This is a genomic window from Leptospira fluminis, from assembly GCF_004771275.1.
Taxonomy (GTDB): Bacteria; Spirochaetota; Leptospiria; order Leptospirales; family Leptospiraceae; genus Leptospira_B; species Leptospira_B fluminis.
Genome location: NZ_RQEV01000012.1, coordinates 115,344 through 230,686, shown reverse-complemented (window position 1 = coordinate 230,686; position 115,343 = coordinate 115,344). Strand labels below are relative to the sequence as shown.

General features: G+C 47.8%; 112 protein-coding genes and 1 tRNA gene (1 of these 113 only partly in view). 14 read left to right on the top strand and 99 right to left on the bottom strand.

All coding sequences use genetic code 11. The annotated features are described in order from the left end of the window. Nucleotides 1-199 precede the first annotated feature (199 nt). The 3 genes from cysK to EHO61_RS13020 all read right to left on the bottom strand — a co-directional run bounded on the left by cysK (nt 200) and on the right by EHO61_RS13020 (nt 2,929). On the bottom strand, nt 200-1,129 hold the full coding sequence (gene cysK, locus EHO61_RS13030; RefSeq protein WP_135814010.1) for a cysteine synthase A: 930 nt from the start codon (nt 1,127-1,129) through the stop codon (nt 200-202). A 157-nt stretch (nt 1,130-1,286) separates the two neighbouring features. Further along, on the bottom strand, nt 1,287-2,369 hold the full coding sequence (locus EHO61_RS13025; RefSeq protein ID WP_135814229.1) for a hypothetical protein: 1,083 nt from the start codon (nt 2,367-2,369) through the stop codon (nt 1,287-1,289). After that, nucleotides 2,369-2,929, bottom strand: a complete 561-nt coding sequence (locus EHO61_RS13020; RefSeq protein WP_135814228.1) for a gamma carbonic anhydrase family protein — start codon at nt 2,927-2,929, stop codon at nt 2,369-2,371. The genes EHO61_RS13025 and EHO61_RS13020 overlap by 1 nt, the downstream gene beginning before the upstream one ends. Before the next feature lie 111 nt (nt 2,930-3,040). On the opposite strand from EHO61_RS13020, the gene lepB reads away from it, so the two are divergent. Then, nucleotides 3,041-3,598: a signal peptidase I gene (gene lepB, locus EHO61_RS13015; RefSeq protein WP_135814009.1), complete on the top strand. Its 558-nt coding sequence runs from the start codon at nt 3,041-3,043 to the stop codon at nt 3,596-3,598. Here the strand turns inward: lepB and EHO61_RS13010 are convergent. After that, nucleotides 3,595-5,271 (bottom strand): dolichyl-phosphate-mannose--protein mannosyltransferase, encoded by a 1,677-nt coding sequence (locus tag EHO61_RS13010; protein WP_135814008.1) that lies wholly within the window; start codon nt 5,269-5,271, stop codon nt 3,595-3,597. The genes lepB and EHO61_RS13010 overlap by 4 nt on opposite strands. 184 nt (nt 5,272-5,455) lie before the next feature. Here EHO61_RS13010 and gap point away from each other — a divergent pair, with 184 nt between their 5' ends. From gap to EHO61_RS12975, 7 genes are all read left to right on the top strand, one after another. Further along, entirely contained in the window at nt 5,456-6,463 is a 1,008-nt protein-coding gene (gap, locus tag EHO61_RS13005; RefSeq protein ID WP_135814007.1) for a type I glyceraldehyde-3-phosphate dehydrogenase, read from the top strand. A gap of 3 nt (nt 6,464-6,466) precedes the next feature. Beyond that, nucleotides 6,467-7,654 carry a phosphoglycerate kinase gene (locus tag EHO61_RS17370; protein ID WP_135814006.1) on the top strand — a complete coding sequence of 396 codons (1,188 nt, stop codon included), beginning with the start codon at nt 6,467-6,469 and terminating at the stop codon, nt 7,652-7,654. A 36-nt stretch (nt 7,655-7,690) separates the two neighbouring features. Continuing rightward, on the top strand, nt 7,691-8,443 hold the full coding sequence (gene tpiA, locus EHO61_RS17365) for a triose-phosphate isomerase (RefSeq protein WP_135814005.1): 753 nt from the start codon (nt 7,691-7,693) through the stop codon (nt 8,441-8,443). Nucleotides 8,444-8,555: 112 nt separating this feature from the next. Continuing rightward, nucleotides 8,556-8,939: a preprotein translocase subunit SecG gene (gene secG, locus EHO61_RS12990; RefSeq protein ID WP_135814004.1), complete on the top strand. Its 384-nt coding sequence runs from the start codon at nt 8,556-8,558 to the stop codon at nt 8,937-8,939. Between the two features lie 40 nt (nt 8,940-8,979). Further along, on the top strand, nt 8,980-9,642 hold the full coding sequence (gene lenA / locus EHO61_RS12985) for an endostatin-like outer membrane lipoprotein LenA (RefSeq protein ID WP_135814227.1): 663 nt from the start codon (nt 8,980-8,982) through the stop codon (nt 9,640-9,642). 4 nt (nt 9,643-9,646) lie between these two features. Beyond that, nucleotides 9,647-10,771 (top strand): LIC_12097 family sensor histidine kinase, encoded by a 1,125-nt coding sequence (locus EHO61_RS12980; RefSeq protein ID WP_135768281.1) that lies wholly within the window; start codon nt 9,647-9,649, stop codon nt 10,769-10,771. Nucleotide 10,772: 1 nt separating this feature from the next. Then, nucleotides 10,773-11,765, top strand: coding sequence for a response regulator transcription factor (locus tag EHO61_RS12975; protein ID WP_135814003.1), 993 nt, complete (start codon nt 10,773-10,775; stop codon nt 11,763-11,765). Nucleotides 11,766-11,775: 10 nt separating this feature from the next. On the opposite strand, the gene EHO61_RS12970 is transcribed toward EHO61_RS12975, so the two are convergent. From EHO61_RS12970 to EHO61_RS12885, 18 genes are all read right to left on the bottom strand, one after another. Then, the gene (locus EHO61_RS12970) at nt 11,776-12,852 is read right to left on the bottom strand and encodes a hypothetical protein (RefSeq protein WP_135814002.1); all 1,077 of its coding nucleotides are present in this window, start codon (nt 12,850-12,852) and stop codon (nt 11,776-11,778) included. Further along, nucleotides 12,849-14,105, bottom strand: coding sequence for a nicotinamide-nucleotide amidohydrolase family protein (locus EHO61_RS12965; protein ID WP_135814001.1), 1,257 nt, complete (start codon nt 14,103-14,105; stop codon nt 12,849-12,851). Before EHO61_RS12965 ends, EHO61_RS12970 begins: the two co-directional genes overlap by 4 nt. Beyond that, nucleotides 14,102-15,865 (bottom strand): arginine--tRNA ligase, encoded by a 1,764-nt coding sequence (argS, locus tag EHO61_RS12960; RefSeq protein ID WP_135814000.1) that lies wholly within the window; start codon nt 15,863-15,865, stop codon nt 14,102-14,104. Before argS ends, EHO61_RS12965 begins: the two co-directional genes overlap by 4 nt. A 17-nt stretch (nt 15,866-15,882) precedes the next feature. Next, on the bottom strand, nt 15,883-16,140 hold the full coding sequence (locus EHO61_RS12955; protein WP_135813999.1) for a hypothetical protein: 258 nt from the start codon (nt 16,138-16,140) through the stop codon (nt 15,883-15,885). Next, a complete protein-coding gene (gene recO, locus EHO61_RS12950) occupies nt 16,133-16,903 on the bottom strand; it encodes a DNA repair protein RecO (RefSeq protein WP_135813998.1) in 771 nt (256 codons plus the stop codon). Before recO ends, EHO61_RS12955 begins: the two co-directional genes overlap by 8 nt. Further along, nucleotides 16,879-17,283 (bottom strand): rRNA maturation RNase YbeY, encoded by a 405-nt coding sequence (ybeY, locus tag EHO61_RS12945; protein WP_135814226.1) that lies wholly within the window; start codon nt 17,281-17,283, stop codon nt 16,879-16,881. Before ybeY ends, recO begins: the two co-directional genes overlap by 25 nt. An 83-nt stretch (nt 17,284-17,366) precedes the next feature. Next, nucleotides 17,367-19,781 (bottom strand): HD family phosphohydrolase, encoded by a 2,415-nt coding sequence (locus tag EHO61_RS12940; RefSeq protein WP_135813997.1) that lies wholly within the window; start codon nt 19,779-19,781, stop codon nt 17,367-17,369. Between the two features lie 4 nt (nt 19,782-19,785). Beyond that, nucleotides 19,786-20,754: a PhoH family protein gene (locus EHO61_RS12935; RefSeq protein WP_135814225.1), complete on the bottom strand. Its 969-nt coding sequence runs from the start codon at nt 20,752-20,754 to the stop codon at nt 19,786-19,788. A 5-nt stretch (nt 20,755-20,759) separates the two neighbouring features. Beyond that, the gene (aspS, locus tag EHO61_RS12930) at nt 20,760-22,565 is read right to left on the bottom strand and encodes an aspartate--tRNA ligase (protein WP_135813996.1); all 1,806 of its coding nucleotides are present in this window, start codon (nt 22,563-22,565) and stop codon (nt 20,760-20,762) included. A 51-nt stretch (nt 22,566-22,616) separates the two neighbouring features. Continuing rightward, nucleotides 22,617-23,939 carry a replicative DNA helicase gene (dnaB, locus tag EHO61_RS12925; RefSeq protein ID WP_135813995.1) on the bottom strand — a complete coding sequence of 441 codons (1,323 nt, stop codon included), beginning with the start codon at nt 23,937-23,939 and terminating at the stop codon, nt 22,617-22,619. Nucleotides 23,940-23,952: 13 nt separating this feature from the next. Then, nucleotides 23,953-24,417, bottom strand: a complete 465-nt coding sequence (gene rplI / locus EHO61_RS12920) for a 50S ribosomal protein L9 (protein WP_135813994.1) — start codon at nt 24,415-24,417, stop codon at nt 23,953-23,955. Between the two features lie 11 nt (nt 24,418-24,428). Continuing rightward, nucleotides 24,429-24,749, bottom strand: coding sequence for a 30S ribosomal protein S18 (gene rpsR / locus EHO61_RS12915; protein WP_135813993.1), 321 nt, complete (start codon nt 24,747-24,749; stop codon nt 24,429-24,431). Between the two features lie 15 nt (nt 24,750-24,764). Next, the gene (locus EHO61_RS12910) at nt 24,765-25,208 is read right to left on the bottom strand and encodes a single-stranded DNA-binding protein (RefSeq protein WP_135813992.1); all 444 of its coding nucleotides are present in this window, start codon (nt 25,206-25,208) and stop codon (nt 24,765-24,767) included. Beyond that, nucleotides 25,201-25,476, bottom strand: coding sequence for a 30S ribosomal protein S6 (gene rpsF, locus EHO61_RS12905; protein ID WP_135813991.1), 276 nt, complete (start codon nt 25,474-25,476; stop codon nt 25,201-25,203). The genes EHO61_RS12910 and rpsF overlap by 8 nt, the downstream gene beginning before the upstream one ends. A 137-nt stretch (nt 25,477-25,613) precedes the next feature. Continuing rightward, entirely contained in the window at nt 25,614-27,173 is a 1,560-nt protein-coding gene (locus EHO61_RS12900) for a hypothetical protein (protein WP_135813990.1), read from the bottom strand. 14 nt (nt 27,174-27,187) lie between these two features. After that, nucleotides 27,188-28,471: a CapA family protein gene (locus EHO61_RS12895; RefSeq protein ID WP_135814224.1), complete on the bottom strand. Its 1,284-nt coding sequence runs from the start codon at nt 28,469-28,471 to the stop codon at nt 27,188-27,190. An 80-nt stretch (nt 28,472-28,551) separates the two neighbouring features. Beyond that, on the bottom strand, nt 28,552-29,475 hold the full coding sequence (locus EHO61_RS12890) for an NAD-dependent epimerase/dehydratase family protein (RefSeq protein WP_135813989.1): 924 nt from the start codon (nt 29,473-29,475) through the stop codon (nt 28,552-28,554). A 6-nt stretch (nt 29,476-29,481) separates the two neighbouring features. Then, nucleotides 29,482-30,903: an SLC13 family permease gene (locus EHO61_RS12885; protein WP_135813988.1), complete on the bottom strand. Its 1,422-nt coding sequence runs from the start codon at nt 30,901-30,903 to the stop codon at nt 29,482-29,484. Nucleotides 30,904-31,059: 156 nt separating this feature from the next. On the opposite strand from EHO61_RS12885, the gene EHO61_RS12880 reads away from it, so the two are divergent. Together EHO61_RS12880 and EHO61_RS12875 are read left to right on the top strand one after the other, a co-directional pair. Beyond that, entirely contained in the window at nt 31,060-31,830 is a 771-nt protein-coding gene (locus tag EHO61_RS12880) for a glycosyltransferase family 2 protein (RefSeq protein WP_135813987.1), read from the top strand. A gap of 14 nt (nt 31,831-31,844) precedes the next feature. Then, a complete protein-coding gene (locus EHO61_RS12875) occupies nt 31,845-33,362 on the top strand; it encodes a glycosyltransferase (protein ID WP_135813986.1) in 1,518 nt (505 codons plus the stop codon). Nucleotides 33,363-33,395: 33 nt separating this feature from the next. Here EHO61_RS12875 and glf read toward each other — a convergent pair whose 3' ends face one another. The 62 genes from glf to EHO61_RS12565 form a co-directional block, all read right to left on the bottom strand. Then, the gene (gene glf / locus EHO61_RS12870; protein ID WP_135813985.1) at nt 33,396-34,544 is read right to left on the bottom strand and encodes a UDP-galactopyranose mutase; all 1,149 of its coding nucleotides are present in this window, start codon (nt 34,542-34,544) and stop codon (nt 33,396-33,398) included. Next, nucleotides 34,528-36,297 carry a glycosyltransferase gene (locus EHO61_RS12865; protein WP_135813984.1) on the bottom strand — a complete coding sequence of 590 codons (1,770 nt, stop codon included), beginning with the start codon at nt 36,295-36,297 and terminating at the stop codon, nt 34,528-34,530. Before EHO61_RS12865 ends, glf begins: the two co-directional genes overlap by 17 nt. A gap of 13 nt (nt 36,298-36,310) precedes the next feature. Beyond that, nucleotides 36,311-37,399, bottom strand: a complete 1,089-nt coding sequence (locus tag EHO61_RS12860; protein WP_135813983.1) for an O-fucosyltransferase family protein — start codon at nt 37,397-37,399, stop codon at nt 36,311-36,313. A 5-nt stretch (nt 37,400-37,404) separates the two neighbouring features. Beyond that, nucleotides 37,405-38,520 (bottom strand): glycosyltransferase family 4 protein, encoded by a 1,116-nt coding sequence (locus EHO61_RS12855; RefSeq protein ID WP_135813982.1) that lies wholly within the window; start codon nt 38,518-38,520, stop codon nt 37,405-37,407. 3 nt (nt 38,521-38,523) lie between these two features. Beyond that, nucleotides 38,524-39,234, bottom strand: a complete 711-nt coding sequence (locus tag EHO61_RS12850) for a class I SAM-dependent methyltransferase (protein ID WP_167884873.1) — start codon at nt 39,232-39,234, stop codon at nt 38,524-38,526. 131 nt (nt 39,235-39,365) lie between these two features. Beyond that, nucleotides 39,366-40,037: a hypothetical protein gene (locus EHO61_RS12845; protein ID WP_135813980.1), complete on the bottom strand. Its 672-nt coding sequence runs from the start codon at nt 40,035-40,037 to the stop codon at nt 39,366-39,368. A 236-nt stretch (nt 40,038-40,273) separates the two neighbouring features. Further along, nucleotides 40,274-41,605: a flippase gene (locus EHO61_RS12840; RefSeq protein ID WP_135813979.1), complete on the bottom strand. Its 1,332-nt coding sequence runs from the start codon at nt 41,603-41,605 to the stop codon at nt 40,274-40,276. A 41-nt stretch (nt 41,606-41,646) separates the two neighbouring features. Beyond that, nucleotides 41,647-42,966, bottom strand: coding sequence for an O-antigen polymerase (locus tag EHO61_RS12835; RefSeq protein ID WP_135813978.1), 1,320 nt, complete (start codon nt 42,964-42,966; stop codon nt 41,647-41,649). Between the two features lie 56 nt (nt 42,967-43,022). Further along, complete coding sequence (locus tag EHO61_RS12830; protein WP_135813977.1) at nt 43,023-44,288, bottom strand: sugar transferase; 1,266 nt, start codon at nt 44,286-44,288, stop codon at nt 43,023-43,025. Between the two features lie 19 nt (nt 44,289-44,307). Further along, the gene (locus EHO61_RS12825) at nt 44,308-45,513 is read right to left on the bottom strand and encodes a glycosyltransferase family 4 protein (protein ID WP_135813976.1); all 1,206 of its coding nucleotides are present in this window, start codon (nt 45,511-45,513) and stop codon (nt 44,308-44,310) included. Next, on the bottom strand, nt 45,514-46,650 hold the full coding sequence (wecB, locus tag EHO61_RS12820) for a non-hydrolyzing UDP-N-acetylglucosamine 2-epimerase (protein WP_135813975.1): 1,137 nt from the start codon (nt 46,648-46,650) through the stop codon (nt 45,514-45,516). Further along, nucleotides 46,643-47,653 carry a nucleoside-diphosphate sugar epimerase/dehydratase gene (locus EHO61_RS12815; protein ID WP_135814223.1) on the bottom strand — a complete coding sequence of 337 codons (1,011 nt, stop codon included), beginning with the start codon at nt 47,651-47,653 and terminating at the stop codon, nt 46,643-46,645. The genes wecB and EHO61_RS12815 overlap by 8 nt, the downstream gene beginning before the upstream one ends. Next, nucleotides 47,646-48,530: a dTDP-4-dehydrorhamnose reductase family protein gene (locus tag EHO61_RS12810; RefSeq protein ID WP_135813974.1), complete on the bottom strand. Its 885-nt coding sequence runs from the start codon at nt 48,528-48,530 to the stop codon at nt 47,646-47,648. Before EHO61_RS12810 ends, EHO61_RS12815 begins: the two co-directional genes overlap by 8 nt. Nucleotides 48,531-48,545: 15 nt before the next feature. Next, entirely contained in the window at nt 48,546-49,388 is an 843-nt protein-coding gene (locus EHO61_RS12805; RefSeq protein WP_135813973.1) for a 2OG-Fe(II) oxygenase, read from the bottom strand. Beyond that, on the bottom strand, nt 49,385-50,533 hold the full coding sequence (locus EHO61_RS12800; protein WP_135813972.1) for a glycosyltransferase family 4 protein: 1,149 nt from the start codon (nt 50,531-50,533) through the stop codon (nt 49,385-49,387). Before EHO61_RS12800 ends, EHO61_RS12805 begins: the two co-directional genes overlap by 4 nt. Nucleotides 50,534-50,564: 31 nt before the next feature. Next, entirely contained in the window at nt 50,565-52,691 is a 2,127-nt protein-coding gene (locus tag EHO61_RS12795; protein WP_167884872.1) for a lipid II:glycine glycyltransferase FemX, read from the bottom strand. Next, nucleotides 52,676-53,536: a polysaccharide deacetylase family protein gene (locus EHO61_RS12790; RefSeq protein WP_246032124.1), complete on the bottom strand. Its 861-nt coding sequence runs from the start codon at nt 53,534-53,536 to the stop codon at nt 52,676-52,678. Before EHO61_RS12790 ends, EHO61_RS12795 begins: the two co-directional genes overlap by 16 nt. A 36-nt stretch (nt 53,537-53,572) precedes the next feature. Then, nucleotides 53,573-55,486, bottom strand: coding sequence for an acyltransferase family protein (locus EHO61_RS12785; protein ID WP_135813970.1), 1,914 nt, complete (start codon nt 55,484-55,486; stop codon nt 53,573-53,575). 11 nt (nt 55,487-55,497) lie between these two features. After that, complete coding sequence (locus EHO61_RS12780; RefSeq protein WP_135813969.1) at nt 55,498-56,439, bottom strand: glycosyltransferase family 2 protein; 942 nt, start codon at nt 56,437-56,439, stop codon at nt 55,498-55,500. Beyond that, nucleotides 56,429-57,526 carry a DegT/DnrJ/EryC1/StrS family aminotransferase gene (locus EHO61_RS12775; protein ID WP_246032123.1) on the bottom strand — a complete coding sequence of 366 codons (1,098 nt, stop codon included), beginning with the start codon at nt 57,524-57,526 and terminating at the stop codon, nt 56,429-56,431. The genes EHO61_RS12780 and EHO61_RS12775 overlap by 11 nt, the downstream gene beginning before the upstream one ends. A 102-nt stretch (nt 57,527-57,628) precedes the next feature. Beyond that, nucleotides 57,629-58,174 carry a dTDP-4-dehydrorhamnose 3,5-epimerase gene (gene rfbC, locus EHO61_RS12770; RefSeq protein WP_135813967.1) on the bottom strand — a complete coding sequence of 182 codons (546 nt, stop codon included), beginning with the start codon at nt 58,172-58,174 and terminating at the stop codon, nt 57,629-57,631. After that, the gene (locus EHO61_RS12765; protein ID WP_135813966.1) at nt 58,171-59,223 is read right to left on the bottom strand and encodes an NAD-dependent epimerase/dehydratase family protein; all 1,053 of its coding nucleotides are present in this window, start codon (nt 59,221-59,223) and stop codon (nt 58,171-58,173) included. Before EHO61_RS12765 ends, rfbC begins: the two co-directional genes overlap by 4 nt. Nucleotides 59,224-59,254: 31 nt before the next feature. Further along, nucleotides 59,255-60,019 carry a glucose-1-phosphate cytidylyltransferase gene (gene rfbF / locus EHO61_RS12760; RefSeq protein WP_135813965.1) on the bottom strand — a complete coding sequence of 255 codons (765 nt, stop codon included), beginning with the start codon at nt 60,017-60,019 and terminating at the stop codon, nt 59,255-59,257. 57 nt (nt 60,020-60,076) lie between these two features. Continuing rightward, nucleotides 60,077-60,622 carry a class I SAM-dependent methyltransferase gene (locus EHO61_RS12755; protein ID WP_135813964.1) on the bottom strand — a complete coding sequence of 182 codons (546 nt, stop codon included), beginning with the start codon at nt 60,620-60,622 and terminating at the stop codon, nt 60,077-60,079. 8 nt (nt 60,623-60,630) lie between these two features. Continuing rightward, entirely contained in the window at nt 60,631-61,821 is a 1,191-nt protein-coding gene (locus tag EHO61_RS12750; RefSeq protein ID WP_135813963.1) for a glycosyltransferase family 4 protein, read from the bottom strand. Continuing rightward, nucleotides 61,818-62,423, bottom strand: coding sequence for an acyltransferase (locus EHO61_RS17305; protein WP_210415339.1), 606 nt, complete (start codon nt 62,421-62,423; stop codon nt 61,818-61,820). The genes EHO61_RS12750 and EHO61_RS17305 overlap by 4 nt, the downstream gene beginning before the upstream one ends. A 52-nt stretch (nt 62,424-62,475) precedes the next feature. Continuing rightward, on the bottom strand, nt 62,476-62,703 hold the full coding sequence (locus tag EHO61_RS12740; RefSeq protein WP_135813962.1) for an acyl carrier protein: 228 nt from the start codon (nt 62,701-62,703) through the stop codon (nt 62,476-62,478). Next, on the bottom strand, nt 62,696-64,393 hold the full coding sequence (locus tag EHO61_RS12735; protein ID WP_135813961.1) for an HAD-IIIC family phosphatase: 1,698 nt from the start codon (nt 64,391-64,393) through the stop codon (nt 62,696-62,698). The genes EHO61_RS12740 and EHO61_RS12735 overlap by 8 nt, the downstream gene beginning before the upstream one ends. 13 nt (nt 64,394-64,406) lie before the next feature. Beyond that, nucleotides 64,407-65,603: an SDR family oxidoreductase gene (locus EHO61_RS12730; RefSeq protein WP_135813960.1), complete on the bottom strand. Its 1,197-nt coding sequence runs from the start codon at nt 65,601-65,603 to the stop codon at nt 64,407-64,409. Beyond that, a complete protein-coding gene (locus EHO61_RS12725) occupies nt 65,600-66,190 on the bottom strand; it encodes an acyltransferase (RefSeq protein WP_135813959.1) in 591 nt (196 codons plus the stop codon). Before EHO61_RS12725 ends, EHO61_RS12730 begins: the two co-directional genes overlap by 4 nt. Next, entirely contained in the window at nt 66,180-67,889 is a 1,710-nt protein-coding gene (locus EHO61_RS12720) for a glycosyltransferase family protein (RefSeq protein ID WP_135813958.1), read from the bottom strand. The genes EHO61_RS12725 and EHO61_RS12720 overlap by 11 nt, the downstream gene beginning before the upstream one ends. Before the next feature lie 40 nt (nt 67,890-67,929). Continuing rightward, complete coding sequence (kdsB, locus tag EHO61_RS12715) at nt 67,930-68,676, bottom strand: 3-deoxy-manno-octulosonate cytidylyltransferase (RefSeq protein ID WP_135813957.1); 747 nt, start codon at nt 68,674-68,676, stop codon at nt 67,930-67,932. Then, nucleotides 68,673-69,440, bottom strand: coding sequence for an HpcH/HpaI aldolase family protein (locus tag EHO61_RS12710; protein ID WP_135813956.1), 768 nt, complete (start codon nt 69,438-69,440; stop codon nt 68,673-68,675). Before EHO61_RS12710 ends, kdsB begins: the two co-directional genes overlap by 4 nt. Further along, nucleotides 69,433-70,044, bottom strand: a complete 612-nt coding sequence (locus tag EHO61_RS12705; RefSeq protein ID WP_167884871.1) for an HAD family hydrolase — start codon at nt 70,042-70,044, stop codon at nt 69,433-69,435. Before EHO61_RS12705 ends, EHO61_RS12710 begins: the two co-directional genes overlap by 8 nt. A gap of 28 nt (nt 70,045-70,072) precedes the next feature. Next, entirely contained in the window at nt 70,073-70,696 is a 624-nt protein-coding gene (locus tag EHO61_RS17360; RefSeq protein WP_246032122.1) for an acyltransferase, read from the bottom strand. Nucleotides 70,697-70,748: 52 nt separating this feature from the next. After that, complete coding sequence (locus EHO61_RS12695; RefSeq protein WP_135813954.1) at nt 70,749-71,615, bottom strand: NAD-dependent epimerase/dehydratase family protein; 867 nt, start codon at nt 71,613-71,615, stop codon at nt 70,749-70,751. 32 nt (nt 71,616-71,647) lie between these two features. Further along, nucleotides 71,648-72,322, bottom strand: coding sequence for a 6-phosphogluconolactonase (gene pgl / locus EHO61_RS12690; RefSeq protein WP_135813953.1), 675 nt, complete (start codon nt 72,320-72,322; stop codon nt 71,648-71,650). After that, the gene (locus EHO61_RS12685) at nt 72,319-73,281 is read right to left on the bottom strand and encodes a phosphoglycerate dehydrogenase (protein ID WP_135813952.1); all 963 of its coding nucleotides are present in this window, start codon (nt 73,279-73,281) and stop codon (nt 72,319-72,321) included. Before EHO61_RS12685 ends, pgl begins: the two co-directional genes overlap by 4 nt. A gap of 11 nt (nt 73,282-73,292) precedes the next feature. Then, a complete protein-coding gene (locus EHO61_RS12680) occupies nt 73,293-74,780 on the bottom strand; it encodes a hypothetical protein (RefSeq protein ID WP_135813951.1) in 1,488 nt (495 codons plus the stop codon). A 14-nt stretch (nt 74,781-74,794) separates the two neighbouring features. Further along, nucleotides 74,795-75,514: a class I SAM-dependent methyltransferase gene (locus tag EHO61_RS12675; protein ID WP_135813950.1), complete on the bottom strand. Its 720-nt coding sequence runs from the start codon at nt 75,512-75,514 to the stop codon at nt 74,795-74,797. 75 nt (nt 75,515-75,589) lie between these two features. Further along, nucleotides 75,590-76,570, bottom strand: a complete 981-nt coding sequence (locus EHO61_RS12670) for a hypothetical protein (protein WP_135813949.1) — start codon at nt 76,568-76,570, stop codon at nt 75,590-75,592. Continuing rightward, complete coding sequence (locus EHO61_RS12665; RefSeq protein WP_135813948.1) at nt 76,567-77,784, bottom strand: TIGR04372 family glycosyltransferase; 1,218 nt, start codon at nt 77,782-77,784, stop codon at nt 76,567-76,569. The genes EHO61_RS12670 and EHO61_RS12665 overlap by 4 nt, the downstream gene beginning before the upstream one ends. Before the next feature lie 67 nt (nt 77,785-77,851). Next, entirely contained in the window at nt 77,852-78,898 is a 1,047-nt protein-coding gene (gene pseI / locus EHO61_RS12660) for a pseudaminic acid synthase (RefSeq protein ID WP_135813947.1), read from the bottom strand. Next, nucleotides 78,895-79,596: a formyl transferase gene (locus EHO61_RS12655; RefSeq protein WP_246032121.1), complete on the bottom strand. Its 702-nt coding sequence runs from the start codon at nt 79,594-79,596 to the stop codon at nt 78,895-78,897. Before EHO61_RS12655 ends, pseI begins: the two co-directional genes overlap by 4 nt. Beyond that, on the bottom strand, nt 79,589-80,284 hold the full coding sequence (locus tag EHO61_RS12650; RefSeq protein ID WP_135813946.1) for a PIG-L deacetylase family protein: 696 nt from the start codon (nt 80,282-80,284) through the stop codon (nt 79,589-79,591). Before EHO61_RS12650 ends, EHO61_RS12655 begins: the two co-directional genes overlap by 8 nt. After that, nucleotides 80,274-80,738, bottom strand: coding sequence for a GNAT family N-acetyltransferase (locus EHO61_RS12645; RefSeq protein WP_167884870.1), 465 nt, complete (start codon nt 80,736-80,738; stop codon nt 80,274-80,276). The genes EHO61_RS12650 and EHO61_RS12645 overlap by 11 nt, the downstream gene beginning before the upstream one ends. After that, nucleotides 80,735-81,706 carry a UDP-2,4-diacetamido-2,4,6-trideoxy-beta-L-altropyranose hydrolase gene (locus EHO61_RS12640; RefSeq protein WP_246032120.1) on the bottom strand — a complete coding sequence of 324 codons (972 nt, stop codon included), beginning with the start codon at nt 81,704-81,706 and terminating at the stop codon, nt 80,735-80,737. The genes EHO61_RS12645 and EHO61_RS12640 overlap by 4 nt, the downstream gene beginning before the upstream one ends. Nucleotides 81,707-81,730: 24 nt before the next feature. Beyond that, nucleotides 81,731-82,426 carry a pseudaminic acid cytidylyltransferase gene (pseF, locus tag EHO61_RS12635; RefSeq protein WP_135813944.1) on the bottom strand — a complete coding sequence of 232 codons (696 nt, stop codon included), beginning with the start codon at nt 82,424-82,426 and terminating at the stop codon, nt 81,731-81,733. Nucleotides 82,427-82,485: 59 nt separating this feature from the next. After that, the gene (gene pseC, locus EHO61_RS12630) at nt 82,486-83,661 is read right to left on the bottom strand and encodes a UDP-4-amino-4,6-dideoxy-N-acetyl-beta-L-altrosamine transaminase (protein ID WP_135813943.1); all 1,176 of its coding nucleotides are present in this window, start codon (nt 83,659-83,661) and stop codon (nt 82,486-82,488) included. Between the two features lie 73 nt (nt 83,662-83,734). After that, nucleotides 83,735-85,513: an ABC transporter ATP-binding protein gene (locus EHO61_RS12625; RefSeq protein ID WP_135813942.1), complete on the bottom strand. Its 1,779-nt coding sequence runs from the start codon at nt 85,511-85,513 to the stop codon at nt 83,735-83,737. A gap of 27 nt (nt 85,514-85,540) precedes the next feature. Continuing rightward, entirely contained in the window at nt 85,541-86,599 is a 1,059-nt protein-coding gene (locus EHO61_RS12620; RefSeq protein WP_135813941.1) for an alpha-ketoacid dehydrogenase subunit beta, read from the bottom strand. A gap of 3 nt (nt 86,600-86,602) precedes the next feature. After that, nucleotides 86,603-87,592, bottom strand: a complete 990-nt coding sequence (locus EHO61_RS12615) for a thiamine pyrophosphate-dependent dehydrogenase E1 component subunit alpha (protein ID WP_135813940.1) — start codon at nt 87,590-87,592, stop codon at nt 86,603-86,605. Between the two features lie 48 nt (nt 87,593-87,640). Continuing rightward, nucleotides 87,641-88,753, bottom strand: coding sequence for a DegT/DnrJ/EryC1/StrS family aminotransferase (locus tag EHO61_RS12610; protein WP_135813939.1), 1,113 nt, complete (start codon nt 88,751-88,753; stop codon nt 87,641-87,643). Further along, complete coding sequence (locus EHO61_RS12605; RefSeq protein ID WP_135813938.1) at nt 88,750-89,856, bottom strand: DegT/DnrJ/EryC1/StrS family aminotransferase; 1,107 nt, start codon at nt 89,854-89,856, stop codon at nt 88,750-88,752. Before EHO61_RS12605 ends, EHO61_RS12610 begins: the two co-directional genes overlap by 4 nt. A 5-nt stretch (nt 89,857-89,861) precedes the next feature. After that, nucleotides 89,862-90,854: an NAD-dependent epimerase/dehydratase family protein gene (locus EHO61_RS12600; RefSeq protein WP_135813937.1), complete on the bottom strand. Its 993-nt coding sequence runs from the start codon at nt 90,852-90,854 to the stop codon at nt 89,862-89,864. Nucleotides 90,855-90,856: 2 nt separating this feature from the next. Next, complete coding sequence (locus tag EHO61_RS12595) at nt 90,857-92,383, bottom strand: PfkB family carbohydrate kinase (protein WP_135813936.1); 1,527 nt, start codon at nt 92,381-92,383, stop codon at nt 90,857-90,859. Beyond that, entirely contained in the window at nt 92,380-93,180 is an 801-nt protein-coding gene (locus EHO61_RS12590; RefSeq protein WP_246032119.1) for a nucleotidyltransferase family protein, read from the bottom strand. The genes EHO61_RS12595 and EHO61_RS12590 overlap by 4 nt, the downstream gene beginning before the upstream one ends. Further along, nucleotides 93,167-94,153, bottom strand: a complete 987-nt coding sequence (locus EHO61_RS12585; RefSeq protein ID WP_135813935.1) for an SDR family oxidoreductase — start codon at nt 94,151-94,153, stop codon at nt 93,167-93,169. Before EHO61_RS12585 ends, EHO61_RS12590 begins: the two co-directional genes overlap by 14 nt. Beyond that, on the bottom strand, nt 94,150-94,722 hold the full coding sequence (locus tag EHO61_RS12580) for an SIS domain-containing protein (RefSeq protein ID WP_135813934.1): 573 nt from the start codon (nt 94,720-94,722) through the stop codon (nt 94,150-94,152). Before EHO61_RS12580 ends, EHO61_RS12585 begins: the two co-directional genes overlap by 4 nt. Then, nucleotides 94,719-95,834, bottom strand: coding sequence for an NAD(P)/FAD-dependent oxidoreductase (locus EHO61_RS12575; protein ID WP_167884869.1), 1,116 nt, complete (start codon nt 95,832-95,834; stop codon nt 94,719-94,721). Before EHO61_RS12575 ends, EHO61_RS12580 begins: the two co-directional genes overlap by 4 nt. Nucleotides 95,835-95,852: 18 nt before the next feature. Beyond that, complete coding sequence (locus EHO61_RS12570) at nt 95,853-96,788, bottom strand: GDP-L-fucose synthase family protein (protein ID WP_135813932.1); 936 nt, start codon at nt 96,786-96,788, stop codon at nt 95,853-95,855. Nucleotides 96,789-96,815: 27 nt separating this feature from the next. Beyond that, entirely contained in the window at nt 96,816-97,157 is a 342-nt protein-coding gene (locus EHO61_RS12565) for a MarR family EPS-associated transcriptional regulator (protein ID WP_135813931.1), read from the bottom strand. A gap of 495 nt (nt 97,158-97,652) precedes the next feature. Here EHO61_RS12565 and EHO61_RS12560 point away from each other — a divergent pair, with 495 nt between their 5' ends. Then, nucleotides 97,653-98,063, top strand: coding sequence for an Hsp20/alpha crystallin family protein (locus EHO61_RS12560; RefSeq protein WP_135813930.1), 411 nt, complete (start codon nt 97,653-97,655; stop codon nt 98,061-98,063). 29 nt (nt 98,064-98,092) lie between these two features. Beyond that, on the top strand, nt 98,093-98,503 hold the full coding sequence (locus EHO61_RS12555) for an Hsp20/alpha crystallin family protein (RefSeq protein ID WP_135813929.1): 411 nt from the start codon (nt 98,093-98,095) through the stop codon (nt 98,501-98,503). Between the two features lie 156 nt (nt 98,504-98,659). Here the strand turns inward: EHO61_RS12555 and EHO61_RS12550 are convergent, their stop codons facing one another. From EHO61_RS12550 to EHO61_RS12495, 12 genes are all read right to left on the bottom strand, one after another. Beyond that, nucleotides 98,660-99,280, bottom strand: coding sequence for an SCO family protein (locus tag EHO61_RS12550; RefSeq protein WP_135813928.1), 621 nt, complete (start codon nt 99,278-99,280; stop codon nt 98,660-98,662). Nucleotides 99,281-99,308: 28 nt separating this feature from the next. Beyond that, the gene (locus tag EHO61_RS12545) at nt 99,309-100,346 is read right to left on the bottom strand and encodes a multicopper oxidase domain-containing protein (protein WP_135813927.1); all 1,038 of its coding nucleotides are present in this window, start codon (nt 100,344-100,346) and stop codon (nt 99,309-99,311) included. 13 nt (nt 100,347-100,359) lie between these two features. Beyond that, nucleotides 100,360-100,674: a PLDc N-terminal domain-containing protein gene (locus tag EHO61_RS12540; RefSeq protein WP_135813926.1), complete on the bottom strand. Its 315-nt coding sequence runs from the start codon at nt 100,672-100,674 to the stop codon at nt 100,360-100,362. Nucleotides 100,675-100,735: 61 nt separating this feature from the next. After that, nucleotides 100,736-102,739 carry a plastocyanin/azurin family copper-binding protein gene (locus EHO61_RS12535; protein ID WP_135813925.1) on the bottom strand — a complete coding sequence of 668 codons (2,004 nt, stop codon included), beginning with the start codon at nt 102,737-102,739 and terminating at the stop codon, nt 100,736-100,738. Between the two features lie 109 nt (nt 102,740-102,848). Next, complete coding sequence (gene nhaC, locus EHO61_RS12530; RefSeq protein ID WP_135813924.1) at nt 102,849-104,318, bottom strand: Na+/H+ antiporter NhaC; 1,470 nt, start codon at nt 104,316-104,318, stop codon at nt 102,849-102,851. Then, complete coding sequence (locus tag EHO61_RS12525) at nt 104,315-105,217, bottom strand: pseudouridine synthase (RefSeq protein WP_425460353.1); 903 nt, start codon at nt 105,215-105,217, stop codon at nt 104,315-104,317. Before EHO61_RS12525 ends, nhaC begins: the two co-directional genes overlap by 4 nt. 50 nt (nt 105,218-105,267) lie before the next feature. Next, nucleotides 105,268-106,545: a PilZ domain-containing protein gene (locus EHO61_RS12520; RefSeq protein WP_135813922.1), complete on the bottom strand. Its 1,278-nt coding sequence runs from the start codon at nt 106,543-106,545 to the stop codon at nt 105,268-105,270. 210 nt (nt 106,546-106,755) lie between these two features. Beyond that, nucleotides 106,756-109,023 (bottom strand): alpha-hydroxy-acid oxidizing protein, encoded by a 2,268-nt coding sequence (locus EHO61_RS12515; protein ID WP_135813921.1) that lies wholly within the window; start codon nt 109,021-109,023, stop codon nt 106,756-106,758. Beyond that, nucleotides 109,020-110,168, bottom strand: coding sequence for a tRNA 2-thiouridine(34) synthase MnmA (gene mnmA, locus EHO61_RS12510; RefSeq protein WP_135813920.1), 1,149 nt, complete (start codon nt 110,166-110,168; stop codon nt 109,020-109,022). Before mnmA ends, EHO61_RS12515 begins: the two co-directional genes overlap by 4 nt. Next, nucleotides 110,161-111,138, bottom strand: coding sequence for a retropepsin-like aspartic protease (locus EHO61_RS12505; protein WP_210415338.1), 978 nt, complete (start codon nt 111,136-111,138; stop codon nt 110,161-110,163). The genes mnmA and EHO61_RS12505 overlap by 8 nt, the downstream gene beginning before the upstream one ends. Nucleotides 111,139-111,152: 14 nt before the next feature. Beyond that, a complete protein-coding gene (locus EHO61_RS12500; protein ID WP_135813918.1) occupies nt 111,153-111,383 on the bottom strand; it encodes a hypothetical protein in 231 nt (76 codons plus the stop codon). A gap of 77 nt (nt 111,384-111,460) precedes the next feature. Further along, nucleotides 111,461-112,531 carry a sensor domain-containing diguanylate cyclase gene (locus tag EHO61_RS12495; protein ID WP_135814216.1) on the bottom strand — a complete coding sequence of 357 codons (1,071 nt, stop codon included), beginning with the start codon at nt 112,529-112,531 and terminating at the stop codon, nt 111,461-111,463. 193 nt (nt 112,532-112,724) lie between these two features. On the opposite strand from EHO61_RS12495, the gene EHO61_RS12490 reads away from it, so the two are divergent. Then, a tRNA-Met gene (locus tag EHO61_RS12490) sits at nt 112,725-112,797 on the top strand. Between the two features lie 131 nt (nt 112,798-112,928). Here EHO61_RS12490 and proC read toward each other — a convergent pair. Genes proC through EHO61_RS12475 form a run of 3 tightly spaced genes read right to left on the bottom strand, consistent with a single transcriptional unit; the run spans nt 112,929 to nt 115,089 of the window. Further along, nucleotides 112,929-113,711, bottom strand: coding sequence for a pyrroline-5-carboxylate reductase (gene proC, locus EHO61_RS12485; RefSeq protein ID WP_135813917.1), 783 nt, complete (start codon nt 113,709-113,711; stop codon nt 112,929-112,931). Beyond that, nucleotides 113,708-114,373 carry a YggS family pyridoxal phosphate-dependent enzyme gene (locus tag EHO61_RS12480; RefSeq protein ID WP_135813916.1) on the bottom strand — a complete coding sequence of 222 codons (666 nt, stop codon included), beginning with the start codon at nt 114,371-114,373 and terminating at the stop codon, nt 113,708-113,710. The genes proC and EHO61_RS12480 overlap by 4 nt, the downstream gene beginning before the upstream one ends. Nucleotides 114,374-114,393: 20 nt before the next feature. Continuing rightward, nucleotides 114,394-115,089 (bottom strand): hypothetical protein, encoded by a 696-nt coding sequence (locus EHO61_RS12475; RefSeq protein WP_135813915.1) that lies wholly within the window; start codon nt 115,087-115,089, stop codon nt 114,394-114,396. 119 nt (nt 115,090-115,208) lie between these two features. Here EHO61_RS12475 and EHO61_RS12470 point away from each other — a divergent pair, with 119 nt between their 5' ends. Then, nucleotides 115,209-115,343, top strand: partial view of a flagellar filament outer layer protein FlaA gene (locus EHO61_RS12470; RefSeq protein ID WP_135814215.1) — the 5' portion only. Its footprint extends 591 nt past the window's final position; the window shows 135 of its 726 coding nt (coding positions 1-135); it begins with the start codon at nt 115,209-115,211; the stop codon falls past the right edge of the window.

Below are 115,343 nucleotides of genomic sequence, written 5' to 3'. Positions count from 1 at the left end.
TTCTGGAATCAAATGGGAAAAGACGACGGAATTACACAAGAATTTTTTAATATTTCCGTCGGTTGGAAATCAAACGGAAAGAAGAATCGATTTTATATAAAACTATTTCCGGAAAAGAACCCGGCGGAAGCCGGGATTTTGTAGGGTACTTTTTTAGGGCGAGCCGCTTTCGGAAGAAAGCGGCGTGTATCGATCTTCGTTAACCGTTGGAAGGAACGGGAAACAAACCTTCGATGGAAAGATATCTTTCCCCGGTGTCGTAATTGAAAGTAAGGATCGTTGCTCCTTCCGGAAGCTCGGGGAGTTTTTTAGCGACCGCTGCGAGAGCGGCTCCGGAAGAAACTCCCAAAAAGATTCCTTCTTCCCTAGCGGCACGCAGAGCAAAGGCGAAAGCTTCGTCTTTGGAGACCTGAATGACTCCGTCTAGAAGGTCCGTGTGTAGGTTCTTAGGAATGAATCCGGCGCCGATTCCTTGGATCGGGTGAGGTCCGGGTTTTCCTCCGGAAATGACGGGAGAGGCTTCCGGTTCGACCGCAAAGACTTTCGTTTTCGGAAACTTCGCCTTCAACACTTGCGCGACTCCGGTAATGTGTCCTCCCGTTCCGACTCCGGTGATCACTGCGTCGACTCCGTTCGGAAAATCCTTCAGGATCTCGGCCGCGGTCGTTTCCACATGGATCTTGATATTGGATTCGTTTTCGAACTGTTGCGGCATCCAGGAATTCGGATTTTCGGATACCAATTGTTTCGCTCTTTCGATCGCACCAGGCATCCCTTTTTCGCGGGGAGTAAGGTCGAATTCCGCGCCGTAAGCGGCCATGATCCTGCGCCTTTCCACACTCATGGACTCGGGCATGACCAGAACCAATCTATATCCTTTTACGGCAGCTACGAGAGCCAGTCCGATTCCGGTATTTCCGGAAGTAGGCTCGATAATGACTGTATTTTTGGTAAGTTTACCGCTTTTTTCCGCATCCTCGATCATGGAAAGAGCGATACGATCCTTGATGGAACCGCCAGGGTTGGATCGTTCTAATTTCACATAAACGTTATGCTTGGAATCGAAGAGACGATTGATCTTCACATGAGGAGTATTTCCTATTGTCTCTAGGATATTATTTGCTTTCATTTCCTTTTCCTACCTCTGAAACATTGCTCTCTGCTTGGCTACTATATTAGAAAGGTTTTTCAATATATCAAATATTTTCAATAAAAAAAGAGAGGATTCCTGATTTTTTCCGTCATTCTGGTGGATCCGGCCCTAGTATCGAAAACGAATCCCAAACTCAAACGGATCGAAGAACGATCGCAGACAAAAAAGCTTCCACTTCCGAACCCCAGACAAACCCGAGTCCTCTGTATACCGCATACAAGGTGGAGATGTGAACGTTGGAGTCTCCCGGAGTCGCCGCATATCCTCGGACTTCCTTACCCTGTACTTCCAAGGCGTTGGTGGGAAAGACCGCGTGGGAAAAAATTCTACCATACAAGCCCCTATCCCGTCCGGAAGAAAAAATCGAATTCGTGGAAATCAGCTCCGTCACGGATAAAAAAGGATCGGTCGCTATCCTTTGCAAAATCTTTTCCCTGGCGATTTCCTTTTTCAGTCTCACCCGAAAACGTATCAAATGCATATAGGGAGAATTGATCGTGATCGAAGAGGAGCTGATTTTTAAACGGAATCCCAAGGGCTCGTAAACTTCGTTTAACAATCTTCCGTGATGCGTCCCCGATTCGGATTCGGGCAGAACCAGTAGAGGTCCGGTTACGTGAGGATCGTTCTTTGCCATGTCGGCGTCTCTCCGGATCACGAAAAAATCCGCCTCTTCCAGGACGGAGAGAAGCTCCGAAGGCTTTTCCTCGTAAAAAGGGCGAAGGATTCCGGCTAACGTATGAGTATTGCAAGTGGAAACATGCAAAAATCTGGGAAGATCCGCCTCCGATCTAGGAGCGCTTTCCGGATATAGAAACTGGGGACCGAATTTGTGCTCGCTTCCCTGCGCGATGAATAGGCGGATCCGATCGTATTCCGAAGTTTCGTATTCTCCGATCCGTTTCTCCGCGATTCCGGGCGGAGAAGAATCGCAGAGAACTTGAGAACGATCCAAGGCTTCTTGTTTGAAAACCCAATGCGGAAAGTATTCTCGAACCCCGTTTTCTCCGTCGTCCACCAATTCCGCTCCCTTTTCCGATAAGGACAGTAGTTGGGGAATTTCGGACTTTTGGAGACGGAAAGGTTCCACGAAGACCCGAAAACCTCCGAATCTGGACTTCAAGAGCAGAAGAAGGGAGGCCAACGGCCAACCGATGACTCCCGTTCCCCTCAGATACACTCCGCGATCGGAAAGATTTTTTCCGGATTCTTCCATCATTCGTAGCTCGGTCTGGAATAGAACGGATCGTTCATGTAGTTCGTTTTGTACTTAACGTAATTTCCCGTAGTGCGTATGATGATTTCCCGTTCCTTATCGGTAATGTCCCTCACGATCTTCCCGGGAGAACCCATGACCATTGCGCCCGGCGGAATTTTTTTACCGGGAGTAACCAAAGCACCTGCCGCTACGAAAGCGTATTCCCCCAATTCCACTCCGTCCATTAAGGTCGCACCCATTCCTACGAAAGAATAATCCTTCAAGATGCATCCGTGAATGGTGGCGCGGTGTCCGATCGAAACGTGGTTTCCTATTTCCACCGGATATACGTCCCTGGCCACGTGGATGACGGTCATGTCCTGGATATTCACGTTCTCTCCGATGCGTATGTAATTCACATCCCCGCGTACCAGAGTCTGGAACCAAATCGAAGAATCCTTTCCGATGGTGACGTCCCCTACGATCTGGGATCCGGGGGCTAAAAATACGCTGTCATGGATCTTGGGACGTTTTCCTAAATATTCAAGCACGGTTCCGTGACCGGCAAAATCTACCATCTTGGTCTCCCTTTCTTTCCTTCGAATCCCTTCCATGCTCTTCCCCACAACACTCTCCCACAAGTCGAAATTCCTTTTGACCGACAAGGCCGCGGAGGAAAGATAGGGAGGATGTTTACGGCTCACAAAGGTTTCGGCGAAAAGGAAAAGAAATTCGACAAAAAGAGATTCGCTAAGCTCTTCGGAATTTCGCTCGGGTTGGGAGTAGCGATCGCGCTCCTGGTCCGTTCCTGGATCCTATTTCCGTATTCTCCGGAAACCTCCGAGATGAATCCGGCGATGCCGAAAGGAAAACGGATTTATGTACTACGCTGGATCCGACCTGCTTCCCTATTCCTGGGGGACGTGGTTCTGGCGGAGCATCCTTCCCAACCGGGAAACGTTGTCATGGCCCGGATCGTAGGCAAACCGGGAGATACGATTTCCATGAGGGAGAAAATATTATATCGAAATAATATTCCCGAAACGGAAGGAAATCTACCCTACAAGATCTCTCATTCCGATTCTAGGAACCCTTTTCCCTCTTCCCATTCCAACCGGGACAATTTCGGTTCCGTACTAGTGGAAGATAGGAATTTCTTCTTACTCTGCGACAACAGGGACGACTGCCTGGATTCCAGGGACTTCGGTCCGATTCCGTTCGAGAAATTGATCGGAAAAGCGCTTTAGATCGACTTTTTTCTCCGAAAGATCTCGAAATGGGAACCGGTTACGTCCTCGAAAGAGGACACGGAATCGTATTCCTTTTCCAGCCGTTCCTTTAAGTAGGACCATCTCCCTTTTTTTTCTCCCTCTTTCCATTGGATCGGATCGTTGGAAACCACGATGAGATCGAACGGGCTTCGATCCCATTCCGATACCAGGCGCTTTCTTAAAAATTCCTGTTCGGGAGTTCCGCTCCAGAGACCATAATCCAAGGTAAAGAAGGAGTCGAACTCCAAGTCGTATCGAAGCACAGCGGCAAGAGAGAAGGTGGCACTATCCAAACAAAGGTAGGAAATTCTTCCTCGGGTTTTTCGCAGCTCGGGTACGATCCGATCCAATTCCTCGTAAAGCCGAAACGGTTGCCATCCTTGTGCCAATCTCGGCCCGACCAAACCGTTTCCTCGGTACATTCCCAATGCGATCTCTTGTCTACGAAAGGACGCGTACAACAATGCGAGAAAAAGCAGGATCCATACGTGAGTGGATAACGGCTTATCCCTACTTTCCATCTTAAGGTGTCGGGCAGTCGTCTCCGCTCCGAAGCCGATCAAAATCGCGGCCATCACTTGCAGGATCGTCCAGGCAGGAATGAGATAATAGTGAAATCCCCTTCTTTGGATCCAGTAGGAAAGAATTCCGGCAGCAAGGAAAGAGATCGAAAAAGGAACTTCTTTGTATTTCTTCGTAAGAACGAACGCCAGAAGTACGAGTACGAAATAACCTCCGAGTTTCTTTTCCCTGGCATTGCTAAGAGGAAGAAAAAATTCCGAGGGAGAAAAGGAAACCAAAGAAGAAATCGCGGACTTCCAGGAAGGAAGGACCCACCAACGGTTGTGGGATTGTACGTTCCAATACAACGCTTCGAACACCGCTCGAGGTTTTCCGGAAACGAAAGCAGGCCAAAATAAAAACAAAAAAACCCCGAAGCCCGTAAGAACGCAAAAGAGCAAGGATCGGATTTCGTCCTTTTTCAAACGGAAAAAAACTGACCGCTCCTGCGGTTCGGATTCTTTCCAAATCCGGAATGCCTCCTCCAAAAAAGCGAACCCGAAAAATAAACCGAAGAAGGGTTTGATCAATACGGAAAATACGAACAAAGCGGAGTAAATCGGAGCGAAACGAAACAATCGAGCCCTTCGCGGGTCTGCTCCCGTTTCCGATTCCGAACGGAAAGACAGTAGGTTCCAAAAAACCAAAAGAGGGAGGAGAAAGATCGTTTCTCTCTGAAAACTTCCGTAGGGAGCCGCTTCTTCCGGAAGGGTCAAAAAGAGAAGGCCGCCGACAAAAGCGGAGAAGGTCCCGAAATTCCGGTACAAATAAAAAACCAGAAGAGAGTCGCAAATGAGCATCCAAACCAATTCCGAAAAACGGATCCCGAAATCTCCGCTTCCGAACCCCGCCATCAGAATCAGATTGGTCCAATGCGTCCCCGGTAGATTAAACGAATAGAAATCCAGATACGGCAGTTTTCCTCGGAGGATCAGAGCCGATTCCGCACGCAATTGGGACGCGTCCAAACTCAGATACGCGGGCCAATGCAAAAAAGAACCGTAAAATTCGATCAGATTCTTTAAAAAATACGCGGCAAGCCCCAGACCCAGAGCAAGAAACAGAAACTGGATTCTAGAGATTTTCATGCGGAATAACAGTTTGGGAAATTCCTTTTTCCCCCTCTCCATTTCAAGTAAAATGGGGGTTTTGCGCCGTTACGGGCTTAAAAAAACGGATTTTCAGGAAGGTTTTACCCTGAAAATATGTTCCTTGAGCGGGTTTTCAACGCGCGCAACTCCATAGAAAGGCCAAAGGAAAAAAGGGAAGAACATGACAAGAATCGCTATCAACGGTTTCGGAAGGATCGGAAGACTGGTCTTCCGCGCCGGTATCAAAGACCCGAATCTCGAATTCGTAGCTATCAACGACCTCGTAACGCCGGATAACCTGGCATATCTTTTAAAATACGATTCCACCCACGGTCGATACAACGGAACGGTGGAACACACCGAGAATGAATTGATCGTGGACGGAAAGAAAATCCTCTGCGTCTCCGAAAGGGACCCGGAAAAACTCCCCTGGAAAGACCTGAAAGTGGATTATGTTGTGGAATCCACCGGTCTTTTTACGGACAGAGTAGGAGCGGAAAAACACCTGAAAGCGGGAGCCAAAAAAGTGGTGATTTCCGCACCCGCCAAGGACAAGGACATTCCTACCTTCGTCATGGGAGTGAACAACGAAAAATACAATCCTTCCGCCGACCATGTGGTTTCCAACGCGTCCTGTACCACGAACTGTCTCGCTCCGATCGTAAAAGTCGTACTGGACAATTTCGGAGTGGAAGAAGGACTCATGACCACCATCCATGCCACCACCGCTACCCAACCTACCGTGGACGGTCCCTCCAAGAAAGACTGGAGAGGAGGAAGGGGTGCAATGCAGAATATCATTCCTGCGTCCACCGGTGCCGCCAAGGCCGTCGGTCTTTGCATTCCGGAAGTCAATGGAAAACTGACCGGAATGTCTTTCCGTATCCCGGTTCCGGACGTTTCCGTAGTGGATTTGACGGTTCGCACGGTCAAGGAAACCAGCTTGAAGGAAATTTCCGCTAAGATCAAGGCCGCTTCCGAAGGCGCGATGAAAGGAATTCTGGGATACACCGACGAGATGGTCGTTTCCAACGACTTCCTGAGTTCCACCTTGTCTTCGGTATTCGACCACGACGCGAGTATCGAACTCAATTCCAGATTCTTTAAATTGGTATCCTGGTACGACAACGAGATGGGATATTCCAACCGGGTATTGGACCTGATCCGCTACATGGTCAAAAAAGGCTGATAGATGCAATTACCTAGACTCGAGCAAGAAGAGCTAAGGGGGAAGCGTGTCTTCCTCCGAGTCGATTTTAACGTTCCTCTGGAAAACGGCAAAGTAACCGACAAAACCAGGATCGAAAAAACCCTTCCGACCATAGAACTTCTGATCAAAAAAGGCGCCAAGATCGTCATCGGAAGCCACCTAGGTCGTCCGAAAGGAAAACCGGATCCTCAATTCTCCATGGAACCGGTATTCGAAGTGTTTAAAGGATTGGTTTCTGTTCCCGTATTCTTCTCGAAAGATGTTGTCGGAGAACAAGCGAACCAACTTTCCAAACAATTGAAGGAAGGGGAAATTCTCGTTCTGGAAAATCTCCGGTTTCATAAGGAAGAAGAGGAAAACGAAGCGGGGTTCTGTAAAAAATTGGCGGCACTAGCCGATGTGTATGTGAACGACGCGTTCGGTGCGGCTCATAGGGCTCATGCTTCCACGGAAGGAATCGCTCACCTGCTTCCTTCCTTTGCCGGACTTTTGATGTACAAGGAGATCACGGAACTCTCCAGCCTTCTCTCCAGACCAGCCAAGCCCTTCGTTGCGATCATCGGGGGTTCCAAAGTGTCGTCCAAAATCAGCGTGATCAAAAACCTCATCGATAAGGTGGATCATATCCTGATTGGCGGAGGGATGGCCTATACCTTCCTGAAATCCAGAGCCATTCCGGTAGGAAACTCCCTGGTGGAAAAGGATTTCGAAGTGGAAGCCTTCCAACTAATCGAACGCGCGGGGGTCGCGGGAGTGGATTTCCAACTTCCGGTGGACCATATCATCGCGGACAAATTCGATCCCAAGGCGAAAACCAAGACGGTAGACAAGATGGGAATTTTGGACGGCTGGATGGGAATGGATATCGGTCCCAAAACGGTTTCGAATTACGAAAAAGTAATCAAAAACGCCTCTACCATCGTATGGAACGGTCCTATGGGAGTTTTCGAATTCGACAAATTCGCAGACGGAACCATGGCTATCGCGAAGGCGGTGTCGAAGTCCAAGGCCAAGACGGTTGTCGGCGGAGGTGATTCCATTGCGGCGATCAATAAGGCCAAAGTGGAAGATAAGATCACTCACGTTTCCACAGGCGGAGGAGCCTCCTTGGAATTCCTGGAAGGAAAAAAACTTCCGGGAGTGCAGGCCCTTCTGAAACGGCCGGAGTAATCGGTAAACGTCTAGAACATTAGGAAGGAAATAGATATGCGCCCGAAAATCATCGCAGGGAACTGGAAAATGAATCTCTCGGAAAAGGAGGCTCTTGCCTTGGCCAACGGTCTCCGGGAGAAACTTCCGGCCATCCTAAAGGACAAGCGGGCCTTAGTATTTCCTTCCACCGTGCATCTGGCGTCCGTAGCCAAGGTCCTGGAAGGAAGCGGAATCGACGTCGGAGCGCAGAACATCTATCCTGCCTCCTTGACTGCCATGACGGGAGAAACCAGCCCCGATCATCTCAAGGAATTCGGGATCAAGTTCGCTTTGGTAGGACATTCCGAAAGACGCCAATTCCTAGGAGAAACGAACTCTTTCTGCAACCAGAAAGTCCGCTATTTGGCCGAGAACGATTTTACGGTCATTTATTGCGTGGGAGAAACCCTTTCCGAAAGAGAAGCAGGACGGACGTTCGAGGTACTCGGTGCGCAGATCCGGGAAGGTTTGGGAAACATAAGTAGCGGACTGTTTTCCAAAATCTGGGTGGCATACGAACCCGTTTGGGCCATCGGAACGGGAAAAGTCGCGACGCCTGCCCAAGCCCAAGAAGCGCATTCTTTTCTAAGAAAAGAAATTGCGGCGCTTTTTCAATCGGGAGCAGATGTCGCGGCGTCCCTGCCGATTCTGTACGGAGGATCCGTAAAACCGGACAACGTAAAAGAACTGCTTTCCCAACCGGATATAGACGGAGGGTTGGTGGGAGGCGCCAGCCAAAAACTCGAAAGTTATTTGGGACTTTTTTAATCCCTTCTTTCGGGCGGTTTTTAATTGTCAGGAGGCGGAGTCGCCGTATTTTGGATGAGAAGTATGTCCGGGACCTTCGGACCGACCCAAAAACCTTAGGAAGTTTCTCAGCATGGGATTTATAACCGGAACGATTCTAGTTCTATTCGTTTTCGTGAGCCTTTTTCTGATTTTGCTCGTAATGATTCAGACCGGAAAAGGAGGGATGGGAGGCGTTTTAGGTGGCGGCGCTAGCCAGTCCGTATTCGGTTCTTCGACTGCGGATGTTTTGACCAAGACGACTCGGGTTGCCGGGCTTCTTTTTTTGGCTCTTTCTCTGATTCTTTCTTTCCTTTTCGCTAAAACTAGTGGATACAATACGACTCCGGTTCCGGAAGTCGTACCTGCGGCCTCCGCTCCGGTCCCAGAGACACCGGAAAAACAAGGAGGAAACGATGCCCCCACTGCTCCGACTACGCAGAGCACGACTCCCCCGCCTGCACAACCCAAGCCGTAAACGTCCCTTGGGAACCCGCCAGAGGAGGACGGAACAAGTCATCCTTTGGTCGGCCTTCTTTCTTCTTCCTTTTTTTTCTCCTCTCCTTTCCCAATCCCAAGGAGGAGCGTCCTCTTCCCCCTCGGGAACCGCTCAGATCCTGAACCAGAGAATTTTGAAAGCGTACGAGAGCTTGGGAGTCGCGAGAGAACTTCTGAAATTCGAAAGAATGGAAAGCCTTCCCCAAGGCACCGTGGTTTCCTGGGTCGGAACCTTTCCCAATAGAAAAGGAGTCAAGATCACGAAATTTTCCGTGACCCCGTCCAGAACCCCCGGAGGAATCGAACGGTCCGAGGAAAAATCCATTCTTTTGGAATTCAACGGTTCCACCCTATCCAAGGTGGAGTCCGAAATCAAGACCGCAAACTATGCGACGGAGGACACCACTCTCGTGCGGATGACGGACAATACTCCTCTGGACAATAATGTGGACGACCTACTCATCTATGCGGATCGAAACGGTAGGGCCGCAGAGTATCCTTTGAACTATCTGCCGGACGAAGGCGTAAGCAGGGAACGTTCCGAATTCAAAAAGGAATTTTACCTAAAACTGATCGAGGATTTTTTCATTCAGGTTCTTCGGATCCAGGAAATGCAGAACCAACAATCCGCTAAAAATCAAAAAAAATTACTGCAAACTTTTAAAGAATCCCTAGAATATTGACCGGATGTCATCCCTGATGGAAAACCTCCAAGACCGAGCGGAGGAACTCCAAGCGATTCTAGACGGAATTACGGAACCCCTGGTTCTCATCGATCCCGGGTTTCGGGTTCGCCGTGTCAATCGCGCTACGCTGGAGTTCTCCGACGAATCGGATTTCCCGTCCGTACTGGGAAGGAAATGCTATGCCCTCTTGTACAATCGGTCCGGCATTTGTCCTTTCTGCCCCATGAAGGAACACCACGAAAACGAGGCCGACTTCAACCGCGAATTCGAAGGAAGGAACGCGATCGGGCGTGAAGTTTTTCATGTGATCAACGACCAAAAGGAGACCCTCTATCTGGATTTCTTTCCCATCAAAAAGGAAGGAAAGGTCGTTTCGGTCGTGGAAAAAATCAGCAATATCACCAGGCTCAAGGAAAAAGAGGACGAAAACCTCCGCATCCGGAATCTGGCCTCTCTCGGAACGTTTATCTCCGGGGTAGCCCACGAATTGAACAACCCCTTGACAGGCATGAGTCTGACACTCCAAAATTTGATGAACAACCTTTCCAGTGTGGATCCGGATTTTTTTCGGAAGCGGCTGGAGATGATCAAGGAAGATTTGACCCGGGCCGCTATGATCGTGGCGGACATCATCAGCTTTGCCAAACCCGATAAGCTGGTGACCACTTCCGCGGATATCTACGAGACGATTTTGAAAGCGAAGGATTCGGTGATTTGGGTTTATCCGGTCCTGTCCAAGAACGTGGAGTGGGAAATTTTAGGAGAACCGGGCACCTATTTTCAATTCAATCCGGTCAAGATGGAAAGGCTTTTCATCAACCTATTCAAGAACTCCCTCCAAGCCTACGACTACGGTGAGGGTAAAATCCGTGTGGAAATCAGACGGACTAGGAATATGCTGCACGTATTTGTGGAAGACACCGCCGGCGGAATTCCGGAAAGCATGTTGGATAAGATCTTCTCCCCTTTCTTTACCAAGAACAAATCCGGCATAGGCACCGGATTAGGATTGTCCATCTGCCATTCCATCGTCAGAGAGCATAGCGGAGAACTGACCGTACGTTCCTACAATCGTAGGACTAGATTCAGAGTCTCTCTGCCTTTAGAACAGCCCAGAGGAAATTAAATTGTCCAAATATAGAATACTGGTAGTCGAAGACATACATTCCATACGGGAAGCGATTAAGGATATTCTAAATCGCGATTACCAGGTCTTCGACGCGGAAAATTACGACGAAGCGGTACATATCCTTTCCTCGGAGCCTATAGAATTAGTCATCACCGATATACGAATGCCGGGAAAATCCGGTCTAGATCTGATCAAGACCATCCAAAAGGATCATCCGAACGTCCTGTATTCGTTAATGACGGCATACAATATAAACGATTATATCAAATTCGCGTACGAACACAATATTTGGAACATCATCCCGAAATATTCCTTTTTGGACATCAATCTGATTTCCGTAATGGTCCGCAAGCTCCTGAGCAAGGACATATTCGGAGTGGAAAAATATTTCGGCCCGGATTTTATCCTACTGGAACAGGAGCGGGACGGATTCAGCCTTCCCCCGGAAAACGGCGTGGCGTTTCAAAAAGTGAATTCGGATGAGGAAAGAAATTATTTCTGCAATCGAATCGCCAAGTATTTGATCGAAAAAGGAGCTCCCAACGCGGTTCACCAAATTTTGGAGGAACTGACTTCCAACGCGATGATACGCGCCCCGAGAGACTCAAAGGGAAATTCCAAATACCAGTTCGAATTGCCTTCCCGCGATCTGCTAGTTCCCCTGGAGAACATACAATTGGCGGACACGGATTACTTCGAGATCGGTTACGGAATCGCGGAGAATTCCTACATTATCGTAGTCCGAGATCACTTCGGTTCCCTGAACAAAAAAGAGATCCTGAAGCGACTGGACAGGCATATTACCGTGGAAGATACCAGCGGACTGCCTGCGGGACTTGCGGATTCCCACGGAAGGGGCCTTTATATCTGTCGGGAAATTTCCGACCAACTGATCTTCAATATTGCGAAGGAAAGAAAGACGGAGATCATAGCCCTTCTAGACAAACAAACGAATAAGGGTTACAAATCCCTGTCCATATATGAAGTTTGAGAAAAGTAAATCAACGGGTCCATTCCCGATACAGCAGGATCTCCTTTCCGCTTTCCAAAAAAGCGGAGCGGGATTCCTCGGCGGAAAAGAAACGCAAGGGTTTGTCCGCGGACCGGATTCGCTCTTCCTTTAACAGGTTTCCTTTTTCGTCCATAAAATACAGGACCCCTTCCGCTTCCCCCGCAAACCAAGCCCCGGAATGAAAGACCGTTTGGTAGACCGAATTCGACTTGGATCGTTTTTTCTCCAGGAGGGGTTTTCCGTTCCGGGAAAAAAGCACCAGCGCTTCCGGTAAGCCTGCCAGAACCTCTCCTTCAGGAGATACGGCAAGATACAATTTGTGAGGATAGACACGGTTCAGATTCCATTCTTCCTTTTTCTTTCCGTTGCGATCGTATATGCGGATGTTGTCACGGTTTCCTTTGAGAAAATGGACGGCCAGTACGTTTCCGTTCGAGGAGATCGCCAGGCTCTTTGCGAATACCGGTTCTTTTTCCTCCACGGAATCCTTGAATAGCAATTCTCCTTTTCCGCTTAACAGAAAGAGTTCCCCTCCCGAAAAAAGAACCGAACTTTCCCCGTTGGAGGCAAAGGAAATATCCGTCAAAAATCTTCCGTCCAGTTTTTTGGCACCCGTTTCGTTTCCATTGATGTCTGCGATCAAAACCTGATTGTTATCTCCGGAAAGGAATAGAATCAGATTTCCGTTCGGATGAGTTTTTGGATAGCTCCTGTATTCTTTGGTCCAAAGCAATTCTCCTGATTCCGAAAAGAATTCCGCCGTGGATCCGATTTTTCGATATGCCCAATAGCCTTTGGAGGAAAGAGGATATTCGATCCGATCGGTATCGTTGATCGGGATTTCGGTTCCGTCGGGAATTCGAACATATTCAGTTTTCGTTTTATAGCCGTTTAGTTTTTTTTCCGGTTCGAAAGGAAAGCGGGGATCCGAAAACATTCCCAACTTCGCTTCCTTGCTCCAAGCCCAATTCTTTTGCAATCCCCTCGCTGCCGCGTAGGGATTTCCTAGAAAAAAATAAAATCCGAGAAAGAAAACCAAAGACAACCCGAAGATCTGGGGGATCATGCGTCATTCCTCAATCTGTTATATAGTAGATACAGAGACGTCGTTGCGGTGGCGTCCCGGAACAAATCCCGTTTAAAAGGAAAATACAATTCGTGAACGATCGTACCTTTTCCTCGGACATGGATTCCGATAAAAACGGTTCCGACCTTCTTTGTAGGAGTTCCGCCGCTCGGACCGGCGATCCCGGTGATACTGATCGCAAGGTCCGTTTCCAGCGCCTTTGCGGCGCCTTCCGCCATCTCTTCCGCCGTTTCGCGACTTACGGCTCCGTGCGTTTCCAAAGTATTTTTTCGGACTCCTAATTGTCTTACTTTCACTTCGTTCGCGTAGGAGACGATCGCTCCTAAAAAGTATTCGGAAGATCCCGGTCTGTCCGTAAACAACTTCGCCGCCAATCCGCCCGTACAACTTTCCGCGGTTCCAACGGTAAGCTTTCTTTCTAAAAGCAATTTCGGTAGTTCTTCGAACACGTCTCCCGTGCAGATTTCCCCGTATTTTTCTCGGGTGGCTCGTATCAGTTCCGAAACGATTTCGGGATTTGCGGATTGGTATGTGACTCTTAAAAATCCTCTCTTGGCGGCCACTCCCCAAATCGCCTTTCCTTCCCGTAAAACGGAAATCCCTTGTATGAATTCCTGCTGAAACGTGGATTCGCTCATTCCCCAGACAAAAAGAAAATCCGAATGTAGTTCTCCCGATCGAAACATATTTTTCAATACCGGAGCGAGATAGGAAGAGAACATAGCGGTCATTTCCTTCGGAACTCCGGGCATACAAGCGAGGTGGCTTCCTGGAGAAAGCTCCACCCAAAATCCGGGAGCGATGCCCACGCTATTCGGAAGAACCTCCGATCTGGACGGGATCGAAACCTGGCGGATCGCGGTTTTTAGATTCTCTTCGAACAATCTTCCCCGCAATCTATAGATAGCCTTCAACCTATCCAAGGCAGTCGGGTCTTCCACGGGGGAAGAGTCGGTCAATCCACAGACCACCTGCAATGTGTAATCGTCTTCGGTGGGACCCAATCCGCCGGTCATGACGACGACGAGCGGATTTTCTCGATCCCCTTCTTTCGAAAGGGAACGCAACTCTCTCTCTATCAGCTCCGGCGAATCCGGAAGAACCAGGAATTTTTCCACGGAAAATCCGTGCCCGAACAACTCGTTCGCGATCCAGGACGAGTTCGTATCCTGGCTCCTGCCTGCCGTCAGTTCCGAACCCGTGGAGACGACTACGAAGCGCGGGGGTTTCATGCTTCCTTTTCCAAGCGATCGGGAGCAGTCACACCCAATAGACCCAAACCGGAAGAGAGAGCCTTTTGCGCGAAGATGCAGATCCGTGCCAAACCCGCCCGGACGGATTCTTCCGAATCCTTGAGTCGGTTGTTTTTGGCGATGTAGAACTGGGTAAAGGATCTTGCCAGATTCTGGAGATAGTTCGTAAGCCGGTGAGGTTCCAAGCTATTTGCGGCGTCCAAAACCTCCTCCGGAAAACGCGCCGCCCAAAAAAGAAGACGTTTGCGTTCCTCGGTCATTTCCAAATCACGCAACGCTACCGCGTCGGAGTGAGTCCCTACTTCGCGGAAGATGGAGCAGATCCTGGCGTGCGCGTACTGTAGATAGAATACCGGATTTTTGTCCGATTCGTCCTTGGCCAGATCCAGATCGAAGTCCAAAGGGGAATCCAAAGATCGCATTACGAAAAAATAACGTGCCACGTCGCGAGCGTGCTTTCCTAAATACCCGAGCAGATCCTCCATCGTCTGGAATTCGCCGGCGCGTTTGCTCATCTTCATCTTTTGTCCGGCCATAAGCAGGTTTACCTGTTGCGCGATGATCACCTGGAAATTTTCCTTAGGATATCCCAACGCCTGTACCGCTCCCGCCAATCTCGCGATGTATCCGTGATGGTCGGGGCCCCAGATGTCTATGATCTTATCGTATTTTCTTTCCACCTTATCCAAATGATAAGCGATATCGGCCAAAAGATAAGTGGGGCGTCCATCGTCCCGAACCACTACCCTGTCTTTATCGTCTCCGTAATCCGTGGAGCGGAAAACCTGTTTGCTCTCCTCTTCGAATATCTTTCCGGAGTTCTTCAGATTTTCGAGGACTCCCAAGACCTTTCCCGAATCGTGCAAAGTGGTTTCGGAGAAAAAACGGTCGAACTCCACTCCGAACAGGTCCAGGTCCTTTCTCTGCCAGATCAGATTCGATTCCACCGCCCAACGTGCGCATTTTTCCGCGAGAGTCCAATAACTGCCGTCGGTCAAGAGCGTCCGGATCTCGGCTCCTCTGGCAGGATCGGCTAACAATGATTTCGCGATTTCTTTGAGATAGTCCCCGCGGTATCCTTCCGAAGGAATTACGTTTTTCTGAAGTAATTCCTCTAAGGAACGTCCGTCGTCGGATTCCTGGACGGAGCCTACTTCCCCCAAACTTTCCCGAATCCTCACCAGAGTGGAAACCCCGAGTAGGAACACCTGGTTGCCGTAGTCGTTTACGTAAAATTCCTTTTCCACTCGATGGCCGACCGCCTTCATCAAGTTTGCCAAAGCGTCCCCCGTCGCAGCGGCTCGCGCCGAAACGATGTTCAAAGGTCCGGTGGGGTTGGCGCTCACGAATTCCAAGCTGATCTTTTTGGGTTCGGAAACCTGAGGGCAGGAAAGTTTCGACTCGATCCAGGATTCCAAAAACCGGACGAGAAAGGAGGGAGCCATCCGAAAATTGACGAATCCTGGCGGAGTAAAATCCACTTTTTCGAAGAGTTCCGATTTGCTTTCCAAAAACTTCACTAGGATGGCCGCGGTTTCCAAGGGTTTGCGACCCAACAGTTTGGAATTCTCTAAAGGGAAGGAAGTCGAATAGTCGCCGAAGGATTCCTCTCTGGAATACTCTATACGAATTTTCAGATCCTTCGGATCCAGATCGGGAGCCTCCGTTTTGCAATAGTGCAAAACGGCTTCGTTCAGCGCGGAGAGTACGGTTTTCTTGACGGTTTCCGTTTCTTTCATTCTAAGATATTCAATTCCTATTTTTTGGAGGAGGTCCTGTCCCAATCGGGATACAATCGCTTGGAGGAGATCAGTTTCCAACTCCGATCCAAGGACCCGAAGACCATATTCTTTTCCCTAAGGATACATTCAAGAGTTACACAGGACTTTCCCTCGGGCCCGAAGGTCGGTCTGGGAAGGGTTTCTTTCTTTCCCCAGCGAATGTCCAGAACGATCAGGAATAGAAGTGCGATCGCGTATAGGACGACGAAGCAGGTCTTAAAAATCTTATCCAAACCTTTCCTCCATAGAATCGTACAACATCGATTCGGATTTCAGTTTTCGTCCGAGCAAAGGCTTTAGCGCCCGATTGCTCAACCTATCCGCTTCCTTAAGGAGTTCAAGGGAAATCTTTTCCTCTTTCAGATCCCGGTATTTTCTTTTCAGGCAATCGTAAACGAATCGTACGAGTCCAATCCGATCCGGCTGCGGAGTCCTACAGTCTCCGCAGATCGTTTCGAAATGCTCGTCTTCCAGGCTGCAAGAGCTCATTTCCCCCAGTTCCTTACCGCATACGGAGCAGGAAATCTCTTTAGAGAGAAACCCTCCCGTATAAAGTAGTTTCAACTTAAAGAAGGGCAAAAATACGGGCCTGAATCCGCCTGCGTCCAATTCCTGCAAGGCGGCATACAACAATCTATATTCCTGGGGATGCGCGCCCCCTTCGGTCAAAAAGGAAGAGACGAGTTCCACGAGATAGGAAACGAGAACGGTTCCGGCGTACCCGCTTTTGGCCTTCTCGAACCGATCCAGCAATCCGATCTCCTTCACATTGTAAGCCTCTCTTCCTTGGGTCCGATAATAGTCGAGAGACACCAAGGAACCTGGCTCCGTCGCCGCGATCGGACGAGTCTTGCTTTTTTTGATTCCCTTTACCCGGAAACTCGCGACTTCTCCTTCTTCCGGAAGTAGTCGAAGGAACGCGTCCCCTTCCGGCAGGATCCGACTTTCCATCACGATCCCTTTCGTTTTTCTTAAGGAAGAATGAGATCCAGACATAGATCTTCCATCCTCCGCATCAACGCCTCGTCCTCCGGTCCCCTTTCATGATCGTAACCGATCAGATGCAGGAATCCGTGCACAAACAACCGGAAGAATTCCTCCTCTTCGGAATGACCGATCTGCTTCGCTTGCTCCTTGCATGTTTCCCAAGAAATCACGATCTCACCCAAGGGTACGATCGGCCCGAAGGAAGACTCCCCTTTGGGAGGTAGATCCCAGGGATGGAGGTCGAAGGATAAAGGAAAGGAAAGCACGTCCGTGGCGCTATCCTTGTTTCTTCGCGCACGGTTGATTTCTCGGATCGAAGAATCGTCGACCACCAAAACGGAAAGATGACAATCGTTCCGCGGAAAAGAAAACTTCAAAAGGGATTCCATCCTAGGAAGTAGGTTCCCTTCCCTCAGCCACTCGGGAGTATCGGCGGCGGAAATATCCGGACAAAAATCGATCAAATCGGAACCTAAGAGGCTTTTCTTCCGCCCCTGAGAATGGCGTTCCTGTTCTTTTCCTCCAGAGCCTTAGTTTCCTCCGGCTTCGGATATTTCGGCCTGGAGTGCAAACTGGACAAGAGTACTTCCTTGAAAGAGGATTTTACCACCTCTAGATCTCCTAGAGTCAGACCGCATTCGTCCAGTTGGTTCTCTGCCAGCTTGCTATTCACGATCTTAGTGATCAGATTTTCCAGGGATTCGGGAGTGACCTCTTCCAGGGAACGGCTGGCTGCCTCCAGACTGTCAGCGATCATGACGATCGCGGTTTCCTTTCTTTGAGGTTTAGGTCCCGGGTACTGAAAATCCTCCTTTCTCAATTTCTTTTTCTGGGAAGGAGATAATTCGGATAATGCCTTATGATAAAAGAACGCCATTGTTGAAGTACCGTGATGTTCCGGAATGAAGTCTATCACCTCTCGCGGGAGTCGGGCTCTCTTTGCCATCTCTATCCCGTCCAAAACGTGATCGATCACGATCTTGGCGGCAAGAGCCGGATTGTTCTTGTCTATGTTCTCTTTCTTAGGAATCAAGTGTTGGTTTTCCACGAAAAATCCGGCATTCGGAATCTTGCCTATATCGTGGAAATACACGCCTACCCTGGTCAAGAGCCAGTCCAGTTCCAGATTTTGAGCCGCCCTCTCCGACATGGCCGCGACGAGAAACGTATGAGTATAGGTGGAAGGCGCCTTGGTCAACAGATCCTGTAAAAGCGGGTGCCCCGTATCCGCAAGTTCCATCAACTTGAATCGTGTCGGAATATTGAATACGTACTCGTAGATCGGTAATAGCAACTGTGTTAGGGTGGAACAAACGAATCCGTTGACGAGACAGAGAAGATACAACTTGAATATGTTCGATTCCCATAAGTCTCGGAGATAAGAACCTGACGGTACCGCTACCCAATAATTCCTGGAATCAAAAAGATAACCGGAGGAGGAAATCAGCATCTGTACCAATGCCATGTAGAACCCGGCTTTGATGAAATCGATCCGCTTCCGCATTTTTCTTCCGTAAGTCGCGGTAACTACGGTCATCACGAATGCAAGGATAAAGGAAGTGGGATTGTATCTGGACGCGGCAAAAATGAAGAAGGAAAGAAAGAAACCGATCGCTATGGACAACTGTTCGTCGTAAACCATGGATAGGATAAGGCAGACCATCCCTACGGGAACGACTAACGCGAAATAGAAGACGGAATCGTAGCTATTCTCGAAATTATAAAACGCTTTGGAAGCTACGTAGGCCCATAGGACCAGGGACCAGATCAGAGTGAAAACGATCACGTTACTCGATACGTCGTTCAATCGTTTGGGATTGTATTTTTTCAGAAAAGCGTAAACGATGATCACAAAGATGGACTGTATCAATAAAATGGAAAGTATAGAGGCTATATTCGCGCGTGTAGCGTATTTGTTTACGACGGAAAGTTTTCGATAGATATCGGGCGTGATGATTTCTCCCGCGCGGACGATGATTTCTCCAGCGTTGATTCTGCTGCTAACCGGCTCGGTCCGATCCATAGCGAATTTCTTTTGCGCTTCCGTTTCTTGGGCATTGAAAACGCAGGCCGGATTGGAATAGATATACGTGAGAGAAAGCCTTTGTATGACTCCCAAAAGAACGGGATCTATGGCCTGCAACTTCTCCGAAGCGAGTCCGTTCAATGCGGTTACCGTCGCGTCGTCTCTGTAGAGATAGGTTCGCGGGATCACTCGGTTTCCTTCCAGAGAGGAAATCTGCTCCTTGTTGCTACTAGTGCCGGAGTTGCCCGAATTCCTGACCCTAGCTTCCACCGTTCTTACGGAGGAATATTCGGGAGGGACATCCCTCAAAACGCAAAAATTGGAAAAGACCAAGTTACTATATTGCAGCACCAGGTCCCGTACTCTCGTTTTACTCGGTACCTTCAGTAAGGTTTCGAGTTCCTCTTTGGATCTGTTTTTCCATCTGGGAACTACGTTTAGAATTTCCTGAGCGCCCTTGCCTTCCGCGGGCTTGAAGATCCTATAATTCTCCATATCTTCCTGGATGGCGGGCCGGATCGTCTCCGTAAGGACGGCATAATCTCGATCGAAAAAATTCGGAGCGGACTGGAAAGCCTTCAAACGTTTGGCTTTTGTCTTTTCCTCGTCCTCGTATAGGATTTCTTTCGTGGAGACCACCTTATCCATGGCGGTTTTTCCCTCCGAATAGGGTCCATCCGGAGACAAATCGATCTTATCCTGACCGAAAAAGGGCATGGCCAACATCCACGTCACCACGAGAAGGGTAATCACCGTCAAGGTGACCTGGAATTTTCTTACGAAAGAGATCGGACGTATCTTGGTCAGGGTATCCGTGATCCAAGCCATTCCGTTTTCCAGGGTCGAACTGAAGGGAACCATGTCTTTACAACTCTTCGAACTTCCTTACGATGGTCTCCACCAAAGGATGTCTGGTAATATCTTCCTTACCGAAAAATACCTGACCAATACTTTCCGTGTTCCTAAATAAATTTACGACACGGTCAAAACCAGATCTTCCGTGCTCCAAATCGATCTGGGTGACGTCGCCCGAAATGCACATCCTGGAATTCCGCCCCAAACGAGTCATAATCATCTTCAATTGGGAAAGGGTGCAGTTCTGGGCCTCGTCCAAAATGATGAAACTTTTGGAAAGCGTGCGCCCTCTCATGAAGGCCACGGGAGCGATTTCGATCTTCGTGAGAGAGATGTATTCCTGCGTCTTTTCGAATCCGATACATTCGTTCAGTGCGTCGTAGACCGGGCGAAGATAAGGGTCCACTTTTTGGTTCAAATCACCGGGTAGAAATCCGAGATTCTCTCCCGCTTCCACGGCGGGACGCGTCAGAACGATTTTTTCGATCAACCCGTTCTGGAGAAACCGGCAAGCCATGGCCACGGAAAGAAAGGTCTTTCCCGTACCTGCCGGACCGATTCCGAAAGTGATCAGGTTATTCAAGAAAGATTGAATGTATTTGTCCTGATTCTTTGTCCTCGGATAAAGGTGTTTTCCCCTATAGGTGGTGAGGATCTTTTCGGAAGGTTTGAAAGGTTCCGCCTCCCCCTTTCTTTCCTCCTTCCGTTTTTCCCTGGTTACCTGTTTTAAAAGATACGCAAAGTCGAAGGAGTCGGTGAACTCCCGGTCCGGCCGATCCCGATAATTCGCCTCTAGCAAACGGAAGAAATCCGAGGCGAACTCCACCTTAGGCGCGCTCCCTTCCAATTGAAATCCGTTTCCTCTCGGAATCAGATCGATTTCCAATTGCTTTTCCAGGATTTTCACGCCGCTATCGTTGATCCCGCAGATCTTGCGATAGAGATCCTGACTTTCGAAAATAAATTGCTCTTTCTTAATGGACTTTATACCTTCACTAATCTGAGTTTCAGCTCTTGGAGTTGTTTTTCTTCGACTTCGGACGGACATTCGCTCATGAGGCAGATTCCCTTTTGCGTTTTCGGAAACGCGATCACGTCGCGAATCGATTTTCCTTCGGTCATCAACATCAGAATTCTATCTATACCGAACGCGATTCCTCCGTGCGGAGGAGCCCCGTATTCCAGCGCTTCTAACAGAAATCCGAATTTCTCCTTCGCTTCTTCCTCACCGATTCCGAGCGCCGAAAATACACGATTCTGCAACTCTCTAGAATGGATACGAATGGATCCTCCTCCAATCTCCACCCCGTTCAGAACGAGATCGTAAGCCTTGGCAAGAGCCTGTCCCGCTCCTTCCCGGAGTTTTTCGTCGGAAGAGAATATCTCCAAGCTCGAATCGTTCGGAGAAGTGAACGGATGGTGCAAGGAATCCCAGCGATTGGCATCCTTATTCCACTCGAACATCGGAAAATCCACGATCCACGAAATATGGAAGTGCCCTTCCGTGGGTTTGTCAAACCTTTCCGAAAGTTTCAGACGGAGAGCGCCCAAGGAATGGTTTACGATCTGCCTTTCGTCGGCTCCGAAAAAGATCATATCCCCCTCTTTGGAACCGACGGCTTCCGAAATCTTTGCCAAAGTCTCCGGACTGAAACGTTTCGTGATCGTGGATTCCAGGCCGTTCGGACCGTGTTTCATGTAAGCGAGACCTTTGGCCTTGTAATCCCGATTTAACCAAGCGGTCAGATCCTCGATCTCCTTCCGGGAAATCACGGAACCTCCCGGAACGCAGACCGCCTTTACGACACCGTGAGTAGCAACGGCCACGGTAAACACCTGGAAATCGCCGTTTTTAACGATCTCGGAGACGTCCACCAGCTTCATTCCGAAACGGAGATCCGGTTTGTCCGATCCGTATTCCTCCATCGCTTGTCGGTATTTCATTCTAGGAAAAGGAGTCTTCAATTCCAGAGAGAAAACGTCCTTCATCACTTTCGAAAACAATCCCTCGATCTCCGCCAGGATCTCTTCCTGGGAAACGAAGGAAAATTCCATATCCAATTGGGTGAATTCCGGTTGCCTATCCGCACGCAAATCCTCGTCGCGAAAACACTTTACGACTTGGAAATATCTCTCCACGCCGCCGACCATTAGAATTTGCTTAAATATCTGGGGGGACTGGGGAAGAGCGTAAAAGGAATTCGGATTCAATCTGGATGGGACGAGAAAATCCCGTGCGCCTTCGGGCGTGGACTTGTTCAGGATCGGAGTTTCTATCTCCAGGAATTTTTTGGAATTCAGATAATTGCGGATGGCGAAGACGAACTCGTGCCGCTTTACCATGCGATTCTTCAACTCGTCTCTTCGGAAATCCAGATACCTGTATTTCAACCTATGTTCTTCCGAAGTCTCCTCGAATTCGTCCAAGGAAAAAGGAGGGGTTTTTGCGGAGTTCAGGATCTCCAATTTATCCGCGACGAGCTCGATCTCTCCCGTCTGCATTTTCGGGTTCACGCTTTCCGGATCCCGTTTGCGTAGCGTTCCCTGGACCGCAATCACGTATTCGGATCGGATTTTTTCTGCAAGATGGAAATGATCTTTCAGGATCTCTTTGCGGAGTACGATCTGCAGGATTCCGGTTCGATCCCGAAGATCCACGAAAATCACTCCGCCTTGGTCTCGAAACCGGAAAGCCCAGCCGAACACGGAGATCGTATTTCCCGCCTGTTGAACGGAGGTTTCCCCCGCCCAGGTTCTATTCTTATAATGATTCAGAATCCAATCTTCCAAAAATTCTTTCCCTTAACTTTCGCGGCGAATCGATGGATTCCCCGCCGCGAATCATATATTATCAAATCTGGAAAGTTCGGGTCGAAAGGCAAGTGGAAAAGAACCGGTAGGTCCGGATCGATTTTTAGCGACGATGATTTCAGCCGTGCCAGGCTTCACGCTGTCGTCCTGCTCTCCGTCCTTTCCCGTTCCGCGATAGATGAACGTGACGATGTCCGCATCCTGCTCTATGGCTCCGGACTCCCGCAAGTCCGCGAGTTGGGGCCTCTGGTCCTTGGACCTTTGCTCGATGGATCGGTTCATCTGCGAAAGAGCCACTACGGGGCACCTGGCCTCCTTTGCGATCTGCTTTAAGGTGCGGGAAATGGACGCGACCTCCTGTTGGCGGCCTCCGTCCCTGTTTTTGGGATCGCTCATCAACTGAAGGTAATCCACGATGATGAGTCCCAGAGTTTCGTTGGTCAGAAGTTTCCGGATCCTTCCTTTGAAATCGTCCACGGTTAGAGCGCCGGAATCGTCTATATAGATCGGAGCGGAAGTCACTCTGATGATCGCATCCAGCAACTTGGGGGCGTCGGACTTGGTCACTTCCGACCGTTTCAGTTTATTGGACTCCACCTGAGCATAGGCGCAGACCAACTTCAGAAGTAACTCCATACGGCTCATTTCCAAGGAAAAGATCACCACAGGTTTGTTATGCATCAAAGCCACGTTGGAAGCGATGTTCATAGCGAGAGTGGTCTTTCCGTTTCCGGGTCTGGCCGCCAATACCATCAATTCGTATTCCTTCAATCCGGAAGTCATCTCATCGAATTGGGTAAAGTTCGTCCTGAGCCCCTTGATCTGCCCCCGACTCTGCATGATTTCCTTGATATATTCGGAAAGAGCCGCCTTGTCCTGGGAAACGGGCAATAACCCTTTGACGTCCGTGGCACGGGATACCTCCGTGAGGCTCCTTTCGATCTGGTTGAATACGGATTCGTTTTCCCCGGGCTCTTTCTGTATCATTTCCAGAGCGCTGTGGAGTAATTTGGCGTAGGTCCGACGTTCGGACAGTCGCTTGATCCTTTCCGCGTAGTACGCCAACGGGTGGGAAACCACCGTGTCCCTGTACAAGGAATAAATGTATTCGTATTCCCTTTCGGGGTCTTTTAGGAGGGAATTTTCTTTTAGGAAATTTAAAACGGAAACCGGATCGATGGCGGTCCGTTTGTCCACCAAGTCCAGAATGGCTTTATAGATTCTGCGGTGGGTATCCTGGTAGAAGTCTTCGGAATGAAGAGGAATATCTACCAGGTTCTCCGCTCCCTTTAAGAGTAAGAAACCCAAGAAGGACTTCTCGGATTCCAGTTCGAAAAGGGAGTCGGCTTGCATTCGAATTAAATCATCAGCCTTCGGTAACGGCTTCTTCCTCTTTCTTCACATGAACGGTGATGGTAGGGAAAATGCCTTCCGCCAAGCGGACTTTTAATTTATAGGATCCGAGATTACGGATAGGTTCCGGAAATTCGATTTTACGTTTGTCCACGTCGAAACCGTCTTTTTTCAAGAGGGAGGCCACGTCGGCGGCGGTTACGGCTCCGAAAAGCTTATCTCCGCCTCCCGTTTTCACCACGATCTCGAACTCTTTTCCGTTCAGACCGGAAGAAACGGATTCCATGACTTTCTTCCGTTTCTCTTTTTTCAAGTCGGCCAGTTTTTTCTGGTGGATGGCCATTTTGGTTTTTCCCTCGTCCGCGCGAACCGCCAAACGTTTGGGAAAGAGGAAATTACGCGCAAACCCGTCCGCGACTTCCTTGATGTCTCCTGCGTCGCCTAGATTGGAAACGTCTTTTTGTAAAACGACTCTCATTGATGCTCTCCTCAGTTAACCTTGAACGGAAGCAATCCGATGCTACGGGCTTTGCGGATTTCCCGCGCCAAGATTCTTTGGTACTTTGCGGAAGTACCGGTGATTCTACGTGGAATGATTTTCCCGCGATTCGTGATGAATCTTTCCAAAAGCTCGATATTCTTATAGTCGATCTGTTTTGCAAGCTCCGGGTCCGCGGTAAAACGGCAAACCTTCTTCTTGTATTTGTTCTGCTTTTTGGGGGGACGGCCGCCTTCGTGTTCTCCGGCGATCATGCCGTCCATGGAAGCTTCTTGTCTTCCTACTTCTTCTTGTACTTCGTTCTCTGCCATTGTCTGGTGTCCTTGTTAAAAGGGTATATCATCGTCGTTTCCGGATCCGCCAAAGTCTTCGTGGGAAGACGAATAAGCGGTTCCGCCGGTAGCGGCCGCAGGAGAATTACCATAGTCCCCTCCTCCGCTTTCTTTCCCGCCGATCATCTGGAAATTCTCCACGACAATTCGGATACGGGAGGCTTTCTTACCTTCCATGGTTTCCCAAGTATCCTGCTTGAGCCTTCCCTCGATCACGAGTTGTTTGCCCTTTTTGCAGTACTGCTGGATGATTTCCGCCCCCTTGCCCCACGCTTCGCAGTCGAAAAAATGAGTTTCCTCTTTCTTTTCTCCGTTGGAAACGAAGGTACGGCCGTTGGCCAGGGAAAAATTCACCAAGGAAGTCCCGTTTACGGTTTTGAATTCCGGATCCCGGGTTAGGCGACCTACTAAAGTCACCCGATTGATATCGTTAGCCATTGCGCCGGACGATCATGGAGCGGAGTAGATTTTGGTTTAATTTAAAATCCCGCTCTACTTTTTCGATGGAACTGTGGTCGGCATTTACCTTAAAATGGGTAAAGATCCCGTAGTCCTGGTGCTTGATGGGATGCCAAAGTTTCTTTTGGCCCCAATCTTCTTCGGCGGTCACGCTGATGGAATGCTTTTTGAAGATGTCGACCACTTCGTTTTTAGCGACTTCCTTAGCGGTGGAACGCGTAATTGTAGTTATCTCGTAGTTTCTCAAAAGTTTCTCCTATGGATGTAAGCCCGTCTACGATCTGCGGCGGGCAGAAGAATTGGATTTTGTCCTATTTTTGGACGCTAAGGCTTACGGTCAAGCAGGATCGGAGTTTCCGGTTTTCTCCCGTACAACGAACCCGTTTAGAAAGAAGCTTCTCGAATCCAAATTTCGCTTCCCGGACAGGAAACCGTGTCCGCTCTCCAAAATCCCTGCCTTTGCGGAGACTCGGAGAATTCCAGGAACCTCCGATCGGAGCGGAATCGAGTGTCCCCCCGAAGGGATTCGTCCAAGAATACCACATTGATTTTATATTCCAAAACGAACTCTGTCCAATCCTTTCCTTTCCGGTACGGCTCTATGTATTTGCAGTCTTTGCCGCCTATATACATGCAAAGAGATCCGTGCGTGGAAAGAATTCGGATTTCCGGGGGAATTCTTTCATTCGATTGGAAAAAACGGGCCCGGGATAGATGGGAACAGGCCCCCAGTTCCCTTTTCGGCGCCTTGTTTACCGAGGAAGTCAATCCGAGAAGCAGACAAACCGAAGCGTACACCAATGCCAAAGTCCGAACCTTTCGAAAACGGAAAAACACCGCTATTAAAAAAAACAGGAACGGGATGAGTAGAATCAGATAGTGAATCCTGGGGTAAACGATCGAAATTCCCAGGAAAGGCGGAAGAACCGCGGAGACCCAAAAAATCTCCAAGTCCTTATGCATTTTTACCCAACGAAAGAGACGTTTTCTCTTCTGCCAAAGAAGCACACAGAGAACGAGGAATCCCAAAAATCCCAACCAGAGAGGGCCACCCATGGATAGGAATTTCCCGAAGTCCGAAAGATTCCTCCCTACGTGCAAAAAGAACCGATACGGATCCGAGCGCAAAGCCCCGAAGATCGAGTTCACCGGACCGAAATCGGCGAATACAGCTCTCTCCGCGTTGGTCCAAGGGTCCTCGGGAAAACGTCCGAGTTGGTGCATTCGTAAAGCATAATGTTGGAAAAATGCGATCACGCTTCTTTCCCGATCCCAAACGGGAAAGAAGATGGAAAAGACGACCAAGAAGACCGGCAGAAGGAAGAAAAACGAAGCGACGATCGGATTTTTCCGAAATTTGTCGTATTTCAATTCCGGAATTTCCTTAAAAAAAACGTAAAATGCAAACAGAAAGAAGCCGAGAAAGAACTCCGGACGAATGTATTGCAAAATAAAAAATACCGATAGGGAAAGACTCCGAAAGACTTTTCCCTGTCCGAAATGGAAATAGAAACAGATCGGCAAGACCGCCAAGAAAGCGGCCACTTTCGTGATGAAAGGCCAAGCCAAGGAGTAAGTAGGATCGGAAAGAACGATTGCCCCGAACAGCAGGGAAACCGCCGTCGCATCCTTACGCCCCGGTAGAAAAGCCGCCACTAGTACGATCGCAAAGAAGAAGAGCAGGTTCGAAAGATAGAAATTCAGAAAGTACGCCCGAATCGGATCCAAGGCTAGGATATGGAGTATTTTATAATATACAAAATAAATAAACCCGTCCTTAAAAAAGTACGTCAAAGGCGCTTTTCCGTTTTCCAAATAAACGGATTCGTCGTAAAGCCCCAGATCCAGACCGGAACCGTATGCGGAAAGGATTCGCAGAACCGCCAATCCGCCCAAAACGGACAATAGCGCGGATCTCCATCCCTTCCTTTTTTGACTCTTCATCGATTTTCCCATATTCAATTCGCGGTCTCCAAGTCTATCCAGCCGCGTTCCCCGTCGATCCTAATCTTCGTTCCGAGATCTTCCGATAGAACCGCAATCTCGCGTAAAAAGGAACGCGCCTCTTCCCCTTCTAAAATGCGGACCTGGTGGATTTCAGTCTGGAATTTTCCGAAGATCGGAACCAATTCCACGCGGAGCAAATTCCCTTTTTTGATATGCAGTACAGCGATCAGGTTGTGGTTCAAGTAGGAGTTTCTGCTCCCGAAAATCAGATTCCCGAGCGAATAGAATACGATCCCGTTTCCTACTCTTTCGATTCCCTGTGGAATGTGAGGGTGGTGGCCGACAATGACCTGGATTCCGTTTCCTAATAAAGCCCTAGCCTGGTCCCTCTGCTCTTTCGTAGGAATCGGAGAGTATTCCACGCCCCAATGCAAGGAAACGATTTTGAATCCCCGTTTGGGCGATTGAGAAGCGGACGGAACGGAAATCTTGGGAGGAAGGATCCGAATCCTTTTTCCTTTTTTGAACGTACGCTTCGGTTTGGTCGGAATCGGAACGGTATTCTTTAGCTTCGGAACCAAAAACTCCGGCTCAAAAAACAACACTCCCGGTTTCTCCCCGGCGTATTGCTGTTTTCCTTCCGCCACGTTCGTCGCGGAATACACGATCAGCTTGGTTCCTTTCTTTTCGAGGGACCAAGGTCCGAGCGCCTCTGCATAATTTTTGCCGGCACCTATATAGGAAATTCCTCTAGCTTTCAGGAACTTTTCCGTTTCCGCAAGTCCTTCGGCTCCGTGGTCCATCGCATGGTTATTCCCTAAAAAAACGAGATCCACACCCAGATACGAAAAGGAATCCAGGTCGGTATCCTTCGCCTGAAATACGTACGCTTTTCCGATGTCCCAGGATTTTTCCGAAACGACCGGAGTTTCCAGATTCAGCATCCGAAGATCCGCCTCGTCGAACACGGATTTCAAACCCCGAACCGGAGCAAGTTCTCCCTTGGCCCGAATAGTATCCCGGATCCCCCAATTGAACATTACGTCCCCGCCCACCAGAACTTTCAGCAGCTCAGGATCTTCCTCTTCCTGTTGCAGAAGTTTTCCTAAACTTTCCCGTAACTGTTCCGCGATCCCTCCTCCGCCAGCCGGAGTCGGTTCGGGAGAAGCCGCATTGGTCTTTACCTGCTCCGCTCGAAAACATCCCAGACAGATCCAGAGCAGGAATAGGATGATAAAAAAAGAACTCTCCGATCCGGAACGACCTAGGAAAGGTTTGCGAAAAAAATTCTCCATCGCCTGAACCAAAATAGGTCTTTCTCCGAATTTGGAAATCAGTTTTGACTTTCCTCTCTCCAGGATTTTCCGGCGGGAAATCAAGAAATTTTTTCTTGCGGAGGTTCCGAACAGAGAGCCCGGATTTCCTCCGAAATCGGAATCGTCGGATTCCAACCCAAGGAGAGCAAAGGGCTAGCGTCCAATACCAAGGAACCGAACAATCGGTCCACGATTCCCCGGAAGCCGAAAAGCTTTCCCGCAAAAACCATCCAACTAGGGGGAAAATAGAAGAGTCGGCTTCGGATTCCTAGCGACTCCGAAAAAAAGCGGAACAATTCCGGAGTGGAAAGGGAGGAATCGCTTACTAAAAAAAGACCGTTTTCCGTTTTAGGATTCTTTAAAGTGAATACGATGGCGTCGCAGAAATTCCGGACCCCCACCATGCTCCTTCGGTTTCGGATCCCCGAAAACGGGAGCGGAATACCCGTTTTTACCAAGGACACCAATCGATCCAGATTTCCCTTGGCTCCTTTCCCCACGATCAGCGGGGGACGGAGTATGGTGAATTTCAGGGAGGTAGAACGGGAGGTTTCCTTGAGGAACTCTTCCGCCTCCCATTTGGTTCTGCCGTAATCGTCTTTCGGCTTGGGCAAATCTTCCGCCGTAAGAGGTTTTTCGTTGGAACTTTCCCCCAAAGCTTTGATGGAGCTTACATACAAGAAGCGAGGGATCTCATTTCGGATCGCAGCCTCGGTTAGGATTTTCGTGGTGTCCACGTTGGCCCTTCGGAACGCTGCGGCAGGATCCGAGTCCTTTTCATGGATCACATGCGCCCTACCGCCCAAGTGAACGATGGCATAAATCTTTTCCGACGATCGGGAAGTCGCGAGGTTTAATTCGGAAAGATCTCCCTCGGACAAACGTTTGGAGGAAATCGGAAGAACTTCGAACCCCGCGTCTTTTAATTTCGGAAGGAGGCATTTACCCACGAATCCGGTCGTTCCCGTGACTACGATTTTCATTCTTTGTTATCCGAAGAGAAAAAATCCGATCAGGACCGAAACTAAACCTAGCACCCCGATGCGGATTCCGATTTTTGCCATGTCTTTGATCTCGAATCCCCCCACGGCATAGGCCACCGCGTTCGGAGGAGTGGAAACCGGTAACGACATAGCGAGAGACGCGCCTAACGCGCTTCCTAATACCAGTTGGATCGCGTAGGCCTCGTTCCCCGGTAAAAGCAAAGCCGCCACGGGTAAAGCGAGAGGCACCAGAAGATTCGCGGTCGCAGTATTGGAAAGGAATGTGGACAGAAATAGTCCGACTGAAAAGAAAATTCCCAAAACCCAAAAGCTCTCGTTGGGACCGGCTTGGGATCCGATCAAAGTTCCGAACCATTCTCCCGCGCCGCTCTTTTCGATTCCTGTGCCTAACGCGATTCCTCCCGCGACCAAAATCAGAACGTCCCATTCCAAAGAGCGGATATCTCCGGAGTCCAGGATCCCCGCAGCGGTAAATACCAGAAGAGGCAGGATCGCGACCACTCCCGCAGGAATGCCGTGAAAGGATTCGCTAAACCATAATACTACGGTCAAAAAAAACGTACCTAAAACGAAACGCAGATTCCGTTTGGAATCGGATCGCTCCGTCTCACCGAACTGGAGAGTCAGCCTTAGGCCGGAACTCGCGGGAAAAGCTCGCACGATCCAGAACCAGGCGAAAAAAAGAAGCAGTAAGAGCAAAGGAATCGCGACTAACATCCAGGTTCCGAAGGAAATTTCGGCTCCGTAGCCTTGGTTTTTTAAGCTCGCAAATGCGATTATGTTCGGAGGAGAACCGATCGGAGTTCCTATCCCGCCCAAATTCGCGGCAAAAGGGATTCCGATCAGGATCGCTTTTCTGAAATTCTCTTCTTTAGGAAGAATTTGTAATAAAGGAAAAACTAATGCAATCATCAATGACGTAGTGGCCGTATTGCTCATCCAGAGGGAAATTCCTGCCGTAACCAACATCAATCCCATCAAGACGTATTTCGGGGAGTCTCCGAAGCGAGGTAGGACCCGGTTTGCCAACCATCTGTCCACTCCGACTTTAACGCAGGCCTTTGCGAGTGCAAAACTCCCGAGAAAAAGGATCACGGCAGAGTCCGCGATCGAGGCCAGAAAAACGCTCGGTGGCGGAGATTTTTGTCCGGGACGAGAGAACGTCTGCAGAATCTCCCATTTTCCAGGATTGGAAAAAAGAAGAATTTCCGACAGGATTACCAGCAGGGAAGTGGCGTGGCCGGGAATGACTTCGAAGATCCAGAAGCAGGCCGCTAATAGAAAGACGAAAAACATTCCGCCGACGGGGAAAGGCAACCAGCCTTGAGCGGCGGCAAATACCGGTAAGGAGGAAAGTATTAGGGAAACAAGAAGTTTGACGGATTTTTCTATCGTAAAATTCGGCATGGCAGAGTAGGAAAGACGTTACGGAATTCCACCCGAAGGTAGGAATTCTGTCAATCTAGTACGACTGTGATCCGAGGATTCGCGCCTTGCCGGTCCGGAAAAAATTGTGGTCCGGACGGCTTTCCCTTAAACAATGGCACTAGGTCCTTCGAGCGTATGTCAGAATTAGTATCCATTATCATGCCGGTCTATAATGCGGAAAAATTCATAGAGGCGAGCATCGAAAGCGTCTTAAAGCAGACTTACGGCTTCTGGGAATTGATCATGGTGGACGATCTATCCAAAGATTCGAGCCGTTCCATCATGCTTTCTTATCAAAAGAAGGAACCTAGAATCAAGGCCTTTCTCAAGGAAAAAAATTCGGGATCCGCGGATAGCAGAAATCGAGGGATCGAAATCGCCAAAGGAAGATACGTGGCGTTTTTGGATTCCGACGACCTTTGGGATCCCCACTTTTTAGAGGAACAGGTCCGTTTGATGCGGGAAGAAAAAGCCGCATTTTCCTTTTGCTCTTATCGTATCGTCGACGAGGAAGGCAAAGAAGTGCTGAAACCTTATATGGCGAAACGGAAAAAAATCACGTACTGGCATAATCTGCTGTATAACCGCGTAGGACTATTGACCGCCATGTACGATGCCGAAGCGCTGGGAAAAATGTACTTCGATACCGGCTTAAAAAGCTTAAGGGACGATTATGCGCTCTGGCTGGATATTCTAAAAAAGATTCCGTACGGCGTAGGCAATCCGGAGATTCTCGCCAGTTATAGGGTCAGAAAAGGAGCCCTGACTTCGAATAAGAAAAACGTAATTCTCCCTCATTTCCGCATGTTAAAGAACAGGGAAAATTTGGGCTGGCTCGCCGCCGCTTTTTATACGGGGATTTGGGGATTCGTCGCGGTTAAGAAATATTATTTCAATAAAATATAATTCTTTTATCCTTCATGTTGCTGTACAAGATCAGATTCTGGCCGGAAGACGAAAGCAAAGACGCGGAACTTTACGTAAAAGGAAAGTTCAGATCTACCCTTAAAAACGGAAAGCTTACGCTTTCTCCCGGCGAAAAAATCTGTTTTGATACCTATTTCAATTCCTTTTCGCCGAATTCCTGGCGAAAATACACACGGCTATCCTTTTTGAATCTGGAAATAAACGGAAAAGGAAGGTTTCGTGTCCGCATCCTGGGAGGAAATCGAAAAGGGTCGGACATCCACTGGAAAGTAGTGGCGGAGGAGGAAGTGAAGGACCGATTCCTCGCCGAGATGAGATTGGAAGATCTGGACTACGAACTTCTATATCCGGAATTGGAATCGCTGGAGGAAGGATGCACAATCCACGGAGGGGCTTATTCTTCCCGGGACGGAAATACGGATATCCGTCTTTCCGTCGTCTTCTGCACGTTCCGGAGGGAAGATTTCATCGATAAGAATATTCGCAACTTAAGAAAGGGAATTTTAGAGGACGACGGATCTCCCTTGCGGGATCATCTTCGCATATCAGTTGTTGATAACGGAAATACATTGGAAAATCGGAATATAAAAAACTTCCTGGAAGTGTTTCCCAATAAAAACCTGGGAGGATCCGGAGGATTCGCCCGGGGCATCCTAGAATCCCTGAAAGACTCCCGGTTTACCCATATCCTTCTTCTCGACGACGATATCCGGTTTTCGATCACTTCTCTCGAAATTCTGCATTCCTTCCTTTCCTTTCTCCGCGGGGAATTCGAAAAGCATTTCGTAGGGGGAAATCTGATCGATTTGGCCATTCCCCATCTGCAATACGAACGAAATGCCGTATGGAACGGGATTTCCACAAGATTAAACGGAAGCGGTTTGGACTTAAGAAAAACGGAATGTCTTTTTTGGCGGGATTCGGAAGCGGCGGAGGGATCGTACGCCGGATGGTGGTTTTGCTGCATTCCGACGAAAGTAGTACGGGAACTGGGACTTCCCCTTCCTTTCTTTCTAAAAGGGGACGACGTGGAATATTCCCTTCGGAACGGCTCGAAATTGATTTCCCTAAACGGAGTCGGAGCCTGGCACGAGGCCTTCCCGAAAAGGGTCAGGAAATGGAATTACTATTATCAGATTAGAAATTATTTCGTTCTCAGCGTACTGAGAGTAAGAGGATACGGTCGATCGGACTTTCTTCTTTTCTCTCTCTTACGACTGTTCAAAAACCTACTTTGGCGCAACGAGTTGGCGTTAAAGTACACCCGAAAAGCGCTTGAGGACATCCATAGCGGAAGCCTACCTACTTCGGGCGAAGAAGCGGAATCCCTTCAAAAATCCGTTTTGGAATTGAAAGCCGACGGAACCGATTTGGGAAGATTGGCCTGGGACTGTACGTTTCTGACGCTCCGGATCTGGAAAGAATTTCCCCGCATCTGTACCGAGATCCGAAGGAATTCCCTAGAATTCCCGAGCGTGGAGTTTTGGCGAAAATACCTGAGCCTAAGTTAGAAAATACTTTGCTAAACGAAATCCGGAGCTTGGCTATGCGCGGACCAAAGCCAAAAACTTCCGCGCCGTTTCCCTTGCCTCTTTGATCACGTGGTGCATATCCATATATCTGTACGTCGCCAATCTTCCCAGAAAGGTGACCTTGGACAATTGCGACGCATCCTTTTCGTATTTGGCAAAGATATCCAGGTCTTCGGTTAATCGTTTCGGATAATACGGGATGTCCTTCTCGGAAGTCTCCTTGCTGAACTCTTTGAACCATACGGTTTTTTCATGGTTTTCCCACGGAGCAAAATGTTTGTGTTCGTGGATTCGAGTCCAGGGAACGTCCGGATCACAGTAGTTCAACACCGCGTTCCCTTGAAAATCGCCGATCCCTTCGTGTCTTTCGAAAGTCACAGTCCGATAACCGAGCCTTCCGTGTTTAAATCCGAAGTATTCGTCTATGGGTCCCGTAAAAAACACATGATCGAAACCGTTCTGGTCCTTTTCCGGTACGAATTTTCGATTCAACTCGATACGGATATTGGGATGATCCAGCATCTTTCTCACGATTTCGGAATAGCCTGACTCCGGAATTCCTTGGTACGGATCGGAATAATAGTTGTCGTCGTAGTTGAAACGAACCGGCAAGCGTTTTAGAATCGAGGCCGGTAATTCCTTCGGTTCGCATCCCCATTGTTTACGGGTGTATCCGTAAAAGAAGGCCCTATAGATTCGATCCCCTAGAAACTTCAAAGCTTGTTCTTCGAAATTAGCCGGCTCCCCGATCTTCTTATCCGCCTGGGAAGAGATGAATTCCCGAGCCTCCGCCGGTCCCAATTGCTTTCCAAAAAGTTGATTGATGGTATGGAGATTCACGGGGAGAGAATAGACGGCACCATTATGGACTCCTTTGACCCGATTTACGAAAGGACGGAAAGGTACGAAAGAGTTCACATACTTCCAAGTCTCTAGATCGTCCGTGTGAAAAATATGCGGACCGTATTCGTGGACCATCACTCCGGTGGAGGAATCCCGAAGCGTATGACAATTTCCCGCGATATGAGATCTCTGATCTAAAACGAGAATTTCGGGAGCGGGAGAAATCGAGGTAGAAAGTTCGTGAGCCACTACGGCTCCGGAAAAACCGGCGCCTACGATCAGGATTTTACGCGGTGCTTTTTCACCTGTATGGTGCAAGTTTGCTTCTCCAAAAAGTTTCTGAACTGAAATGCCGTGCTTCGCGTTTCCACGACTCGGAAAGTCTACGATGACGGACCAATACTTCAACGATGGTTAAGAGCGCGGACAAGGCAAGGCGAAAAGACCGAAAGAGGTCCTTTTTCCGAATATACACGGGATCTCTGCGTTCGTCGTAATCTAAAGTGACCGAAGCGCCCGCCCCGTTCCGAAGAATCGAAAGCACCCCCGCCGATCTATCGATCGGACGTCGAAAATAAGGAAGCGAAATCGTATTTAAACTAAGAATGGAAACGGGAAGAAACAGAATTCCTAAAATCTTCGAAATCGCGGAGGTATGCGGTTTCGAACCTTGCCAAACCGATTCCGGAGCGTACCGTCCCATCAGTTCGGAATGTTTTTGTTGCAAATCCAGCTTCACGAATTCTTGGGGCCCGGCTAAAATCTGTCGGATTCCCTCGAGGGCGGCTCTCAGATTCTCGTATTGAAACGTATATAAAAAGATATAAAAGCGTACGAAATAGACCCAAGCGAGCCTCCAAGGACCTCCTTCGTGAAAGAGAAAGTGTACAATTCCGTAATTTCGATAATTATAATATTCTACCCAAGAGTTGGTTTTGGAGTAGAAAGGTTCGTGCCATACGGCTAGGCCGGGATACGTCAGCACTTCGACTCCGTTCCTACTCCGACTCAAGCCGAACGTGATATCGTCTCCTCTTAAAAAATAAGGCGGATAAAGATCGGAATCCGTTCCTTTTCGTTCCGCAAAACCGGTAAAAAAGAAGGCGGAATAATTCGCACTTTTACCCGGCTCCCCTTTCGAAAACGAATCCAAATCGTCGGGCCGGGACAAATTCGCCCCCGCATAAAAGGAATTCACCCTCGAATCTTCGATCAGGAATTTGGCTCCCATTTCCACGGCTTCCAGCGGTCTTCTGAAATCCAGCATAGCTCCGGATAAAAGATAAGCATCGGGATCTTTTTTGGAATCGAAGAAAGCCAAAGTCCGATAAATGGATTCCGGATGAACGATCGCATCATCGTCGCAAAAAAGATAATAATCGCACTTTCCTTCGTCCTTCGCTTCTATAAACGCTCTTGCAAAGCCTCCGGAACCTCCGAGATTCGGATTAGGAAACAGACGAACTTCGCAACCGGGAGGAAGATCGCTTGGTTTTAGCGTTTGTCCGTTATCGGAAATGTAGAAAATCGCCCTTTTGACGATTTCCGAATCTTGCGCCCAAGCTTTGAGGCTGCCGATCAGATACTCTTCTCTCTTAAAAGTGCAGATACAAACGGCCAATCGTCCGTTTCTTTCCTTATTGTTTAACGTTAAAAACCTTCCGGAAGAGAATTTCAATCCTCCTCTTTTGGCCTCCAGAACCGGATAGATGAACCCCGATCCCCCTTTCTTCACTTTGAATTCGAAGGAGATCGGATTTTTTCCCTGCCGGAGTTCCTGGCGGTACAGATTCGATTTCTCGCCTCTTGCTTCGGAAGCCTCCAGAGAAAGAAAACCGTTTCCTATCGCTTCGCATTCGAAACGGTAGGTACCGACACCGTAAGTCTCCTCCGCATACTTGGGAAACAAGGCGTTAAAGTAAGCGCCAAAGGAGACTTTCGTTCCTTCTTCCAGATCGAAAACGGTTCGGCCGTTCCGATTTTCCTGTTTCGGAGACTTGCCGCTAGATTCTAAGAACAATCGTTCGGAACCTTTCAATACGGGACCGACGATCCTTTGGATTTCAAACATCGAACGTCTCCGACTAAAGGATGAATTTTTCTCCCGATACCAACGGGATCTCCACTCCGTTCCAGACTTCTATTTTCCGGAAAAGATTCAATCGAACCGGATCTTCGGCAGAATAGAGATGAAGAATAGGAACCTCTCCGGAGTACGAGGCCCAGCCCGAAAACGTGCTAGGCGGTCCTAAGATCAGATCACATCGCGACATACAATAAAGATCCTCCACCATAGAACCTTGGGCGAGAAGCACGGACGCGCCGGGAACCGAATAGTCTTCCCCCTTTTCATCGGAGAAGATCAGGAAAAGAATTTTTCGAAATCCCTGGGAATTCAATTCGGATCGCAGCTCGTTCATTCTCTTACGGATCAGTTCGGATTCGAAATAGAATTTTCCGTTCAACCAGATACGATAATCCTTTCGTCTGTGATGAACGGCGACGATCCGATCGAAGCTTTCCCTATAAGAAAAAAGCAATCTGTCGGATTTAGAAATCGTCTCCGAGTTCGGAGCCAAGTATTCGAGAATCGAACGTTTCGCTTCGGGGTCGATTACGAAGTTTTTCATCCGAAATCTCCATCCAAACAACGCGATGATTCGCTTCCCGCGGATCTTCGCCTCGAACTTTTCCGAATCCAGAAACTCGATTTTATCGGAATAGTTCGAAACTGCGGATTCGTTATTCGTGGAATCGGAATATTCGAAAAACGGAAGATGATTCACACAAAAACCCGGGATACAGCGCAGCCGAGATTGTATGGCCGCCAAGACCCGGATATAAAAGGAATATTTTTTCCAATTCGAGGAGTCGAATAAAGAAGAACTCGGAAGTTTAGGATAACCGGGAACCAAGCCGTCCCGGAAACTGGCAAAATGATCTGAGTATTCGGAAAACGCCGGAAAAAGAAAAATCACGTCCTTTTTATCGCAGTACTGTATAAAATGCAGAAACAGAATCAAACGATTTCCTAATTGGCCGTAAGGAGATGCGTATATAAGAATTTTTTTCCCCAATGCCCTGCTCAAAAAAACCAATCGCACGTAAAAGAGTGTCGCTGCAGGAAGGCTAAGACAAGCGGTTAAGAATTTGATCAGTCCGTTACTCCGCATTTGCGTTACTTTCCGATCTTTCTATACACGTCCGCAGTCTCCGCGGCGGTTTTGTGCAGGGAAAAATCCTTCCATCTGGATTTTCCCGATCTCAATATTCTTTTTCGGATTTCTTCATCCGACCAGGCCTTTTCCATTGCGCTTAACAAAGAATCGTTCGATTCCGGATTGAAGTAAATCGCGGCCTCGGCCCCTACTTCCGGCAGACTACTTCTGTCGGCCAATACGGGAAGACAACCGTAAGCCATGGACTCCAAAACCGGCAGCCCGAATCCTTCGTAAAGAGACGGGAAGACGAAGACTCTCGCTTTGGAATAAAGGTACGCTAATTGCTCGTCCGTCACCGACTTTTGGAGAACTTTTTCGGAAAGGCCGACATCCGAAATGCAAGACTTCTCCTCCGGAGTGAATTTCCCCCCTCCTGCGCAGACCAAAAATGCGTCCGGACGGGAGCGGAAGAAATCGGGTAACCATTTCAGCAGAAATTTGAAATTCTTATAAGTGCCTCTCCCTCCGACGAATAATATGAAATTTCCAGAAGGGAGCTCGACGTCGGACATATTCGGACTTACGATCTTAGGGTCGATCGCCAAATGAACGGTCTTAACTTTCTCGCCGGGCACGTCGTAGATCTCCAGCAGATCTCTCCTAGTACATTCAGAAATCGTAATAATTTGATCTGCCTTTTGGATAAGGGCCGGTTTATATTCGGACGTTCGGTCTCCTACAAAGTCCTGCGGAAATTTTTCGTGTATCAAATCATAGACGGTCAAAACGAAAGGCTTCTTCCCGAGAAAAGGTAGGAAATAGGGGAAATAATAGGTCGGATGAAAAATGTCGAAACGGCTTAAGAGTAATTCGGTCAGAGTATTCGGTAGATTTGCGATCCGAGTCAGTTTTCTCTTTCCGGGAAAATGGTGTCGATGTGGGAAAAACCGATCTTCGAACCTAGGATTCCAGACCGAGCGGATGTATTCGTTCGCACTGACACGCAGACTAAGTTTCGCCTCCACACCGAGGGCGGGATCTTCCCTGAAACATTTGATCAACTCAGAATAATATCTGGAAATTCCACCGTGAGTTTGTATGGAAAAAATCTGATGATCGTATAGGACTTTCATATCTTACCGGTTTCCCGACTTCGATATTAAAAATTCGTGATCTTTCATGATCTTCGAATCTAGTTTACCGGAGATAAACCGCAGGTATAGATGACGCAACCTTGTTCGGGAAAGTCTCAATAGCGTTTCGGAAATTTTGACGTATGAGAACGCATGGAGAACTCCGTTCGTATAAAATCGCAACCCCAGAGAGTCGGCCATTCTTTCCAATGTCCTCTTCTGAAAGAACGTTATATGCTGTCCTCCTTCGAACGCATAATAGTACCATGCTCTCGGGGAAGGAACCGGCTCCTGAAACAATTCGGTCGTAAAGAAAAGGATTTTCGCGCCGGAATCCGCAAGACTCTCCTTCACGAACTCGAGGGGACGGATGGTATGTTCCAAAACTTCGAAGGCGGAGACCGCATCGAAATGCGCGCGTCCAAAGGTTTCCTTTTCGAAACCTTTCGAGAGGATATTTTGACAATACGGATCGGACCAAAAATATTCGAAACCCCTATCCCTCATTAGTCGAGTCATAATTCCATAACCGCCCGCGAGATCCAAATAGGCACCGGAAGAACCGAACGTACCAAAAAGCACGCAGGATAGCATTTCGGAAAAAAAAACGTTCCGTGCCATGATCCCGGTATCGGCGTCGATAATCGCGGAATCGTAAGCTTCTTTAAGCCAATAAGGTTCTTCCGTCTGAAAAGCTCCGCAAGACGGACACAAATAATAGGAAACCTCGTGTCGACCTAGAATTTTTTCGCGAAAAACAAAGGAGCAATCTCCCGAACATATCCTACAATTCATAAATTACTTTTTTATATTATTAAAATGCGAATGGAAACTAATTCCGGAAGTCATTTTCCGACGGAAAGAATCCTTCTCTTCAAAAAGGAAAAAATCCTGCTCGGCAGCCCGTTCCGACTATAATGGTGTTTCTCCAACCAGCCCACCGCGCCCTTGTGCATTTTCAGTTCGTTAGGAAAACGGAAACTATCGGCCAACTTTTCCGTTCTCATTTCGGCTCTCTGGTCGTCACGCGATTTCGTATGAGTGGCGTCTTCTCCGAAACCTACGTTTTGCACCAGATTTCGCGAGGAATTGATCGCCAAGCCGCCCCTTTGGTTCAGAGTGTAGACCCATTGGAAATCCCAGGTGTCGATCCTTCCGGAATAAGTACGTTCGAAAATCTCATTCCAAAATTCGCGGACTCTTGCCGAACTTCCTTTCCAGGCGGATATTCCCTCCTTGTTCCAAATTTTATCTTCTCTTAAATATTCCCTCCAAGCCCGCCTCCAAGTCGCCCAGCCCCAAACGTGAGGATAGCGGGTAAAGTAAGCGTCCGCATCGGACAATATTTCGGAAGGAACGAAGTTCGTACCTGAAACGTGCATGACCTTGGACTCGTTCCGAAATCTCTCTAAGGCGGTTTCGCAGAAACGGAAAAAATCCTCGGAGGGAAGACAGTCATCCTCTAAAATAATTCCTTCTGATTCGTTTCCGAAAAACCAATCTATTGCCTCCGACACTGCGGCCTTGCACCCTAGATTTTCCGCCCTATATAACTTTTCGATCCGGCATTCCCACGTAATTTCCCGTTCCGCAACCGCCCGCGTTGATTCACATAACGCGGATTCGTTCCTTCCTGCGCGGGGGCCGTCGGCGGCGATATAGATCCGATCCGGCCGATATGAGGCGAGCGAACGCACGGCCCTTTCCGTAGTATCAGGTCTATTAAAAATAAGTAATAAAACCGCGGCCTTATTCATCTTAAAAGGGCTCTCCAAGTCCGATTCCTCCAGAATAGGAAGGACTCCATCTGCATCCTAAAGGCGAATCTTGAATCCTTATGCAAGAGATTCAGAAACGTACTCGCGATACCCTGAGAAATCAAGGTGGACACCGCGGCTCCCATAATCCCCGCTCTCGGTATCAAAAAATAATTCAACGCCAAATTTGCCGCGCAACCCGTGGCGGTTTGATAAAGCTGAAAGCGTTGCAGATTCTCCAGGACAAACCAACGACTGCTCGCGATTCCCCAAAATACAAAAACTCCGGACCAAATATGGACGGATAAAATCGGCCCCGCGGCCGCGAAAGATCCTCCGTAAACGAATTCCATCAAATGGTTCGATACGAAACTCAAAAGCACGGCGATCGATAAGGAAATATACAACAGAATCGTATGCAGAAACTTAAGCTTATCCTTATATTCCTCCTGATCGGTCTCTCTGGAACGGATGATGGACGGATAAACGGAAGAAACCAGAATCATGGGAATAAAATACCAGACTTCGCTGATTTTTACTGCAGACGAATAGATCCCGACAGCCTTGTCGTCAATCATCTGACCGATCATCAGTTGGTCCGTTCTCATATAAAGGAGAACCGCCATATTAGACAAAAAAAGCGGCCAACAATCCTTTAGAATAGAACGTATCCGATACCATCGCCCGCTCCAGATGGAGAGCCTCCCGTGATTCGCCTTATATAGGAAGAAATAACCTACCGTAGTCGCTATGTTCTCCAGAAACATAGTCCATACCAGAACGACCATTCCCAGGTCGAAAATCATCGTTAAAATCTTTACTATTGCAAATATTAGAAATATTGAATTTTCTAAAATAACGATATGTTTGGAATATATCTGAGATTCGAACCAGTATTTCACCACGGACCAGGCACGGATCGCCAAAGAGAAACCTAAAATCCAGGTCATCAACATCATTTCCGTGGAATGCGGCCTAAGAAAAGCAATCAGTATGATTGCCGTTGCATAGCTGACAAATCCTGCGATAAGCTGAAGCCCGAAGGAGGATCCGAGGATCTCCTCACGATCCGCTTCCGATGCCAGCAAATCCCGAACGATAATGGAGTCCATTCCCAAACTACCGATAGATCCGACGAGCGCCACCAAGGCGAGAACAAAGTTCAAGGATCCGTATCTCTCGGGCCCGAGGTATCTTGCGATCCAGATCCCGAGAACCACGCCCAAGCCCATTCGAATCGCGCGATCCAAAAAAAGCCAACCGGAGTTCGTAACAATACGACTCAAAGAAGAAGGACTTTCGGTGAGTCTTCTTAGGATTTTCAGCATTGGGTCAAAGCGATCGGATTGTACGGCGGACCGCTATCCGATCAGATTTCCTTTTTTGGAGAGGAGAAATTTCTCTTGAATAAGATCAGAATCGCGACCACTGCCAAAAGAATCGGCCCGCTCAAGACCGGTTGAAACAGTCCGTAGATTCCGATAAAAAATAAAGAGGCTAAAATCGAACTTCCGAAGAGACTTTGCTTTTCTAGAGATCTGGAAGCCATGGCGCTCACGAATCCATAAAGAATCGAAAAGATGGAAATCGCGATGGGGCCTCCGTCGCGATACAGACCGAACATCACGGAACCGAAAGCGTTATAACTGATAAAACGTCCGTTCGCTCCCATCCCTACCGTTTTATATTCATGCAGGTAAGCGCCGATCACGTCTGCTTGCGGATCGACCGGAATTCCGATAAATCGTCCGAAGTATATGAATACTTTTTCCAAACCCGCCAAGGAAGATCGTCCGTAAGTCCAATGATGTAGGATCGAGTTCGGATCGTGCAATTCCTTATCGAAGATAGAAAAAGACATGGTGTGATAATCTAATAGAAACAGCTTAAAAAATCTATCAAAAGCCAAACCGAGCCGGTTTTCTCGCAAATACCCTATCAGCAAGATCACCAAAATAACCGAGATTCCGATAGAAAGAACTCTCCATGAGAAAACGGAAAGTCCTTTTTTCCAATCGATTGCAGCGCCCCCAAGGATCAAAAAGAAGGATAACATTATAATATAATGAAACCCGAATCTTCCTAGCATCATAAACGCATCCAGACCGATCAAAAGACAAGCCATTGCGAAAACTTTCAGACGTCCCTTTGTCAAGTAGACGCCGGCCCCTATGAACAGGCTCGCTAAGAGTAGCGGACTTACGAATATGGAATATAGAATTCCTACTTTCGGACTCTCAAAAAGAACGGACTTACCCGTTCTCAGTCCGAACACGTCCGCCCTATAATCGACCGGCGCGACGGAAGTCGACATCAAATAGATCGCCTTGAAAAAGAAAAACAAGACTATCGGGAATAGGAAATAAACGATTATTTTTTCCAGCGCCTTCTCCCTAGACCGATCCAGCTCCTCGGTGGATTCCTGAAACGAGACGAAACCGGACTTATCGAAGTACCGAAATGCCAGGTTATGGATGAGGATGCCCGCAGTGACGGAAGTCAGCATTAGGATGTACAACCAAATAGCGTCTTTGGACGGAGAAAAGAGACCGGTCAGCGAAAACGTAGAGAGAAAAAGCCAGAAAAACCACCAAATCTGAACGAAAATAACGGTTAGTCCGGCTTTTCTAAGAAGCCAAAACGAAACGGATAGGTTTATTATTCCTGCAGCGAAAACGATTTCCGACATGTTTTACTATTCTTCCTTTTAAAGGGAATATTTTAGGGGAACGAAGACGATCGGGATCAGCGGGATCCGAAACCCGAAAAAATGGTCTTAAGTGTTTTAAAAAAAATTAAAATATCCAACCAAAGTGAAAACCTTTTGATATAGAAGAAATCGTATTCCAATTTCACCTTCATGCCGTCCACTTCTGCGGCATACCCCTGTTCCACCTGCGCCCATCCTGAAATGCCGGGACGAACTACGTGTCTATACGCGAAAAAAGGAACGTCTCTCTCGTACCATTCGGACAGATCCATCGATTCCGGTCTAGGACCGATGAAACTCATATTGCCGATTAAAACGTTGAATAGCTGGGGAATCTCGTCTATCCTATACCTTCTCAGGATTTTTCCGACTTTCGTGATCCTCGGATCGTTTGCTCCTTCCGTAAATCCTTTCCCTCTACTTTCCATAAACATGGTTCTGAATTTGTAAACAGTAAAAGGCTTTCCTCGAAATCCCATTCTTCTTTGACTAAAAATTGGAGACCCCGCGGTCTCCAATCGGATACAGATCGAGACGATAATCATTACGGGTAAAAACAAAGGAATCAAAACGAAAGCGGCCGAGAAATCGATCAATCGTTTCAATCTTTCGTAAAAAATCGAAGGCAAGAGAGTACCTAATTCGTTTTCCGACAAATGATTGATTTTTACGCGCCCGCTCAACGATTCCATAATTTGTTTCGTATGATAGACGGGAATTCGGGATAGAGTACACTTAGCCAAAAATTTCTCCCATTCGGGAGTAAGATTTTCGGATCGAAGGTCCGCCACCACTCCGTCGTATCTCTCCTTACCCAAATCCGGAATTTTTAGGAAAACCAATTCGGTACCGTGACTCTCTGTCAACTCGAGGGCCTCTCCGAAAGGTATAATGGCAAACCTTTGTTTTCTGTAACGATGTCCCAAAAAATAACCGACATAGCACCAAAACAAGGTGACCGTCGCTCCCAAAATCAAACCTTGAACGCTGTATTCGATCCGGTTCAGCAGATAGACAGAAATTAAAAATCCGAAAACGATCGTAGTCGTCGGTAATACATAGGCCGCAGATTGGGCACCAGGATATCGGAGCAATTTTCGAAGCAGACTCGTAACAAGGCAAAAAGCGAACAACACTCCGAGCAAGGTATTCAAGCTATTCGAATCGATGCGCTTCCAAAAATCGAAACCCCAGCGGGGAACCACCGTACTAGCGATGATCAATATGGTTCCCGAGATCAATTGGAAGGGAGTACTTAGAAGAATTTGTTCGTGAAGTCTAGAGTGACGCCTTGTATACATAAGGAATTTATTTCCAATTTCAAATAAGAGCGGTAGCTCCGTTCAGGGAGTTCAAGATCTTGTCGGCCGCAGACCCGGTGGAAAAGGTGGAATCCAATAACTCTCTACCTTTTTTCCCCAGTTCCATTCTATATCGTCTATCCAAAAGCGATCGCGCATTCTCGTAGAATTTGTCGTCGTCCCCGGATAGGGATATCAAACCTGCATTCGCATCGTGGACAATCCCTTCCAAATCGTTTCCTTTGTTGATTGAGCCGAGAATCGGTTTCTCCTGCGCCATATAACCCAGAATTTTTCCGGGAAAATTATGGGTCTTGTGCAACGGGTTTAACGTAAACAAACCTACGTCGAACTCCGCAAGCATCTCCTCATACTCAGCCTGAGAAACAGGGTCCAAAAGAGAAACGTTATGCAAATTCTCTACCTGGATCGCCTTGCGTACCAGATCGACCTCGTCTCCCGCGCCGACTAAAACGAAATGCACTTCCGCATGAATCTTCATTCTCTTTGCTAAGCGAATCAGATTCATCATATCTTGCGCCTGCCCTATATTCCCCCCGTAAAAATAAACGATCTTGTCCTCGATTCCGAGCTGTTTCCTATACTTACCCGTCGATTTTTTTACCTGGCGGATCGAGGCCCAATTGAAGAGAACATGCGCATTCTTAAAGGAAGGACGATTTGAAGCGAACCATTTCAGATTTTCCGGAGATTGAATTCCGATCCTATCCGCAGCCTTATAATTCAATTTTTCGAAATAACGGAAAAAGAAAGCCAGGGGAGAATTCTTTCCTATAATTCCGCTGTCGATTACCCATTGAGGAAAAAGGTCCCTCAGGATCAGATAGGAAGGGACTCCCCACAAGCGCTTCAGTTTAAAGATCAAACCGGACCAGAATATGGAAGGGGAATAATAGATAATGCAATCGTGCTTATTTTCCGAAAAGAATTTTTCGAGGGAGAGCCAAGCTCTTCGAGAAAGAAGCAATTCGTTTATTAGTCGTTTTATTTTGGAAACGTTTTTGATCTCTCCCGAAGAGAATTTCAGGACGTTAACTCCGTCCACGATTTGCGAAGTATGAGCCTCGCGAAAACCTATCCCGGGCGTGATCACGGTAACCTGATGATTACGGGAACGAAACTCGACTGCGAGATCGTGCATCATTTTCGCGGCCACTTTGATGCTTTCAGGAAGATAATCGTCTATAACTATACAGATTTTCATTCATTCCGGATTCGTTTTTTTCCAAACCGTCCGATTGATATAATGCGTATAACTTTGCACGATGGAGACTACTTTCTGGGACACGGACCCTCCCAAATAATCTCGGACGATCTTGCTTTCCCGTTTTTCCGTCGCGAATCTTTTGGTCACGATTTGGATCGATTCAAGAATGCCCTTCTTGGACAGACCGCTCATAATCAAAGTCCCTTCATCCATGCCTTCCGGTCGCTCGTGCGCGTTTCTAACGGTTATCGCAGGAAGGTTCAATAACGAGGCTTCTTCCGTTATGGTTCCGCTATCCGACAAGATACAGAAGGCGGAGATTTGCAGTTTAACATAATCGAAAAATCCGAACGGCTTCAGAAACACGACTCGAGAATCGATTTTATGTCCTTCCAAATTCTCCAATTTTTTCTTAGTCCGAGGATGCGTGGACACCACGACAGGAAAAGAGTATTTATCGCAGATCGCATTCAACGAATCTAATAGACTCCGCAGATTTTCCGGAGTGTCGACGTTTTCTTCCCTATGGGCGCTGACTAAGAAGAACTTTCCAGTCTCTAATTTTAGATTTCGAAGAATATCGGAGGTTTCGATCTTATCTTTGTAATAGAAAAGCACTTCCTCCATGTGGGAGCCGGTCTTGATTACGGTTTCCGGACGAATTCCCTCGTCCAAAAGATAGCGCCTCGCATGTTCGGTTAATACGAGGTTTATATCGCTCAGGTGATCCACGATCTTCCGATTTAATTCCTCCGGCACTCGCTGATCGAAGCAACGATTCCCCGCTTCCATATGAAAGATAGGGATCTTCCTTCGCTTAGCAGGAATCACCGAAAGACAAGTGTTCGTATCTCCGTATAGTAATAACGCGTCCGGCTTTTCGATTTCGAAGACTTCGTCCGCTTTCACGATAATCTGCGCGATGGTAGCAGATACCGATTCGCCAGCTGCGTTCAAAAAATAGTCCGGTTTACGGATTTCCATCTCGTCGAAGAAAACCTGATTCAACTCGTAATCGTAGTTCTGACCGGAATGTACGAATATATGCGTAAAGTTTCGATCGAGTTCTGCGATCACTCTGCTCATTTTGATCAATTCCGGGCGAGTCCCGACGATCGTCATGACTTTAAGCATGTAGATTTTCTCTGATATAATCCAATTTCAGCAGAAGTTCCTGAACCTCGGGAGTCCCTAGACGATGGGTATTATGCGAAGTATAATCGTCGAGCTGAGACACCTTCTGCTCCCCTTCCACGAAATACTTATTGTAGTTTAGATCCCGATTGTCCGCCGGAATCCGATAGTAGCGTCCCATATCCTCGGCCTTTGCCATCTCCTCTCGGGACACCAAGGACTCGTACAGTTTCTCGCCGTGCCTAGTACCGATGACCTTGATCGAATTTTGAGCCTTGAAAATCGCCAGAAGCGCTTTAGCAAGATCTTCCACAGTGGACGCGGGAGCTTTTTGAATGAATATATCTCCCTGCTTCGCGTGTTCGAAAGCGTGAAGAACGAGATCGACGGAATCCTCTAAAGACATGAGGAAGCGAGTCATGTTCGGATCCGTCACCGTCAACGCTCCCCCTTTTTTTATCTGTTCCACGAAGAGCGGGATCACCGATCCGCGGGAAGCCATAACGTTTCCGTATCTGGTCGCACAGAGGACTGTCCCACCTTCTCTCACCGTTCTAGATTTAGCTACTAAGAGTTTTTCCGCCATAGCCTTAGATATTCCCATCGCGTTTATCGGATAAACCGCTTTGTCTGTGCTTAATACCACGACCCTATGAACGCCGTTTGCGATCGCCGCGTTTAAAACATTTTCGGTACCGATCACGTTCGTCTTGATCGCTTCCATAGGGTAGAATTCGCAGGAAGGAACCTGTTTCAAGGCCGCTGCGTGAAAGATATAGTCGACGCCGATCGTAGCCTGATGAATACTATCGAATTCACGCACATCGCCGATATAAAATTTCACCTTATCGTTGGACAAAGCGATTCGCATATCTTCCTGTTTCTTTTCGTCCCTGCTGAAAATCCGAATCTCGCGGACGTTGGTTTTCAGAAATCTTTTCAACACGGTATTCCCGAAAGATCCGGTACCGCCTGTAATCATTAAGGTTTTGTTGTCAAACACGGGCAGCATCCAAGTATTTATCGTGATAATTCTTCATTCTTAAAACCAATAATTCCCAATCGTCGGGATGAAACGAAACCGATTCCCTGAATTTTTTCGAGTCCAATGATCTGTCGATTCTCACTTCCTCGCTGGGAACGATCCGAATATTCTTTTTGTATATTCTATTAACTAAAATTAATAAATCATGTTTCGATATCGGATCGGAGGAAATGTGATACAAACCGTTCAATTCCTTTTTGGGAACGATGAAATCCCTGATGATTTCGGCGAGCTCACAGGTGGGCAATCCGGAAAAAATCGCACTCGTATAACCTTTTACTTCTCGCTCCTGCGATAAAAACCAATTTACGAGCGAGTGGTTCGAATTCAGCTCGTGACCGACGATCGAAGTTCTTATCGTAAAAACGTGCGGTTTATCGACGACCTCGCCGATCTCTTTCGACTTCCCGTACAAATCCTCCGCGTCCGGAATATCCGATTCGACGTACATGCCTTTCTTGCCGTTAAAAACGCAGTCGGTGCTGATCAATATCAACCTGGCTCCGATCAATTCGCATAATAGCGACAATCGATGCGGGAACATCGCATTAACCGGAAGAGCGACCAGAGGATCTTTGGAGGCTTCCTGCTGCTTGATGATTCCTATACAGTTGACAACTAAGTCGGGTTTTATTCTGGCAAAGATTCCGCTCAATTCGTCTTGATTCAAAACGTCCGCGGTTTGGATGATCCGTGCTCTTTCATCAGAATTAAAATAACGTAATATATCGGAATTACGAACCGTTCCGTATACCGTCCAACCAGTTCCGTCGGACAGAATTCGGAAGAGAGCGTTTCCCAGCATTCCCGACGCACCTAAAACCAAAATTCGCATCTAAAGATCCGACCCCTATCTTTTTAAGCCAGATCCGGTATAAATGTCTTTTTTACCCAACCCGCGAGGAAGGAGAAGTCTGACGAAATTCCTGAACCGCCCGTCCACATAGGACAATGCCCTCCGGAACGGTTGCCCCGGCCTGCCGTTAAAGCTCGTCACGTTAAAGTATTCCTTTCCGATAGGAGAAATTTCCGAGAAGTAATAATTGGAAACGCAGCATCTTCTTCCTTCGTCCGCGACGACGGGGCTCACGGAATGCCAGGACCAGGGATTCGTTTCCATGATCGCCAGACGGTTAAACTTACTCTCTATCGTCAGATTCCTAAGAACCGATTCGTCCCAAAGTTCAAGATTTCCGCCTTTTTCCAGGCTCCAATCGGGGGTGACGTAAAAGAGAAGGTTCAACGTTCGGTACATTTTCCTGGTCATTTCGTGAGAATTGTCTATATGCGGATTCAGGAAATTTCCCCGATCCATCGCGCTCAAGCCCCCTGCATAAAGGGAAGGATCCGCTTTTTGCCCCTTAATTCCGGTGATGGACTCCACGACTTCGATCACTTTAGGGTCCTGAATGGCAAAAGTAATGTCTCTTAACAACGGGTGAAATCGGTCAAAGTTCTTGGAGGTATATTTTCTCTCCCGGAAGCTGCTCATAAACCGCATGTTCTCGTTGGCCGGAAAATTCCTATAGATGCTCTCCGTCCATTCTTTCGGAAGCAATCCGTCCAAAGCGCAGTATCTAACCCCGACTTCGTTTATCGAATTCGCGAATTGTTTCCGCAACTTGTCCTTGTTATCTGACAACGAACCTTGGATTCTTTCCACAAGATCCTCGAAACTGATTTCCCGTTTCATGCAGTAAACTCTCTCCGAATTTTGACCAAAAAATCGAAAGTTTCATCCGCGGCTTTCTTCCACGAAAAAGTGCCCGCGCGTTCGAACGCTATTTTAGCCAAATCCCGGCGCAATTCTTCGGATAATATCATTCGCTCCAAAACTCTCTCGATCGAAATCGGATCCAACGGATTAAAATAAAGCCCAGCATCGCCTAAAATCTCCGGCATGGCCGACATTTCCGAACATGCGATCGGGCACCCGGAGGCCATAGCCTCGGTCACGATCTGTCCGAAAGTTTCGCACGAAGAGGCAAAGGCAAACAAATTCGTTTTCTGATAATAACGCTGTATTTCCGAGTACGTTACTTTATCCAAATAAAGTATATATTTCTTTTCCGGGTCGGCTTTTTCAATCGATTTACGCAGCTTTGAAACCGCCTTCGGTTCGTCGGGGGATCCGATGAGAGTCAATCGTACTGGAAACCCTTTTTCCTTTAAGATCCGGACCGCCTCCACCACGTTCCACTGGTGCTTATATTCACCGACAAACGAAACATACAGGATCTCGAAAGGTTTGGATCCGTCGAAATCGGAAATGTTTCTTTGGACGGACGGCTTGGAAAAGAATTTGGGGTTGATGCCGTGATTCACCACTTTCGTTTTTTCCAACAAAAGGGGAACTTTTCGCAGGACACGGGAACGGGCGAAGTCCGTTAAGAATATATTTCCGTCCGCTCTTCTAAATGCGGAACTTTGGGTGAAGTACAACAGGAGTAATCTGAAGGAAGTTTTAGAAATTCCGTATCTTCCCATTTCCTTCGGTTCGAAGGGCAATAGGTTCTGACTCATAGATACGAACGGTCGAAATTTTCCCGAAAAAGTCCCCCCGGGAACGAATAGGATATCGCATCCTTCTTTCCGAGCCAATTCGCTTAATAGAAATTTCTGCCAGTAAATCCTGTGAAATAGGGATCGATCCAGATACTCGTGGCTTATTTTGGATAACCAAGGACGATTTTCCACGGCGGATAGAGTATTCCCACCGGCCCAGAGACACACTTTTTCTATACCTTTCGATTTCGGATCGGCGGCCTTCAGCAGCTCGACCAGATGAGTCACACCTCCGCCGCCCCGAATATTCGAAGCGTCTACTCCTATAATCATCTATCTCCGTTCCTATAAATATTCCAATATTCTAAAATTTCAGGAATTCCCCGGCCAATTCGTATTTTTTCCCGTTCAATCCGAGTTTAAATTCCGCTATTCCCCGGGTATTTTCGGAATCGATTCCGCCGAGATCAAATCGATCGTAATTTCTCTGTTTGAGATGAAGGATGGCGTTCCACAGAAGGAATTGGTTCGCCTTCAGGTTTCTACCTACCGGTCCGTTCCAACCGATGAGATAGGTGGCCGATAATCCGTGAGGAATTACGCAAATCGAGGCGACGGCTTCCCCTTCGCAAAATGCCCTAAAAATGATCGGAGAATTCTCCCCTCTCATTTGTTCGTTTAACAGAATCAGAAGCGGAACTCCAATCCCGGAAAACCCCTTTTCTTTCATCAACATTTCGTAACGGTCGATCAGCCAACGAAACAAAGTCTCGTCTTCTCCCGTTCCGACTTCGAGAGTCAATCCGGCTTTTTCGGAGAAATTCAACATATTTCTCCATTTCCCATCTAGTCGCGATCGTAGGACGGCCGCATCCTGAGTCAGATCTATCCATGCGGAGGTCCAAGGGAATCCCGACTTTTCGGAAAATCCGTAACGGTTCAAAAGTAAAAAGGCGTTGCCGCTCGCGTCCAGCTCCGGATTCATAAAGAGCAGTCTTCCCTTTTTCCAGGAGCCCAGTTCCGAGATATGTTCGAAGACCTCGCGTCGAACGTCTTCCGAAACCCCCTGTGCAAATAAAGGGCCTCTATTGATTCGATAAATTGTCAACAGACCGAACAATCTTTTTTCAAGAACCTGCACTAAGGCAACAAACCTTCTTCGGGAATAGAAGACTCCCCTCCTTACGTTCCAACCCTCCGCGTTTTTCTTCGCTTCTCCGTAAGACCAAGTCTGCAGAAGGTTGGATTGATCCGTGGATTTTAGAAGGTTCTCCCAGGATTTCTCGCGTTCTTGGTCCCAAAGTAAGGTCGTTCTTTCCGCGTTCGATCCGTTTTGTTCTTCTCTAGTTTCATATTCCGCGATTTCCGAAACACGAACGCTCTGGTGGACAGGAAAATACAACGTGTTCTCGCGGATGGCAATCGCATGCAAATGCTCGGCGTCACAATCGCGGATTTCCGGAGGCAAGTCAGGCCATGAACCCACCGGAACGTTTTTAGAATTCCAATGCGCGTACGCTTTTTCCGCATCGGAAGAATTCGCGAAGCGTTTTTCGAATAAGTACGGAATCCATTCGGAATTCGTGAATTCTTTTTCCGTAAAACTTTCCTCTCGATTTAAGACGGTATTCCAGACGATCGCATTTCGTTTCCTTGTACGAGCGATTTCTGCAAGCGCGGGGATAATACGCTTCAGGATTCTAAGAGACAACCCGCTTACTTGCGGAGAAACCATCCCGGCGGCGGAAATATCCTGCAGGAAAGGAGAAAGGTCCCGCCTGGAACTTCGAAATCCGATCTTTTGCAGGATCCTCTTACATAACCAAACCAGAGTGAAGCTTTTCTCGTAACCAAATTTCGCGAAGGAATCGGAACAAAGTTTTCCGATCGAATTGATTTCTTCCTTAGAAAAAGATAATTTAGAAGGTCCTTTATTTCTAAAAACTAAAACTGCCCCGTTTGCAATCGGAAGATGTTTATGCGGGCTATAGAGAACGAAGTCCCCTTTTTCCCCTATCCCTCTGATCGGCGCCAAGAGGTGGGCTGCGTCCTCGATCAACCATGCATTCCGTCCTTGACACAGTTCACTCGCGGCCGTAGCATTGTTAGGCTTTCCGAAATAATGAGCGAGAAGAAACAGATCCATCCGCTTCTCTTTGACCCATTGCCTGCAAACGGAAAAATCCGGCTCCCGATTCTCCGTGACCGGATAAAAAACGAATTCCGCACCGAGATAGCGGAGCGGAATCAGGGAAGAATTACAGAAATAATCCGGAAGCCAGATTATGATCTCACGTTTTTGTGCCAGCGATCTCCGATAAAGGGCAATCGCAGCCAAGGACCAAGCGGATCGGGAAAACCAAATGCCAGACTCCCCTTCTCTAAGCCAGGGTTTAGCAAGTTCGGCCTTTCTAACGAAACCGAAAAGGGATCGAAAAAGGATTTTAAACGAAGGCAAAGGAGCGATCGTCAAGTTTAGGCGCCGCCCCAACTTAAATATTTCCTCATTTTTCCACGATATATCAAATCGGCTCCCCCTTCCAAAAAGGCGCCGATCAGATTCGGAGGATCGTTCGGAGACATCGCATCCCGATAAATCGCCCAAGGTTTTACGTTTAAATTATTACCTCTCAGACCAGAGTAGACGTACTTGTATCTTTTCCTGGAAATCTCCAGAGCTCTTTCGTTAAAACTATCTATATCTCCAAAAGTATAAGCGAAGTGGTCGATACGAGTTCCGAGCTCCCTGGACAATCTATCTCCCGAACCAACGATTTCCTCCATTAATTTCGCTTCGTCTTCGATCATAGTGAGACGTGCATGGTTCCTGGTATGTGCTCCGATGGTATGCCCTTTTTTAAGGAGGAATTCAAGATCCTTCCATCCCATATTGGACCAAGAATCCGGAATTCGATCCGGAAGGAGTCCCGGATGGATTTTTTCGGCGATAAATCTCTTAATTTCCGAAGCATCCGTCAGACCTACGAAATCGGATACGATAAAAAAGAGAGCCTTGATTCCCATCGAATCCAGAACGGACTCGGCGACGATCCGATTGGAAGAGAAACCGTCGTCGAAAGTGAGCAGAAGTTTCCTACCGACTATAGGAACTCGCCCGTCGATCATGGCGGAAAAATCTTCCGGGCTTATGAATTCCCAACTTTTTGCGAGCCGTTTCAGCGTGGATTCGAATCGTTCGAGATGATTCGGAGGAACGTCGTGACAGATCAGAACACGAAGCTGAGCCGATCCTCCCGAAAGCAAAGGTTGAAACAAAAAATTCGCAAAACGGAACATGTAATACGAATTCGCAAATAAATAGCGGGGTAATGACATTCGTTAAATATATTTTAAAAATTGATCAGAAGGAAGCTACCTTCCCCCACTCAAAACGATTTCGTCCAAAAAGATCGCTTTTTGAATCACAAAAAATGGACGCAAATGGTGGCTATCCGAATAAATCGGCAACTCTCCGTCCAATTTAGGACAGACATCCTTCGAGCAGAAATATTCGAACGGGTCGATAACTGTCCCTCCATTACGCTCTATTACCTCCGCTAAATCCTTGCTAATCGAAGAGTTTTTAGAGATCAAACGGGTTTTGTCGATCGGATCGGCTTTATCGGATATTTTTCCACGACCGAATAACCAATCGTAACGAGGATTTATTAAGAGTTTCGGATCTAGGTGGCTGTCCGCAGGGCTAGAGAGAAGAACGTAAACGTCCTTATTCATTTTCACCAGAGATCGAATGTCCTCACCAAAGGCCCGAATCGATTCACTATTGACAAACTCCTTCTCGTAACCGTCCCAATAAGAACTGAACGCTATTTTAACATATTTCGATTCTCGGGCCATCTTAATACTTTCATTGTAAATGCGACCGCAATCCGTACCTTCGCCCGAGATTCTAGAATTAGGTAAGAAAGGACAACTATTACAGGTAGCAAACGTTGAACTTAAAATCGGCTTCGATGAAGAATAAATTTCCTTCAAACGCGGCCAATAATGTTCCATATGACTATCGCCGAGAAATAAGACTGCGGCTTCCGATCTCCCCGAAAGGGAATTCAGCTGCAACTTTCCTTCTTCGGAAGTTTGTGGATAATCCCGATCTCCGATCGCCGCCGCAATTTCCCGGACAGCTCCTATTTCCTTTTTTCCCAACGCTAACCCTGAGACTCGAAACGTATAAAAACCGAATCCTCCCAGAACGATCATCACACAAATCAAAGGTACAGTGAAACGTCTGTCGATACGCAGCGGCGATTCGATATACCGATACGTCAGTACGGCGAAAAATAGGCTTAAAAACACACAGATCGTTCTAACTAAAATTGTCGGAGTTTGTCCCTCTAATATATGCACAAAAGATAATATTGGCCAGTGCCAGAGATATATGGGAAAACTTATCAAACCGATAAATACGAACATCTTATTCGACAATATATTCCTATTCAACCACGATCGATTCAAATCGGAAATAACGAAAACGGCTCCTAAAGAAGGAAATATAGCCCGCCAACCGGGAAACACACTTTTTTCGTTCAGTAAAAATGCAGAAGAAAAAATCAACCCCAATCCGATCAAAGACAGAAATCGAGGGGAAATAATCCAATGTTTATAGGCATCGCTTCTAATAGCGGCCGCCAATACCGCTCCAAGAAACAACTCCCAAAAACGTGCAAGAGGAGAATAAAATGCGGCGACCGGATGACTTTTTGTAATGCCTATCTCGAACAAAAAAGAGATCAAAAAAAGGGCAACAATCAATTCCAGTTTGCGTTTAGACTTTTTCCAAACGAACATCAATAAGAACGGCCATAAAATGTAAAATTGTTCTTCGATTCCCAAAGACCAAAGATGCAATAAAGGCTTCTCGGAAGAACCGCTATCAAAATATCCGGCTTCCCGCCATAAGAAAATATTTGATAAAAAGAAAGATCCCCCAAATGTATGCTTTCCTAAATTCTTATATTCGGCAGGCAGAAGAATAAACCATCCGAAAATGCCACAACAGACCAGTACGACTATCAATGCGGGGAAAAGACGGTTGATTCGTCTCGAGTAAAAATCCTTTAAACTGAATCTTTCTTCATTCAACTGATCGAAAATAATACCAGAAATTAAAAATCCGGATATTACAAAAAAGACATCGACGCCGATAAATCCGCCGGAAACGTATTCCGGAAATGCATGAAATCCGACTACAAGTAAGACTGCGACCGCCCGTAATCCGTCGATATCCGGGCGATATTTCGCATTCTTGTGCAAGAGTAACTGCATGTTAAAGCGGATTAAAGAATCTTTCCTTTTAACCTTAACAAAGATATCCGCCAAGATTCCGGCAAGAGAAGTGAAAAGTAGAGTAGTCTGTTTTTAAACGAGGAATGGTTGGCTTTCAGTTTTTGCCGTGCTTTTTCGATGTCGCCGTTTTTGATTAAAAAGACCGCCTCTTCCCTTACGATTCCTTCCGTCAAAATTTCGACCTCTTTCGCGTAACGTTTGAAAAAGTCTTCATACTTTCTTCCGTATGTTTCCAGCATCATTCGAGTTTCAATCCAAACGAGTTCGGTCTTTTTCCAAGTCCAACTGTTGGAATGTATTCTCCACATCGATAGAACTTCGTCAACCATAGCCAACTTGCCAGTCATTGCGACCCGTCTGAACAAGTCCGCTTCCTCTATCATATTAAAACGCTCGTCGAACCAATAATCCAGGTTCTTCAAGGATTCTTTCCGGAGGATAATCGTTTCCATTGATAAAAAATAACGAGATAACAATCTGGAAAAACAATACCCGGTATAAGCCTTTGTTCCGGAATACAAACGCTTTCGGTAACCGTTCGAATTAAAGAACAGAGTATCGCAGTAAACTAACGATACTTCGGTATCTTTGAATAAGGGAACTTGCTTTTCTAATTTCTCCGGATACCAAAGATCGTCGCAATCCAGAAAAGCGATCAATTCGCCGGAAGCTTTCTCGATCGCTTTGTTCCGGGCGGCTCCCAATGGCACGGTTTCAGTTCCCGAATGGTATTTAAGCCGAGAATCGTAGCTTTTCGCGATTGCTGCGCTAGAATCCGTGGAAGCGTTATCCCAAAAAATAATTTCCCAATTCTGATACGTTTGCGCATAAACGGAATCTATCGCTTCCCTAAGATATTGCTCGCTATTATAACAATTCATTATAACGCTGACGAAGGGAGCCTCTTTTGTGCCCCTTCCGTTAGCCGACATGATTCAACTCTTTGATAAGCATCTCGGATACGTATCGAACATCCTCTTCATCCAAATCCGGATGAAGAGGAAGAGTCAGAAGCTCGGAGTATATTTTTTCGGTCACCGGTAGAGCAGGAGCAGAACCCGAAGCATAAAAACTTAATTGATGATTGGGTTGATAATGCAAGCCGGTCTGTATTCCGTAATCGAGTAATCTTTTTCTTAAAGCCTCCCGGTCCGGTAAGTCGCCGATACGAATCGGATAAATATGAGGCACAACCGAATCATAATCTCTATTTAAAGTCTTGATTCTTTTAGCATTCTTTAATAAGGAATCGTATAATTTCGCTAGTTCTTTCCTTTTCGTTGAGAACTCTGGAAATCTCTTCAATTGCTCGATACCGATGGCTGCCATGATATTGCTCATATGATATCGCCAACCTTGGGCACCGACGTCGAACTCCCAGCTTCTCTGTCCGGCAAAACGTTTATCGCTATCCTTCTCCACTCCTAAAAGACGCGCATCTCGGATCCGAGTTAAAATCGCCTCATCACTCGTTACTACACAGCCGCCTTCTCCGCTGGTGATATTTTTGATTCCGTCAAAACTGAAACAAACGATATCCCCGTATGATCCGATCCTTTTTCCTTTATGAACCGTACCGAACGCGTGAGCAGCATCTTCGATTACGCGTAACCCATGTTGTTCGGCGAATTTGTAGACCGCTTCCAAGTTTCCGACTCCGCCGGAATAATGCACCGGCATAACCGCTTTTGTTTTGGAAGAAATTCGCCTAGCAGCGTCGGAAAGATCCAAGAGACAATCTTCCGGATCAACTTCGCATGAAACAGGACAAGCTCCCGTGGCAGATATCGCCTGATATGAGGCGACATACGTCAATGACGGAACTAATACCTCATCACCGGGGCCGATTTGACAAGCTTGCACGGCCAAATGAAGCGCCGCTGTTCCGTTCACTACACAGACCGCAGGTCTTTGAAAATAGTCGCTCAACCGATCTTCAAATTCCTTAACTTCGGCGCCCATTCCCAAGAATTCGTGATCCAGCACCCGTATAACGGCTCTCTTTTCGCTCTCGCTCAAACATGATTTGGAGAGACGGATTAATTTCGATTTTTTATCGTTCGACATATTTATTTTTAAAGCCTTTGATTCCTCGAATTTTGTATCTTTTCGGGCGATTTCTTACTTTAAATGAATCGTAGGGTCGAAGTCAGGCCAGAGCTTGTCTTTCTCGGATAAGACCTTCGGTTCCAGCGGCCATTCTATTCCGAATCTTTTATCGTTCCAACGAACTCCCCTCTCAGCTTCCTGATTATAGAAATTCGTCACGAAATAAATTGCCTCTACACCATCACGAAGAGTGATAAAACCGTGAGCAAACCCTTTCGGAACGAACATCATTTTTCGATTTTCCTCGCTCAACTCCGCTCCGAACCATTTTCCGAATGTAAGGGAATCTTTGCGTAGATCCAGGATTATATCGTATAAAGATCCTTTAATACACCGCACGATTTTACTTTCTGCGTACGGTTCCAACTGATAATGCATTCCTCTCAAGGTCCCTTTCAAGTCGCTTAAAGAATTATTGACTTGCACGACCGAAAAATCCAATCCCAATTCTTGGAACTCGTTGGCACAAAACATTCTTGCAAAAAATCCTCGGTCGTCTCCTTTCTTTTCCAAATCGATCGTATATGCGCCTTTCAAAGGTGTTTCATTAAACTTCAAGTATGCCTCCTCCAATAAAGATGTTCATCCACCAACCCGGAGCTTTTTAGTTGTTTCAATTTGTTCAATCTCATGAATGTTGAATTTCTAAAATCAGAATCCGTAAAGTTCGCCTCTCGAAGACCAGCGTAAATTTCTTCGATCGTTTTGGCCAAATCCATTTGCGGGACGAATTGCGGCGCTAAGGTGGAAAATTTATCGAAATTCACTCGATAAGATCGATTGTCAGGTGGAGCACTACTATTGATCGAAACATCGACATTTCCGATAATTTTCGCAACCTCAACCGCAAGATCCTTTACTTGAAAGTTCCAAGAATTAGCTCCCGTATTTACGGATAGAAAAGCGCCACCGTTAGAATAAGGCCGTGATATCGACCATTCTATCGCTTTGGCCATATCTTTTACGTGAATCAATGGTCTCCAAGGCGTTCCGTCACTTAATATATTGATCCGTTTGGCGGTGCAGGCGCTGGCTACAAAATCGTTCAGAACTAAATCCAACCTTAAACGGGGACTGAAACCGCAGGCGGTGGCGAATCTGTGAGCGGTAATGATAAACTTTTGGTCCGCCAATTCCTGTAAGAGATTTTCCGCTTCGATTTTCGAACGTGCATAAGCGGTTAACGGATTCAAAGCCGAGTCTTCGTCTTTGGCGCCCCCTTCGGCAAACCCGTATACGCTACAGCTAGAAGCAAAGACAAAGTGCGTTACGCCGTTTCTCTTCGCAATTTTCGCCAAATCTACGGCGCATCGCGCGTTAATACTTTCCGTGACAGCTTCGAATTCCTTACCCATAGGATCGTTGGAAATTGCGGAGAGATAAACAATCGAATGCACACCTTTCAGAATTTCCTCCGGAAATTTCCTTACGTCTCCGAAATATTGGATGTCCATCGCAATCTCGGGAAGAATTTCATTCCGAATCAGGTTGGTAGTAAAAAACCCGGTATCAAAACCCGCCAACTGTAAATCGGATTTTTCCTTTCGTAAATGTTCGACCAATACCGGGCCTATATAACCCAAATTGCCAGTGATTAAAATTTTCATTCTATGATCCAAAGTGATTTAGCTGATTCTATCAAACCCAAGGTGCTCGACCGGAAACATAAAGATTCTGTAAAGTATCCCTATCACGAACCGTATCCATACACTGCCAATAGCCAGTATGCTCGTAGGCCATTAGTTGATCGTCCTTTACCAGATTCTCAAGCGGCTCCTGTTCCAGAATCGTGGAATCATCGGCAAGATAGTTGAAGATCTTGGATTCGAAAACGAAAAAACCGCCGTTGATCCAACCCTCGCCCGTCTGCGGCTTTTCCTTAAATTCCTTCACCGCTCCTGCCTGAATTCCCATACCCCCGAATCTTGCGGGAGGACGAACCGCTGTTACCGTTGCGATTTTCCCATGCGATTTGTGGAATCGAATCAATGACGATATGTCGACGTTGGAGACTCCGTCGCCGTAGGTAAGTAGAAACGTACCTTCTTTTTCCAATAGATTTTTGAGGCGAAGAAGCCTTCCGCCGGTCAAGGTATTCGGCCCCGTCTCCATTAAGGTTACCTTCCAATCTTCCGCAGTCGGATTGGAATATTGCACGGAACCGGTCTTAAGCTGGACCGTCAGATCGCTCATTCTTGCATGATAATTCAAAAAATAATCCTTAATTACCTCTCCTTTATAGCCGAGAGCGAGTACGAAATCATTGATACCGTATCTCTCATATATTTTCATTACGTGCCATAAAATAGGTCTTCCTCCTATTTCAACCATCGGTTTAGGCTTTACCGTCGTCTCTTCGCTGAGACGAGTCCCCAACCCCCCGCAAAGTATCACAGCTTTCATCTCTACCTGCTTGTTATCTACCCGAACACTCGGTTTATCTTTTCGATTCCGGCTTCCTTAGCACTTTTCCAAGACATACCGAAGATCCAAAATCAAATTGCTTATAAAATAATTTCCGATAAGTCCGATTATCTTTTTCTTATACTTTCCGCTGACTTGACGTTCGGACAGACCGGGAACGGATAGATAAGGACTAAACGGAGAAAGAACAAAAGTTTCCTTTACGATTCTAAAACGCGCCTTAGTATAATAAGGGCGCTCCTTACAGTACACCGAATCCGGATCGAAGAATTGGAATGTTAATTCGTGAAATCCGCGTTTATGCGTAGGATCCGCGGCGGCGCACCAGCTATTATAGTAAGGTACGCTAAGCGACAATCTTCCCTTGGGAGAAAGGATTCTCCAAATCTCCTCCATGGAAACCAGAAAATGATCGAGATGTTCCAAAACGTCGTACGCTTTTATCTCGTCCACGCTTCCGTCCTTCCAAGGCCAAGGTCGAATATTGAGATCGTGCACAACGGAAATTCCCGGTAATTCGGCGATATCGTGGTTTACCCAACCTTCGATCACGTCAGAACCCGCCCCTAAATTCAGTTTCATTTTTTCCTCTAGGTCGTTAATAATCGATGAAACCGCTTCGCCATCATCTCGGCGGAAAAGGAGCGAATATGATTTTTAGACTTCTTCGCCCGATGTAAGAAACTTTTCCGATTCTTAAGAAACTCGGATAAGGCGTCTGCGATGGAAGACGGAGACTCCGGAGGAACCAATTTTGCGAATTCGTCCGAAACGAACTCTTCGACCGCTCCCACTCTAGTGGCAAGAACGGGAGTGCCCGCAGACATAGCTTCCGCGATCGTATACCCGAATCCTTCGAAATCCTTGGTCAACATGGCCAGCAGATCTAGTTGCGCGACGATTGACGTCGGATTTCCCGGAATATAACCGCAAAACGTAATCCTGTCTTGGATACCGGACGCGATGGCCAAATTTGTCAGCCGACCCAATTCGATCTCTTCCCCCGATCCTACGAACATTAAACGAATCTTTCTTTTTTCGGAATCGTGAAGTTCGGACAATCCTAGAATCAGATCCTCGTGTCCTTTATATCTTTCTATCCGGCCCAAAATTCCGATAAGAAATTCCGTTTTAGGAATATTGAATGTTTTGCGTAGATCGACTTTTTTATCGTAAGCGACTTCGCCGAATAAAATCCCGTTGTGAATGACTCGGATAGGATTCATTTCCGTATTGAACCCACGGCGGTCAATGATGGTTTTTCGAGTGGCGAGAGAGACGCAAATGAGATCCGTGGCGGATTTTTGTACAGACATATCTATCAAATTTTCGAAAGTATTCAAGAAAACTCTTCTTGGCTGGGCCTCATGATGTATCAAAAGCATCCGTTTGGAAATTTTTAGAAATTTAGCGGAACGTAATGCGGCCAATCCGCTCCAAGCGCCGGGGTAATTCCCGTTCGTACAAAGAAAAGCGTCGATCCGACCGACCCGTTTCAAAATCCAGATTCCCCGCAAAATCTGGAATGCGAACGTTAAAGGCAGAAAGAAATAGGAAACGATTCTACCGAACAAACCGAAGTATCTTTTGCTTGTTTTGACGGAGTGGAAGGAAACTCTCGGAATAGCCGAGAGGTCGTTCCGAATTCTTTTGAGTCCTTCGTTGTCTTCATTGTGAATGATTACGAACTGATCTTCTCCCGGCCAATGGGAAAGCAAAGCGAGTAAATGCGTATCCACTCCTCCCCAAGATTCCTGATACCACCAGATTCCGATCCTCAAGCCGGTTCCGTTCCTTCCCTTATTTTAGAATGTCGGTTTCCGATTTCTCTAGCCGGCACTCCGCCGACGATCCGATACTCTTCGACATCTCGGTTCACAACCGCGTTCGCTCCCACAATCGCGCCCTTTCCGATCGTAACCCCGCGAAGTACGGTGACATTCGCGCCGATCCATACGTCTTCCTGTAAGGTAATAGGTGCGCGCATTTCTCCTTGGAGCAGCATCGGAACATTCAAATCGGAAAACGCATGATCCGCGGTCCGAAAAGAAACTCTGTCCGCAATCATACAGCTATCTCCGATCGTCATGTCGCAGGTTAAGCTAAAAATTACTCCGCTGTTAATGCTGGAAAAATTTCCGATCCGGAGAGTCCCTCGTCCGCGGAAACTCACTTCCTTATGGACAACCACTCCGTCGCCGAAGTGTAGATTCAAAGGCTCTTGCAAATCGGGATCAAAATCGGGAATCCCCAAAAATCTGGTCTTTTTTCCGAATCTTTCGAAATAATGAAAGTATCGAAAGAAAACGTAACAAGTTACGAGTAACGTCCGGATTCTCACCCTCCAGCCTTCCCATCTCTGGAAAAAAATTCGAAGCTTCATAAAACTGAGATCATATATCCGAAAAAGAAAGGACTCCGGCGGGATTCGAAGCTTAACCTACTCGGGCTTCCAGAGCATGAAGAATCAATTTAAAACTGATCAGATTCGGCACTTCGTCATCGTCAAATCGTAAACCGAATTCCTCCTCAAGTGCTAGTACGAGACTCATATGTCTTAAGGAGTCCCAACCTTTGAACTTGCCGAGAGCTACGTCTTCCGTAATCGCTTCTTTTTCCACGGCAAAAACGTTCGCCATTACTTCTATCACTCTTTCACGCATGGACAACCTCGATATAATCCAGATTTAAATTGGGAAAATTTTCGACCAGAAGAGAATAATCTTTGGAATCGTTGCCGGCGGTTTGGCAAACAAAATTGAACTGATCGTAAAAATCCTCCGTTTGAGAGTTCTTTTCGGTGCGAATAAATCTCGCATCGATCCTATCGATCCCGATGTCTTTTAGTCTCAGAACGATATCTTCCAGGATCTTCTTTTCCAAATTTCTTCCCAGAATCCGACAGCTCAGAAGAAAAGAATCGATATATCCTTGTTTCTCCTTTAGTTCGATCAATGACACACAGGTCAAGCCGTAATCTCCGTATCTATCCGTAACTTGATAACTGAACACCTTCCATTTCGGACTTTCCATCATATTCGAAATCTCGGATTCGGTGTATCTCTTCGTAGTGAGGTTGAATTGATTCGTTTTTTGAGTCAATTGAGCGATACGATTTATCTGGGGTACGGCATCTTCTTGGGAAACGATTTTCAACTCAAGCGACTTCAAGTAATCCGCGAGATCTACGAAATTTCCTTTCGCTTCCTGACGAAGCGATTCGGTCCTGTATTGCGAAGCCTTATCCAGATCCTCTTTACTGATATTTTTTTTATAAAAGATCGAATCCAAAACGAGCATGGACTGGACGTAATCCGTATAATTCTTAGCGGCCATGATGGAAGTGACTCCAGGAACGCTGGACTGAACGAGTTGGATCTCGAATTCGTTATCGTCGACAAAAACGAAACTATCGGTCCCCAAATTCAGCTCTTGCGCAAGTTCCAGGATATTCGTAGCCTTATCTTTCCAATTCACCTTCCACGTAACTACGTGCTCGGTTTTTAGAATCATATCCGGATGTTTTTCGAAGACTTGCCTCACGTCTTCCGGATTATTCTTGCTGACGATAGCTACGAGGACCCCCTTTTTAATCTGGCGAAATATGATGGATTGTATTTCACGATAGACTTTTATGCCGTCGATTCCGTCTTCTCCCACAATCCCCTTCCACAGCGTATTATCGCAGTCTAAAACGAGGACTTTCTTGATTTTGCCGACAGATCCCGAAATCGCGGGTAACGCTAACTCGGCGTAAGAGTGAAAATATTCGTTTTTAAACGGAGCCTTAGAGGAAAGAAAAAACCGAAGATCAAAGGCTTCTTGGAGTCCGATCTTCGCATAAATGTTGTCTTGGCCGACGAGCTGAAAAGACGGAGGCGCATTTTCGCGTAGAAAAAGATTTAGTTCTTCGATCAAGCCGCCCGGAAAGACGGGAGACAAGGTGTGAGACGTGTAGGGTAACGTCGAAAATAGATTCAGGAAGACTAGCTTACTTCCTCTTAAATTCTCAAAAAGAAAACTCAATTCCCCTTTGATCTTTCCCTTTAATACGTCGTACGGCAGAAGCGTTTCCGGATCGCTAAACAGGTATTGATCCAGCAAGTTCGCTATTTCATAAAAAATGAATATACAATCCAATTTGGCATATTTTACGGCATCTTGCAATATATTGTCGTATTCCCCGACCTGCACGACCGCATTGATATCGTTCTTTCTTAAATGGTATTCAAGAATGTCCTTGAATTGCCCCATAACGACATTCGAAATCACCACCGACTCATAAACCTGTTCGTTCGGCTTGAAATTCTGCTGATTGATTTTAAGTAATTCAGAATATTTTGGGTGTTGCACGAGAATATCCGCTTTAGATTGAAAACTGCCCGCCGGTAACTCTTAATATTTCACCGGTCATATAATCCGATTTTTGGGAAGCGAGAAACGCGATCGCATTCGCGACATCCGCCGGTCTGGCCAATCTCCCTCTAAGAGATTTAGCCTCTATCAAAAGCCGAGCTTTGGACGGGACTTCGGATATCAAATCCGTCTCCGTCATCGCCGGCGACACTGCATTCACCCTGATTTTCACCGAAGCGAGTTCGAGCGCCAGTCCTTTAACCAAAGCGTTCATTCCGGCTTTAGAAGTGGAATAGCCCAACCATCCGTTTACGGGTTGGTCAGCGGCCATCGAAGAGATGAACACCATACAAGGAGAGTAACGAGAATCGAAGAACCCGTAGAACTCTTTCGCCATCCAATATGGAACCGTTACATTCGCCGCTAGATGCCGCAAAAAATCCTCGTCGTTGGATTGTTCAAAGGGAACAAAAACTAACTTGCTGGAAACGGAATAAACCAATACGTCGATTGAATCGAAGTACCTCGAAATCTCGTTCTTGAATTCCCGAATGGAATTGGCGTCGTTGAAGGTTGCTCGAACCGAAAAGATGTTTTGTAGCGGAAATTCCCGCCTCAAACTTCTCGTAAGCTCCTCGGACGCCTCCCGATTTTTGGAATAGTGCAGAATTAAATCGTAACCGGCTTCCGCAAGAGTCTTCGCCGTCTCCTTACCGATTCCTCCGGTAGATCCGACAATCACAGCTCTCCGCTTCCTTTCTAAGACCGGATTTTCCATGCTAGCGGACTCGAGCGCCGGCTCTATGATTTTAACCTTGGCGATGCCTTTAGTAACCGTTTGGCCGTACTGGTTGAATATCTTCACGTCTAGAACTAGGAATTTTTCCCTAGGTTCCTTCTGCGTGATTTCCGCCTCGACTTTGATCCTGTCTTCGATCCGAACAGGAAGAAGGAAATCCAAGGTTTGCGAAAACCACAACGCCCCATCCCCGGGAAGTTTCGTTCCTATCAAAGTGGAAATGAAGGAAGCGCCTAACCAACCGTGTACGACAGGTTTTTTAAACGAAGTCCCCGCGGCAAAATCGGAATCGACGTGCAGCTTATTATTGTCTCCTGTAAGTCCGACGAATTTGTCCAAATCTTCCTGCGTAATCGTATGCTCCAAGGAAGCTTTTTCCCCAAGCTTGAAGTCCTCGAATCTTCTCATAAAGAGGAACCCTCCGCAGATATGGTATCCGTTCCGAAGTTGCGCTTGGAAGTCATTCTCGCCGGATTTCCGACATACACTCCGTAAGCTTTCGTCTCGCCTTGCAATACGGCATTCGGAGCGAGAACGACCCCCTCTTCGACGATACTTCCGCCTAAAACGACCGCTCCTGCCCCGATATGACTGAACTTTTTTATATGAATCGGCAAAAGAACGTCCTTATCGAAATATTGTCCGTCGTGCGAAATCGTAATTAACTTAACGTCAGGTGCTATCCGAACACCTTCTTCTATCGTAATAGGCGCGTTGGAACTGATGTATACGTCCCTGTTGAACTGCACTCCGCTTGCGACCTCGAGATTTTTCGGCGACTCGATCCAGACGTCTTTCCGGATCACGCAGGAACCGAAGATCGGAATTTTCACCCCCGCGAGTCTCCATAGGAATGGGCGAAGCACCGCAAAGGTGAGCAGATCCGGGAGAATGTTGCCGAAGCCCAAAAAAAGGACCTGCCTAAGTCTGAAAAAGAGATCCGTCCAGACGCAGTGCAAAGCGAGGCGGAAGAAGGTATATAATTTATTCAGCATATTTCTTCATTAACCGAGTAAATCGAACGTCTTTTTCCAGAATCTCTCTCAAATTTTCCCAGAATCTCTGCGAAACCTTACCGTCTATTCTGAAAAAAAACCTTCGGATCGTATTTTGAATCGTTTCGGCTCCTGTTGAATTTCGCCCGCCGTGTTCATGCGATTTCAGCAATTTCATGAGTCCGACTTGATCTTCGATGTAAGCGAGGCCGGATTCCCCTTCTACCGCAGGCGGCTTTTCCGAATCGAACACCCGGATCGCTGGGACTCCTAAATAAGCCGCTTCCAAGGCTATACCGGAAAAACCGGTTAAAACGAGATCCGATCCGTATATGAGTTCCTTGGTGCTTTTATCGGGATTCACTTCGATCGGAATTTTGACGTCGTTATCGAGCAATATTTTCGCGATATGCTCCTCGGAAACGGTGGGATGCTTGGACAAAATCACTTTCCAACCTGCCAAAGAACCCAATCCGGAGAATAGACGAAAAATTATCTCTTCGTCTCCGATGGAAGGAGCCAACAAAAGCGCTTTCGTTTTCGAAGGTTTGCCGCCTTTCTCATGTTGCATGCGCTTTTTCAATCGATATAAGCTGTCGTATTTTAGACAGCCGATCTTCCTGATCCTCTCTTTCGGATAATATTCGCTTAATATTTCTTCGAACTGTTTACCGTGAATAAAGTAAAAATCCGGCTCGGATGAAAAATTTCGATCTTCGGCCGTTTCCTCGAATTCTGCACGACGGTGGTACAATCCCAACTTGTGTCGATACGCCGTCGCGTGCTGGATCGAAATCCATAGGGGCCGAAAAATATGCCTATTCACTATATGATTTACGGCACGAATAGGCGCCAAAGTTTCCCCGTAATTGATGATTACTTCCGTACTCTTCCTCTCCTCCAGCCAGCGATCAAACATGACAGCGTAAAGAAGACTCCAAGGCATAATGGCGGAAAAACTGTTTTGAATTTCCTTGAACACGATGTCCGAAACTTCGGCCGATCCGATCCGAATCCCCGCTTTGGCGAAGGGCAAAAATAGAAATAAAAATTTAATGTAATTCGCAACGAGAGAAAGATGAACGTGAAAAATATCCCGCAAAGAAAGATATCGATCCAGAAAAACAAGCGGGCGTTCCGCTTGGTCGACATATCCAAGCACCCGCTTCCTCCATTGCAAGGGTCGCAATAAGTCCTCTCTAGCGAAATTCAATCGCAGCGCATAGGCGGAACGAAGTCCGTAATATACGTCGTCCAGAGGGGCCGCCTCGTACATCCTGTCAACGATCTTACCCTGAAACCGAATTAGGTTTGATTCCAGCGAGTGGAAGTATATGAACCGGTCTTCCTGGTAGGAAAAATCCGGGAGAGATTTCCCATAAATCCAGCAGACTACATATTTGAAAAGGCTTGCAAGAATTTTAATAATCGTTAGAAAGCGACTTCCCCTCCCGACACGTTCGTACTTCCGGTATTTAAGTCTTTTGTGAAGTTCGACATACCATTGGTTGTCGGTAAACGCATCCTTTTGAACCAGATTGCTGACCCACCACAAAGGAAAATCCTTCCAACGAAGCTTCTCTTTGATCCCCGAAGTTCTCCCCCAATCGGCGACCCAATCCGTAAAAATTTCCCTGGTTTCCTCCCAGGTCCAATCGGAACTAGCGGACTCGGAGCGACTTTTTCTAATCTTTCCCATCGAATTTCGGAAGGTGAGTCTATTAAATTCGAGTCGAATTTTATCCCATCGAACTCATCAATTTTTCCACCCGAACGAGGTCCTCCGGAGTGTCTACGGCACTCGTTTTATGTTTGGTCGGAGCCATTTTTACTTTTAATCCGTGCTCCAAGATCCTCATCATATCCACCGATTCTACGATCTCCAGGGGAGTCGGTTCGAGTTTGGTATATTCGAAAAGAAAATCACGTCGAAAAGGAATGACGCAGACTTGCTTGAACATGGGAACCGTTTTTTGTTTCGATCTAGTCGGAATCGGTTCCCTTGAAAAGCAAATAGCGTTCCCTGCCAAATCGCATACCACTTTAATACAATTGCGATCCTCGAATTCTTCCAGCGTTTCTATTTCGGAGATCAAATTCACAACCTGTACGGTATTGTCGTTTAACAAAGGTTCGACCGATTCGCGAATCATGTCGGAATGGGTCATCGGTTCGTCTCCTTGGACCATGACCACTATATCGAAACGCGTGTTCTCATCTCTTTCGAGAATTTCCAGCGCTTCGGCACACCTGTCCGAGGCGCGCTCGTGATGACTGCCCGTCATGACCGCGCGGCCGCCTATGCTCTTCACGTAATCCGCTATTTCAACGTCGCAAGTGGCGACGGCGGTCAGCGAAAGCAAAGGACTTTTGGAAACTCTCTCGAAGACATGCCCGATCATGGGTTTTCCCAAAATCTTTGCCATGGGTTTGCCCGGAAAACGGCTGCTCCCCATTCGTGCGGGGATTAACGCGAGAATATTCATTTTACCTTCCCTGGTTTATTAACACTATTCGTAAGAAAAACTGCATCTATGGAATACGCCAAAAATCGGTAACCTTCCGAAATTCGATCTTGTAACTCGTTTGGACTCGGAGCCACTACGTGAACGCCGCAAGGGATATTCCTGCTTTGGCATTCGTTTCGGATCCGAAGCATCGTTTCCTTGAAGGCGGGGTCGGTAAATCTCGCCGTAATCCCCATCGAGGCGGAAAGGTCGTATGGTCCGATCAGAATCGCATCGAGTCCTTTTACGTTCAAAATTTCCTTCAGTCGATCTACCGCATGAAAATGTTCGATCATCGCAACCAAAAGAGGACCCTGTGCCAGTACCGTATATTCGTCGAAATCTTTTCCGAACAGGTTCGCTCTCGAAAAACCGACCCCCCTTTTTCCCGCTGGAGGCCAGAAGCACAAATCCCTCACTTCTTCCAATTGCTCCGAACTCTCTATCATCGGCACGATAATTCCGCCCGCCCCCGCATCCAATGCCCTCTTACAGTCCTTAGCACTTCCTTGTGCCACTCGTACCAAAGGGAGAGTATCACCTAACTCCAACGCCCGGAACAAGTCGGGCAATTGCTGGACGTCTATGGAACCGTGTTCCAAATCCACCGCTACCCAATCATAGCCGGCTCGACCCATGATTTCCGCGACGGAAGCATTCGGGATTTGCATCCAACTCCCCACGGAAGTGCCGCCAGAATTCAATAATTTCCTAATATTACGAATCGATTCTAGTTTATTCATTTAAAAAATCCGAAAGCGTTTCGCCTTCGCAAAATTTCTGCAATTTTGCGTTTTCCGCCGTTTTTCTGAGTATAAAAGTGATTCCGTTGCCTTTCGCCGCCGTATAATCCGTCTCGCTGTCTCCGATCATACACGCATCCGATTTTAGGATCTCCCGGGATTCCAGTGTTTCACGGATCGCGTCCGTCTTCTTCTTAGGTGCCCCGAATACGTTCTCGAAATAGCTCTCGATGTCTAGATTTGACAGAATTTCCTCGATTTCTTCCTGTGGAGTAGCGGTCACCAGAAAGAAACGTTGCCTTCCCGAATTGGCCGAAATATATTCCTTCGCTCCCGGAACCCAAGGAGAGTCGATGACGGCCTGAAGAACCGTTTTGGAGAAAAGATCGCAGTATTCGGTAACGGTGTCGGCATCCGGCTTTATACCGGCCCATTCTAAGTATAATGGAATTTTCTCGAAGCGGGAAACTCCCCCATGCTCTTCGTGGTGGAGACGTATTCTTCGGATCAACGCTTCGTCGGCGCCGGAAAACAAACCAAGATAAGCCGCGGTTTTTATCCCGACGGATTCCTTGATCACCCCGTCGAAATCCCAGAATATCACTTTAAAATTAGATAAAATAATAACATCCTTATTTTCTACGCATCCCTATTTTCTTCGCAGGAATGCCCGCATTAACGGAATACGGCTCGGTATCCCGAGTCACCACTGCCCCGGCCGCAATGACGCTACCGACGGAAATTTTCACATCCTTTGTCACCACCACGTTAGATGCTATCCATACATCGTCTTCTATGATGATCGTTCCTCTTTTATGACGTTGCTTTCTCATCAACTCGCCTAATTCCGTTCCGTGATCGGCCGTTCTCAAAACCACATTCGGTCCGATCAGAACGTCGTTGCCGATGCTAATCAGCCCGCCCGAACCGCCCACAACCACATTCGTATTAATGGAGCAATCGTTGCCGATCCGAATCTCTCCGTCCGCGCCGTACAGATACAGCCGACCCATCGCGAAAAGATTGTCTCCGATGGTTACGTACGGTCCGCCGGTCACTAAAATGTCCGGTCCTAACACCGGAGATTTTCCGAGTTTTCTTACCGTCCATTTCAAAATCGCGACCCGCCATATATTCGCGGTTTTTCGGAAATACTTATCTATCCTGCCTTTTAATAAAAATCGATCGGTGAAACTCGTGTATAAAATCCACGCGACTCTGACGATGAAACGTACGATTCCTTTTAAAATTCCCAAAACCCGATCCGTCCTTATTCGATCCTTAGCGGATGAATGAAAGTCCTTCGATTTATCTTTTGCCTTCGACTTCTTCGATCAGTTGAAGAAGTCCCTGTCCGAGATCCACATGCATGGGAGGTATGAATTTTCTACCCAACTTCGGCTGGTATGCGTAAGGCGTCCGCACATAATGACCGATCTGCTCCCCTTCCGAAAACTCGACGGAATCAGGATGGCCGAGCATTTCCGCGATCATCTTCAAAAGATCAAGGACTCTCATCGGCTCTTGTCCGGTCAACACCACGCTCTGATTGCAGAATTCCTCGCCCATCGCCGTCACGCTAGCCTTTGCAGCGTCCTCGACATGAATATATTCTCGTAGCGTATCCGGACTTCCTTGGTACTGGATTTTACCAGTTTCCAACGCCTTTTTTACGATTCGGTATAAACCGTTGCTTTCATCGGAACGGGGACCATACAAGGAGCCGAAGCGTAGAATCGTGTACTGTAGACCGTACTTTCTCTGGTATTCCTCGACATAGCTTTCGGAAGCTTGCTTACTACAGCGATAAAAACCGCCTTCTCTACTGAATACGTATATCGTACTCGCATAAAAAAACCTTCGGACCGAATACTTTCTACAAGCCTCTAAAACATAAACGTTTCCTAATATATTTACCTGCACGGTATCAATCGGCTTGTCTATGGCCTGATTCAAATCGGCAAGAGCCGCAAAGTTGTATACCACATCGCAGTCCCGAATCGCGCCCTCGATCTCCGACTGATTCAAAAGATCCCCTAGGATCATTTTTTGGTCCGCTCGCAGCCAAGGAGAAAGCACCCGATCGAAGATCGCCACCGAATGACCGGCCTCACTAAGTTGATCCGCCACGTGGGACCCTAAGAATCCGGAACCGCCAATCACTAATATTTTCATAAAGCGAATAAGATTAAGGAAAACGATTCCGATTAAATCTCGGAATAGTAGATTTCCGTATTCTCCAGCCCGAATATACCCGAAGCCGGCATCTCCTCTCCCATTTTTAATCTTTCAACGATTTCCTTTTTTGTTCCCCCGGCCGCAAGGAACATAACGCACCGGGAGTGTTTCAATCTGTTTGAGGAAAGACTCACCCTTTCCGCGGGAGGTTTCGGCGCATCCAACACGGCAAGAACGTCCGGAGAATTCGGCGAATCTCCCAATTCCCTGCCGGGAAAAAGACTCGCAGTGTGCCCGTCCTCCCCGATTCCCAATAGAGAAACGTCGAAAATAGAAGCAGACTTAAGAAAAACGGAATATTCCTTCGAAGCGGAAATGGGACCCAATTCGGCCGGTATGGAATAGATCTGGCTTTCTGCAACGGGAAGAAAATCCAAAAGAGAGCGACGCGCCATCGTGTCGTTCCGATCCGTCCCTCCTTTCGGAAGACAACGTTCGTCTCCGAACCAAAATCTCCAATCCGGCCAGGAAGTTCGGATTTCACGCAATCTCGAATATACGGACTTCGGCGTTTCTCCGCCCGCAAGAACGATATGAAACGCCCCCCTTTCTCGGATTGATATTTCCGCAAAGAAACTGATTCGTGCGACGATCGATTCCGAAAACTTTACTCGATCCGAAAAATTAAAAAAACGTAGATTCACGATACGGGTGATCGGAGAGCTTGCCCCGAAAAAAAGCGGACGATATCCTCGCACGCCTCACGTTCCATATCGGCGCGACAGTCTTCCGAGCAGGAGCCCATATGTTGAGTGAGCAAAACGTTATCCAGAGTCGCCAAGGGTCCGCGGTACGGCTCCTCTTCGAAGACGTCTATCGCAGCTCCCGCAATCCTCCCTTCTTTGAGAACCGAATATAACGCCTTTTCATCTACAATCCCGCCTCTCGCGGTGTTGATAAGATACGAGGAGGATTTCATACGCTCGAATTCGGGGGACGAAATAAGACCGACTGTCGACGGATCCTTAGGAACGTGGAGAGTGATCAAGTCGGATTCGCTTAATAACTCCTGTTTAGAGACCTCGGATACAGAACCACCCGACTTCCTTAAATCTCGGATTTTTTCGGAAACGTCGGAAATGTCGTGAATTAAAATGAATCGAACACCGAAACCTATAAGCATTTTCGCCAGAGTAAAGCCGATCCGTCCGAGGCCTACGATTCCGACGGTCGAATTTGCCAACCTTTTCCCGTAAGGCCGAGACCATCCCCCGGATCTTAATTCCTTATCTGCAGGAGTAATCTTTCTCAGGAGATCCAGCATAAGACCGAAGACGAGTTCCGCGACGGCCGGAGTAACCGCGTCCGGAGTGTAGGCGACCTTGATTCCCTTTGACTTACAAAGCTCCAGGGGGACGCTATCCAAGCCGACTCCCACTCTCGCTATGATCCTCAATGCTTCGGAAGTTTCCACCAACGGCAACAGATCCTCAGTACCGGCGACGATTCCGTTACAATCGGAGGCAAGTTCCGCCACTTCCGTCGGACTTAATTTTCGAGATTTAGGATTTATGAATATTTCATGCCCGGCTTCCTTTAAGATCCGCAACGGTTCCTGGTCGAATCGACAGAACGGGAAAGTAGATACGAAAATTTTGGCCATACGTTTCTGAATTAGTTCTTGGACCCTAAAACGTATTCACGATCGGAGATGCAGGCCACCCTTCCTTCTCGAATCAGCGCCTTCAGTTCTTCTCTATCTCTCGCTACTCTGGATAAGTTGAGTAAAACCGACTCATTGATGATTTCATCCGAATAACCGTTATCTAAAGGTTCGAATAGATAGTAGGGAATGCTCTGGAGAAAGGCTTCGATCACTCCGGTCGAAATTCCTCCGACGATCATCCTGGCCTTTTTTACATGCATATAAAAGAATCCGGTCAGGATGTCCGCTTGGAGATCCAATTCCTGTAAAATGTCCTGCACGTAATCGATCTCCATTTCCGATTTCACCTTTACTGCGATCCTCTTCATTCCCAAATCCATCATTGCGAGTAAGGCTTCGCGCAGAGTGCTCTTGGGAGAAGGAACGATACAATCCGGATTTAGGGAAAATACGACCCAGGTCATTACGATTACGTCGTAGATTTCGCTTTCCGTACGGTCTTGGTGCCAGTCGACAAGCGGTGTATCCGTAAGAATACACTTATCCTCCGAAACTCCGCGAATTTTAAAAAGATCGCGATTCGCCTCGCCGTAACATACAAAACGGTCGAATAAAAAATCCGATCCGTCGCAATTCTGTAACAAGGGGTAAAGAGGCAGAATCGGATAACCGTCCAACATAAAAATCTTTTGGATCCCCATTTCCTGCGCAATCTGTAAAATGATCGCGTACGGCTCCACTACTTCCCCAGGTAAAACAACGGTTTCAGGTTTATAATATTCTAATAGTTCCTTTTGATACGCGTAATTCAGAACAAAATTGCCCCTATTCGTGGCGTAGTTTTCGTGTAGATATTCGCAACAAAGATCTAGAAGATCCCTCTCCCATTTTACTCCTATAGATTTCAGCACTTCGCTTAATGAATCCGAAGTGATGATATCGGGAAGCCGTTCGGAAAAAACGCCTTCCGCTTCCTGTAAATCTGCGGTTGAAATGGAAACGTAGGCACCCTTCATGAAATTCTTAGAATTAAGCACCAATCCGGAATGATCGCCCGATACCCGTTTAGAATAGGTCCAATCGGAATAGTACAGCGTCTTCCTACCGTTCAAAAACGGACGAGTCAGTTTTTGCACTTTGCGAAAAACGCCGGAATATCTGGATATGCCGAGCACCCAATTTACGAACCGTTCGTCTGATAAAAGTACGGCCTCGCTTTTGAGGCGCATCGGCTCTGTCTCCGTCAGTTTTGTAGCTATCTTCGAAGCTACTTTTCTCTGCAACCTCGTGGCATCGCTAGGTAATCGTAAGGAACCGTCGGGTTCCAATTTCTTGTGGAGTCGATGAAACTCACCGTATAGCGTGGAAAACGCCACCCACGCTGAACAACTCAGGATAGGACCAACCGAGATTCCGTTCCGAAACAGTATATCCTTTCCGAATCGATCCTTGTACCAATTGAAGGAGAGATATAGAACTTGCCTATAAGGAGACATCGACGGTTATCTTTTCAATTCGTTCGAATCGCTTCGACGACCAAAAACTCGAACTTCTCATTCTGCATATTATAAGTTCTTGAAATAGTTTCAAGGTATTCCACCCTAAAACCTTCCGCCTCGAGCATCGCCCTCATTTCCCGAGGATGGTCGAAGCGAAACGGATAGGAGTTGCCGAAAAAAGGAGAATCTTCCCGACTGATTCCGTCCAGCGTGCTCGCGTCCAAAAGTCTGGACGTACCGGGATAAGTAAAAGCGTCCGAATTTTTGCTCGGAGTGTAACTGAAGAAAGCTCCTCCGATCTTTAGACAATTTTTGACGCTTTTCAGACAAGTAACGAAGTCCTCTAATCCTAAACAATATGCGCTAAAAATATCCGCAATGGCGTCGAATGTCCGTTCTTCGTAAGGCAATTCCGTCATGGATCCCACCTTTAAATCGGCCTCTAAATTCATATTCTTGAATCGAAGCGAACAAAGCTCGATCGCAGCCTTTGACAAATCGATTCCGGAGGCGGAAAATCCCTCTTTAGCCACCATCCAAAGATTTGCGCCGCTACCGCATCCTATCTCCAGGATTTTTTTTTGCCTCCGTTCCGGGTAAGGAATGGAAAAGAATCTCCGGCCCATGAACCGGCAAAATTCCTCGTTCGGATAATTCCGCTGCGAAGCGAAACCTCCCTTGAGATAACTAGCCTCGTACCAATCCTGAACGATACCTTCGTCTATAGACATGTAAAACCGGACCTAAGATGAAACACAGTGGAAGTCGAATCGAAATACGACCTCGAACGATTATTTATAATATAATTAAACGCGATCGCGTGTTCCGCTTCCCGTCACCCTCGCGACTAGGTGAATATCCGCACCGAATCCCGTTTTGAATTTAGCTATATCCGATAATTTTTCGTCGTCATAGCTCATCGGTGAAATGTCGAAATATTCGCAACCCAATTCTTTCGCATATAGAATCGCTTCCCATAACAATCTGTGAAAAATGGGTTTATCGAAATATTCACGCAAACTCACCGAATTTCCGTAGTAACAGGATTTAAAATTATAGGGAAAAAAACCGTAGCTTATGGCTTTACTATTCAATGATCCTATCAAAAGAAACGCCTCTTCCTTTTGCACCATCTCATACTGAAGCTTCCAGGTTTCCTCGCTTCTGGTCTGTCGTCCGGAAACGTCTATGTGCATTCTCATAAAATCTTCGAAATGCTTCCATTTTACGTTCTTTCCGTTTATCTTCTTAACGACCAGTTCTCGTTCCCCCCAATTCAACAAACTCTTATAGCTTTTTCTAATTTTAGAAAAAAGGATGGAACCGTCCTTTTCAAGGGGGACAAGCGGGTATTCTAAGATTTCATAGCCACCCTCCCGGTTCGAGATGACCTCGCGGGTATAAAACGAGAAATGTCCCATCGATATGTAATCGTAAATTCGCACCGCGTCGCATTCCAGGGAATTTATCTTGACTATAAATTCTCCGATCTCCTTGTTCGAAGGTTCCACACCTCCTTCTATGACCGTGCAAGGAAGCTCGCCGAACGACAGCTCCCTCCTGCCTTCCGGGTTGGTCATGATCGCCCCTATAAATGCCAACACCGGAACTTCATTTCGGATAATAACGAAAGAAGCCGGACTCGCCGAGGAACCGTTATCCAACGGACGTTGGATGTAGTATTTATAATTCAGTTCGGAATACTGGGCGGAATGATAGCCGGAGGAACTCTGGAGAAAGCGCACGTAATGCCAAAATAGCGGGTGTTCCTGCGTCAGAATTTTCATGCGCCGAAGAGTTCCTTATTTTTTCTGAGATAATTTGCTCCGATCCTATGAGCCGGAGCGCTATAGAATCGCGAATAAGAAGGGGAACGAAGAACGAACTGCCAGAATTTTTTCTGTAGTATTTTGTCCTCCTCACTTTCCTTCCATCCGCCATCCAATCTGGAAACCATTTCGAAAACGGCTTCGTAGATATCTTCGGACGTATTATCTTCCCATTCCAAACCTTGATCCAGGAAAGATTGGGAACTTCCCAATTCCCAAATCCCCGAACGGGTCATCTCATCCAATGTTAATCTCTTCCCGCCGATATATTTCAAATATTTGAATATACTGATGCTATTCGTATACATATAAGCGACGATCGTCACCGGAATCAAAGATACGCAGACTTCGGGAATCCGAAAAGCATGGCACAAAGTATCGATTCCTGAACCGGTAGTAACCATAAAATGGCAATTCCCGCCCAACCACATATCCAGGAAATCGCTCCTGAAACCCGATTTCGGATAATCGACGATCTTTCCGCCGCTTACCCCGACTTCCTTTTCCGTCACTTTTCCCATTCGAAACACCCAATAACCCTTTTCCGCAAGAGCCTGCATGGCTTTGTAATAGAGGGAAATATCCGAATTCCGAAACCAATGGTGGTTGGCGGTGAATTGGTTGAAAGAGGAGGAAGTTCCGTAATGCGTATTCATGTATGCTTCGTCTCGGATATTGAAACATACGAACTTATCGCCTTCCTTCATGCCGAGAGACTGCAGAAACGCTCTTCCTCGCCGATTTTCCTCTTCGGTAAAGGAAAGATGCGGCTTAGTCTTATCCATATAACGGTGCGGATCGGCAGTGGCGTATTTTACGGAAATCGAAGGTTTTTCGAGAAAATCCCCGAACGGAATCTTCGAATTCGCCCAAGCGAGATGCCTGCTAATGGAATATATCCTCAGTTTTCGCCGCGTCATCAGATCCCATTGGGAATTGCATACTACTTTATTATAATAATATAAATTAATCCCTTTATACTGCTCGGGATGAAGCTCCTTTTCCGCCAACAGACATTCCACGTCGAAAATGAAGTGCCCCATCCTATGGGATCCGATCGCTACGAAGTGGATTTTCACGAACGGTCTCAAAAGTCGAATCACCAAAACCGGAATCGACAAAAGAAGTAATAAGAGACACTTCTTTATCCTTTCAACGTTTTGCTGAAACATTCTCCCTCTTTTCCGATTTGCTCGGGCAATTCGGATCTTTTCGATTTCCGGAGCGAAAGATGAGCCTTCAACCTAACATGTCCCAGTGCAAAGCCGTTCCTCTCGGAATCGTCCGATTCGCCTTTTTCCCTAAAACGAGATCCATATACTTGGGCGGAAGACCGTGACCAGGTCTGATGCTTCGCAAATTCTCCTTCGTGAACTCGTCTCCGACCTTCATCTCTTGGACAACGTAAAGAGAGCGACGAAAGACCAAAGAGTTCTTTTCCGCCTCGGTGGGACCGTAATTCACCTTTCCGAGCGCCAGCCTAGCCCTGTCGGTTTCTATCACGAGAGATTTCAACTCTTCCGGTTCGATCGAAAAGGTCGAATCGACTCCCCCGTCCGCTCTTCGGAGAGTAAAGTGCTTCTCTACCACGGACGCACCTAAGGCCACGGAGGCGACCGCGACTCCGATTCCCATAGTATGATCCGACAATCCTATCTCGCAGTTAAAAAGTTCCCGCATGTGCGGGATCGTCAGAATATTCGTGTTTTCCGGAGTGGCGGGATAAGTGCTGGTGCATTTCAAAAGGATGAGTTGGTCGTTTCCCTGAGACCGAACGGCCTCTACGGCCTCGTGTATTTCCGAAATGGAAGCCATGCCGGTGGAAATGATCAGAGGTTTCCCCGTCTTTGCAACTTTCTTAATTAACGGAATATCGATATTCTCAAAAGACGCGATTTTATACGCGGGAACTTCCAGCTCCTCCAAAAAATCCACGGCGCTGAAATCGAAAGGAGTGCTGAAACACAACATCCCCTTCTCCTTACATCGATCCATGATCGGACGATGCCATTCCCAAGGAGTATACGCCACTTTATATAAATCGTATAAAGAAGATCCCTTCCAAAGACTCTTAGGATCGGAAATAAAGAATTCTCCCTCGGATTTATCGATGGTCATCGTGTCGGAAGTGTATGTTTGGATTTTTAACGCATGGGCTCCTGCCGCTGCGGCTGCGTCTATAATTTCGTAGGCCCTTTCCAAAGATTGATTATGATTTCCCGACATCTCGGCGATAACAAACGGAGTCGACGACCTGGATATAGTATGATTTCCGATCCTTATCATTGCGATTTTTTCCTGATTTCAAAAGTTCCTTTTATCCTATCCTGCTTCAACAAGGCTTCCGAAAATTCGATTCTGAACTCTCCCATATCGATAAAAGCCTTAGGGTAGCCCGGCGCATCCAACATTCTGATAAAGTCGTAGATATCCTCTTCGCTGCGCGATTTTCCGGAAAGGAGATCGCTTTCTTCCGGCTTTCTACGTTTGAACTCCGTAACGGCTCCGCTTTGAGGAATCGGCTGCATCCTTTCCCTTAAAATTTTCAGGATCATGGAATGAATCGTTTTGGAAGCTCGTAGAAAAATCTCTTCGGCGGTTCCGTAAAGATCGAGGTCTTGCTTACAATAAACCGGACCGGCATCGAGACCATCCCCGCATTCGATTGCGGATATTTTCGTCTTCGTATGTCCCCGCTGAATCAGATTTTGCAAAGGACTCCCGCCCCGCCCATAAGGAAGATCCGTCATATGAAAGATGACTGTCTTGAATTCGGAAAATATTTCCTTCGGAATCAGAAAAGACCAATGCGGAACGAAAACGAATTCCGGCTTCCAATCCCGAAGAAACTCCGTCGTAAGTTCTTGCGGAGAAACGACCAGCTTAGGCTCGGAAACCGTCCTCAACTCCGGATCGCTCGCCATCCATTCATTCCATTTTCTTGAAGTTAGGATGACGATCTTAGGCTTATTCGATTCAGACAATTCTTCTTCCTAAAATAAAACTCTCTGCGGCGGAAAATCCGACGGAAGCTCCTCGCCATTTGGAGAGAGCCTCTGCCGCCTCCAGCGATCTTGCGTGCGGGAACTCCCTCATTTCAGACCTGTATTCCGCAAGAGCATTCAACTTCTTCCTCAACTGAGATTCGCTTAACGAGACGAAATAGTTCGGAATGAAATGCCCGCCGGAAGGACCGATCTGCCATTCCGTACTGGATGGTACCTCGAAAAAATACAACTCTCGGACTATCTGCCCGGGAAGCGGGCGGCATGCTGTTACTACCGCTTCGTTTGTAATCCTATGATCGATATTCAGATCGTTATAAAAATGGGTGAAGATTATGCTGGGCCCGATTTCATCGATTTTTTTTTCCACGAGCTTTGTAACATCCAATCTATCCAACGAATCCATCCGATTATCCGGAAAGTCGTGGAGTTCCACCGATTTCACACCCACGATCTTACCCGCATTCAATGCACATTGATTCAGCTCGCTCAATGCTCCGATGTTGGCATTCCTGTCCCGTTTAGAATCTCTGCTAGTCAGACCTTCGGCCAGGATAAGAACATGAACCTCATGACCTTCTTCCGCGAATCTGGCCATAGCTCCTCCGCAACCCAAGATTTCGTCGTCCGGGTGCGCCGCTACGGTCAAAATGATCTTATTTTTCATATCGTTCCGAGTACTTATAAGTTACGAATTCCGACTCGGAACTCTCCTGCCGAAAGCCGACCTTCAGGAAACATTTTTGAGAAGCGACGTTTTGCTTCTTCACGAATGCCACGAACGTCGGAGCCTTTCCGAATTTTTCCGTCTGTGCCCTTAGACCCAGGGCGATGATTTCGGATCCGAAACCCCTCCCCCTATATTTAAGGTCGATGGAATAGTCGATCAAAAAGGCTCCGTCCTCTTCCCGCTTGTCGAACCTGACTTGACCGATCGAAATATTATTATATTCTAATATATAAATATCACTGTCGACATGAGCCAATTTTCCCAGGAACCAGGAAGTATGCTTCTCGATCGGGATCTGCTCGGAATTAAACGCGGCCTTCCTCGTCTCGGGATCGTTTGCCCAATCGAATAAAAGCAGCAGATCTTCCTTTTGCGCCCGCCTAAGGTTCAACATAACACCAGAGAACGTATTTTTCCCTCTCCGGAGGAAGCAATTCCGCTCATTCTACCTCGAATTCCGTCGCGCCAGGAATGCTCCGACATTCGATTCAGCTCATGACCTAGGAGATTCAAATCCTTCTCCATCCGCCCCAAACCGGAAATCGCATTCGACAAACCTTCTATGTTTTCCTTTTGGTTTTCAGCAGTCTCTATCAGGATCATAGGCACACGACATCTCAACAATTCATATGTCGTCTGACCGCCGGCGGTGATCGCAATATCTACGCTTAACATTAAATCCCGAATCTGTTCCGCGCTTAAATTCGAATGCAACCTGGTATTTCCGTCGGATTTCCTTTTGATTTCGTCTAAATTGGAGAAGGCCGGTCCCAAAAGGATTTCTTTCTTCGAACTCGGATATTCGGTATTTAATACTTCCTGAATCCTCGGAACTAAATTCCAGCGATCTTCTCCTCCGACGGTGACGAGTACAGACTCCATTCCCTCTTTTGTAGGCAAAAAGGAAAGCGTCTCCCGAAACGGACGACGTAGAAGAACGTAATCCGCTCCGGTAGCGATCCGGTTCTTGGAAGAATCATACTGCAATCGATTTCCCCCGTATCCCGGGTTCAAAATCGTGGATCCGATCGGATACGGGATCCTATTCGTATCGTCGATACAAATTAACTTTTTAGAATGGACCTGCAGATCTTCGTAAACTTCCCGACCCGCGAGATAGGAATCCACGAAGACCGCCTCTACCCGCTTTCCTTCCAAAAAAGCGGGTAGAGATCCCGGGCGTTTCCAGTCGAAAGCAATGACGGAAAAAGGAAATCTTTCGTTCAAACCGGTACTATCTGTATCCAATACTATAAAAATATCATCAGAGACTTCGCTTAATATTTCTGCGAGAGCGGTGCAGCGCCGAAGATGTCCCAAGCCGGTATTTGCCAGACATTCCGTGAATAAAAGGATCAAAATAAAATAAGATTCCTCGAAAATCTATCCGGACTTTCTTTTCATATCGTACTTGAATTCTGCGATTTCCCAATCCTCAATCGTATCGATATCCTGGACTTCCATTTCCCTCAATACGAGCCCCGCGGTTCTTTCCGTCCAAAGTTTTCTATTCGAAAGAAAGCGATCCACATGAAAGAAATAAAACAGTCCTGCGTCGTGATACGAAGGCGGCAAATCCTGGGAGCGCTTGTTTCCATTCTCCGGAAAGTTCATGGCAACCGACGAATCGGAATCCATACGCAAAGATCTCTGGATCGGATACCCATATTTGACGACGGGAAATACTGTATCCCAATCGCCTGCTTTTAACAAATCCCAGGCCTTCTTGAGCTGGTCGCCATCCAATAGGCAAGCGGTAGGATAGATACAGCATGCGTATCCGAAATTCACGCTTGCGACTTGAGGATGATTCAAAACCTCCACTAAAACGTCGGCTGTTCCGGCGAAGTCGTCCGAATTCTCCGCACTTCGCATAAACGGAACGGTTGCCCCGTACTTTCTTGCGACGCCGGCGATTTCCTCGTCATCCGTCGAAACGATCACCTCTTCGAACAATCCGCTCGACTTAGCGGCCTCTATCGCATACGATAGGATCGGTTTTCCTCGGAATTCCTTAATATTTTTCCGCGGAATCCGTTTTGATCCTCCGCGAGCGGTGATAATCGCAAGATTCGCCATTTTATATCGTCGCCTATCTGAATCTCTCGGATCGATTTCGAATAACGTAATACTGAAAGTCAGAACAAGGTTTGATGACCGATCGGAGTCATCAGAGTCTTTACGATTTCAATCTGCTGTCGTTCCGTCAAACCGGGAAAAATAGGAATACTGATCGCTTCCTTGTAATATGCTTCTGATTCCGGAAAATGATTCCTATCGAATCCCATTTTTTCGAAATACGGCTGCCTATAAACGGGAATATAATGCAGATTCACCAGCACTCCGGAGCTTCTGAAACGTTCGAAAATCTGTGCGTGAGTATATTCAATTTCCCGCAACTTCAGTCGGATCACATACAGGTGCATTCCGGAATAGCTGTCTTTCCGCATATACGGAACGATAACAGGCTTGTCGGCGAGTAAAGAGTCGTATTTGTCCGCGATCGAATGCCTGGCTTCCACGAACTCCTTCAGCTTACCCAATTGGCTGACCCCGAGGGCCGCCTGGATATCCGTCATCCTATAATTGTATCCCAGATCGATCTGCTGGTAGTACCAAGGGCCGTCGGGCGCGTGCGTCATCTCCGAAGGATCCCTTGTGATCCCGTGACTACGTAATCTGTACATTTTTGCGAGGAGTTCGGAATCGTTGGTCAGGGCCATTCCGCCTTCGCCGGTCGTAATGATTTTTACCGGATGAAAACTGAAGACCGTTATATCGCTGTACTTGCAATTTCCGATCGGCTCTTCCTTATACTTTCCCCCGATCGCGTGCGAGGCATCCTCTACGATTTTAAATCCATACTTAACGGAAAGTTGATGTATCTTGTCCATTTCGCAGGGCTGTCCGGCAAAATGAACCGGGATGACCACTTTCGGGAGGGATCCGTTCTTTTCGGCGATTTTCAGTTTCTCCGAAAGTTTCTCCGCACACATGTTATAGGTTTTAGGATCGATGTCGACGAAATCCACCGACGCTCCGCAGTAAAGAGCGCAGTTCGCGCTGGCTACGAACGTGATCGGGCTGGTCCAAACACCATCCCCCGGCCCCACTCCCAATGACAGACAGGCGAGATGAAGTGCGGAAGTGGCGCTATTCACGGCGAGAGCATACTTCGCATCACACGCGTTAGCTACCGCTTGTTCGAACTTCGGCACCACCGGTCCTTGGGTTAGAAAATCAGATTTCAGAACGGCGACGACGGAATCGATGTCTTCCTGGGAGATGTTCTGTTTTCCGTAAGGGATAATCATACCGTCTCAGTCCTTCCTATATTCATTGCATTCCATCGATCAGTTTGATCGATCCCGGGCTACGCTCGGAAAATCAAACTTTTCTCGCAAATAATTCGCTGTAACGGCCTTCTTTGACGATTCGGCCGTCTTTCATCTCGTATATGTTATCACATTTGCTTACGGTGGAAATCCGGTGTGCAATCATAATGATCGTCAGTTCTTTTCCTAATCCTTCGATCGCATCCATAACCGCTTTTTCCGTTTCGTTGTCCAAAGCGCTGGTGGCCTCATCGAATACGATTACCGATGCCTCTTTATACAAGGCTCTAGCGATCCCGATCCTCTGTCTTTGGCCTCCGGACAATCGGACTCCGCGTTCTCCCACTATCGTTTCATAGCCTTCCTTCAGGCTCTCGATATGGGAGGAAATCTGAGCCTGTTGCGCGGCTCTCACTGCCTTTTGTCTGTCTATTTTTTCCGGAGGCGTTCCGAAAGCGATGTTCTCGAGAATGCTTGAGTCGGAGAGATAGATGCTTTGGGGAACGTGCGCTATGTTTTTTTGCCAAGCGCGCACAGTATCGAATCGGATCGTTTGTCCGTCTACGGTCAACTCACCGCTCGTCGGTTCGAGTAATCCCATGACTATGTCCAAAAGGGTGCTTTTGCCGCTGCCGGTAGTTCCCACAAATCCGATGCGTGTTCCCTTTTTGATCGCGAAGTCCAACCCTTTCAGGACGGACGGACCTTCCGAGTTATACTGAAAATACAAATCGCTACCGCGAATCTCGCTTTGGAAGCGTAATGGAGCCGAATTCTCGTACTTATAGGTATCGGGTAGTTTCTGATCCAGCAGCTTCAATACGTCCACGAGAATTGCTTCGGTACTCTGTAGATTTGCCCAAGATTGGAAGCCCTGTTGTAAAGCCGGAAGCATTCTCTGAGCGCCCAACGCCAGAGTTCCCAAAGTCGGAATGACTGTCGAAAAACCTCCTTCGCTGAACGTAAGGCTATAAGCGAAAAAGGCCATAAGCACCATGGCCAAAGCTTCGATCGTATAACGCGGGCTACCGCTCATAAAAGCGTTGTTTCCCTGGGCGACGCGAAATCTACGATCCGATTTGCGGTAGGCTTCGCAATAGACGTCCTGCGTACCGTCGATCAAAACGTCCCGGATGCCTCCTAATCCTTCCTGCAACGATTTCATAACGATCGTTTGTTCGTCCGCGATAACCTTTCCGTTGGCGAGAAGTTTCCTTTTAAAAGCGTAAGCTACGCTGGAATATAAAAGTCCGAATATTAAGGAAGTGGAAATTGCCAACGAAGGATTGATCGCGACGGATCCCAAAAGAATCGTGATCAGAACAAACGCGGAACTTAAGAGAATCAGGACTTGCTGAATGATTCCTCCCGATACGCTGTTAGCCTTGGATACGATACCGGTAACGATTTCGCTGCTGTTTCGAGAAACATGGACGCTATAAGGTTGGTTCAAAGTCTTCTTATAGATCTCCATGCTCAAATCCGCTCCGGTAGCGAAGGACAATTTCGTCGTTAGCCAAAGCAGAATCAGTCGCATCGCGCCCGCCAAAATCGCCGCGCCTGCGAAGATCATCGTCAGAGGAAAAAGCAATTCGTTGGGAGTTTTAAAATTCCAATACTCGATAAAGGGTCGTATCTCCTGCAGAGAAAGGACCTTCTCCGGAGCCGTTAAAACGGCAAGAAACGGGAGAATCGCCCCTATACTTAAGACTTCCGTAAAGGAAGTGACGACGATCATAATGAGAAGTAAAACGAATTGCCTATGCCTCCTCGGAGCCAAGTGCGTCCAAAGTCGAACGAGAGGAATTTCTTTTATCTTATCAAAGTTCATAGAAGAAAGGCGGAACGGAATATTTCTTTAGAACGGTCCCTTAAACCAATCGCCGGGAACATCGTGGGGTTTCTTTTCCAACCCTTCCAGGTCCTCGGCACTCACCGTAACGCCGAAAGTTTTTGCCGCCTCGATCGCGATCTCTTTCGCACCGCGATAATAGTATTTTGTCAATCCAAAGCTGGAGGGAGACGCGAAATCCGGTTGTGTTAAGCGAAGTGGAGCGGATTTTAACGCGCCGAACATATCCAGACAAACTCTGGAAACGACTTCGCTAGCGACCGAAGCGAAAGGGGAAGAGGAATCTAACGCTAATAACTTTCCCGTTTTTCCGACGGAAGTAAAAACGGTGTCCCAGTCCAGAGGACGGATCGTTCTCAAGTCCACAATTTCGCAGGATATCCCGTATTTTTCCAGAATCTTAGCGGCGTGGATGGCTTCCATCGTCATATAAGAGTAGGATACGATCGTAATGTCCTTTCCTTCCCTAACGATCCGGGCCTTACCTATCGGAGTCTCATAATAACCTTCCGGAACGTCGCTTTGCACGTTATGCAACCAGCGATGTTCCAGGAATATGACAGGGTTTTCGTCGGCTACGGAAGACAATAATAATCCTTTTGCGTCGTCCGCACTGGTCGGCATAACCACCTTCAAGCCCGGAATATGGGCAAACCAGGATTGCAGGTTTTGGGAATGTGTAGGTCCCTGTCCCCATCCGTGCCCGATAATCAGCCGGATCGTAATCGGGGCGGATTTCTTCAAGCCGAACATAAAATACCATTTGGCGGCCGAATTCACCACCTGGTCCATCGCATAAAGAAAGAAATCCAACCGTTGGTGGATCATAATGGGTCGGATTCCGTTAAGCGAAGCCCCTACTCCCACACCGGTCATCCCGTTTTCGGAGGTAGGCATGTCGAATACTCTTTCTTCTCCGAATCTTTCCACCAATCCTTCGGTCGTCCCGAAGATCCTCTTCGGATCGTTCGCTCCGAGGCCGAAGCATATTACGGAACCGTTTTTTTCCATAGCGAGGTGAATCGCCTCGTTGATCGCCTTTGCGAAAGGAATTTGCCTTTTCATGATTTACTTATACTCCGATCGATAGGACTCGGCCATCTCGGGAAACTCGGATTTCTCCGCAAAATCGAACGCATCCTCGATTTCATGCGCTACTGTCGTTTTGATATCCGTTAATTCCTTGCGCTCCGTTCCGGAAGAGATCAACTCTTCCTGTAATTTCAGAACGGGATCCCTATCCAACCATGCTTGCACTTCTTCCCGGGGTCTGTAGCCCAGATCGTCGTCCAAATTCGGACCGCAATGTTCGAAGTGCCTATAGGTGTAAAATTCCCAGAAAAAAGGACCGCCGCCGTTTCGCATATCGGCGACGGTTTTAGAAACGGAACGATACACTCCTAACGTATCGTTTCCGTCCCCGACGTCGCTCCGAACTCCGATTGCGCGCACCATTTCATGGATTTTTCTTTCGGGCGGCTGACGCACCGAAAGAGGAGAGTAAACGGAAAAGAAATTATTTTCGCAGATGAACAAAACCGGTAACTTTCTGACGGCAGCGAAATTCGCGGCTTCATAAAAAGCTCCCTCTTCGACAGAACCGTCCCCGAAGAAAACGCAGCTCACCTGATTCGTCCGATTCAATTGGATGGAAAGACCTAGTCCGACTCCGATCGGGATACTGTTTCCGACGATGGAAGTGGAGCCCATGAAACCGCAGGCCAAATCGCTCAAATGCATGGAACCGCCGTGCCCGCCGCTACAACCGGTCTTTTTTCCGTAGATCTCGGCTATCATGGCTTTCAGATCGCCTCCTTTTCCGAGATAATGAGCGTGAGCGCGGTGGGTACTTACCGCGAAATCCTCTTTGCTCAAAACGAGTCCTACCGCGGCGGCAACTCCTTCCTGTCCGATACTGAGATGGGTCGGACATCTCATCCTGTTCTGACTGTATCTTTTGGATATTTCCTCTTCCGTCATCCGGATCCGCAGCGCGGAAACGTACAAATCCATCAATACGGATTTCGAAGAGATATCCGTTCCTACCTTAGCACTCATAAAGCAACCACATTAAAATATAATAATCGACTAAAATATCGGAGAAATTCAACCCTTATAGAATTTGTTCACGCTTTCGGCCACGAATTCCAACTCTTCCCGCTTAAGGAATTGGTGGATGGGTAAAGTCAGAATTCTTCTAGATTGTTCCTCTACGACCGGAAAATCCCCCGCTTTGTATCCCAAGCTTCTGCTGGCGGGTTGTAAATGGATAGGAATCGGGTAATGAATCGAAGTTTCCACGCCGAGTTCCGCCAGACGATTCTTTAGTTCGTCCCGCTTATCCACTTGGATCACGAAGGTATGGAAGGTGTTGAATTCCTCCGGTTTATCCTCGGGAATGTACACGAAGTTCCTATCCAATAGTTTTTTGTAAGCTTCCGCGTTGGCTCTTCGAGCCTGAATCAGTTCCGGTAATTTGCCGATCCTGAAATTCAAGATCCCTGCCTGCAAAGCGTCCATCCTGGAAACCAGTCCAAAAAACTCCACGGTGTTACGATCGACCAATCCGTGATTCCGATATCTGCTCACGTTCTGATAGATCTTCTCGTCGTTCGTCGTGAGAAAGCCTCCGTCCCCGCAAGCGTTCAGATTTTTAAGGGGATGAGTGGAAAAGCAACCCACAGCGCCGAAAGATCCGCTGGTTCTTCCGCTCCATTTCGATCCTATCGATTGAGCCGCATCCTCTATGATCGGAATCGAATACTTTTCGGAGATCCGAAGAATCTCATCCATCGAAGCGACTCGTCCGGTCAAATGAACGGGCATGATGGCTTTCGTTTTCTTTGTGATCGCTTTTTCTATCTTGCCCGGATCGATATTCTGGTCGTCGCACACATCCACGAAAACCGGGACCGCCTTCAGATGCACGACGGCGGCAGTGGAAGCGATAAACGAATTCGGCGGAGTAATGACCTCGTCTCCAGGTCTCACTCCGATCGCCGCCAAGCCGCTCATTAAGGCGTCCGTTCCGCTATTGAGTGCGACGGCATATTTCACTCCGCACAGCTTTGCGACGGATTCCTCGAACTTGGAAACTTGGTCTCCTCCGATATAATTACCGGAGCCTAGTATGGATTCGATAACGGGAAGGAGTTCCTGCTTTTCCGTCTCCCATTGGCGAGAAAGGTTCACGTAAGGGACTTTATTCGTCGTTTTCATTTTAAAGAAGAGTAAAATTCCTTAACGGTCGCGATTACGTAATCCATTTCTTCCTTCGTGAGATGTTGATCGCACGGAAACGTAATGATCTTCCCGACGTGACCGTCGGTGACGGGAAAATCTCCTTCCTTATAACCGTATTTTGACAGAGCTCGTTGCCGATAAATGGGAACCGGATAATGGACTTTCGCTTCGATTCCTTTTTTAACGCAATACTCCAGAAGGCCGTCCCGGTGTTCCGCAAACACGATGTACAAATGATAGACGATCCTAAAACCGTTAGGACGAGGGGGGAGTTTGATTTGCGGAATCGCGGAAAGATTCTTATCGTAGTAATTCGCGTTTTCGATCCTTTTGTTCGAAATTTCTACGGCGCTCGGGATCAACCAATTTCCTACGACGGCTTGGATCGTATCTAATCTGGAATTGCATCCTAGAATTTCCACGTGATCCCTGTCGATCAGACCGTGATTTCTTATTAAGCGAAGCTGTTCCGCCAAGGTGTCGTCGTTCGTGGTGATCACTCCGCCGTCCGACCATACGTTCAAATTCTTCAGCGGGTGAAGAGAAAAGGCCCCCGAATTTCCCCAAGTACCTGCCTTTTTCCCGTCGATAGCTCCGAGGATCGATTGACAAGCGTCTTCCACGATCGGTAGATTGTGCTTCTGAGCGATCGGGATCAGTTTACGCATATCGGTCATGTAACCGGTAAAATGCACGGGCACGATGGCTTTCGTTTTCTTCGTAATCGCTTTTTCCAGTAGATCCACGTTCATGCAAAACGTGTCGTCGCAATCCACGAACACTGGAATCGCTCCCAATTCCGCAATGGCGCCTACGGTAGCCACGAAAGTGTTCGCCGTGGTTATCACTTCATCGCCATGCCCGATTCCGAGAGCTTTTAAGGAAAGCTTAATGGCGTCCGTTCCGGAATTCACTCCGATCGCATGTTTCGTTCCGATAAGCTCGGCGAATTTTTTCTCGAATTCGACCAGAGGTTTGCCTAACGTGAAATCGCCGGTAACGACGAACTTCTTCAGATCGTCCCAGAGATCCTCGCAATTTCCGAATTGTTGGCTTAAATAGGAATATCTGACGTGCATTATTTTTACCTTAAATTGACCGATTGCATTCTTTTAATATTGAAATATCTCTCGTCCGTAAGCGAATTCGGCAAAAGATCCGCGTCGAAGGCTTTTTTCAGATCCTCGACGGCTTCCTTGATGGAATGATTCGCCTTAAAACCGAGCACCTTAAAGATTTTTTCGGAAGAAACATGATAAGAACGGTTGTCGTTCGTAGGTGTGGTGATCAGCTTGACGTCGTCCCCAACCGTTTCCTTGACCATGGTTGCGATCTCCAAAACGGTATGATTCTGAAATCCCGCGTTGAACACGTCCCCTGCGATCTTCTCTTTCGGAGCTCTCAAGAGGGTCAGATACGCTTCGACCATATCGGCGATGTGGATATTCGGACGGAGCTGGGAACCTCCGAACACACTGATCTCCCTTTTATGATACGCAAGGTTGGTGAGAATATTCACGACCACATCAAGCCTTTGTCGAGGCGAATACCCGCAGACAGTCGCAGGACGAATGGTGACCGTCGTAAAATCGTCGGATTGGTATTCGCTTAGAATCTTTTCGCAATCCGCCTTGAATTTGGAGTAATCCGTAAGAGGCTCAAGTTCGAAATCTTCGGTGACGTTCGGCTCTTCCTTGATTCCGTAAACGGAGGACGAGGAAGCATAAATGAATCTTTTAACGCCGGCCTTTTTACTGATCTCGACGAGAGGACGAAAAGCGTCAAGGTTGATCGATTTTCCCAAATCCGGATTCAGCTCGAAACTCGGATCGTTGGAAATACACGCCAAATGAATGACGGAATCGTGTCCAGGAATCGTCCTCTCCAAGACGGCCTTATCCCTGATGTCGCCTTTAATCTTTTTCAAATTCGGGTGGTCCTTTAGAACCTCCTCTCCGTATAACATCAAATCGAGAACGGTTACTCTATATCCCTCTTCGAGTAGACGCGGAACGAGAACCGCACCGACGTAGCCTGCGCCGCCGGTGATATAAATACTTTGAATCCCTTGAGACATGTTCACTCCAAATTCTTAATAAAGTTTTCTAATTTCTGCCTTGAAACCGGAATATTTCCGATAATCTGCACCGCTAAGGCCGCGACACAAGCTCCGATCGCGGAAGCTTCCATGAGATTCGCTCCCGAACACATACTGATCGCCATAGCCGCAAAAAGTGAATCCCCTGCACCTGCTACGTCCACCGGGTTGGAAACGAGCGCAGGAAAATGTTCCTTTTTTCTAAAATAATCGGGAGAATCGTTCGAATAAGCGATAAACCCTTCTGCACCAAGCTTGACTAAAAGGTTCTCCGAACGTGTACGCTCCAGCAAAGTGTTCGCGATCCATTCCACCCCGTCTTCGTGATTGCTCAAAGCGATTCTAGCTTCCCGTTCCGTAGGACAAATCAGGTGAAAATCTTCGAACTTTGCCACGTTGCCGACCTGACTGCTGCATTGAAGATCTCCGAAAAGGAAAATTCCTTTTTCACGGGCGATCGACTGGATCTCCGAAAGCACCTTGGGCGTAACGACTCCGTAAACGAAATCGCAGATTAAAATCCCGTCGACTCCGTCCGCGAGCGACTTAAGCCTTTCCAAAAATTTATCTTCGACGGACTTGGACAGAGAATGCTCTTTTAGTCGACTCACACGAAATAGCTTCTGGTTTTCCACCATATAACGGATTTTGAATGTAGTCGGCCTGGTGGAATCCCGGATCAGATGAACTTTGATTCCTTGTCCTTCCAATTCCTTTCGCACCAATTCGGCGTTTTCGTCCTCTCCTACGACCGATAAAAAAGAACACTCCGCTCCTAGCGCCTTTACGTGGGCCGCGACCACTCCCGCACCGCCTACGAATTCCTTGGTTTCCAGTTCCCGAACGACCAATACGGGGGCTTCCGCACTCATTCCGATCGCATCGCAAGCGACATATTGGTCAACGATCGTATCGCCTATGACTAGAATTTTGGACTTCGAAAAGTTTCCGATCCGGGACAGCAGCCCGTCCGAATTTACTCCCTGTCTTTTGCAGGATTGCAGAAATAAATGTCTTCTCTCCGACTCGATTTCCGACTGACTTCCGTGGAGCAAATCCGAACTGGCGTAATGGATTTCCCCGGCATGAAAAACCACCTGTCCGCCCTTTTCCTGGATCGCTGCGATAGCTTCTCGGATATCCTGCCTTTGTGAATTCTCGAATTCCTTTCCCAAAACCAATACGGCAGGATGAATCCTATGGATAAGCTGCTCCAAAGATATCTTATCCAAAACAAAAACCGAATCCACGAAGTGAAGGGAAGCGACCCCTTCCGCCCTTTCCATTTGGTGGAAATATTTATTACGCTTCGCCTCGATATTCTCGTCCCCGAGCACGGCGACTTTCAGCCCCTTGGAAAGACTCCTCGCATATTGCAAAAATCGAATATGCCCCGGATGAATGACGTTGAAATGACCGTAGCAGAGGACGAAAGGATGCTCCGCATTCGAATCCTCCAACTGGGAAAGGTCCGAGACGGAGAGTATTTTTTGGGAACTGGATGTCATGCTCTGGAACTCAATAACTCGTAGATCGGATTGGATCGAAATTTAGACTGCCACTCGTCCATCTCACCTTCTTCGGAAAAACGCACTTCTCGTTGGGCTTTAACCAGCGATTCCTGATTGCCGATATCCCGCATAACGCCCTTATTTTCCCAAGTGGCGATTTTACCCAAAAACTCCGGGAGCACTTGATTGCTGAAATCGTGAATTTCGGGTCTGGCATGCAACCACTCCAATAACTCGGGAGAAAGAAGATAGATCGCGGCGTTCGCCAAGTTACCCGGAGGATTCCGCACTTTTTCATGGAAATTCCTAACTACGGAACGTTCGTCCAATTCTACGATCCCGCAGGTTTCGGGAGTCTCCGTCCGGAAGGTCATCATCGTGAGTAGAGATCCTGCCGGCCTCTCTTCGAAATGGTATTTTATAAACGCGGCAAAATCACAGACACAGAGATTATCGCCGTGAATCAGCAAAGTGGTATTGCCCTTGAAAAAATTGTAGTTTTCAAGAAGCGTTCCGGCCGTCCCCAAAAGTCGAGGTTCGAACACGGACTCCACCCTGCCTTGAAATTTAGGTCTATTCAAAAAATCGAATACTTTCTCCGGTAGGTAATGCACGTTTACAAGTACGTCCTCTATACCTAGAGCGAAAATCTGATCCAGCCAGATTTCCAGAAGCGGTTTTCCGGAAACCGGCATGAGACACTTCGGCCATTCATCGGTGAGCGGCCGCAGCCTAGTTCCTAGCCCCGCAGCCAGCACCAACGCGCCTATCGATTCGCTATTACTTTTCGTCACCTAAGTATTTAAACCAATCGGAAGTAGCTTTCTCTATCTTGTCCGGAGTCCATACAGGAGCCTCCTTCCAGTAATCTATATTCTTGATAAGTTCGGCCACGCCTTTTTCGATCGGGACTTTCGGATTCCAGTTCAGATCCTTTCGAATCTTGGAAATATCCGCGTAAGTCGAGTCCGGTTCTCCGGGACGTTTCGGGATACGGATAGATTCCCCGCCGAGCAATTCCACGATCCGATTGATGGAAACCGTTGCCCCGCTGCCTACATTATAAATCTCTGATACTTTATCGCTTTTGGCCGCCGCAAGAACCGCTTCGGCCACATCCGTGACAAAGGTGAAATCCCGAGTCTGGTTTCCGTCCCCTACGACCGTGTACGGCTTGTTGGCCAATTTCTGCGCAAGGAACACTCCGAAAACCGCTCCGTACGTGCCGGAAGTCCTGGATCTTGGACCGTAAACATTAAAAAAACGTAAAGATAATGCGGGAAACTTATAAACCTGAGCCCAGTGCATTACGAGCTCCTCGCCCATCCTCTTCGTAAGAGCATACGGATATTGCGGCAAAATCGGTGCGGTCTCGGGGGTCGGATAGACTTCGGGGATGCCGTAACAGGACGAAGACGCCGCATAGACGAATCTTTTTACGCCTTGGTGCCTGCTCGCCTGCAGAACGTTCAGAGTTCCGTTTACATTGGATTGAAAATACCCCTCGGGGTTTTGAATGCTCGGAACGATATCGGCGAGAGCGGCCAAGTGAAACACGTAATCGACGCCCTTAAACTTCGCGATCCAGTCCCCTTGGACGGACAAATCGCATTCGAACAGATCGATTCGATTCTTTACATGCTCTAGGTTGAAAGGTCGTCCCGTACTGAAATTGTCCAGAACCACGACTTCGAAGTCGTCTTTCAATAAAACATCCACCAAATGGCTGCCGATAAACCCTGCTCCGCCCGTAACGATTGCCTTCATGAATTCGATTCCTGGCCTTTTTTATACATCCACTGCATCAATATGTGTCCGACGATCAATTGCAGGTCCTCGGAAACCTGCATGTCCTCTATCGCGAAATGAATCGGATGCTGGGCCAACGACTTCGCCTTCCCTCCCGAATATCCTAAAATGGCGAAGGTCTTCATGCCCAAACGATTCCCGACCTCCAAAGCCTTGAGAATATTCGGGGAATTCCCGCTACCGGACAAAACGATGAGAACGTCGTTCGCATCGGCTTTCACCTGAAGCTGTTGGGAAAAGATAAACTCGTAACCTTCGTCGTTGGCGATACAGGTAATGACGGAAGAATTCGCCGGAAGCGCCTCTATGCGCAACCCGATCCCTTTTCCCTTATCTATTCCGTAATTGAAATCGTTGGCGAGATGAATTGCATTCCCGGCACTCCCGCCGTTGCCGCAAATGTAGACCGTTTTTTTGGTCTTCCATGCGTCCCAAAGGGATTCCGCCAGAGTTTCGATCGCGGAAATATTCTCCGTTGAGAACACCTTCTCCAGTCGAGACACGTAATTCGAAATGAGATCCTTCATAAACTTTCGCCTTCCAAAGAGTTTAAAACCAAGTTCGCGATGGCAAGAGAGGAGGTGACTCCGGGAGACTCGATTCCTAGGAGATTTACCAATCCTTCCATCCCGTGCTCTTTTTCCGTTTGTATTAGGAAATCTGCAAATTTCTCTTCCGGCCCGTGAAGCTTAGGCCGTATGCCGGCATAGCTAGGCTGCAACTGATCCGGGTGCACTTGCGGAAGATATCTCTTTACGGAATCGTAAAATTTCGACCGGAGATTCTCCGGAACGTCGTAATTCTCCCGCTCGACCCATTCCACATCCGGTCCGAATCTGATACCGCCCGCCAGATCTAGAGTAAGGTGAACCCCCAACCCTCCGACCTGAGGGAGCGGATAGATCAGATGGGAAACGCGGATGTTCGAACCCGTTAAGGAAAAATAATGGCCCTTCGCCATACGAAACGCCGCCGGACGGGATTCTTCTGGAAAATCACGGATCTTTCCCAAAAAATCGTAAGCGCCCAAACCGCAGGAATTGATCACTTTTTCCGAAGTGAACTCGGAACCGTCGTTTAACGAAATTCTCCAGTGCTTTCCGGCTGTTTCGAGAGAAACCGGATATTTATTGCAGATCAAGGATCCATATTCGCCGCTAAGGTCGGCCAAATAGGAACTCATCAAATCTTTAGTCTCGACGATTCCCGTTTCGGAAGAATAGATAGCCGCAACCGCTCGAACGGAAGGTTCCGTCCGTTTTATTTCCGACTCATCCCACCAATACAATTCGCCGATTCCGTTCCGCTTTCCGTTCTCATACAAGGATCGCAGCTTAGGAATTTCGTCCGCTTCCACCGCGACGATCAGTTTTCCGGTTTTCTTAAAAGGAACGTTCTTCGTTTCACAATATTCGTAAAGTAGCCTTCTTCCCTCGATGCATAACTTGGTTTTTAAGGAGTCGGCGCCGTAATAAATTCCGGAATGGATCACCTCGCTATTCCGAGAACTGATCCCTGTTCCGAATTGGTTTTCCTTTTCCAGAACAAAAAAACTCTTTTTTCTCTCGGCAAGTCTCCTGCCGCAAGCCAGACCGATCACGCCTGCTCCGAAAACTACGTATTCTACGTCTGCCGCCAATTCGATTCCCAGTTGCCCTTATTTCCTGACGTTTCCGTTCAAAAAATCGGCGTAAGCGATTCCGATCCCTTCTTCCAATCCGGTCTTCGCCTTCCAGCCTAAGGAGTGCAACTTGTTCGAATCCAGTAACTTGCGGGGAGTTCCGTCGGGTTTGGAGGAATCCAAAACGATCTCGCCCTTGTATCCGACCGCCTTTTTGACGACCTCCGCCAATTCCCGGATGCTTACCTCTTGCCCACTTCCGACGTTAACCGTTTCGTTCGAAACGTAATGTTTCATCAAGAATACGCATGCGTCCGCTAAATCGTCCACAAACAGGAATTCTCTTAGCGGAGCCCCGGTTCCCCACATGACGACTTCCTTGCTATCGGAAACTTTCGCTTCGTGGAACCGGCGAATCAGGGCGGGAAGCACGTGCGAATTCATCGCATTATAATTATCGCCTATACCGTATAAATTCGTGGGCATAGCGGAAATAAACTGCGTATGATATTGCTTATTATAATATTCGCACATTTTTAGACCCGCAATCTTCGCGATCGCATAAGCCTCGTTTGTCGGTTCCAATGCGCCGGTAAGCAATGAGTCCTCCGAAATCGGCTGTTTTGCGTATTTCGGATAAATGCAAGAAGATCCCAGAAAAAGGAGCTTCTTGACCCTATAAACGTAGGAAGAATGAATTACATTATTCTGAATTTGTAAATTATTATATATAAAATCCGCAGGATACGTATCGTTCGCGTAGATGCCGCCTACCCTCGCCGCCGCCAAAAAAACGTAGTCGGGTCTATGGTCTTTGTAGAATTTTTCGACGTCGTCTTGTCTCAGTAGATTCAACTCTTCGGAACTATGGCCTACTATATTACTAAAGCCTTCCTCCCGCAGAACCCGAGCGACGGCCGAACCCACCATTCCATAGATCCCTGCGATATATATCTTAGCGTCTTTTTCCATACGATAAAACACCTCGTCGAATCCGCATCAGACCGACTCGTGCCCCTCCGAAAGCCTCTCCTCACCGATTCCCATCCTTTCCAACTCCTGCTTGAGTTCCTCGTATTCGCGCTTTTTGATGGAGTAATAGGTAAGCGTTAGCTGGATTTTCTCCTCCAGCCCTGCCGGGGTCAGAATATAGGCATATGCCAGTTTATTTTTACTGTTCTTAAAGTTCTTTGCCTTGATCCAACCCTTCTCCAAGAGAGCCTTGAGACAATAGTTCGTCTTCCCCAGGCTGATGCCCAAAGCGTTGGCCAGATCGCGCTGGTTAAAATCAGGACGATCTTCGATCAATTTTAGGATTTTATGCCTGAGCTCGTCAGTCATGAGAAATGCGATCGGGAATCGGGAGGAAATCGAGGCGTTCCATATGGCTTCGCCCCTTGGGTCACAATGCCTTAAAATCGAATCCAGTAAATCGCCGGAAGAAACACTGTCAAGAATTTTGTTCAAGAATTGAACGGACACTTATGGACGAAATGGCAGGAGAACCCGGACATTTTAATCTCCGGCCAGTAAAGTCCGGCCTGCAGGACCTCCTGCAAAACCTTTCTTCCAAAAAAGAATGGCAGAAAAGGGGATTTTGTGAAATGAGCCCAGGGAACCCCGCCGCTCCGCTCCAGCCCCCGCCCAGTAAGGGCGGGGCCCTCCCAAAATCCCGCGCCCTCCTCGGCCCGCCGAACAGTGTTTCTCTTTCTCGAGAACAAAAAAAATTAGCAATTTTACACATAGAGTGCCAATTTATCTCAAAAAAAAGTTGAAACTTTTTTCAAAATTAGCACTCTATATATACAAGTGCTAAGACAAGTGAGGACAACCGACATGAGGCACCAAGTCGATTTTTTACAAGAAATGCGCAGGATGCAAAACAGGATTCACAACCTATTCGAGCCCGTTTGGGAAGGAAACCGTGCATTCCCTACTCTGAACGTATATTCAAACCAGGACCAAATCACCGTTACCGCGGAAATCCCCGGTTTGACTTCGGAAGACCTGGAAGTCACGGTCGCGCATAATTTATTGACAATCCAAGGGGAAAATAAGGAACCCGATCTGGATTCGTTAAAGCCGAGAAGACTGGAACGTTCCAAGGGAAAATTTAAAAGAACCTTGGAGTTACCTCTGGCCGTCGATTCGGAAAGAGTACAAGCCACAGTCAAAGACGGGATTCTTACCCTGGTTTTACCGATCCAGGAAAACGAAAAACCCAGAAAAATCAAGATAGAAGCCTAAACTCTTAGGAACGCGCAGGAGAAGAGCGAATGAGCATTTTAGAACTTTCAAAAACCCTAAACAAGAATCCGGAAACAAATCAAACGGAAGAAGCAAACCGCGAACGGACGATTCGACCTAAGCTCACTCCGGCTGCGGACATATATTCCGACGAGGAAAAATACGTCCTCTTACTGGATTTACCCGGAGTCAAAGAAACCGATCTTGTGATCAGTTTGGAAAAGGACGAACTTCGTATCGAGGCAAAAACGACCCAGCCTACGGTACGCGGAGAATTGAGGTACTCCGAGTATGGAACCGGAGATTTTCGAAGAAGCTTCGCCGTCTCGGAACATCTGGAAGAGGAAAAAATTTCCGCAACATTCAAAAACGGAATCCTTAAGGTCACCCTTCCTCGCAGAAAACCTGCAAGCAAAAAGATCGAGGTGCAAGTAGACTAGGACTTTCTTATCGAGCCGAACGATAAAGACGGCAGTTCGAAATCACCCGGGGAATCCCTTCTCCGGGATTTTTTTATCTCCTATTCTCGCTCTCTTTCCGGACGGCGAACAAGAACTCGGGCGGCTTTCCGACGAAGGATCTTTGCCGCAAGTCGTTTAGATGTTTCGAAGCCAGTGCCTGATCCCTTTCGAAAGTTCTTCCGGGCTTGTTCCGGTGGGATACGCCGAGAGAATATTCCCGTTTCGATCCACCAAATACAATACTAGCGTATGGTCCACTCCGTATCCGCCGACCTTACCTTGCGGCAAAGGAACCTTTTTCGAGACCACGCCGAATCCTCTTTGCAGAGCTTCGATCTGATCTCTTCCTCCCGTAAAGGCCTTCAAAGCTCGATCGGGAAAACCTTCCGCATATTTCTCCAAAACCTCCGGAGTGTCTCTTTCCGGGTCGATGGAAACGAATACGGGAACGATACGTGAGGAATCCGGACCTAAAAGTCGATACGCCCTTCCCATTTCCTCCAACGCGAGAGGACAAAGATCGGGACAATGCGAAAAGCCGAAGTAAACGAGAAAAAGTTTACCTTCCAATCCGGAAAGTTTGGTTTCAATCCCTTTAGAATTCTTTACTATTGCCGTTTTCCATTCGATCACTGGTTCTTCGCCGGCAAACTCTTTCTTTTTTTCGAAATAGGAAGGCAAGAACCCTACCCCGATTCCGACCGCCACAACCGCAACGCCGATCAGTATTTTATAATAATCCGTTCGAGATCGCATTTCTATTTCTCCCGAGTTTATGGAACCTTCATACTGCGACGATCCAGCCCATCGCTCCCCGGTCCGCCATTCTGGTTTGATGAGGGTGAAACATATAGCGTCCTCTTTTCGTTAAGGTGAATTCCACGATCACCCTTTCCGTTTGTCCGAGGGCGACCACGTCCGTGTGTTCGTCCGGAGTCAATCTCGTTCCGGTTCTGAAGACGTCGAAAGTCTGGGAATGTAGATGAAAAGAGGCGATCGGATCGTGCTCGGTCATGTTCGCTATGTACAATCTCACTTTCTTTCCTACGGGAACCTTAATAGGAAAGCGGTCGTAAAAACCGGCGATTCCGTTCCAGGTATAGATATCATTCTGCCCCGTCTCTTTCAAATCCCATCCGGAAAGTACCAGCATGTATTCCAAGGCCGGAGGGCGACCACCTGGCGGATCCACGATAAAACCTCCGTAAAGCCCTTTGGACATGTGACTTGCCAAAGGAGGAACGTGACAATGATACGGATGAAACCCCACCGGCCCAGCTTGGATCTTGTACAGCCTTTCTCCTCCAGGAACGACAGGTTCCCAGCCGTCCTCTTGCGGATCGTGGGATCCGTGAAAATGAATGGAATGGGGATGATTGGAATGGTTTCTGAAAAGGATTTCCATTCTTTGACCTTCTCTGGCACGTAAAATCTTTCCGGGAACGATCCCGTCGAAGGTCCACGCGTTGACGAATGTCTCGTGAGCTACCATCAGAGGCATTTCTACGATATTGATTTCCGTTTTAAAAGTGGAGCCGCTCGGTGCTGAAGGCAAAGCGGAATGTAATTCCATTCTGGATAAAAAATCGGATCCGATCAGATTGGGAGGATGCACCATGCTCCCGTAAGAATTTCCTCCGATGGAACCGGGAACCCGGGCGGGGGTATTCGACCGAGACAAAGAAGGATCTACACCGGAAGATGTCCGACAGAAGGAAAGAGCATCCTCTCCGGGCTTGGACTTAACCTTAGAGTAACCCAGACCCGCTGCCAAACCGGCGCCCCCCAGTCCCAGCCAACGCAGAAATTGCTTTCGATTCACCGCAATCCCTAGATTAAAATCGGGAAATAGAGGAAATCAAAATTACTAAAACGAGGACGGCCGCCCCTCCGTAAACCAGAGAATTTCTGGCCCATACTGGAATCTTGGATCCTCCGAAAATATGGTATGCGCCCGCACCGAATAACGGAACTAGGACGATGGCCGCCGTCCAGAGGCTTCCTTGTTTCGGAGTCACATCTTCCCTCTTTGCCAGGTCCACCAAGGCTAGGGGAGCCCATAATGCGAATAGAATATAAGGAATGTAATATCCGTAAAAGTTGAAAAGAAGGACGATAAATCCGGGTTCGTAAATTCCGTTCGTATTCATAAAAATCTCCTAATATACTAAAAATTGCTTAAGGCAGAGGATTCGGTTCGTCGACGCCATCTTATCCTCCCACATTTCCCACGATGATCCCGGCGAGGACCGCTAAGAAACCGAGACTAAAACCGAAACCGGTAAAAAGAAGGGAGGATCTCAGCCATTTCGGAATATCCGTTTTTGCGAAACCTAGGTAACACGCGCCGCCGAAATACGGAATCAGGACGACGAAAGCGAGCCATCCATAGCGTATCGATTTTCCTGGTCGGATATAAGACAGTAGATCGGCGACGCTCAAACTAGTCAGACAAACGTAAAGAAGCATGGGGAGAATATAACCGAACAAACGGAAAAACAGAACTTGAACGTCCAAAGGTCTAGGTGCGGAAAGGCTTCCCAACACGTTTCCTATTCTAGGTTTCCTCTCCGCCAAAATTTTCTCCGCTTCCTTCGGCAGAACGACTTTCTCCATATCCAAACGGAAATCTTCGAAAGGATGTACGGCCGGTTTTACCGGGGCGACGACTCCTCCCGGAAGGTTTTCTTGCGGCGGAGGAATCGGCTGCGTCTTCCAGTCTCCGCTGACGTAACGGCCCAAAGTCGCGTCCACCATAAGGGAAAGAATATTGTAGGTCGGCATCAATTCTCCTCCGACGGGAAAACGAATGCCCGGCTTACAGGAGGAAAATTGTTCCAGCAAAGGCGGAACGGAGGTCTGGAATCTGTTTTTATCGAAACAATTACCTACGCTGATCGGACCGTTCAGACTGAGATCTCCTAAACCTGAGGAATGAACGGTGTTGTCTTCGATGACGTTTCTGTGAGAAAGCCAAAAGTTCTCGTCCAAGTTCGGCAGGATCGCCACACCGAAGTTCTCATGGCCCACGACTAGATTCTTTTTGATGACGTTGCTCAAACCGCCTGCGATCATCACTCCCGTACCGTAGGAAGGATATTCCAAGGCCTTCGCCGGAGCCTTGAGATTATTATTATCGTAAACCAGATTAGCTACGATCGTGGTTTCCCGTTCCGGAGGAAGCAATTCCCTATCCAAAGAATTCGGCGCGAGTCCTACGATATTGTTCTTCCATACGGAACTTAAGATATAAAGATCTCCGCCCGCGTTCGTCCCGGAATAACCGAGTGCGTTGTTCTCGGAAACCAGGTCGTAAAGAATCGCCCGGCAAGGATAACATTGTCCCACGTAGATTCCCGAATCGGGAGAACCGGAGGCGTAAGAATGCTCCAAAACGCCGTCGCTGGAATCGAAAGCATAAAGCCCATAATCACCGTTATTATACGCAGTCAGGTAGGATCCTCTATAACCTTTAACGCCGGTCCAAAAGAAGCCGTTTAAGGTAGCGTTCCTAGCCGTCATATTCTCGATCGCTACTCCGTTCGCTCCGACGACGATGATACCGTTTCCTCTCTGGAATTGTCCGTCCAGAACGACCTTGTTCCGGTCCACCCCCCGGATCGTAATCGACGGAGTGGTGACCACCACTTCCTCATAATACACTCCCTCGGAAACCAGGACCAAATCTCCCGGAGAGGCCGCGTCCACCGCGTTCTGGATCGTAGGATAGGTTTGCGGAACTTTCCGAACGATTCCGGAAAAATTCTCCGCTGATTTCCAAGTCTTTCCGATTTTTGCGGCCGGGTTGTAGGCCACGTTCCCTACGACGATATCACCAATCATTCCCCGTTTCCCGTCGGGAGTCGCATGGAAGGAACAAAAATACGGGAACACGCCTTCTTTGGGAAAGGTCACTTTGATCTTTGCTCCCCTAGGCATGACCAGATTTCCGTAATTCTTCTCCGTGGACCAGGACCGATCGATAGCGATCGCGTTATGCGGATTGGCCCCTACATTCACGAATTCCACGGCTCCGCCTTTGTGAACCCTTTGCATAGGAGGCGAAAACGCGTTATCCGCCATTACGACGTGAGCAAATCCTTCGGACTCGCCCTCTTTTCCGCCGCAAGAGGAAAAAAAACCGCCTATGAAAATCCCTACAAGGAATAGCCCTATCCAGGGCAAGAATCGATTCGGTTTTCGATCAACGGACATAGGTTCTCCTCTATGCACTTCATTTATGAGCTTTTACTCATTTTCAGCAAATTCTACTTAAAACCCGTCAGAGACAACCTTTTTTTGAAAGGTTATTTTTGATCGATCGTTATGTTTCCATATCCTTAGGTTCTTTTCCCTTTGACGTAGGCAAAGATTTTCCCGCCCAACCGATCCCAGTCCAACCAGTGATTAAGGAAAGCAACGGAGAAAGCAAATTCAAAAATGCGAACGGAAAATAAACCGCAGTGGGCACTCCCAAAGCCGCCGACATAAAAGACCCGCAGGAGTTCCACGGAACGAGAGCCGAAGTCATGGTACCGGAATCCTCGAGGATCCGGGAAAGATTGCGCGGATCGATTCCTTTTTTAACGAACGCCTCGTGGAACATTTTTCCCGGAACGACGATGGCCAAGTACTGGTCCGCGCAAAGAACGTTTGTACCCAAACAAGTGCAGACTGTGCTTGCGAACAAGGATCCCCTTGTTTTTGCCCTTCGTAAGATTCCGTCCGCGATCGCCTTGGTCATTCCTCCCCCCTCCATGGTCCCCGCATAAAACATAGCCGACAAAATCAACCAGACCGTCGATAGCATAGAGGACATCCCTCCTCTGGAGAGAAGTTCGTCCACAACGACCTGTCCCGTTTTTACCTTCGTCCCTTCCGACGCGGCTAGCAGAAGCTTTCGAAAAGCGACGCCGGCTGCCTGCTTCAAGTCCTCCGCTCCTCCGAACATATCCGGTTGTGTCAGGACTGCGAGAATTCCTCCGGATAAAATCCCCAAGAAAAGGGACGGCACTGCCGAAACCCGGAAGTAAATCATCAAAAAAGTAAGAAACGGGGGAACAAGCAAGTACCAGCCGATATTCCATCCGGAACGGAGAGTGTCAACGATCGGCTTGGCCGCAAAAACCTCTTCTCGGATATTCTGACCGAAACCTAAAAGGGAAAAAACGACCAGACAGACCAGAAAAGCGGGAAGCGTAGTACGAGCCATATTACGAATATGTGATAATAAAGGCACTCCGGTGATCGAGGAGGCAAGATTCGTGGTTTCGGAAAAAGGGGAAAGTTTGTCTCCGAAATAGGCTCCGGACACGATCGCTCCGGCGGCCATCCCCAACGGAATTCCCAATGCGGCGCCGACTCCGACCAGAGCCACACCCACCGTACCTGCGGTGGACCAGGAACTTCCGGTAGCAAGAGAAACCACCGAGGAAAGGACCAAGGCGGAAGGAAGAAACAGGGAAGGATGCAAAAGTTCGAGACCCCACACGATCAGAGCTGGCACGATTCCGGACCGGATCCAAATTCCGATCAACGCTCCAATCAATAAAAGGATCAGGATAGGCTGTAGAACGTTCCGCATCGAATCCAGGACGGTCTCTTCGAGTTGATCCCAAGAGATCCCTCTCAAGCGGGAAATTCCCGCGGAAATGGCTCCCGCGGAAAAAAGAAGGATTTGAGCCGGGCCTTCGGCAATCCCCCGACCGAATAGAAAACCTGCGGCGGACAGGGACAAAACCAAAAACGCGAAAGGAATGAGTGCGACTACGATCTTGGGAGGCTCCCGGTTCATAAACGAAATTCCGACGGAATCGTATCCGAAATTCGTAATATTTTGTTTCGATACGGATGCGGAAATCTAAGGGAAAGCGCGTGCAAAGCCTGCCTATCCCAACCTAATCTAAGCATCAAATCCGGTTCATTTCCTTCGATATATTCCAAAAAAACGTCTTCGTCCTCTCCGTACATCTTATCACCGATGAGAGGAAACCCCAAGGAAAACAAGGTGGCGCGGATCTGGTGCAGTCTTCCGGTTTTCGGTTTGCAAATTACGTTCGAAACTCTTCTCCCGTTCCGGATTCCTTCCCCCGCCTTGCGAAAGAAGGTCTCGGAATACTCCCATTCCGAATCCGATACTTCGGAGCGATGAGTTTCTTCCGGAAAAAACTTCCTCTTTTTTCGAATTTTGGAACTAGAGTCCGGGCCTAGATATCCTCGGGCGAGAATCCGATCCGGAAAACGTCCGACCACTGTCGCCAAATACGTTTTGGATACGAGACGATCGGAAAAGAAAGAGGCTAGGATGGACGCGGTTTTCTGATCCTTACCGAAGAGTACGACTCCGGATGTTTCCCGATCCAGACGATGGACAAGATACGGTCTCCCGAATCTACCATCTGCTTCCAGCAAGTCCACGAGGTTGTTCTTCCTGTATTTTCCGCTGGCGTGGACGGGAAGGTCCCCCGGTTTGCCGACCGCAAAAAAGCGATCCTCTTCGTACACAATCGTAAAGCGGGAATCGACCGCAGGTTCTTCCGTCTCCCCGGGAAGGTATTCCACCTCCTCTCCTTCTCTTAACAAGTGCGAAGGCTTCGCAGCCTTTCCGTTCAGTAGGATCTTTCCCTCGGACAGGTTCCGTTTCCAATAAGAGCGGGAAAGGTAAGTGAAACGTTTCGCCAGAAAAACGTCCAAGCGGTTTCCCGCCTCCTCCTTTCCGATTTTCGTCCGGAGCGCGTACTCGTTCAGGTGGATTCTCCCGAATCGAATCCCATGTTCGGAATCTCCTCCATTACGGATCCGTCCGGTTCCGAATGAGCCAGCCCGGAAGACGCTTCCACAAGATCCGAAGCGGGGGGCGAGATTTCCGAAACTTGCTCCGCTTGCGTCGACTCTTCCGGCTTTCCCGGTTGCCGGTTCTTTTCTTCGGTTCCCGGAGCCTGCTTTCCGCCGTCCGGACCGAGCTTGGAATCCACAAATTGATTCAAGAGCTGCTCTTCCCTAGCGTTCAAATTAAAGAACTGGCAACCCACGCGGAACATCCGATCGGTATTGACGATGCTCCGGATGACGCCCCGAAAGGTCCCTTTTAACTCCCGGTTCATCTGCATGTCGAAAAGGAGAGTCTCACCCACTGCGAAACTTCGGGAAAAGAAAATGGATTGAGGATGTAAAAAGCCCAACCCCATCCTGCTGATATCCTCTACGATGCATTTTTCCTTGGATTCCTGGAAAAAACCGGAATTGATCACGTCTCGTGAAATCGCTGCGGAGAAAAGAGTGATATTGTTATAATCCTCCGTATCCATCGATTTCTCGGACAGCACTTGGACATAGCCCAGAGGGGTATAGTTTTTGTAACGGATCAGTACGCATATTTCGGATACGAATCTGGATTCGATCTTGTTCAGGGAGATCAGTTTTAGGTATTCCTCCATAGGTACGAAATTACTACCGCCGGAACTCCTTTCGTGCCTATTGATAACGAAGATCGATTGCTCGAAATTGTACATGATCCGCAATCGGTTGTCCATTCTATCGGATAGATACACCAAAGAATCCGCATACGATTCTTTGATCTTCTTCGCGTGCCTCTGGATGATCTCTTCCACGGATTTGTCCACGAATCCGATGGATTTTCTCAAATGTTGCTGATTGATAACATTATGAATTATAATCGGATCGCTTTCGGAACTCTCCAGCTCGACCCTTCTTTGCGAACGTTTTGCTTCGCTCACTTTTACCGCCTGGACCCGAAGTAATTCCAGTCCGTTGTTTGCGTTTCTACCTGTTACGGTAAACACTCCGTGGAAGAAATGAAAATTATGGGTTAAAAATAGGATGCGGGTCTTTTCGCTGGAAGGTTTTCCCGGAATGGAAACCAGAAGATAGAGACTGTCCTTGATGCCTACGATTTTGACGGGATAAGAACGTCCTTTAATATCTATGGATACGGGAAGCCGAGCAAACAATGTTTGGAGAATCTTCCCCAACGCATCCGCTTCTTTTACCGTTTTATCCAAGGCTTTCCCCCGAAAAAATGAGCGATTCGATTGTTAAAGGACGAGTTTATATTCGACGGTAACAAAGGGAAGAAATTTCCTAATGAATTTACGAAAAGGAATCATTGCCCGAAAGAAACGAGACGTTCCGGAAGAGCGTGTAAGGAGGGAAAATTATCCCTTTCCTAGTCCCGAATTTAGAACTTTAGAACTATTTTGGATTCGCGGAATTCAGCTTTCCGAATTCTCTTCCTTTTTACGGAAAAGGAACTCCCGTTTGATTTCCGAGATTTTCGAAACTCCTACCGTATTCATGGATTGGACCAGCCCGTCCGTATATTGGCCGATCAAATAACGTACGCCGGCGACCCCTCCCCCTACGGCGGAAATGGCCATCGGTCTTCCTACCAAAACGGTATCCGCCCCTAACGCATGCATCTTAAATACGTCTTCTCCGCTCCGGACTCCCCCATCGACGGATACATGGATCCGACTTCCGACCGCCTCTCGGATTTTCGGAAGTACTCTTGCGGTTCCGGGCATATCGTCCAAAACCCGCCCACCATGGTTCGAAACTACGATCGCGTCCGCACCGATTTCCACCGCGAGGATCGCGTCTTCCGGACTCATGATCCCCTTCAAAACGAAAGGCAATCGGGTGAAGGATCTTACCCGAGCCAGAGCGTCCCGATTTCTCGTGATGGACGGGATTTTTTTCTGGACCATGGTTCTGAAATTCACCGCATCAATGTCCATTCCGAGCGCCAGTATCCCTCGCTCTTCCGCTTCCCGGAATCTTTCCTTCAAAAGTTCCTCGTCCTCGCGAGGTTTGCAGATCAAAATCCCTTTTCCGTTCACCTTGGATAATGCATCCAACATCACCAGATACTTCTCGGGACTAGCCCCGTCCCCGAGCCAGGCAATCGTTCCCGAAGCAAGACACCCTTCTAACAACGTATAGGCGAGAGTATACTCGTCCATTGCGCCGTTCATATTCGTGATGGCTCCCGTCATAGGAGCGGCCATAAAGGAAGAGGCCAACGGTATTCCTAAAAAATCCGCAGCGGAGGAAGCGGAGACATGATCCCGGATATATCTTGGCAGCAGGGAATATTCTTCCAAAGCCTTTATATTGTCCTGGAAAGTACGCATTCTTCCCACGCCGCCCATCCCGGGAACTCCGGAAGCGCAATCCGTTCCGTCACAGATCCTGCAAACCCAGCAAATTTCCTTGCCGAATCTCGCCCTCGCGTTTTGTGCGATCTCCTTTTCCGAAATGGAATATAGTTCGTCGCTCCCGAATTTCACGGTGGAGAGAACGGATTCGAAGATCTTTTCGGCCTGGGAAAGAGTGTCGGCGGTGACGATCACGTGCCCGGTCTTTTCTATATTATTCGTGGGTTCGGGGATTATATCCCCTATTTTATGAAATAAGAATATATCGGTGACCCCGTCTATCTTCTTGGCCTCATCCAATCCTTCGATGGACAACAGCTTACCTTTGGGCGCAAGAAGCGCCCTTTCGATGGATACTTTTTTGTGGAGCGGTTCTAGGTTGTCCGGCTCTTCTCCCAAGGCGATCAGTATGGCCGCTCGGTTCAAATTGATCCCGCTCGAAAGCGGAAACGTAAAGGCAGACATGAAGCCGCCGGAAAGTCTGGCCGCGATCTCTCCGACTTTTACTCCGTCGGGAGTAACCTTGATGTCTCCCTTTCCTGCTCCCCTGCGAATCCCGAGAGCCTTCATCCCCCGGAACATCACGTCTTCGATCTCCTGTAGGACGGATTCCGGAAGAGAAGAAGGCATGTTGTGCCCCATTTCGATGAAATAAGGCTCCCGTTCGATGATCCGATCCGCAATTCCTGTGATTGCGAAGTTTCCGTCCCAGGCCAAGGCGTCCACCGAGACCTCCGGTCCCGGCATGTATTCCTCCAGGATCATCTCTCCCGTAGGAGAATATTTTTTTGCATGCTTGAATGCCGCCTGCAATTCCTCCCGGTTATTGACCTTGACCACGCCTCGAGCACCCATATTGTCCGCCGGTTTCATGACCAAGGGAAATTTCAGGAATTCTAATGCATCTCTCGTATCCTGGAGACTCCAAATCGGCGCGAAACCGGGAATCGGAACCCCGGCTTTTTTGAGACGCTCGCGCATCTTGACCTTATTCGAAGCGGCCTCCGCATCTACGAACCGGATTCCGGGAAGATCCAGGGCGTTCGCGACCGCAGCCACCGTCATGCTGGCGTCAGTGCCTGCGGTGATCACACCGTCCACTTTGGTGGTCGCGGCTAAACGCTTCGACTCCCTGACCATCCCTTCTATGTCCTTCGTGGACATGATCATCTGAATATCACAGATTTTTAAACCCGGTGCTTGGGGATTCATGTCCGCCACGATGGTGCGCAACTGCATCGTCTTAGCGGTCTGGATGATGGGAACTTGCAGAAGCCCCCCACCCACGATGAGGATGGTTTTACCGACGACTTTTTTGCTCACGGAAAAGCGGTCGCTCCGATTTCCAGAGGGATTGCGTCCGAAACTCTTTCCACGGTTTTGACGCTACCTTTCCGTATGATTCCGCCCGCCAAAAGATAATTCCCTTCTTTCGGATAAAATATCGCGGATTGTCCGGGAGCCACTCCTTTCAAATCCTCTAAAGGAAAGACTCGCAAAACGTTCCCTTCCTTCTTGGCCTTCGCGGCGATCGCTCTGGACCGATAACGGACCTGGACCCTGCATTCTTCCTCCTGACCTTCCTGCATCGGATTCCAAGCTTGAAAATTCAAATCCTCCACGACGAACGATTCCACGAAGGTCTCTCGGTCTTCCCCTAACACCACGGTACCGTCGTCCCCTATGGAGATCACGTACAGAGGGTTTTTCCACGCGATCCCGAGTCCTTTTCTCTGACCGATCGTAAAGTTTTCCTTGCCGGAATGTTTTCCTACGATCCTACCGTCCTGAAGCTTGAAGAACCCGGGAGTGAATTCCACATTTTTGCGGGTCAAAAATTTTCTATAATCGTTTTCCGGAATGAAGCAGATCTCTTGGGACTCCGCTTTTTCGGCCACCGGAAGCCCCATCCTTCTCGCGATTTCCCTCACTTGCGGCTTGGTCATACCACCCAAAGGAAAAATCACGTTCCTGAGATTTTCCTGGGAAAGTCCGTACAGATAATATGCCTGGTTTTTATTATGATCCGCCGCGTCGGAAATCGCGTATCTCCCGTCGATCTCCACCACGTTGGAATAATGACCGGTAGCGATCTTCTCGATCCCTAAAGCCTTCGCCTTTTCGAACAAGGCACCGAATTTCACGAAAGTATTGCATTCCACGCAGGGGTTCGGAGTTTTTCCTTCCCGATAATCGTTCACGAAACGATCGATCACCTTTTCCTGGAAAAGTTTCTCCATCTTGATCACATAAAACGGAATGTTAAGAGAAAGGCCGACGTCTCTCGCATCCCGAATGTCTTCCGGAGAACAGCAGGATTTTTTGGTGGTATCGCAGGCCGGAGCTTCGTATTCCCAAGTGCGAAGGTTGACGCCGATGACTTCGTAACCTTGTTCCATTAGGAGCCCTGCAGTCACGGCACTATCGACTCCGCCGCTCATGGCAACGATGATCTTTCCCTTACTCACGGCTCGCACCTGTTTCCTTTCCTACTATACCAATCAGACTCCTTTTTGTGTCCAAAAGAATTCTATAGTTTTCCAGCCAATTCCGTCCGAGAATCCCTCGGATTCCCTTTTCCGCGCGAACGGAGCCGACTTCGGAAGGAATTCCTCCCGGAAAAACCTCCAGTTCGGAAAGGCAGAATTCGGTCCCTTCTCCCAATTTACGCACGAAAACGGGACAAAACGGTTTAAAGATCCGGATTTTCGCGGAGAGTTTTCCCCCTCCGAAATTGAAAACTGTGACTTCCCCCCCGTCTTCATAGGCCAGATCCTCCGCGCCTGTCCATTCCATGGCCGTGAATTTCGCTCCCGTATCCAAAACCCACGCTTCCAGATTGATTCCCGGCGGCCGAAGAACGAAAACCAAAGGCTGCCCGAATCTCAAATGAAGGTGAAACAGATTTTCCTCCCCGAAGCCGGGAGGAGGAAGGGAAAGAGAGGAATTCCAGACGGAAATTCTGCGTGGGAGCTCGAGCAAGACAACTTGACCGGCAAATGCGTTCATTCCGAGCAATCCTTGTATCCGCAGCTCCGGAGGGAAATCGTGGGAATAAAATTCCACGTCCTCGAATAACTTGCCGTTTCCATAGAAGAGCGGAAATTTCAGAACCCGTCGGACCGAACGTACGCTCCCGCCCGGAAAACTGGCGCTAAGCATTCGGGTCGGAGATCCTGGGGGAATCAAATCTTCCTTCAAAAAAGAAGCAAAGGAACCGGTATCCAATAGGAAGCGGACCGGCGCCTTTCCTTCCTCTAGAGAAAGTTCCAGAATGGGCAACTGGTCCACATGTCGGATCGGAAGACGCAACCAGGATCCCCCGGCGACCTCCTCCGTACGCGCGTATTCCGGAAGAAAGTCCCGTATGTGAATCGGAACGCAAAACGAACAGAGTAAAAGGGGGAATAGGATCTGCGCCTTACGTAAAACCTTCAAGACGAATGTAAAAATTACATTAGTTTTTTAATACAACGGTTGTTTGGACAACGGGTATAGTCGATCACGCAATCTCTGTATTCGATCCCTGTCTTTTCATCCTTGGATTTGTATTCGATAAAGCAAGCATAGGGAGAAAAATCGAATTCTTCCCGACCCAAGGCCCGATTTTTGATCCTTCTCCCCAATTCGGCTTCCTCGATTTGGGTCAGATAAAAATGATCCAGCGCTAGTTGTCTTTCCATGCTAGACCTATCGGCCGAAACCGAAAACGGTTTACTCTGATTTTTTTCGGGACGGAAGAAAGTCCCGAAAAGAGCGTTCAATTCGGATTGGTGGAAGTCGGCTGGTACGGAATCGTACGGTTTTTTCCGGAATGCTTTGCCTCGTACAGAGCCTTGTCCGCCCGTTCGATCAAATCCTTATTGTTACGATCCGCCTGCCAGATTTCGGAAACTCCGATAGACAAGGTCACCTTAAAGTCGGGCCCTCCGTTCGGATTCGGGATCGAAGACGCTTCGACCGCCTTCCGGATCCTTTCCCCCATTTCAAAGCCTCGCTTTAAATCGGCTCCGGGCATGACCAAACAGAATTCCTCACCGCCGTATCTGGCCGCTATATCGTGCTTCCCCGCGCTTTCTATCAATTTCTTGGCGACGGCGATCAGCACCTCGTCTCCCGCCTGGTGACCGTGGGTATCATTGAATTTTTTGAAATTATCAACGTCCGTAAAGAGAAGCGCCAAGCCGGAACGTTTTTTCCGGCTCCTCTCCATTTCCTCTTTCAGTTTGGTCTGGAAGTAATGATGTACTTTCAAACCGGTCATCATGTCCACGGTAGCCAGTTCGTAAAGTCGCGAGTTTTCCACCGCGATCCCCGCGAGAGTGGAAAGAGTGGTCAAGAAGTCCCTGTCCTCCTCCATCCATTCGCCCAAGGTGATTTTTTCTCCCAAAAGCAGAAGTCCGTTCACCTTGCCCTTCGCGTTCAGAGGAATGATCAGGTCCCCTCCGATCTTCCGAAGGAATTGGAGCTCCGGACTCAAACCCATCGCTTCTTCCACCTGGTCCGGCGTCATCGCTTTCAGTTTTGTTTCCAAAAACGTAATTAAAGGCGCATCGGTCTTGATACGAAAGGTCACATCGTCGTCGCTCAGGTCGAATCCTTTGAAACTCGGCTCGAGTTCGAAGTAATTCGAATCCGCCTCAGGCGAAAGAAAAATCGCCGCGCTCAACGTTTGAAGTTGAGCCAGACATATGTTTAAAATGGCGTCTATAAGATATTTATAATCGAGTGTAGAGTTGAGAGCCTTGCTGATCTCGATTAATTGCTTTTGATCGTAGATCTTTTTCTCATAGTACTCGATCATCAGAGGATCGTTATCTTTTCCGATCAAGTTGGATTCTCCCGGTCCGTGTTTCAATGGTTCTCGTTTCGCTATGCCCGACTGGCGAAGAATTTTTCGATTCATTCAAAGATACATTCGCTCAAGGTAGTAGCATCAAAAACGTTTCCTTGGGGAAATCAAACTCTTTTTAGTTTTTTCGCTTGACTTTGGGCCCTGGCTGGGGAAACATGGTTTCAGACACCGCGCGGTGGAGCAGCCGGTAGCTCGTTGGGCTCATAACCCAAAGGTCACAGGTTCGAATCCTGTCCGCGCTAGAGTGTCTTTTTCCCTTTCTCCAATCCAGAAAAGCAAACAATTAGACGAGTAAAAGTTGCTCGTTTCTACATTCGGTTTCGTATTCTTTTCGTTAGTTACTAAAAATCCTAATTCCAAAGGGTTAATTTTTCTAGGATCTTCCCAATTCTGAGGATCGTTCCGCAGCTCTTTTTACCGCAGACATGACTGCGTACGGGAATTTGTTTCTCTCCAATTCTTCCAAACCGGCAATGGTAGTTCCGCCCGGAGAAGTGACTCTGTTTTTCAATTCTTCCGGATGAAGGTCGATTTTCTTTTTTCTTTCTTCCAGAAGTAACTCGGCCGCGCCTAGGACTGTGTGAATCGCAAGATCCAGAGACTGCGTGTACGTTAGACCGGAAGAGACCCCCCCTTCGGCCAAACTTTGGACGAACCTCAGGACGTACGCCGGTCCGGATCCGGAAAGTCCCGTCACGGCGTCCAAAAGTTCCTCTTTAGAAACTTCCAAGCAGTACGAAATGGGAGAAAAAATCTCCCGAACGTTCGGATACAATTCGGAATCTCCGAAATAGGCAAGAGCGCCCTTTCCTACCAAAATCGGCAAATTCGGCATGATCCGTACCACCGAGGATCCGGAAGGAGAGGATGCGCGTAGGATCCCCGTAGGAATTCCCGCAGCGACGGAGAGAATTTTTTTAGGCGATGAGATCGTCTTGAGAGTCTTGGAAACGTCTCCGGGCTTTACGCACAGAACCAGTAGATCCGAGGCACGCACAAACTCGCTCCAATCTTTCTCCAGAAGAATTCCTTCGGACTTTTCCGGCGGGAGGAAGGGATCGAATCCCAGGACCTTACTTCCTCCGATTTTCAGGGAGCGATAGATGGCCCCCCCCATATTTCCGCACCCTACGATTCCGACCGTTTCCGATTTCATGAGCGTTCTCCGAATATTGCGCTTCCGATTCTGACAAAATCGCTTCCTTCCGAAACCGCGATTCTATAATCTCCCGACATTCCCATGGAAAGTTTTCCTGCGGGAAAATAATCCGACCGAATTCTTCCCAACTGATGAAACACTCTCCGCGTTTCCGTAGGATCTCCCGAACTCGGCCCCATGGTCATCAATCCTTCAAGGCGGCAGAATTCGGTATGCAAATTCGATTCTTTTGCCAGAATTCTCGGAATCTCCTGCTCGGCAAATCCGGATTTCGAATCTTCTCCAGTCAGATTGACCTGTAAAAAAATCCCCATCTTCCATTTGTCTTTTTCCAAGCGTTTCTTCAGTTCGTCCCAGGAGGCGATGGACCCCACTCCGTGCGCGTAGGAATACATTCCTACGTATTTCCGTAAGGTTCCACTCTGGACGGGACCGATATGGTGGAGCACGAAATCCCGGTTCGGAACCCCCAAGTCCCGGAATTTTTCCAGACCTTCCTGCACTCGGTTCTCTCCAAAATGAAGGCAGCCCGCCCGAAGAGCTTGGACCACTTTCTCTTGCGGTTGGAATTTGGAGACCGCTATGATCGAGACCCGAGACGCCGAACGGAGGGATTCGATTTCCCGTTGGATCTCCTGGTATCTTTCCGAAACTCCCAAGTTGCGTAGGCCTTAGAGGATTATTCCTCTTTGGATTTCTTTTTTAGCGTAGATACTTCTTTTTCCAAACGCTCCACTCTTTTTTCGAGGGAGGAGGCAGGTTTTTTCTTGGACCGAGCTTGTTTGGATTTCTTTACGCCTAATTTTTTCTCCAATCGATCGACTCTTTTTTCCAGAGAGGTCAGACGGGAGCGTTTTTGGACCGAAGAATGCTTTCTTTTTGTCCCGTTTTTTTTTCGGTAAGAGGTTTCCTTTCGGTTCGATCGGAAGTTCGATTCGTCGAACTTTGCGGATTCGGAGGAATGTTTTTCCTTCCAACGTGGAGGTTCGTCTTCTCCGAAGGTCGAAGAAGGCGGTTCTTCCCGTTTGGGATTTTCCGAACGCTCGGAAGGCTTGGTTTTTCCGACTTCCGGTCCGAGTCCGGGAACCTCGTAATCCGTTTTAGGAAGAGGTTTGGGTATTTCCTTCGGGATCTCTTTGTTCGGAGAACGTTCCGAATCGAAATTTTGCGAGGGAGGAGTCGTCTCCTTTGTCTGGGGAAGTTCGTCCAGACCGATAATCACCCTTTCGCTAGGAGCCGATTCTCCCGGAGAGGATTGTTGGCTTTTTACCCAAGTGGATATTTTATCCCGCTGAAAGATCACATATACGATCAAGCATCCCAATAAAAGGATTAGCAGGCCTCCCAAAAGAGTTTTCAAAATATCCCGGTTCATAGGTTTTCCTTTTTTATTTATCGGACCAGAAAGCATGAAAACGGGCAAAAAACTGAGGTTTGCTCAGGTGAAATCCGAATTCTTCCGAAGGAAGTACCGTGGAAGTACGGTCGAATTTTCTGCTACGGAGTCTGTTCGTTCTCTTATTCGTACCCGGTCTATCTTGGGCTCCTCCGGTGACTCGAGACCAGGACGAATCGAGTCGGGTCCTTCAACTCGAAAAAGTACTCCAAGATTGGAAACACTACAATCTT

Bases quoted from the DNA above. Each gene is read 5' to 3' on its own strand.
- cysK (WP_135814010.1), bottom strand. From the start codon at position 1,129: ATGAAAGCAAATAATATCCTAGAGACAATAGGAAATACTCCTCATGTG.
- EHO61_RS13025 (WP_135814229.1), bottom strand. From the start codon at position 2,369: ATGGAAGAATCCGGAAAAAATCTTTCCGATCGCGGAGTGTATCTGAGG.
- EHO61_RS13020 (WP_135814228.1), bottom strand. From the start codon at position 2,929: ATGGTAGATTTTGCCGGTCACGGAACCGTGCTTGAATATTTAGGAAAA.
- lepB (WP_135814009.1), top strand. From the start codon at position 3,041: ATGTTTACGGCTCACAAAGGTTTCGGCGAAAAGGAAAAGAAATTCGAC.
- EHO61_RS13010 (WP_135814008.1), bottom strand. From the start codon at position 5,271: ATGAAAATCTCTAGAATCCAGTTTCTGTTTCTTGCTCTGGGTCTGGGG.
- gap (WP_135814007.1), top strand. From the start codon at position 5,456: ATGACAAGAATCGCTATCAACGGTTTCGGAAGGATCGGAAGACTGGTC.
- EHO61_RS17370 (WP_135814006.1), top strand. From the start codon at position 6,467: ATGCAATTACCTAGACTCGAGCAAGAAGAGCTAAGGGGGAAGCGTGTC.
- tpiA (WP_135814005.1), top strand. From the start codon at position 7,691: ATGCGCCCGAAAATCATCGCAGGGAACTGGAAAATGAATCTCTCGGAA.
- secG (WP_135814004.1), top strand. From the start codon at position 8,556: ATGGGATTTATAACCGGAACGATTCTAGTTCTATTCGTTTTCGTGAGC.
- EHO61_RS12980 (WP_135768281.1), top strand. From the start codon at position 9,647: ATGTCATCCCTGATGGAAAACCTCCAAGACCGAGCGGAGGAACTCCAA.
- EHO61_RS12970 (WP_135814002.1), bottom strand. From the start codon at position 12,852: ATGATCCCCCAGATCTTCGGGTTGTCTTTGGTTTTCTTTCTCGGATTT.
- EHO61_RS12965 (WP_135814001.1), bottom strand. From the start codon at position 14,105: ATGAAACCCCCGCGCTTCGTAGTCGTCTCCACGGGTTCGGAACTGACG.
- argS (WP_135814000.1), bottom strand. From the start codon at position 15,865: ATGAAAGAAACGGAAACCGTCAAGAAAACCGTACTCTCCGCGCTGAAC.
- recO (WP_135813998.1), bottom strand. From the start codon at position 16,903: ATGTCTGGATCTCATTCTTCCTTAAGAAAAACGAAAGGGATCGTGATG.
- ybeY (WP_135814226.1), bottom strand. From the start codon at position 17,283: ATGGAATCCCTTTTGAAGTTTTCTTTTCCGCGGAACGATTGTCATCTT.
- EHO61_RS12940 (WP_135813997.1), bottom strand. From the start codon at position 19,781: ATGGTTCCCTTCAGTTCGACCCTGGAAAACGGAATGGCTTGGATCACG.
- dnaB (WP_135813995.1), bottom strand. From the start codon at position 23,939: ATGCAAGCCGACTCCCTTTTCGAACTGGAATCCGAGAAGTCCTTCTTG.
- rplI (WP_135813994.1), bottom strand. From the start codon at position 24,417: ATGAGAGTCGTTTTACAAAAAGACGTTTCCAATCTAGGCGACGCAGGA.
- rpsR (WP_135813993.1), bottom strand. From the start codon at position 24,749: ATGGCAGAGAACGAAGTACAAGAAGAAGTAGGAAGACAAGAAGCTTCC.
- EHO61_RS12910 (WP_135813992.1), bottom strand. From the start codon at position 25,208: ATGGCTAACGATATCAATCGGGTGACTTTAGTAGGTCGCCTAACCCGG.
- EHO61_RS12900 (WP_135813990.1), bottom strand. From the start codon at position 27,173: ATGAAGAGTCAAAAAAGGAAGGGATGGAGATCCGCGCTATTGTCCGTT.
- EHO61_RS12895 (WP_135814224.1), bottom strand. From the start codon at position 28,471: ATGGAGAATTTTTTTCGCAAACCTTTCCTAGGTCGTTCCGGATCGGAG.
- EHO61_RS12890 (WP_135813989.1), bottom strand. From the start codon at position 29,475: ATGAAAATCGTAGTCACGGGAACGACCGGATTCGTGGGTAAATGCCTC.
- EHO61_RS12885 (WP_135813988.1), bottom strand. From the start codon at position 30,903: ATGCCGAATTTTACGATAGAAAAATCCGTCAAACTTCTTGTTTCCCTA.
- EHO61_RS12880 (WP_135813987.1), top strand. From the start codon at position 31,060: ATGTCAGAATTAGTATCCATTATCATGCCGGTCTATAATGCGGAAAAA.
- EHO61_RS12875 (WP_135813986.1), top strand. From the start codon at position 31,845: ATGTTGCTGTACAAGATCAGATTCTGGCCGGAAGACGAAAGCAAAGAC.
- EHO61_RS12865 (WP_135813984.1), bottom strand. From the start codon at position 36,297: ATGTTTGAAATCCAAAGGATCGTCGGTCCCGTATTGAAAGGTTCCGAA.
- EHO61_RS12860 (WP_135813983.1), bottom strand. From the start codon at position 37,399: ATGCGGAGTAACGGACTGATCAAATTCTTAACCGCTTGTCTTAGCCTT.
- EHO61_RS12855 (WP_135813982.1), bottom strand. From the start codon at position 38,520: ATGAAAGTCCTATACGATCATCAGATTTTTTCCATACAAACTCACGGT.
- EHO61_RS12840 (WP_135813979.1), bottom strand. From the start codon at position 41,605: ATGCTGAAAATCCTAAGAAGACTCACCGAAAGTCCTTCTTCTTTGAGT.
- EHO61_RS12835 (WP_135813978.1), bottom strand. From the start codon at position 42,966: ATGTCGGAAATCGTTTTCGCTGCAGGAATAATAAACCTATCCGTTTCG.
- EHO61_RS12830 (WP_135813977.1), bottom strand. From the start codon at position 44,288: ATGTATACAAGGCGTCACTCTAGACTTCACGAACAAATTCTTCTAAGT.
- EHO61_RS12825 (WP_135813976.1), bottom strand. From the start codon at position 45,513: ATGAAAATCTGTATAGTTATAGACGATTATCTTCCTGAAAGCATCAAA.
- wecB (WP_135813975.1), bottom strand. From the start codon at position 46,650: ATGCTTAAAGTCATGACGATCGTCGGGACTCGCCCGGAATTGATCAAA.
- EHO61_RS12810 (WP_135813974.1), bottom strand. From the start codon at position 48,530: ATGCGAATTTTGGTTTTAGGTGCGTCGGGAATGCTGGGAAACGCTCTC.
- EHO61_RS12805 (WP_135813973.1), bottom strand. From the start codon at position 49,388: ATGAAACGGGAAATCAGTTTCGAGGATCTTGTGGAAAGAATCCAAGGT.
- EHO61_RS12800 (WP_135813972.1), bottom strand. From the start codon at position 50,533: ATGATTATAGGAGTAGACGCTTCGAATATTCGGGGCGGCGGAGGTGTG.
- EHO61_RS12790 (WP_246032124.1), bottom strand. From the start codon at position 53,536: ATGTCATTACCCCGCTATTTATTTGCGAATTCGTATTACATGTTCCGT.
- EHO61_RS12785 (WP_135813970.1), bottom strand. From the start codon at position 55,486: ATGCAGTTACTCTTGCACAAGAATGCGAAATATCGCCCGGATATCGAC.
- EHO61_RS12780 (WP_135813969.1), bottom strand. From the start codon at position 56,439: ATGTCGGCTAACGGAAGGGGCACAAAAGAGGCTCCCTTCGTCAGCGTT.
- EHO61_RS12765 (WP_135813966.1), bottom strand. From the start codon at position 59,223: ATGAAAATTTTAATCACTGGCAATTTGGGTTATATAGGCCCGGTATTG.
- rfbF (WP_135813965.1), bottom strand. From the start codon at position 60,019: ATGAAAGCTGTGATACTTTGCGGGGGGTTGGGGACTCGTCTCAGCGAA.
- EHO61_RS12755 (WP_135813964.1), bottom strand. From the start codon at position 60,622: ATGAAACTGAATTTAGGGGCGGGTTCTGACGTGATCGAAGGTTGGGTA.
- EHO61_RS17305 (WP_210415339.1), bottom strand. From the start codon at position 62,423: ATGAAGCTTCGAATTTTTTTCCAGAGATGGGAAGGCTGGAGGGTGAGA.
- EHO61_RS12740 (WP_135813962.1), bottom strand. From the start codon at position 62,703: ATGCGTGAAAGAGTGATAGAAGTAATGGCGAACGTTTTTGCCGTGGAA.
- EHO61_RS12730 (WP_135813960.1), bottom strand. From the start codon at position 65,603: ATGAGAAGATTCGAGGACTTCAAGCTTGGGGAAAAAGCTTCCTTGGAG.
- EHO61_RS12725 (WP_135813959.1), bottom strand. From the start codon at position 66,190: ATGCTGAATAAATTATATACCTTCTTCCGCCTCGCTTTGCACTGCGTC.
- EHO61_RS12720 (WP_135813958.1), bottom strand. From the start codon at position 67,889: ATGGGAAAGATTAGAAAAAGTCGCTCCGAGTCCGCTAGTTCCGATTGG.
- kdsB (WP_135813957.1), bottom strand. From the start codon at position 68,676: ATGAATATTCTCGCGTTAATCCCCGCACGAATGGGGAGCAGCCGTTTT.
- EHO61_RS12710 (WP_135813956.1), bottom strand. From the start codon at position 69,440: ATGAATAAACTAGAATCGATTCGTAATATTAGGAAATTATTGAATTCT.
- EHO61_RS12695 (WP_135813954.1), bottom strand. From the start codon at position 71,615: ATGAAAATATTAGTGATTGGCGGTTCCGGATTCTTAGGGTCCCACGTG.
- EHO61_RS12685 (WP_135813952.1), bottom strand. From the start codon at position 73,281: ATGGCCAAAATTTTCGTATCTACTTTCCCGTTCTGTCGATTCGACCAG.
- EHO61_RS12680 (WP_135813951.1), bottom strand. From the start codon at position 74,780: ATGTCTCCTTATAGGCAAGTTCTATATCTCTCCTTCAATTGGTACAAG.
- EHO61_RS12675 (WP_135813950.1), bottom strand. From the start codon at position 75,514: ATGTCTATAGACGAAGGTATCGTTCAGGATTGGTACGAGGCTAGTTAT.
- EHO61_RS12670 (WP_135813949.1), bottom strand. From the start codon at position 76,570: ATGAAAATTCTGACGCAGGAACACCCGCTATTTTGGCATTACGTGCGC.
- EHO61_RS12665 (WP_135813948.1), bottom strand. From the start codon at position 77,784: ATGTTTCAGCAAAACGTTGAAAGGATAAAGAAGTGTCTCTTATTACTT.
- pseI (WP_135813947.1), bottom strand. From the start codon at position 78,898: ATGATAAGGATCGGAAATCATACTATATCCAGGTCGTCGACTCCGTTT.
- EHO61_RS12650 (WP_135813946.1), bottom strand. From the start codon at position 80,284: ATGAAAAATAAGATCATTTTGACCGTAGCGGCGCACCCGGACGACGAA.
- pseF (WP_135813944.1), bottom strand. From the start codon at position 82,426: ATGGCGAATCTTGCGATTATCACCGCTCGCGGAGGATCAAAACGGATT.
- pseC (WP_135813943.1), bottom strand. From the start codon at position 83,661: ATGATTATCCCTTACGGAAAACAGAACATCTCCCAGGAAGACATCGAT.
- EHO61_RS12625 (WP_135813942.1), bottom strand. From the start codon at position 85,513: ATGAACTTTGATAAGATAAAAGAAATTCCTCTCGTTCGACTTTGGACG.
- EHO61_RS12620 (WP_135813941.1), bottom strand. From the start codon at position 86,599: ATGAAAAGGCAAATTCCTTTCGCAAAGGCGATCAACGAGGCGATTCAC.
- EHO61_RS12615 (WP_135813940.1), bottom strand. From the start codon at position 87,592: ATGAGTGCTAAGGTAGGAACGGATATCTCTTCGAAATCCGTATTGATG.
- EHO61_RS12610 (WP_135813939.1), bottom strand. From the start codon at position 88,753: ATGAAAACGACGAATAAAGTCCCTTACGTGAACCTTTCTCGCCAATGG.
- EHO61_RS12605 (WP_135813938.1), bottom strand. From the start codon at position 89,856: ATGCACGTCAGATATTCCTATTTAAGCCAACAATTCGGAAATTGCGAG.
- EHO61_RS12600 (WP_135813937.1), bottom strand. From the start codon at position 90,854: ATGTCTCAAGGGATTCAAAGTATTTATATCACCGGCGGCGCAGGCTAC.
- EHO61_RS12595 (WP_135813936.1), bottom strand. From the start codon at position 92,383: ATGACATCCAGTTCCCAAAAAATACTCTCCGTCTCGGACCTTTCCCAG.
- EHO61_RS12585 (WP_135813935.1), bottom strand. From the start codon at position 94,153: ATGAAGGCAATCGTTACGGGCGGAGCAGGGTTTATCGGCAGCCATTTG.
- EHO61_RS12580 (WP_135813934.1), bottom strand. From the start codon at position 94,722: ATGAAGGATCTCATTTCGAATTACGTGTCTCGACTGGAGAAGGTGTTC.
- EHO61_RS12570 (WP_135813932.1), bottom strand. From the start codon at position 96,788: ATGGAAAAAGACGCTAAGATATATATCGCAGGGATCTATGGAATGGTG.
- EHO61_RS12565 (WP_135813931.1), bottom strand. From the start codon at position 97,157: ATGACTGACGAGCTCAGGCATAAAATCCTAAAATTGATCGAAGATCGT.
- EHO61_RS12560 (WP_135813930.1), top strand. From the start codon at position 97,653: ATGAGGCACCAAGTCGATTTTTTACAAGAAATGCGCAGGATGCAAAAC.
- EHO61_RS12555 (WP_135813929.1), top strand. From the start codon at position 98,093: ATGAGCATTTTAGAACTTTCAAAAACCCTAAACAAGAATCCGGAAACA.
- EHO61_RS12550 (WP_135813928.1), bottom strand. From the start codon at position 99,280: ATGCGATCTCGAACGGATTATTATAAAATACTGATCGGCGTTGCGGTT.
- EHO61_RS12540 (WP_135813926.1), bottom strand. From the start codon at position 100,674: ATGAATACGAACGGAATTTACGAACCCGGATTTATCGTCCTTCTTTTC.
- EHO61_RS12535 (WP_135813925.1), bottom strand. From the start codon at position 102,739: ATGTCCGTTGATCGAAAACCGAATCGATTCTTGCCCTGGATAGGGCTA.
- nhaC (WP_135813924.1), bottom strand. From the start codon at position 104,318: ATGAACCGGGAGCCTCCCAAGATCGTAGTCGCACTCATTCCTTTCGCG.
- EHO61_RS12500 (WP_135813918.1), bottom strand. From the start codon at position 111,383: ATGGAAAGACAACTAGCGCTGGATCATTTTTATCTGACCCAAATCGAG.
- proC (WP_135813917.1), bottom strand. From the start codon at position 113,711: ATGAAATCGGAAACGGTCGGAATCGTAGGGTGCGGAAATATGGGGGGG.
- EHO61_RS12475 (WP_135813915.1), bottom strand. From the start codon at position 115,089: ATGAACCGGGATATTTTGAAAACTCTTTTGGGAGGCCTGCTAATCCTT.